The following is a 115343-nucleotide window of genomic DNA, read 5'->3' on the forward strand; positions in this document are numbered from 1 at the left end:
CAGGAGCTACATTCCCTATTGGAACCACTACCAATACCTTTGTGGTAACGGATGCTTCTGGTAATACGGCGACGTGTAGTTTTGATGTAACCATTACTGATAATGAATTACCTATAATAACATGTCCTACAGATATCAATCAAACTGCTGATTCAGGAATTTGTGGTGCTTCAATAAGCATTATAAACCCTACAGCTACTGATAATTGTTCAACAGTATTCACTTTTGTGGGCGTTCGTTCAGACAATTTAGCCCTTACAGATATATATCCTGTGGGAGTAACAACAATTACTTGGACAGCTACCGATGAAGCTAATAATACAAGTACACCATGCACACAAGTAATAACTATAACTGATAATCAACCACCAGTATTTGTTGAGTTGCTTCCGATTGACGCAACTGTAGAATGTGACCAAGTACCAACTGCTGAAATTTTAACAGCTACAGATAATTGTAATTCTGCTAATGTAGATTTTGAAGAAATAACAACAGCTGGATCTTGTGATTCAAATTACATATTAACACGTACTTGGATTGCTACTGATACTAGTGAAAATACAACAACACACGTTCAAATCATTACTGTTCAAGATACTACTGCACCAGTACTTTCATTACCAGCAAATGTAAGTGCAGAATGTAGTGATGATTTATCACCAATAGCATTTGGTACGGCAACAGCTACCGATAACTGTGATCCTTCACCTGTTGTGACTTATAATGATGTAATAACAAGTGGTGCTTGTTCAGGAACTTATACAATAACTCGTACTTGGACAGCTACTGATGTTTGTGGAAATATTTCTACTGCAGATCAAATAATTTCAACATCTGATACTACAGCACCAGAGTTTGTAGAAAATACACTTCCGGGAGATATTACTGTAGAATGTAGTTCAATACCAGCTGCTGAAACATTAACAGCTACTGATAATTGCGGAACGGCAACAGTAACAGTTAACGATGTTAGAACTAACGGAGATTGTGCTAATAATTATATTATCACACGCACTTGGACTGCGACTGATGAATGTGGACTTACAAAAACACATATTCAAACTATAACAGTTCAAGATACAACACCTCCAACATTTGTTGAAACAACACTCCCTCCAACTAATTTAGTTGTAGAATGTGATGCTGTACCAACAGCAGTAACGCTAACAGCTACCGATATTTGTGGTTCTGCTACTGTTTCTGTTAATGATGTAAGAACAAACGGTAATTGCCCAAATAACTATACGCTTACACGTACTTGGACGGCTACTGATGAGTGTGGGAACACAACAAAACATACACAGATTATAATTGTAAAAGATACTAAGGCACCTAAATTTGTTGAAGCATTGCCTAGTAATATAACCGTTGAATGTGATGCTGTACCAACAGCTCAAACTATAACAGCTACCGATAATTGTGGAACCGCAACAGTAACCGTTAAAGATGTTATAACTAATGGTGATTGTCCCAATAATTATATTATTGCTCGTACTTGGACAGCTACTGATGAGTGTGGTTTAACAACTATACATACGCAAATTATAACTGTTCAAGACACTAAGGCACCAGTACCAACAACAACATTTGATAACATATTAAATGTAAGTTGTACTAATATCCCAGATGTGCCTGCTTTAACATTTACAGATAATTGTTCATCTGCATCAAATATCATAGTGGTATTCAATGAAACAAGCACATTTGCAGATAATGTTTATAACGATTATGAAATTGTTAGAACTTGGACAGTAAGGGACGAGTGTAGCAATGAAGCTATTTATAAACAAACTCTAAATGTAGCTCTTGATGAAATAATTACTGATATTGTTGCACAAGACAGATGTTTTGATGATGGCATTGTGAATTTAAACGACCTAATTCCTAGTACGCTTAATACAAATGGCACTTGGGAAATGCTTGAAGGGAATCCTGTTGCAACATTAACAGGTAATATATTCAACCCAACAACACTTGAACTTGCTGCAGACTTCCTTCCTGATGATGGTGGTATGGATTATATATTCAGATACACAACAACAGATAATGGCTGTATAAGCATCACCGATTTAACCATGAATATAAATGCCGATTGTGTGGTGTTACCTTGTGGTGAAAACGACGTTGAAATATCTAAAGCAGTGACACCTAATGGTGATGCTTACAATGAATTCTTCGAGATCTCAGGAATAGAATTGTGTGGATTTAGATACGATGTTAAAATATTTAACAGATGGGGTGCTTTAATTTACGAGTCTAATGATTATCAAAATGATTGGAACGGTACCGCCAGTAGAAAATCGGTTGGAGCCGCAAGTAAAGTACCAAACGGAACTTATTATTATATAGTAACTTTAAAAGATAGTGGATTGGCACCATTTACAGGACCTGTTTACTTAGGAACCAAATAAAACCTAACCTATGAAATTTATTAAACATAACATAATCGCTATTGCATTGTTAAGTTGTACGGTTGGAGTTGCACAACAATTACCGCAATTCACACAGTATATGTACAATACAGTATCTATAAACCCAGCGTATGCTGGTAGTAGAGAAGCTTTAAGTATTGTTGGATTACACAGAAGCCAATGGGTTGGTTTTAAAGGAGGTCCAATAACACAAACACTATCTATACACACACCTTTAAGAAACGATAGAGTTGGATTAGGCTTTTCATTTATTGAAGATGATTTAGGTCCTGAGAATTTCACATACCTATATGGCGATTTTTCATATAGTATTCCAACAGGTAGAACAGGGAAACTTGCTTTTGGTATTAAAGGTGGATTTACACAATATAGTTTAGACCCTGATTTCCGTGAAGATGAAAGCTTAGACCCATCCATTTATGGTATAGAAGACCGTTGGACACCTAATGTTGGTTTAGGGGTATATTGGAGCACAAATAGAGTGTATTTTGGTTTATCAACTCCAAGGGTTTTAAATACAGATAAAAATACCGATGACGGATTTGAAGCATTAGATAGACTAAGTTACTATTTTACTGGTGGTGTGGTTGTAGATTTAAGCAAAAGCATCAAGTTAAAACCAGCATTTTTAGTGAAAGCGACTAACGGAGCTCCTGTTTCTTACGATTTAACAGCCAACTTTCTATTCAACGAAAAATTTTGGTTAGGTGGTTCGTATAGAATTAATGAAAAAACAGCAGCTATTGGTGGCATTGCAGATTTTCAAGTATCTAGACAATTACGTGTTGGGTATGCTTATGAAAAACCAATTTCTGAAATTGCACGTTACACAACTGGTTCTCACGAAATATTACTTATTTATGAATTCAAATTCTTAAGTTCTAAATTAAAATCACCAAGATATTTCTAATACTATTTTTCATGAAAGTTAAAAATCACATATTAGTTTGTATCTCATTAGCGCTAAGTATTTCTATGTTTTCACAACAAGGAAAGCAAAAACGAGCAGACACCTTATTCAATAAATTTTCTTTTGTTAAAGCTGCCGAAGTTTACAGAGAACTTATTGCCAATAATTACAACAAAGACTATGCTACCAGGCAACTTGCCGATTGTTATGCCTTTTTAAGAGACCCAAATAACGCATCTAGATATTATAAAAACGTTGTTAAACAAGAAAATGTACCCGTAGAATACTACTATAAATACGCGCAATCTCTTAGAGGTATGAAAAAATATGACGAATCTCAAGAGTGGTTACAACGCTATAAAGATTCTGGAGGTGTTGTTAATGCTAACGATTTTTCTAAAGACATCAACTTTATAACTAGTGTTTTTGGGGCCAAACAACAATATTTTTTAGACCGAGTTTACTTCAATTCTAAATATAGCGATTTTGGCGCTTTTGAACGTGACGGAAAAGTTTACTTTACATCTTCTAGAGATGAAGGTGTTGCCGTAAAACGTTTATATGGTTGGAATGAACAACCCTTTTTAGATGTTTATGTAACAGATGCTAAAACCCGTAGAAATGTCGATCATTCTGCTAAAATAAAAGGTGATGTAAACTCTATTTACCATGATGGCCCTGTTACTATAACTAAAGATGGTCGTACCATGTATTTCTCAAGAAACAACTACAAAGACCAAGTTGAAGTAAAGGATAAAAAAGGACTTACCAATATGAAAATTTACAGAGCTACTTTAAGAGATAGCATCTGGACAGATATTGAAGATCTATCTATAAACGGTGATGAATTTTCTACACAACATGCGGCTTTAAATAGCGATGACACCAAACTATACTTTACCTCAGACAGACAAGGAGGTTACGGAGGTTCTGATATTTGGGTAGTAAATATATACCCGGATGGTACACTTAGAGACCTACAAAATTTAGGAAAAGTGGTGAATACTGAAAGTTCAGAAGGGTTTCCTTTCATTAATAATGAAGGTACGCTATTCTTTTCATCCGATGGCCACACAGGTTTAGGCCTATTGGATATATTCGGAACCATTAAAGGTGAAAATGATGAGATTGTTGATGTAATAAATTTAGGAGTTCCAGTTAATTCAAATAAAGATGATTTTTCGTTTACCATGAATCCCAATGGCATTACAGGCTATTTTGCATCTAACAGACTTGGTGGTCGTGGTAGTGATGATATTTACGCCTTTCATAGAGTACCTACATTACAAGTTGAAGGTGTTGTAACCGATGCTATCAATACAAAACCTGTTGCAAAATCTGTAATCACGCTGTTTGATGATAAAGACAACCAAATAGCCTATATGGAAACCGATGAAAATGGTTTTTATCAAATAAACATCGATAGAAATAAAGATTATAAAATTGTGGCCAGTCAGAAAAAATACATAGATGATTACAGAACATTTACTTCTAAAAATATTCAAACAGAACTGATAACCATTAGTGCCAATTTGTTATTAAATCCGTTGCCTGATGTTGTAAAACTTGCTGAATTAAATACCATTTATTTCGATTATGATAAGCACAACATAAGAGAAGATGCAGCTTTAGAATTAGATAAGATTGTAAATTTAATGACAAACGATTATCCAGAAATGGTAATCCGCATTGAGTCGCATACCGATTCTAGAGGCGCCCTTTCATATAACGATAAATTATCTATAGATAGGGCCAATTCAACCTACGAGTATTTAATTTCTAAAGGTATCGATCCTTCTAGAATTACAGAGCATAAAGGTTATGGTGAGCGTAGATTAACCAATGGTTGTCAAGATGGTGAAAACTGTGAAGAAGCAGATCACCAATTAAATAGACGTACACAGTTTATAGTTGTAAAAATGGAATAAAAAAGTCTAAACAACCAAATGTGTTCAAAAACTAAAAACTCTTTTTATTAGATTTTTTAATTAAAAAAAAGACCCCATGAGATTAAAAAACTACTTATTAACCAGTATTGTTTTGCTATTAGGCACGTGTGCTTTTGCGCAATCTGGTTTACAAAAAAAAGCTGATAACCTATTCAACAAGTTTTCGTTTGTAAATGCTGCCAATACGTATAAAGAACTTATTTCAAAAAACTACAATTCAGATTATGCAATTAGACAACTAGCCGATTGCTATGCCTATATGCGAAACCCAGATAGTGCTGCGGTTTATTATAAAAAAGCTGTGGAGCAACCAAATGTGCCAAATCAATACTACTACAATTATGCACAAGCATTACGTGGTGTTAAAGACTATAAAGAATCTCGTATATGGTTAAAACGTTTTAAAGATGCGGGTGGAGATATTAAAGAAGCCAAATTTTTAAAAGATAGCGATTTTATAAACAGTATTTTTAATGCAAAACCACAATACTTTTTAAAAGACATTAATTTCAATTCTAAGTACAGCGATTTTGCTGCATACGAAAAAGATGGAAACATATATTTTGCATCTTCAAGAGACGAAGGCGTTTTAACGAAGCATACTTATGGTTGGAATGAAGAACCTTTTTTAGATATATATGTAAAATCTAATAACGATAGTATTGTAAATAATAAATTCAAGTTAAAAGGAACTGTAAATTCTATATATCACGAAGGACCTTTAACCATCTCTAAAGATGGTAAAACCATGTATTTTTCAAGAAACGATTTCAATAAACAAGTTTTAGGAAAAACAGATGAAGGAGTTACAAATCTTAAAATTTACAAAGCAACTTTAGTTGATGGTAAATGGTCAAACATTGAAGAACTTCCTTTTAATAGTAACAACTACTCTATTGCTCACCCAGCTTTAAATAGCGATGAAACCAAACTATATTTTGCATCTGATATGCCTGGAGGTTTAGGTGGTACCGATATTTATTTTGTAGATATAAATAGTAATGGTTATGGTACACCGCAAAATTTGGGAAGCCCTGTTAATACCAATAAAAATGAAAGTTTTCCTTTTATAAATAGTGAAAATAATCTGTTTTTTGCTTCTGATGGACACCCAGGTTTAGGCTTGCTCGATATTTTCGGAACCGTTACAGATGAAAACAAAAAAATTATTAGTGTAATCAATTTAGGCGTTCCTGTAAATTCAAGTAAAGATGATTTCTCTTTCTTTATGAATGAAGATGGTTTGTCCGGTTATTTTGCTTCAAATAGAGATGGTGGTATGGGTAGTGATGATATTTATGCTTACGATAGAATTCCACAGTTAAAAATAGAAGGAACCGTAACCGATGCCGAAACGGTTAGTCCGGTAGCAAATGCTACAATTACTTTATTGGATAGCAACAGTAAACCAATAGTAACTATAGAAACTGATGAAAATGGACAGTATGACATTAATATAGACAGAGATACCGATTACTACCTAAATGTTAAAAATGATGATTATTTAGATAGCACTATATCGGTAACATCTAAAGGCATCGACAGAAGTGTTACAAATATTACAGCAAATATAACGTTAAGTCCAAATAAAAATAAAGTAGCTCCAATTACAGAGCTTCAACCTATTTATTTCGATTTTAATAAATACGATATTAGACGTGATAGTACTATTGAATTAGACAGAATTGTAAACTTAATGATGAACACCTACCCTAACATGTTTATAAAAATAGAATCGCACACCGATTCCAGAGGTACATCTAGTTATAACGATATACTATCGGAAGAAAGGGCTAAAGCTACTTATGAGTATTTAATAAATAAAGGTGTAGATCCTGCTAGAATAACCGAATACAAAGGTTATGGGGAACAACGATTAACAAACCAATGTAATGGGACAGTGCCATGTACAGAAGCACAGCACCAATTAAACAGACGCACACAGTTTATTGTGATTAGAATGCAATAAATTAAGCTTAGTACAATAACTATAAAAACCATCAAAGGAAAAAGTTTCTTTTGATGGTTTTTTGTTATGTAGTTTTTTTAAATAATTATTAGGATAATATGTATATTAGTTTTATACATAATTAGCATTATAAAAAATGAATATTTTTCCAACAAAAGAACATGCATTTAAATTAATTGGAGACCAAAAAGAAACACTGAATCGATTGGAAAGAAGAACAGAAAAATCTAATAATTTGACTTCTAATATACAGATAAATCTTTTCGTGGAGTAATAAACGGAAACCATTTTAAAATAATATCTTCTTCAATTGGAAGGGGTGCTTTTTGTGTTATGACTGGAGAGATTAATTCTAATGGAGGACACGTAAAAGTTGAAATTCAAAAAGCATTTAAAATTTTATCTATTATAATTATTTGCATCCCAATAATAGCAATCACAATAGCTATCTTAGCGAGAACAGAAAAATTTTCACCTTTTTTTATTTTAGTTGTTATAGGACAAACTTTAATGATTAGATATGTTTTTATTGGAATGGCATTTAAATTTTTATCAAATGAGAGTTTAAATAGATTGAGAGATGTTTTAGACTTTGAATTGATAAAAAGTTAAGTAATTGCACTTAATTGATTAAACGCATACAAATTAAATAAAAATAGTTTTCAATTACACAAAAGTACCAATATCATGCAATGTTTGCTATAATCAGTAAAAATCAAATTTGTTTATTGTTTTAAATTACTTTTAAAAAAGCAATTCTTATTTTTTTATAAAAATGTTGGTGTAATACCATTTTCCTTCGGCATTTTGTTCAGCCGCTAAATCAAAGTTTGTATAATCACCTTCAATATTTGCTCGGTGTCCGTCGCTCTTTAACCAAGCTCTTACAACCGATTCCGCAGAACTGTAGCCGTAAGCCACATTTTCAGACACTCTAATAGCTCCTGCCTTTGCTTTTAAATAATCGCTTCTTTTGTAAAAGTTAGCATGAGACACTTCGTTGTTATCTACCATATAATCGGTATGGGTAAATGCCACCGATTTAACCACAGTCATATCAGAAAGTGCTGTTAAACCCATCGATAATCTGTGGTTATTAATAAGTTCAAGTATTTCTACTTCAATGGTCTTTGTTTCTGGAGTAGTTAGGCTTAACTCTATCGCATCAGCTTTATCATCAAGACTATCTGTAGTACAGGAAAAGCTCAAAAAAGCAAACAATGCCAGTAAAGGCAGTTTCGTTATCAACTTCATAAGTAGGTAATTTATTTGGTTATGTAAAATTAACCTCCTAAACCGAAGTGAATGTTAACAAAATGTTAAAATCGACTAAAAACACGTCATACGTCGATTTTTATTGTATTTAATCGTTGAAATGCATTTTTTAAATAAAATTAATGTATTTCATCATGTATATTATGGAGATAGTCGATTAATTAGCCAATTGTAATCTGGTTGTAGCTGGTAGCGTATTCTGTCGTGCAATCTATTTGGACGACCTTGCCAAAATTCTATTTCAATAGGTTTTACAATATAACCACCCCAATATGTGGGGCGTGGAATTTCTTTCCCTTCAAACTCTTTTTCTAAATTTGATAGCTTTTGTTCTAGAAAATCTCTACTAGAAACAACCTCACTTTGGTTTGAAACTAAAGCACCTAATTGGCTTCCTCGTGGTCTCGTTTCAAAATACCCATCGCTTAAATTCTCAGCAATTTTTTCAGCTTTCCCTTTAATAATTATTTGGCGTTCGGCACCATGCCAAAAAAAAGATAAGGAAACATTAGGGTTTTGTGCTATCGCATTTCCTTTTTCACTATTATAATTGGTATAAAAAATAAAACCCTCATGTGTAAATCGTTTTAACAGTACTACCCTATTTTTAGGGTAACCGTCTAAACCAATAGTAGAAATTGTCATAGCATTGGTTTCATCTTCAATAAAAAATTTATCAACCTCATAAAACCATTTTTGAAACAATTCTATAGGGTTTTCAGGCACATCTTTTAAACTGAGCTCGCTCTTCTCATAAGATTTTCTATAATTGCTTAAATCTTTTTCCATGCTTGCAATTTACGAGTTTTTCAAATTAATTTACTGGTGATAACTATTGTTTTATAAACTTGTTACAAGTGAAGTAAAAATTAGATGTTTAAAGTAAGAATTTAACTAAAATAGAATATATTTGATTAACATTGTAATTAATCCATGAAATTTGAAGATTCAATATTTAGCAAAAAGTATAGGTACTCGAAAAAATCATTCGATTTTGGCACTTACTATTTTTTAGATAAAATTGTTATTGCTGAAATAAATTATGGAGTACATTTCGATGAGAAGAAAATAGCAATAGTTATTGAAAGTATTTTTGAACATTATGAAACCAATTGTAAACTAGGGTATATTTCTAATAGATTAAACTCGTACTCTTTCGAACCAGACCTTTGGAAAAAGTTCTTTGATGAATATAATTTTATTGTTGCCAGTGTTTCTGTTTGTTACACAAATATGAACTTAATGAATGCCACAATTGAAAAGCGCTTCTCTAAAAAGAATATAAAAATAACGAATAATCTTGATGATGCCTTTACTTGGATATTAAGCTTAAAGGAGCTTAATTAATTGAATTCTATTAAATATTACTTGTAGGTTTTTATAAAAAATATTTTACTTTTTGTGGATGTGCTATTGAATGGGGTTTATATTTAAGAAAACTTAAAAAAATAAATACACTTCAGTTATTCATATAATTTCTTTAAAAAATACATCTTGTATAGTTTGTTTGTAACAAACCAAATCGCTGATTTTACATCGTCTTAACTTTAAACAAATATTCGTTTAAAAAATAAGTTGTATATTACTACACGATGACGTTTGAAGAGTATAAAAACATAACTAAGTTTAGCCATAAAAAAATACAACTTCCCTTTGGAAAATTTTTTATTTGTGAAGATTTTGTGGTGGCAGAATTAAACCATGAAATACATGTGGATTGGTTGATAATTCAAAAAATTGCTAATATGATTATTGAGCAATATGGTACGGCTAAAAAGATTGGATTTATATCTAATAAAGTGAATTCGTATTCTATAGACCCTTTTGTTTGGGTAACCTTTAGTAAAGAATACGATTTTATTGAAGCCGCGGCTATAGTTTGGTATACTGATGCTGGTTTTATGAGTGCTACCTTAGAAAAAATGTTTTTAAAGAACAGTGTAAAACTTTGTGAATCTATAGAAGAAGCTGTTCATTGGGTTTTAAATTCTAAAAATATTAGAAATTAAAAGTCTTTCCATCTTCACATAATTCCACATTTTCAAAAATTTCCTGGGCTTCTTGTTTAAAAGCATTTAAACCTTCATAACGCGTAGAATAATGACCAAGCAATAATGTACCTACATTAGCTTGTTTAGCTATACTAGCCGCTTCTTTTGCTGTAGAATGTTTGGTTTTTGGTGCTAAATACGCATGTTTTTCTAAAAAAGTAGATTCATGGTACAAAACATCAGTATTTTTAATTATTGGTACAATGTCTTCTTTATACATGGTGTCGCTACAAAAGGCATAACTTTTTGGTTTTAAACCAGGTTTAGTTACGGTCTTATTATTAATAAGTACACCATCATCATTTACAACATCAAAACCTTGGGCTAATTTTCTGTAGTAAGCTATATTGATGTTGGCTTCTTCAACCAAACCTATATCTAATTTACGGTTGCCTTCTTTTTCTTTAAAAAGATACCCATTGGTGTAAATCCGGTGGTTTAAAGGAATGGTCAACACTTGAACTTCTTCATCTTCAAAAATAAGTTCTGAATTTTCTGAAGTCAATTCATGGAAAATAAGTTTGTAATTAGTCCAAGAATCGGCTAACTTCATTTGAAGTGTTACCACTTCTTTAATGCCTTTTGGTCCATAAATATGTAAATCGGTTTCGCGGGTTAGCAGCCTAAATGTTGAAATTAAACCTACTAAACCGAAAAAATGGTCACCATGTAAATGAGAAATGAAAATGTGTTTTATGCGATTAAACTTAATTTTATGCTTGCGTAGCTCCACCTGAGTTCCTTCACCACAATCTATTAAAAACATATGATTGTTTATTTCCAGTACTTGCGATGTAGTATTTGTTAAAGCTCTTGGTGTGGCACTATAACAACCTAATATGGTAAGTTTCATTTAATATTGGTTTAGAGGTTTATGAGGTTATGGGTTTAGTAGTTTATCGGTTTAAAGGTTATTTAATTAAAATATAAACTCATAAACTTTTTAATAAACTCATAAACTTTTTTCAGAACCCTAAATCGCGCTCCATTTCTTCCATTTCTATAATATCGTAAGCTTCTTGAATGGTAGGTACTACAACTATTTCGTCTGGAACTATGTCTAAATCTATTTTATCAGAAACAATTACAAATGAATGATTTGCAGCTCTATGTGTATTAGATAGTTCTAGAAATTCAACAATATCTTGTAAGCTTAATTTATTCAAATAAGATAAAGCTATAATGATATTATTATTTTTGAATTTAGGATATAAAGCTTGTATTTTTTTTACCAACTCAATAATAGTTGCTTTTTCTTGAGTGATTATCGAAATATTTCCGTCTTGGTCTATAATCATGATTTACTGTTTTATTTTTGAAGCTAATAAATAAATAACTGCCATTCTAATTGCAACCCCATTTTGAACTTGGTCTAAAATTATTGATTGTTTGGAATCGGCCACATCACTTGTTATCTCTACGCCTCTATTAATGGGCCCGGGATGCATGATGGTTATTTCTTTATCTAAAGAATCGAGTAATTCTTTATTAACTCCAAATTGTTGTGTATATTCTCTGGTTGATGGAAAATAACTAATATCCATACGTTCGTTTTGAACACGTAACATATTTGCTACATCACACCAGTTTAAGGCTTTAAGCAAGTTAGTTTCCACTTTTACTCCAAGCGTATCTATATACTTTGGCAGTAAGGTTTTAGGACCACAAACCATTACTTCTGCACCTTGCAATTGTAATGCGAATATGTTTGAAAGTGCTACCCTACTGTGTAATATATCCCCAACAATAACCACTTTTTTACCAGCTACATCTCCAAGCTTTTCTCGTATTGAATACGAGTCTAATAAGGCCTGTGTTGGATGCTCGTGAGCGCCATCGCCTGCATTTATAATACTTGCTTTAACGTGTTTTGACAAAAACACACCTGCTCCTGGGTTGGGGTGACGCATCACTACCATATCTACTTTCATAGATAGAATATTGTTAACCGTATCTATTAGGGTTTCTCCTTTTTTTACTGAAGATTGTGATGATGAAAAATTAAGCACATCGGCAGACAATCTTTTTTCAGCCAATTCAAAAGACAGTTTTGTTCTGGTAGAATTTTCAAAAAACAGGTTTGCTATGGTAATATCTCTTAACGAAGGTACTTTTTTAATGGGGCGGTTAATCACTTCTTTAAAATGATCGGCAGTTTCAAAAATAAGTTGAATATCTTGTTCGTTCAGATATTTGATTCCTAATAAGTGATTAACACTTAATTCGCTCATTTTTTTAGTTTAAAAGTTTAAAAGTTGTTTAAGGCTTAATAAGCCTGTTACTTTTATGGGTTATTTTATTAATTTCTATATACAAGGTCTCGACTGCGCTCGACCAGACAAACTTCCGTCATCCATCTTCTATCTTCCGTCTTCAACATCATTTTTCTATTAAGTACACTGAATCTTCATTGTCATGTTCCTTCCAGTTTACTTTTACTTTTTCGTTGTTTATTACATCTACTTGCCTTCCTCTATAATTGGGTTGTATAGGTAAATGTCTGCTAAAACGTCTGTCTATAAGTGTTAAAAGTTCAATTTCATTAGGCCTCCCAAACGATTGTATAGCGGTTAAAGCTGCACGTATGCTTCTACCTGTGTACAATACATCGTCTATAAAAACAACATCCTTATCTTCAACTAAAAAATTAATTTTGGTGGTATTCGCTTCTAGAGGTTTTTCGCCTCTTCTGAAATCATCTCTAAAAAAAGTAATGTCTAAATGCCCCAATTGAATGTTTTTAACTTTGTAATCTTCCCGTAATATTTTAGCGATTCTATCGGCTAAAAACACGCCACGTGGTTGTAAACCAATAAGAACGGTGTTTGAGAAGTCGTTATGTTTTTCAATAAGTTGACAAGCCAATCGGTGAAGAATGATGTTTACCTCTTTTTCGTTAAGTAAAACTTTTTGACTCATATACTATCCAAACGTATTTGGAGTACAAATGTAATGCAAAATTTTAAAAGTTTAATGATAAAAAACGATACTTATGAAAGTTTAATGCCTATAATGGTCAAAACTGTTCTTGGGCAGTTGCGTGAAGGATGGTAGTGGAAATCCTTTTGTGTGGCTCGAGCAAAAAATTTCAACACACAACCTGACCTCCCGACGTTTCGGGATGGGCACGCCCAATCATTTAAAATTATAGGTAATTATTTAGGTCTCGACTACGCACGACCTGTCAATATTATCCATATAAATTATTTGGTATTAAACATAAAAAAAGCCTTCAATTTCTTGAAGGCTTTTGTTTTGTAAATGGATTTTACTTTAAATAAATTAAGAATTACTTCTTAGTTTTTTTTGCAGCTTTTCCGTCCATTTTATCTTTAAGAGCTTGTAAAGCTTCATTAGCATCACCTAGAGTTGGTTTTGCTTCAGCAGCTTGTGCTTCTATTTTCTTAGCAGCAGCTTTTACGTTTGCAATTTCTTCTGCTTTAAAAATAGCAGTGTGAGATGCAACTACACGTTTAAACTCTTTATTGAATTCAATAATCTTGAATTCGGCAGAATCGCCTTTTTTAAGTTTACTTCCGTCTTCTTTTTCAAGGTGACGCGTTGGAATGAATGCTACGATATCTTCGTTAAATTCTACAGTAGCTCCTTTATCAACGATTTCAGAAATTTCACCTGTGTGAACAGTTTCTAATGCAAAATCAGTTTCGTAAGCATCCCAAGGATTTACAGTTGTTTGTTTGTGACCTAAAGATAATTTACGTCCTTCAACATCTAACTCTAATACGATAACTTCTAATTTATCTCCAGCTGCACAGAATTCAGATGGGTGTTTGATTTTCTTAGTCCAAGATAAATCTGAGATGTAAATTAATCCATCGATACCTTCTTCTAATTCAACAAAAACACCAAAGTTTGTAAAGTTACGAACGATACCTGTGTGTTTAGAACCTAATGGGTATTTAGTAGTAATGTCTGTCCATGGATCAGACGTTAATTGTTTGATACCTAAAGACATTTTACGATCTTCTCTGTCTAAAGTTAAGATAACTGCTTCAACTTCATCACCAACATTTACGAAATCTTGAGCTGAACGTAAATGTGTAGACCAAGACATTTCAGAAACGTGGATTAATCCTTCTACACCATCAGCAACTTCAATAAATGCACCGTAATCTGCAATAACAACTACTTTACCTTTTACTTTATCACCTACAGCCACAGTATCAGCTAATGCTTCCCATGGATGTTTAGATAATTGTTTAAGACCTAATTGGATTCTTGATTTGTTTTCATCAAAATCAAGGATTACCACGTTAAGTTTTTGATCTAATTCTACAATCTCGTTTGGATGATTGATACGAGACCAAGATAAATCAGTAATGTGGATTAAACCATCTACACCACCAAGATCGATGAATACACCGTAAGAAGTAATGTTTTTAACAACACCTTCTAATACTTGACCTTTTTCTAATTGACCAATAATTTCTTTTTTCTGAACCTCAATATCGGCTTCAATAAGCGCTTTATGAGATACTACTACGTTTTTGAATTCGTGGTTGATTTTCACAACTTTAAATTCCATAGTTTTATTTACGTACTGATCGTAATCTCTAATTGGTTTCACATCAATTTGAGAACCTGGCAAGAATGCTTCGATACCGAATACATCCACAATCATACCACCTTTAGTTCTACATTTAACAAAACCATTAACGATTTCACCAGTTTCGTTAGCTTTAATAACGCGGTCCCATGCTTTAATTACACGAGCTTTTCTGTGAGACAATACTAATTGACCAGTTGCATCTTCACGAACATCAATTAATACTTCTACTTTGTCACCAACTGCTAAGTTTGGGTTGTAACGGAATTCGTTTAAAGAAATAACACCTTCAGATTTTGCGTTGATATCAATAATCGCATCTCTATCAGAAATGTGCACTACGGTACCTTCAACAACTTCATCGTTTAAAGTGTCAACGAAATTCTCTGCTACTAATTTTTCAAATTCTTGTAATTGCTTTTCATCAACTTCATCAATACCTTCTTGGTAATTGTGCCAGTTAAAGTTTGCTAAGAATTTTTCAGGGTTTGCTTTAGCTTCAGATACTACTGGAGCTTCTACTGTTGGAGCGTTAGTTGCTTCAACTTCAGCTTGATTTGCTTTTTCAGCCATTTAAATAATTTGAAATGCGTTAGAAATCATTATGTTATGCGCCTAACTACATTTGTTTTGTATTCTGTATGCTTCGGAAGATTTTAAGCGACAAACACACAGAAGTGTTATTAATTTTCGTTTTCTACTCCTCTTATCTTTCCGTGAATTCGCTAAAAGGAGTGCAAAAATACACATTATCAAGTTAATTACCTAAAAATGAATAATTAAAATTATTTAAATTTAATTTATTTCAATCCTAAATTGTTAAAAACTAAAAACTTAACTTTAAATTAATAAAAGTTACATGAATAATTCATTATATTAAAGACATTTAAAATATTAAAACATTTATAATTATGGCAGTAAAAGCAAAATACCAATCGGTTTTAGATTTAGGAAAAAAACTAAACATTCAAAACGGTGATGTAACAGAAGAGAATGGCGTTTTAAAAGTAAAAGGGACAGCAAATACACTTTATGAAAAAAACCTGCTTTGGGATAAAATTAAAGAAATTGGAGGCGAAAATCCAAACGATATTAAAGCGAATATTAATGTGGCTGATGAAAGTATATATCATAGACATACGGTGAAAAGCGGTGAAACTTTAGGAGGAATCGCAAAACATTATTATAAAAGCGCTTCTAAATATCATGATATTTTTAGAGCAAACACTAATATTTTAAACAACCCAGATTTAATCCAACCTGGACAACAGTTGGTAATACCGAATATAAAGTAACTATTTCACTAACAGCCACTATTACACAAATATTTATATCGATAATTTTCCTGAAAAATGCTCTTGTAATAGTGGCCGTTTAATTTAAAAATTATACTGTTTTTTCCAAAGTTGCTTTTGCAAGCTGCAAGATTTTATCAAACTGTTCTTGCAAACTCATGTTCGAATTGTCTATTTGAATAGCATCTTTCGCTTTTGTTAAAGGCGAATCTTCTCTATTGGAATCGATATAATCTCGTTCTTGAACATTTTGAAGCACATCTTCATATGTAACAGTATTACCGCGTTCAATCAATTCTGAATAACGCCTTTCGGCTCTGGTTTCTGCGGAAGCGGTCATGAATAATTTAAGTTCAGCATTTGGGAATACAACGGTTCCTATATCACGACCATCCATAACCACGCCACCATCTTTTCCAAATTGCTGCTGTTGCTCCACCAATTTTTGCCGTACTTCAGATATTTCGGCAACTTTACTAACAAAACTGGAGACTTCCAATGTGCGAATGTCGTCCTCTATATTAACTCCATTCAAGTACACTTCAGCAAACCCAACGTCCTTATTAAACTTAAAACTAATTATGATAGCTTTTAAATTTTCGACTAAACCTTCAATATTAAAATGATTGTTATCTATAAAACCATGTTGCATAGCATAATAAGTAACGGCTCTGTACATCGCACCAGAATCGACATATACGTAGCCCAAATGCTTTGCAATTTGTTTGGCGACTGTACTTTTTCCTGTGGAAGAAAACCCGTCTATGGCGATTGTGATGCTTTTCATTAAATTTAAATTAGTTGTAAAGTTAAAAAGTTACTGTTATTTCATGGAATTTTACTTTACAAACTTTCTACTTTCAAACTTTAAAACTTCTATTGCAAATCAATTTGTAAACCAAAAAAGTTTGAATTGGCTGCACTTGTATATTTGGCGTGTGTGTAACTAAAGCGCATTTTATTCATTTTTATTGAAAAACCGGCTGATAAACCTGAAAAATTCCGTTGGTCTACAATTCGTAATTCTTCGGCACGTCGAAAATTATATCCTATTCGAATATTAAATCCACCTTCAGGAAAAATTTCAGCACCAAAAATACTGTGTCGTATCACCTGACCTAAAAAACCTACTTTCTCTTCAGTTTGATTGCCACTTAAATCACTCGTTGTTCTTGCTGGATTTGGTCTTGCTATGGGCCATTCTTGTAAATTTTCTAATGTAATATGCCAACGAATGGGTACATTCTCTAAGTTTTGAGACATTCCAAAATCGACTTCAAATGGGAGTTTTTCTTTAAGACCTGCATAAGTTGTAATTTGCGTCCCTAAATTTCGAACCGCTAAAGCCGCATGAAAACCTAAATCTTCATCAATGTATAATAATCCTAAATCTACCGCTGCTCCAAGTGAATTATATTGTTCTAATTTAGAGGTAATTAGTTTAGAATTAGCACCAAAATAAAAATTAGAATACCCTAATTGGGTAGCGTAACCAAAAGACAAGGCTGTTTCGTTTCCTGTAAACGTACCTGTTGAATTTCCTTCTTCATCATACCCATCAAACGAACCATAATTAACATAAGTAATACCCGCATGGAATGTTTGGGTGCGCCTATCCACTGTATAAGCATACGCCGCAGTCCCATAACTAATGCCTCCTAAATAACTGGTGTAATTTAACGCAAGTTGGTTATCCATATCAACGTTTATAGTTGCCGGATTGTATAGTCCTTGCGTTACATCATAATCTACAATGGTAAGCACTTTTCCTCCTAAAGCTGCTTGACGTGGCGACGAAACTAAATTAAGAAATTGATAGGTAGACTCACCTCCTACCTGAGCATAGGTTAAGATACTAAATGGCAAACAAAAAAGCGTGATAATTTTCTTCAGCATATTTACATCGCAAAGTAAGTAAATCTATCTTAAAACGGTAGCATGTATCTTTTATTTTAAATCATAAAAAAACCCCGAAATTAATCGAGGCCTTTTTGCTTTACTTTTTAAAGTTTCTTAGCGTTTACAACCTTTTGATTTGTAATAGCTAGCTTAATAACATCACTCATATCGGTTACATAATGAAAGGTTAACCCTTTTAAATAATCTTGTTTTATTTCTTCAATATCGCGTCGGTTTTCTTCACAAAGCAATATTTCTTTAATTCTTGCACGTTTAGCTGCCAGAATTTTTTCTTTAATACCACCCACAGGAAGCACTTTTCCACGAAGTGTAATTTCACCAGTCATGGCTAAACTTTTCTTCACTTTTTTCTGTGTGAATAACGATACTAACGATGTTAACATAGTAACACCTGCACTTGGTCCGTCTTTTGGAGTAGCTCCTTCTGGCACGTGAATATGCACATTATATTTTTCAAAAACCTCCGAATTAATTCCGAATTCATCAGCATTTGATTTGATGTATTCCATGGCAATAGTAGCAGATTCTTTCATAACCGTACCTAAATTACCTGTAATACTCAATGTGCCTTTACCTTTTGAAAGGATAGATTCAATAAATAAAATATCGCCACCAACACTTGTCCATGCTAATCCTGTAACCACACCGGCCACATTATTATTTTCGTATTTATCACGTTCTAATTTGGGACCGCCCAATACTTCAATTACATCTTCATTGGTGACTTTAATATTGTAATCTTCTTCCATCGCAATGTTTTTGGCAGCATAACGCACCATTTTTGCGATTTGTTTTTCCAATCCACGTACACCAGATTCACGTGTATAACCTTCAACAATTTTCTCTAATTGCGCTTTTCCTATTTTAAGATTGGCATCGGTTAAACCATGTTCTTTTAATTGCTTTGGAAGTAAATGGCGTTTACCAATTTCAACCTTTTCTTCAATGGTATAACCAGTAACATTGATGATTTCCATACGGTCTCTCAAAGCAGGTTGTATGGTTGATAAGCTGTTTGAAGTTGCAATAAACATCACTTTAGAAAGGTCGTAACCCATTTCCAAAAAGTTATCGTAAAACTCGCTGTTTTGTTCAGGATCCAAAACTTCCAACATGGCAGAAGATGGATCTCCTTGATTAGAATTAGACAATTTATCAATTTCATCTAAAACAAACACCGGGTTGGAAGTACCTGCTTTTTTCAAACTTTGAATGATACGCCCAGGCATAGCACCAATATAGGTTTTTCTATGCCCACGTATCTCCGCTTCATCACGCAAACCACCTAATGAAATACGCACATATTCTCTACCTAACGCTTCGGCTATCGATTTTCCTAAAGATGTTTTACCAACTCCCGGAGGTCCGTACAAACATAAAATAGGCGACTTCATATCGTTACGCAATTTTAAAACAGCTAAATATTCAATAATACGACGTTTTACATCTTCTAAACCAAAATGATCGCGGTCTAGTATTTTCATGGCACGTTTTAAATCGAATTTATCTTTGCTGAACTCGTTCCAAGGCAAATCTAAAAACAGTTCTAAATAATTACGTTGAATGGAATATTCTGCCACTTGCGGATTCATACGCTGCATTTTGGCAAGTTCTTTTTCAAAATGCTTTTCTACCTTTTCATCCCATAATTTCTCATCGGCACGTAAACGCATTTCTTCAATTTCTTCATCATGATTGACACCACCCAATTCTTCCTGAATGGTTTTCATTTGTTGATGCAAGAAATATTCACGCTGTTGCTGACTCATGTCCATTTGCACTTTAGACTGAATATCGTTTTTAAGCTCCAGTTTCTGAAACTCGACATTCATAAACTTAAGTGTGGCAAGAGCGCGTTTTTTAAGATCGTCAATCTCTAAAAGGGCTTGTTTTTCCGCTACAGAAAGATTCATGTTTGACGACACAAAATTGATTAAAAAAGAATCGCTTTCTATGTTTTTAATAGCGAAAGATGCCTCACTTGGGATGTTCGGGCTTTCCTTAATAATGTTAAGAGCTAAGTCTTTAATCGATTCAATTATTGCTATAAATTCTTTATTTTTCTGCGCAGGTCGTGCTTCTGGAATTTCCCTAACGGTTGCGTTCATATAAGGTTCTTCGGTTAGAACCTCGGCAACTTTAAATCGTTTTTTTCCTTGAATGATAACCGTTATGTTACCATCGGGCATTTTTAAAACACGTAAAATTTTGGCAACCGTTCCTATTTCATGAATTTCCTTTGCTGTAGGATTTTCAACCGATTCATCTTTTTGAGCTACGACACCAATGACTTTATTGCCTTTATTGGCATCGTTTATTAGACGGATTGATTTATCGCGACCCGCAGTAATAGGAATAACCACCCCGGGAAACAATACTGTATTGCGTAAAGACAAAATAGGTAGTGTTTCGGGTAATTTTTCGTTGTTTATTTCTTCTTCATCTTCAGGCGTCATTAACGGGATTAATTCTGAATTTTCATCAAAATCCTGTAATGACAAACTGTCTAGAGATATAAAATTAGATTTTTTCATATATGTATTTAGGTCAATATGTCATAAAAACTATTGAATCCTTAATTTTTAATAATTTACAAAAAATAATATAATATTGAATATCAGTCAACTAAAACAATTTCATCATATTCATTTGCTATATAAATTCAATAGCTATGCCAATTCTAAGTTTAAAGTTAAAAGTTTCAAAGTTGAAAGTTAAAAACGATTTAAAAATTTAAACTATATTTTTCCAGCTTTCTTCAAAACAAGTAACAACACAATAGGGATTGCCAACAATCCAATCATTAGTAAATTGGTTTGAAATAAATACGGTGCTAAAATTAATGTGGCTACAAAACCACCAATGGCGCCACCAAAATGGGCATCGTGACCAATATTACCTATTCTATTTTTCATTCCGTAAATGGAATAAAGCAAATAACCAATACCAAATAAATAGGCAGGAATAGGAATTGGTATGAATAATATCATGAGCTTCATACCTGGCTGTAGCAAAATAGCAGCATACAAAATACCTGTTACAGCGCCACTTGCACCAACAGCACTATAATGATACTCGTTTTTATGAAAATATAGCGACAGTAAACTTCCAGTAAGTAAACTAACCACATAAATAATAATAAAACCTAAAGGCGCCACATAATCAATAACGGGAGATGCAAAAAAGTATAAAGTTAACATGTTGAACAACAAATGCTGTGTATCTACATGCAGAAAACCTGAACTGAACATGCGTATTTTTTCACCTCTTTGCACACCACCAACACTAAATTTGTAAGTATCGAAAAAAGCATAATCCCCAAAGCCTTTATATGATATAATAACATTTGCTGCTATGATAATGATAGTTACTAAATCTAAATTGCCCATGAAGTGTAAAGGTTTAAGTTCAAAATTAGCATATATTTGCTGCTGCAAATCTAAAATTAATTCATGCAACTTTTAGCATATATTCTTATTTATCCCATTCTGTGGTTGGTTTCCATACTTCCTTTTAAACTACTCTACTTGGTTTCTGATGGTGTATACGTGTTACTTTACTACATTATTGGCTATCGTAAAAAGGTAGTTTACAGCAATTTAAAGCTTGTTTTTCCAGATAAACCTGAAAAGGAATTAGCCTTAATTCAGAAAAAATTCTACCAGCATTTATGCGATATGTTTTTAGAAATGGCTAAAACCATGACAATTTCTGAAAGCGAATTAAAAAAGCGTTTTGTATTATTAAATCCCGAGGAATTTCAACGTTTAGAGTTGCAAAACAAAAGCGTATTATTAATGTATGGCCATTATGCCAGTTGGGAATGGTCTGTTGTTTTACAAAACTATATTAATTTTAAAGGCTTTGGAGTATATAAAAAATTAGCCAATAAATATTTTGACAAATTGGTTAGAGATATTCGTTCAAAATTTAGCACACAATTAATAAGCACAAAAGAAACAATTAGTATCATTAACCATAATGAAGCTGAAGGCAAGAAAAGTATTACAGCATTTTTAAGTGATCAATCTCCGCGACTCACAAAAGATGTATATTGGGGTACATTCATGGATATAGAAACCCCTTGCTTTACTGGTGCTGAACGATTGGCTAAAAAACTAGATTTAACTATTGCCTATTTAAAAGTTAACAAAGTAAAACGCGGGTATTATGAAGCTGAAATTAAGACTTTAGCCGAAAAGTCTAACGATTATAAAGACTACGAATTAACAGATCTGTTTTTACGTGAAGTTGAAAAACAAATTTATGATGCGCCAGAATATTATTTCTGGACACATAAACGTTGGAAACACAAAAGAAAAATTGTATAATTACGTTCTAATATTCAAATTTTTAGCATTCCACGAAACCCTCTAGCGGCGTAATAAGATTGTACACCGTTATGGTAAACAAAAACGTTGTTATAGCGTTTGTCTCCAAAAATTGCACCACCAAGTTTTCTAATGTCTTCGGGTGTTTTTAGCCAACTAGATGTTTTTAAATCGAAATCACCAAGTTGCTGTAATGCTCTATATTCATCCTCTGTTAAAATTTCAATTCCCATAACATCAGCCATTTCAACAGCGTTATTTTTTGGTTTGTGCTCTTTTCTGGCATCTAAAGCTTCTCGGTCGTAACAAAAACTTCTTCTATCTTTAGGACTTTCTGCTGAACAATCATAAAAAATAAATTCGTTTGTATTTTCGTCATAGGTAACCACATCGGGTTCTCCTCCAGTCAACTCCATTTCATTTAATGACCACAGTTTTTCAGTATTGGAGCGTAATTTTAGTTCTACATGAGCCCATACTATACCTAAATGGCGATTGGTATTTTTTTCAAAACGTAATTTTAAAAGATTGATTAGTTCTTCTTGTTGTTCAGATGACAACGATTTTTCAGATTTTAGTGTCATAAAATATTGTTTTCAGAAAGACTATTTTAAGATTACGAAGAAATCCCGCAACCCACTTAAAATACTTTGTACAGCGTAAGAAGCGAGTATAAGTCCCATTATTTTACTAATTACTGTAATTCCATACTCACCCACTCTTTTTTGAACCACGTTTGCAGCTAACAATAAAAGCATGGTTAATGCAACTACAACCAAAACCAATATAACGGTTACAAACTGGTCTTTAATAGCGTATAAATGATTATCCGTCATAAGCACTACTGCCATAATAGCACCAGGAGATGCTATAGATGGAATGGCCACAGGAAATATAGTAACATGCTTATAATCTTTAATGGAATGCTTTTCAGATTCAGGTTTACCTTCACCAAAAATCATGGTTAAAGCGAATAAAAATAGGATAACACCACCAGATATTTGAAAAGCATCTAATGAAACGTTCATGCCTTCTAAAATAAGCTGACCAACCAAAATGAAAAACAAAAGAATGAAGAAAGCTACAATAGAAGCTCTTACTGCTATTTTTCTTTTATGCTTTAAATCGAAATCTTTGGTTGCTTCCAAATAAACAGGAACAGAACCAAGTGGGTCTATTACAGCAATTAAAAAAAGAATTTTTGTTATAATTTCGGTAGTCATGCTAATCAATGGGTTTTCCTTGTGTTGTAAACGAAATACCTTGCTGACCCGAAGTGGAAATCATGACACTTTCAAAATAAGGTGCATTAGTTTGCTGTTTTATTCTCCAATTGAATAAAAAATTAGCTCCTGTACCACCAGTTTTATCATGCTCATCAATAACAATTTCTACCGTTTCCATGGGTGCAATGAAAATGGTTTTATTAAAATAGGTTCTAATAGCATCACCGTGGGTATTGTAGTATGTCGCTTTATCTATATAAACCGTGTCGATTGTATTGATATTTCGAAGACTAACAGTAGCTGTTAAACTATGTACTCTATGTTCTGTTTCACTATAAATTTCAGAATAAACAGACAAATAGGTTTTGCCACGTTCCAAACTATCACTTAAAGAATGGTTAACAGTTCGGTGTTTCCAGTTTGTAGGATGCACCGAGCTTATTTCCTTTTCTTTTTCACATGAATAACTAAATAGCAAAATAACCATAAAAGTGAGTAGACTATATGTATTTGTATGTTTCATGCTCAAATATTTATGATTAACCTTTTGCTATTCTTCCGATTTCCTCAATAAATTTATCAGCTAACCTATCTGCTTCTTGTTGAGATTTGGCTTCGGTATATACTCTTATTATCGGTTCTGTATTACTTTTACGCAAATGCACCCAACTTTCAGAAAAATCTATTTTAACACCATCAATAGTTATTAACTGTTCGTTTTGGTAACGGTTTTCCATCGCTTTTAAAATACCATCAACATCTAAACCGGGTGTTAATTCAATTTTCTTTTTACTCATAAAGTAATTCGGGTAGGTTTTTCTAAGTTCGCTTACTTTTATGTCTTTTTCAGCTAATAAACTTAAAAATAATGCCACTCCTACTAAGGCATCACGACCGTAATGCGATTCTGGGTAAATAATACCGCCGTTACCTTCTCCTCCAATAACAACTTTGTTTTTCTTCATTAATTTTACCACGTTCACCTCTCCAACAGCACTTGCTTCATAAGTACCACCATGCTTTTCGGTAATATCGCGCAATGCTCTAGTAGAACTCATATTACTTACCGTATTTCCTGGTGTTTTACTTAACACATAATCGGCACAAGCAACTAAAGTGTATTCTTCACCAAACATCTCGCCATTTTCGTCCATAAACGCTAAGCGGTCTACATCTGGATCTACCACAATTCCAAAATCGGCATGATGTTTTTTAACGGCCTCAGATAAATCGGTCAAATGTTCTTTTAAAGGTTCTGGATTGTGCGGAAATTGTCCGTTTGGTTCACAATACAGTTTAACAACCTCTACACCTAAACGCTCTAAAAGTAATGGTATTGCAATACCACCAGTAGAATTTACGCCATCTACCACCACTTTAAAACGGGCTTCTTCAATAGCAGGAACGGTTACCAAAGGCAAATCTAAAACCTCAATAATATGTAAATCTATGTATGCTTTATTTTTTGTGATTTTGCCCAAACTATCAACATCTACAAAACTCATGGAATCACTTTCTGCAATTTCTAAAATTTTTGCACCTTCAACATCATCAAGAAACTCACCTTTTGCATTTAGCAATTTTAAAGCATTCCATTGTTTTGGGTTATGACTAGCTGTTAAAATAATGCCCCCATCGGCATGTTCCATAGGTACAGCCATTTCAACTGTAGGGGTTGTAGACAGACCTAAATCAACCACATCTATACCTAAACCAACTAAGGTATTCATTACTAAATTTTGAATCATGGCCCCCGAAATACGTGCGTCTCTACCAACAACCACTTTGTAATTGTCTTTATCACGTTGTTGTTTTAACCAAACACCATAAGCTGCTGCAAATTTTACAGCATCAATTGGTGTTAAATTATCGCCAACGTTTCCACCAATAGTTCCTCTAATTCCTGAAATTGATTTTATAAGTGTCATATTGCTTTTTTCAAATTGATGAACAAATATACTATTTCAAAATTGTAATTCTAAATTCGGAATTCGTAAATTTCACAAATGAATTATTTAGCGCATATTTATTTGTCAGGTGATAACGATTTGGTAACCATAGGGAATTTTATTGCAGATGGAATTAAAGGAAAATCGTACAAAAAACTCCCCAAAGATATTCAAGTAGGTATTTTGCTTCACAGAAACATAGATACGTTTACCGATGCACACAAAGTTGTTAGACAAAGCACTAAACGCTTACACGAAAAATACGGACATTATTCCGGTATAATAGTTGATATTCTATATGACCATTTTTTAGCTAAAAACTGGAGTAACTATTGCGATGAACCTTTAATTAGTTATGTTGAAAAATTTTATGATTCTTTAGAAACGCACTACGAACTACTCCCCCTAAGAATTCAAAAAATGATGCCTTATATGATGACCGATAATTGGTTGCTAAATTATGCATCTATTGATGGTATTTCGAGAGTTTTAGAAGGCATGAACAGGCGTACAAAAAACCTATCTGGCATGCATGAAGCCGTTAACGAATTAGAACTTTTTTATTCTGATTTTGAAACCGAATTTTCTACTTTCTTCGAGGAACTTATTCAGTTTACCAAAGTAAAACTTGAAGAGCTTTCCTTAAGTTTTAAATAAAATGAGGTCGATAGAACTCTAATTTTCAAGATTAAATGTAATAAACACGACACGTTATCGAGTAGACCATACGGCTGTCGGATTTAAAACGTTTTATTTGATTAATACATTCACAATTAATAATTTAGTCACGGATTAACCAAAATAATCTTAGATGAAGTCAAAAAAAATAGTAAAAATAACAACCGGTGTTCTTGTGTTTTTAACACTGCCAAGTTTACTGTTTTTTGGTTTTTTATACTTTAAATACAATGAAGACCTGCCAAAGGGTTTTCAAGGAAAAGAAGCTGATGCCTTAGCCTATAAAATGTTAGAAGCTCTAAACTACGAAGCTTTTGAAAATACAAATTATATAGAGTGGACTTTTAAACGAAAGCACTATTATAAATGGAAAAAAAACAAAAATACTTGTGATGTTTATTGGAAAGAATACAAAGTAAATCTAGACTTAAACGACTCCTTTAAAAATCAGGCATTTGTACATAGCTTTAAGGTTATGGATGATGATTTATCAAAAGAACTTATAGAAAAGGCTACTAGATACTTTAATAACGATTCGTTTTGGTTAGTTGCTCCCTATAAAGTATTTGACAAAGGAACAGAGCGCCGATTGGTAAACTTAGAGAACAATAAAAAAGCCCTTTTAGTAACCTATACATCTGGTGGCACCACACCTGGAGACTCCTATTTATGGCATTTAGATAAAAACGGAAAACCCACAAGTTTTCAAATGTGGGTTGATATTTTACCTATTAGTGGTTTAACAGCCACATGGAACGATTGGGTTACCACCGAAAGTGGCGCTCAACTACCAAACTTTCATAAATTTGGTGTGTTTGGTTTAGAGATTACTCATATAAAAGGAACTAAATAAGTTTTCAATCGCAGTCGCAGTGTTTCTCGGGAATACGAAGTTTTTTTACAAAAAACTGGGACTAAGACTGCAAACTAATTACTAACTCCCTTTCTGCCCCACAAAATTGTGACTTTTAGATTTAAACAAGACGTTAAAACTGGTTAGACTTCCATAAATTCTGGTAATATATTGTTGCAAATCTATTTTACCTTGTTCATCTAAATCGCTAGCATTAATACGTTGTTCCATAACTCGCAAGCGATCGCGTACCATCGTTATTTTATGAAAAAAGGTGTCAATTGGCAATTCATATGGTTTTAAACTCGCATCGCCTGGTTCTAAAATAAGCTTACCTCCTTTGTATTTATCTGCTATGGGTACAATTTCGCTTGCATCACTCCATTTTTTCAAAATATTCACAAGGCTACTTTCAATATCAAAAAAGCTAACGGTATCCACATCACCATCGGCCGCTTCAATAACTTCAAAATCACTATCTAAATTAATAGTTTCCAACCCGTTTTCAATAAATGTTACCCAATAATGTTGCGAAGTTACATTGGTTACAACGCCTTTTCCATATTCCGAATGGTTAATTCTAGAGCCTATTCCTAATAATTTCATTTTTTTTATGCTTTTAATTCTATTTTACAATGATACTAAAACTTGCTAAAATTTAATTTCGATTTAAAAATATTTTGACAATGATTTAAAGTCTTTAATGTGTTAATTTTTTGTTAATACCTAATAAATCGCACACCATTATTACCCCTTGCTTTTTTAGGGTAAAAATTCAAAAAAATAGTACAATTTTAAATGTAAGGATAAAAATAACAACACCCCAATAAGCCTAATAACATCTTTTAAATTTTTAACCCATTTTTAAATAGGGTAACGCATTTTATTTTTAAAATTCTTAAAAAGTTAAACAATCCTAAAGGGTTTTTAAAATCATTTTCTCATAACTATTTTCGTGGCTAAACATTAATAATCTTATAAAAATTTAGTCATGAAAAAAATTTATTTATTACTATTACTTGTGTCTGTTTTTACATTTGCTAACAACACAAAACCACTACAATCTAAGCAAAACGAGCCTAAAGTTGGCGATGTTTTAGTTATTAATTCAACATCAAATAGCAAGTATAATCATATTGAATTTCCGCAACTAAACATTATAGCTAAAAAAGGAAATGTAGCTAATTATAAAAGTGTACACGGAAAACGTGTGGTAATAAAAGAGATTGTTAATCATGAAGGTGGTAACACCAAAGTACTAATAGAAAACGAAGACAATACCATTTTTTTTGGTTTTGTAAGACAGGTTAAAGCCAATTACACCAAAGCAATCGCCTCTGGTGAATTACTACGGGTTACTCATTAATTTTTTATTGAAAACCAACTTAAGAAGCTACAGAGCTTCTTTTTTTTTATACTATAATCTAAAAAACTATTTTACACGTATAATAAAAACTAAACATTTTCGTTTTTATAAGAATTTTATAAAATAAGTACATGAAATTAACTACTCAAATTATTGGTTTTTTAGGACTGCTTATTATATTAAGCAGTTTTAAATCTTCTAATAAAAAAGCCATACAAAGTACTTATTACAATCAAATTCAAAAAGACTCCGTTTTAACTGATAGTATTTTAGTTGATTCTTCTCTCGTAGTTTACACGTCTTATAAGGAAAGTGTTCATGCTTCTTATTATGCCGATAAATTTAATGGTAGAAAAACAGCTAGTGGTGAAAAATTTGACAACAATTTGTACACGGCGGCTCACAAAACTTTAAAATTTGGCACTAAAGTAAAGGTTACCAATACAGTTAATAACGAATCGGTTATTGTAACTGTAAACGATAGAGGTCCATTTGTTAAAGACCGCGAAATAGACTTATCTAAAAAAGCCTTTATGGAAATTGCTAAATACAAACTAAGAGGTTATTTAATTGTGCATCTCGAGGTTTTAGAAGAGTAACCCAATTTCTTAATAGCTTTAAATCTTCACACGAATTTAACAACTAAAATTGTAACTTTGCGCTTTTGCCAATATATGAGCCAATTCAACGATTTTATTGAAGTTAAAGGAGCTAGAGTTCACAATCTTAAAAATATAGACGTATCTATTCCTAGAGAGAAACTTGTAGTTATTACAGGGTTATCTGGTAGTGGGAAATCATCTTTAGCTTTTGATACTATTTATGCTGAGGGACAACGTCGCTATATTGAAACATTTTCGGCATATGCTCGTCAGTTTTTAGGTGGTTTGGAACGACCTGATGTTGATAAAATTGATGGTTTAAGTCCTGTAATTGCCATCGAACAAAAAACGACTAGTAAATCACCTCGATCTACGGTTGGTACTATTACAGAAATTTACGATTTTTTACGTCTATTATACGCCCGTGCCAGTGATGCTTACAGCTATAACACTGGTGATAAGATGGTGAGTTATAGCGACGAACAAATTAAAGAGCTTATTATTAGCGATTTTAAAGGCAAGCGCATTAATGTACTTGCACCTATTATACGCTCACGTAAAGGACATTACCGTGAGTTATTTGAACAAATTGCGAAGCAAGGTTTTGTAAAAGTTAGAACCGATGGCGATATAAAAGACCTTACCAAAGGCATGATGCTAGACCGATACAAAACCCACGATATTGAAATAGTTATTGATAGGTTGGTTATTGACGATTCTGTAGATAATGACAAACGACTTACCGAAACCATCAATACCGCTATGCATCATGGTGATGATGTGCTTATGGTTTTAGACCAAGACACCAATGAAACCCGTTATTTTAGCCGAAATTTAATGTGCCCAACTTCGGGCATTTCATACCCAAATCCTGAACCCAATAATTTCTCTTTTAACTCACCAAAAGGCGCTTGTGATAATTGTAACGGTATTGGAACACTATACAAAGTAAACGAAAAAAAGATTATTCCAGACAATAGTATTTCTATTAAGGCTGGCGCCCTTGCTCCCCACGGACCAGAAAAAAGCAGTTGGATTTTTAAACAGTTTGAAACCATTGCACAACGTTTCAACTTTAAATTAACCGATGCATATAAAGACATTCCCGAAGATGCAAAACAAATGATTTTATATGGTGGGAATGAAAAATTTTCTGTTGAAAGTAAAACCTTGGGGGTTACCCGTGACTATAAGATAGATTTTGAAGGTGTAGCCAATTTTATTGAAAACCAATATAAAACAGCCGAATCTACATCGTTAAAACGTTGGGCAAAAGATTATATGGATAAAGTGACATGTCCAGAATGTGAAGGATCTCGACTTAAAAAAGAATCACTTTACTTCAAAATAAATAATAAAAATATTGCAGAACTTGCCAATGCCGATATTGTAGAATTAACGACTTGGTTTAACGATTTACACCATCACTTATCAGACAAACAATTTAAAATTGCTGAAGAGGTTCTTAAAGAAATAAAAGCCAGACTTCAGTTCTTATTGGATGTTGGATTAGATTATTTATCACTAAACAGAAGTTCTAAATCCTTATCTGGTGGTGAGGCTCAACGTATTCGGTTAGCAACTCAAATTGGTTCACAATTGGTTGGTGTTTTATATATTTTAGACGAACCAAGCATCGGATTGCATCAACGTGATAATGAAAAACTAATAAATTCTCTAATTTCACTTCGTGATATTGGGAATTCGGTTATTGTGGTTGAACACGATAAAGACATGATTGAACGCGCCGATTATGTTATTGATATTGGCCCAAAAGCGGGAAAATATGGTGGCGAAATAATCAGCATTGGCACTCCAAAAGAACTTTTAATACATAATACGCTAACGGCAGATTATTTAAACGGCAATAAACAAATTGAAATCCCAAAAATGCATCGAGAAGGCAATGGGAATTTTATTGAACTTAAGGGGTGTACAGGTAACAATCTAAAAAACGTTTCGGTTAAAATTCCTTTAGGAAAAATGATTGGTGTTACGGGTGTTTCAGGTAGCGGTAAATCAACCCTAATTAACGAAACCCTTTACCCTATTCTTAATGCATATTATTTTAATGGCGTAAAAAAACCGATGCCATATAAAAGCATTAAGGGCTTAGAACATATTGACAAAGTGATTGATATAAACCAATCGCCCATTGGAAGAACACCACGAAGTAACCCAGTAACTTACACTAAAACTTTCGACGAAATCCGTAGCTTATTTGCTAAAATACCCGAAGCTATGATTCGTGGTTATAAAGCAGGTCGTTTTAGTTTTAATGTTAAAGGTGGTCGTTGTGAAACCTGCCAAGGAGGTGGTTTAAGGGTTATTGAAATGAATTTTCTTCCCGATGTATATGTTGAGTGCGAAACCTGCCAGGGCAAGCGTTTTAATCGTGAAACTTTAGAAATTCGCTATAAAGGAAAGAGCATAAGTGATGTGTTAGATATGACCATTAACGAAGCGGTTTCGTTTTTTGAACACATTCCTAAAATTCACAATAAACTTAAAACCATTAAAGATGTAGGCTTGGGCTACATAACTTTAGGGCAACAAAGCACAACACTTTCTGGTGGTGAAGCACAACGCATAAAGCTGGCAACAGAATTAAGTAAACGCGATACAGGAAATACTTTTTATATATTAGACGAGCCTACAACTGGACTTCACTTTGAAGATATTCGAGTGCTAATGATTGTACTAAATAAATTGGCAGATAAAGGTAATACGGTATTAATTATTGAACATAATCTAGATGTTATTAAAACAGTAGACCACATTATTGATATTGGTTATGAAGGTGGCAGAGGTGGCGGACAAATAATAGTTGAAGGAACTCCCGAAGAAGTAGCAAATCACAAAAAAAGCTATACGGCTAAATTCCTAAAAAAAGAACTGGCTCAATTAACAATTGATAAATAAACATAAAATGAGATTAGAAAAACATAGTAAAGCTTGGAATGAAATAAAAACAAACGATTCATGGGCTATTTTTAAAATCATGGGTGAATTTGTTAACGGTTATGAAAAACTCAGTAAAATTGGCCCGTGTGTGTCCATATTCGGTTCCGCTAGAACAAAACCGGAAGACCCCTATTATCTCCTTGCAGAAAAAATAGCAAAACGTATTGTTGAGTCTGGTTACGGTGTTATAACAGGCGGTGGTCCTGGAATTATGGAAGCAGGCAACAAAGGCGCTCATTTAGGTGGTGGTACTTCTGTTGGATTGAATATAGAGCTACCTTTTGAACAGCACGACAACCCCTATATAGACTCCGATAAAAGTTTAGATTTCGACTACTTTTTTGTTCGTAAAGTGATGTTTGTAAAATACTCACAAGGCTTTGTAGTCATGCCTGGTGGCTTTGGTACATTAGACGAATTATTTGAAGCAATCACACTTATTCAAACACATAAAATTGAAAAATTTCCAATTATTTTAGTGGGTACAAAATTCTGGGAAGGACTTTTAGATTGGGTAAAAACAATACTATTAGAATCTTTTGGAAATATAAGTGCCAAAGATTTAGATTTAATTCATCTTGTTGATACTGAAGATGAAGTAGTGACCATTCTAGATTCATTCTATAATGGATCTGGATTAAGTCCTAATTTCTAAATTCTTTAATTAACATATAAACCCATAAACTTTCTTGACAAGTATATTTTACTATCTTGCAGCGCCTTATAAATTATTAACCTTAAAATGTTTGAAATAAAATTGAAATTACGTCTTTTCAGTGGTGTTCTATGTTCTTTAATATGTTATACATGCTTTAGTCAAAATAAAATTGACTTAAAGGCCGTTTTTGATATTGAAAAAAAGCAAATAAAAATATCGCAAACCATTCAATATCAAAACACAACCCAAGACGAGCTTCAAACCATTTATTTAAACGACTGGAACAACAGCTATTCAACAAAAAAAACACCACTTGCCATTCGATTAGCAGATGAGTACAAAAACGTGTTTCATCTAGCTAAAAATGAAGAAAGAGGCTATTCTGTCATCACATCCATTAAACAGGATAATGAAGATTTAGAATTTCAACAATTGAAAAATCAAATAGATATCATTAAAGTTGAATTAAAAAAACCATTAAAACCTAATGCGTTTTACAACATTCAATTAGAATATATCGTGCAAATACCAAGCGATAAGTTTACAACTTATGGTATTACTAATACGGGAGATGTAAACTTAAGATATTGGTATATTACTCCAGCCGTTTACAATGGGCAATGGCAATATTATAGCAATAAAGATTTAGACGATTTGTACATTCCACCAGCCGATGTGCATCTTGACATAGAATATCCTTTAGGGTATAAATTAACTTCAGAATTAGATGTAAGCAAACAATCTCAATCACTTAACAAACAACAAATTACATTGAATGGGACAAATGTTTTAAATAATAAATTGTTCTTAAATAAAATTTCAACATTCAATACGGTACAAAAAGATGGTTTTTCTCTTATTTCTAATATCAACGATGAAGGTTTAGAAATGATTGAAAAAGTTTTAATTACAGAAAGAGTAACAACCTTTATTAGAGAAAAACTTAAAGATTATCCGCACAAGCAACTTCTTTTAACTGAAATTGACTATAATAAAGACCCTATTTATGGTTTAAATTTTTTACCAAACTTTATTAAACCATACCCCAACCACTTTCAGTACGAACTAAAACTTTTAAAAGTTGTTCTACGTAATTACTTGGAAAACACCCTGCTTATAAATCCAAGAACAGACCAGTGGCTGCTTGATGGTATTCAAATTTATTATTTAATGGATTATGTTGATGAACATTACCCAAATATGAAATTTTTAGGGGGACTAGCAGGGTTTTGGGGAGTTCGATCGTTTCATGCTGCCGACATGAAATTTAATGATAAATATATTTTAGCATACATGTTAATGGCTCGCACCAATAGAGATCAGCCCCTTACAATGCCAAAAGACTCGTTACTAAAGTTCAATAATAGCATTGCCAATAAATATAAAGCCGGAATTGGCTTAAAGTATTTGGACGATTTTATAAACCATGATGTAGTTGAAAACAGTTTGTCTTCTTTCGTTATAGAAAACAAATTAAAACCTGTAAATACAAAAGATTTTGAAGCTTATATAAAATCTAAAACCGATAAAGACATTGATTGGTTTTTTACCGACTATTTAAAAACCCGAAAAAAAATAGATTTCAAAATAAAGAAGGTTTACAAAACAGAAGATTCTATTACATTAACTATTACAAACAAGCAAGATAACAGCATGCCTGTTTCACTATATGCTTTAAATAATGATAGCATTATATCTAAAACTTGGATAGAAAATATTTCTAAAAACAAAAAAATTACTATTCCCAGAAACGGCGCAAACAAACTGGTTTTAAATTACAACAGTATAATACCCGAAATTAATGCACGTGATAATTGGAAATCGTTAAAAGGGTTCTTTTTTAATAACAAACCTCTACAATTTAGAGTTTTCCAAGACATAGAAGATCCATACTACAACCAAGTGTTTTTTATGCCTATAGCAGAGTTTAATAATATATACGACGGATTTACACTTGGTTTAAGAATTTATAATAAAACCGTTTTAAGAAAGCTCTTCAATTACCGTATTGAACCGCAATATTCGTTAAAATCTAGAACATTTACTGGGTCGGCAGTGGTTTCTATGACGCACTATTTAGAAAACACCAATCTATATGCTATTAGTTATGGTATGAGTGGTGGTTATGTATCTTATGCCGAAAATTTATTCGTTAGGCAACTTTCACCTTCTTTACTGTTTTCGTTTAGAGAAAAAAACGATTTTCGATCAAACAAAAAGGAAGCACTTACATTAAGGTATGTAGACATTCATAGAGATAAAGATGTTAATAATGTTTTAACATCTAACGAGCCCAACTACGGGGTGTTCAACGCTCGCTATGTAGACTCTGATGACAATCTAATTAATTTTAGAAAATGGTACGCCGATGTGCAAATTGCAAAAAACTTTAGTAAGCTATCATTTAATTATGAATACCGTCGCCTATTTGAAAGCAACCGACAATTAAACTTACGCTTTTTTGCAGGTACATTTTTAAAAAACAATAACGACCCCAATTCCAACTATTTTAGTTTTGCATTAGACAGACCAACCGATTATTTATTTGAATACCCCTATTTAGGAAGATCGGAAGCTTCGGGTATCTTTAGCCAGCAATATATTGATGCCGAAGGCAGTTTCAAATCAAAATTAGATACTCCTTTTGCCAACCAATGGATTTCAACAATAAACGGAAGTACCACCTTGTGGAAGTATGTTTTAATGTATGGTGATGTAGGTTTGGTTAAAAACAGATTTGATGATGTCCGTTTTGTTTATGACTCTGGTATTAGAATTAATTTAGTAACCGATTATTTTGAAATTTACCTACCCCTATACTCTAACTTGGGCTGGGAAATAGGACAACCACATTACGACCAAAAAATACGTTTTAAGTTTACTGTAGACCCACAAGCGCTCTTAGGTTTATTTAGGCGGCGCTGGTATTAAACACTAAAATAATTACACAATTATTAGTTAATTCAACTTTTTGTTAAATAACTGGTAATACAAATACAGAATACTCTCTTTTTTTAATAATTTCACATTCAACCAACTTGATATTTTAATTGTAAAACCCGCAAACTTTAACTACTTTTGCAATAGTTAAAGCATTTACTTATGCACACAATTCCAGATTTGAAAAACAATATATCATTCGAAGATTTTAAAACAGAAGTTTTAAACGATTACAAAATCGCTGTCAAAAGTCGTGAATGTAGTTTGTTAGGCCGCCGTGAAGTATTAACAGGAAAGGCTAAATTCGGAATTTTTGGAGATGGTAAAGAAGTACCTCAATTGGCATTGGCAAAAGCGTTTAAAAAAGGAGATTGGAGATCGGGCTATTACAGAGACCAAACCTTTATGATGGCTATTGAAGCTCTAACTATCGAACAGTTTTTTGCTGGTTTATACGCCAATACCGATTTAGAATTAGAGCCTATGTCTGCTGGTCGCCAAATGGGTGGACACTTTGTAACACATAGCTTGAACAATGATGGAAGTTGGAAAAACTTAACAAAACAGCACAATTCTAGTGCCGACATATCTCCTACTGCTGCGCAAATGCCCCGTTTATTAGGATTGGCACAAGCATCTAAGATATTCAGACAAGTAGAAGGTATTAATGCATCCAACTTCTCAGTGAATGGAAACGAAATAGCTTGGGGGACTATTGGAAATGCAAGTACTAGTGAAGGATTGTTTTTTGAAACCATAAATGCTGCCGGTGTTTTACAAGTGCCTTTAGTTATTAGTATTTGGGACGATGAATATGGCATTTCGGTACATGCAAAACATCAAACAACCAAAGAAAATATTTCAGAGATTTTAAAAGGATTTCAAAGAGATAACAACCAAAAAGGCTTTGAAATACTTCGTGTTAAGGGTTGGGATTATGCCAATTTAGTAGAAACCTACCAAGAAGCATCTGTTATTGCCAGAGAAGAACACGTACCTGTTTTAATACATGTTTTAGAATTAACACAACCACAGGGACACTCTACATCTGGTTCGCACGAACGTTATAAAAATGCAGAACGATTAGCTTGGGAAGCCAAACATGATTGCAACACTAAAATGCGTGAATGGATAATAGAAAGTGGTATTGCCACCAATGAAATTCTTATAGAAATTGAAAGAGGCATTAAACGAGAAGTACGAGAAGCTAGAAAAAATGCTTGGAATACCTTTTTAAAGCCTATATTAAAAGATCAGAGTGAATTAGTTTCAATTTTAAAACAAGTTGCTACTAATAGTGTAAATGGTATTTTTATAGAAAAAATAAAGGATAATTTAGTGGCTATTGACGAACCTACACGAAAAGATATTTTATCTGCCGCAAGAAAAACTTTAGTTCACATAGTTAAAGAATCTTTTTTAGAAAAGGAACAACTCAGCAATTGGATTAATAAAACCTTTGAAAACATTCAACCTAATTTCAGTTCACATTTGTATTCTGAAACCAATCGGTCTAATGTCCTTATAAAAGAAGTAAAACCTACTTACGATGAAGATGCAGACTTGGTAGATGGACGCATTATTCTTCGAGATAATTTTGATAGCATTTTCAGCAACTATCCCGAAGCACTTGTTTTTGGTGAAGACACAGGAAATATAGGTGATGTAAATCAAGGTTTAGAAGGTTTACAAGAAAAATATGGCGAATTAAGAGTTGCCGATGCAGGCATTAGGGAAGCCACCATTGTTGGGCAAGGTATTGGAATGTCATTACGCGGGTTACGCCCAATTGCCGAAATTCAGTATTTGGATTATATACTATATGCACTACAAATTATAAGTGACGATTTAGCAACAACACACTATAGAACCAAAGGAAAACAAAAGGCACCACTTATCATTAGAACTCGTGGTCACCGTTTAGAAGGTATTTGGCATTCTGGTTCTCAAATGGGCGGTATATTGCATTTAGTTAGAGGTGTAAACGTTTTAGTGCCAAGAAACATGACCAAAGCGGCAGGTTTTTACAACACGCTTTTAAAAGGTGACGACCCTGCTATTGTGGTCGAATGCCTTAACGGGTATCGGCTAAAAGAAAGAAAACCAAATAATTTAAACGCTGTTCAAACACCAATAGGCGTTGTTGAAACTGTAAAAGAAGGAATAGATATTACCTTAGTTTCTTACGGTTCTACCTTACGTATTGTAGAGCAAGTTGCTAAAGATTTAATGGCTGTTGGTATTGATTCTGAGGTGATTGATGTACAGTCATTATTACCTTTTGATTTGAATCATGACATCGCAAAAAGTATTCAAAAAACAAATCGAGTTATGGTGATTGATGAGGATGTTCCAGGAGGTGCTTCAGCCTATATTTTAAATGAAATTTTAAACGTTCAAAATGCCTATCAATATTTAGATAGCCAACCAAAAACACTCACTGCAAAAGCACACAGACCTGCTTATGGAAACGATGGCGATTACTTCTCGAAACCATCTGCCGAAGATATTTTTGAAGCTGTATACGGCGTTATGCACGAAGTGAATCCAAGTGAATTTCCTAAATTAAGATAGATTTCACTAAATTATCAATAATTAAATGAATAAAAATTTCCCCGATTTAGGTTTACTGATTCTAAGAATTGGTTTTGTAAGTATGATGCTAACTCACGGCATCCCAAAAATTAATTCACTTTTTGAAAGCCCTATAAAATTTGCAGATCCTATTGGCCTGGGTGAATCCACCTCTTTAATTTTAGCTTTAATAGGAGAAGTGGTCGCGCCTATTTTAGTTTTAATTGGTTTTAAAACAAAAATAGCAACCATTCCAACCATCATAACCATGTTTGTGGCTGCTTTTGCTATACACGCTACCGACCCTTTAAATGTTAAAGAAAAAGCACTACTTTTTTTATTCGGGTTTTTAGTAATATTCTTTACTGGTGCTGGTAAATATTCGATAGACGGATTTAAAAAATAATCAAATTTGAAAGGTGCTTCACTTGCTGAAATAAAAAAGGAATTAAACCATAAATCATATGATGAAGTGGCAGAACTCTGTTTGCGCCTTGCCAGATTTAAAAAAGAAAATAAAGAACTTCTCACTTATCTACTCTTCGAATCACATAACGAAGAAGGGTATATTGAATCGGTTAAAGGTTATATTGACGAGCAATTTGAACTAATAAACACAGCTAGCTATTTCTACATTCGTAAAAGTGCCCGTAAAATTTTAACCTATACAAAAAAATACATTCGGTATTCACAAAATAAAGAAACAGAAGTAACATTACTACTTTATTTCTGCCAAAAACTAAAAGACTTTTCACCCAGTATCAAATACAGTACACAGTTACAAAACATGTACAATCGGCAGATTCTTTTAATAAAAAAAATAGTTTCAACGCTTCATGAAGATTTGCAGTACGATTATAATTTGATGTTGAGAGATTTATCCTGATAATATCTAGTTAAACTGTTTAACATTCAGTTAAATTGATGTTTTGTGTGCTTTTACTAATTAATTCAAAGTTATTAGCAATATTTTTATAAAAAAACTGGTTTTTATCAAATCACCTTTAATAGAGTAAAACACCATTCTTGTCGAAAAAAGTGGTATATATTTTACATTGTGGTTATTTTTATCTTGCTATTAATCTTTAACTTAAAATTTTACAGATGAAAAAAAACAATTACAAATTTATTAAAATATTTATAGTGATATTTGCCCTAACATTTTCAAGTAATATTCATGCAGCTCAAGCAAATTGGTTTGGTGGTGGAGATTTTTGGAAATGGATTAGTTCAATAATTCATACCCATTCCCTTGGCTGTGGGCACAATGGTTTTGGTGGAATCTCTGGCGGAGGCTCATCCGACTCAGTTCCGTTAGATGGAGGTCTTGGTGTACTCTTGGTTGGAGCTGCAGCTTTTGGTGTTAAAAAATTACGTGAAAACATAAATGACAAAATTTAATTCATTAAAAAATCAAGTTCCGTTACCAGTAAGGCTTTTTTTAGGAAAAGCCTTGTTGTTTTTTATAGTTTGGAAAATTATCTACGGGGTTTTCTTTTTTAATTCAAATACCTTAGATAATGTTTTAACAACACACGTAGCCGAATCATCTACTTTTATTCTAAATAATTTTACTTCTATGAGTGGTTTTACTTCAAAAAGTGAAATTAGTACAGAAGTTTTTGGTGGTGAATTAAATGAAATTAAACATTCAGGGATATATCATAATGGTTATAGAGTTTTATATATAGCTGATGCTTGTAATGGTTTAGAATTGATTGTTCTATATATAGGTTTTATTATTTGTATGCCCTCAAAAATACTCCGTAAAATATTATACATTGTTATTGGTGTTCTACTTCTCGATTTTATTAATATACTTAGGTGTGTTGGATTAATATACTTAAGAGAATATTTTCATGCCTATTTTCAATTTGCTCATCATTATTTATTTAAACTAGTAGTTTATTCTGCTACTTTTATAATTTGGATATATTATACTCGAAAAATACATTTAAAAAATGAATCTATACCAGTCTGATAAAGTACGTTTCGTATCTGGACTTATATTTATAATTATAATTTATTCTTTATTCTATATATTTTTCTTAGAAAACAGTAATTTAATATTGCCAAGTAAAATTAGGCACATCGTTAAATTCTTAGCTACTATAGCCATTTACTTTATTGGAACTTTTCATCTTGGGAAATTATCAGATACATGGATGTCCATTCTTTGGCATATCATCCATATATCAGGATTGGTTGTTATTACATCTTTAGGATTATTTGATTGGTTTATTACTGAGATTTCATTAAGCTTAAGATTGTTTGCTAATTCAATTCAAGAATTGTTAATTTCTCCGATTTTATATGTTGCTATGGGTTTGCTTAATAAAAGTTTAAAAAAAAGCAATCAAAAGGTTTAATACTAGACAACGACACTTTTAGTCTAAATTATTAAAGTTCGCATCATTATTCCGTACTGATTAAAGCCAAACAAGGACAAATATCAAACTTAGTAAGAAGTACAATATCTTTATATTTTTTTTTATAATTTAGATAACTAACAATTAGCGTTGATTAAACAATTAAATATAAAATAAAAATGAGCATAAACCATCTGAAGTTATTTTGTATCCATTTTCTTTTAATGTTATTTTACCTTCCTGCAATTTGCCAAGATACTCGAACTGAAGTCGCCGGTATTCCTATTAACTACGATGAATCAAAAGTTCCTACCTATACCCTATCGAATCAATTAATATTGGAAAATGGTGAAAAAGTAGAAACACCTGAAACTTGGTATACTAAAAGAAGACCTGAAATCCTTCGTCTGTTTGAAAATGAACAGTTTGGAAAATCTCCTAATAGAAATGATGTTTCATTTAAAGTTTTTGAATCTGGAACATTGGTTTTTAACGAGACAGCTATTAGAAGGCAGTTAACCATTTATTTCACAAAAGACACTTCTAAATTAAAGGCTGATGTTGTTATTTATCTTCCTACTAAAATTAAAGAACCCGTTCCATTACTTTTAAAAATAAGTTTTGCTCCAAATTGTTTATCTATAGATGATCCGGATATAAAACAAGGAATGATGTGGAATCGTGAAGGAAAACAAATTCCGGCATCTGAAGGCAGAAGGTTTGGTGCTTTTGATGTTGAGAAATTTATTTCGAATGGTATTGGAGTTGCCACAATTTACTACGGTGATATTGAACCAGATTTTCCGCAAGGTATAAAATACGGCATAAGAGGACATTTTTTAAAACCTGGTATGGAATATCCAGAACCTGATGAATGGGGAGCTATTTCAGCATGGTCTTGGGGCTTAAGTTGTGTGATGGATTATCTTGAGACCGATAAACAAGTTGATGCTAAGAAAGTTGCTCTTTTCGGTATTTCTAGATTAGGAAAAACAGTTTTATGGACAGGAGCCAGAGATGATAGATTTGGAATGGTTATAGCCAGTTGTTCTGGCGAAGGCGGTGCTGCTATTTCCAGGCGCCAATATGGTGAAACCATAAAACACATGATTGATTCTACTCGGTATTTCTACCAATTCAGTGGAAATCGAACAAAATATGGAGACAATCCAAACACCAGCCCAATAGATGCTCATATGCTCGTTTCACTCATGGCACCACGCCCTTTACTGCTTCAAACTGGTGATACCGATTTTTGGTCTGATCCAAAAGGTGAATTTGTAGCTGCTGTAGCTGCAGAACCTGTATATGAATTACTTGGTAAGAAAGGTTTAGGAACTAATGTTTGGCCTGCAGCAGAAACACCTATTCTACATGATTTAGGCTATTATATGCATTCAGGAGGTCATGGGTCGCTTCCTTCAGACAATGCTATTTTTATCGATTTTATAAAGATGCATTTTATTGAAAAGTAAAACAAAGAACTATTTTACATTGGTTTTTTGCTCCACTATTTTAATTGTTAAAAATATTATTTCTGCTTTATGAGAACTATTTTCTTTACCACATTATTTGCTTTAACAGGTATTTGGATGTCAAGTTTTGCACAATTACCACCTGTATTTGGGTCTGAATACCATGGCATTACCCAAAAAGACGAAATGACCAGAACATATATTTCCCCAATTCGTGTTATGTGGACTTCAGATACTACAGGAGAATTAATTAAAAATACCGATGTTCTTTTAAAAATGGGTGACAGCCAATCAAGTATGAGTAGGCAAACTCAGTTTTGTTCCATAAAAAGTACAGAAATTGATACATCTTCCATTTTACTCGATTATGGTAAAGAAATTCATGGTTCACTTCAATTGGTTTTAGGAGGCTCTTCCCGAAGAGAACCATCTTTAGTACGAATCCGTTTTGGCGAATCGGTTGGAGAAGCAAATAGCCAAACCTATAATTCCGATTGGCTAATGGGCTTTTCTACCGATGACCATGCCAAACGTGATATCATCATGGAAATTCCACGAACTGGACTTATTGAAATTGGAAATACAGGCTTTCGCTTTGTGCGTATTGATTTGCTACAGGCAAATACATTAATCAACCTTAAAGAAGCACGAGCAGTTCTGCGTTATCGAGATATCCCCTATTTAGGTTCCTTTAAAAGTAGCAGTTCAAGACTTGATTCCATTTGGTTAACAGGCGCATATACTACCCATTTAAATATGCAGGAATATCTTTGGGATGGCATTAAGCGAGACCGTTTGGTTTGGTTAGGCGATTTTCATCCAGAGCTTGCCACTATTACTAAAGTTTTTGGATATAATGAAGTTGTTCCAAAAAGTTTAGATTTAGCCTGCGAGCAATATCCGCTTCCTAATTGGATGAATGGTATGACCTCATACTCCTTTTGGTATTTAATTATTCAATATGAATGGTATATGCAAAATGCAGATATCGCTTTTCTCAAAAAACACAGAACCTATATTTTAGGACTAATCGACCAGATTTCATCTCAAATTAATGAAGACGGAACAGAAACTATGGGTAAATTCCGTTTTCTAGATTGGCCATCTACACCAAATAAAGAAGGTGTTGAAGCAGGTTTTAGAGCTCTTTTGGTTTGGGCTTTAAAAGACGCAAAAAAACTAAGTGAAATTCTTGAAGACAAAGAATCCGTTACAAAATGCCTAACAGCTATTGAAAAATTAAACAGAAACGTGATGAACCACAATAACCTGAAACAAGCAGCAGCATTAATGGCTGTGGCAGGTATTCTAGACCCTGTTAAGGCATGTAACGATGTGGTTGCCGTAGATGGAGCTGCTCGTTTTTCTACGTTTTATGGTTTGTATATGTTAGATGCTTTGTCAATGGCTGGAATGCACGAAAAAGCATTACATATTATAGATGCTTATTGGGGTGGCATGCTAGATATGGGAGCCACCACATTTTGGGAAGATTTTAATATAGACTGGATGGAAAACTCTGCCCGCTTAGATGAACTTACACCCGAGGGCATGAACGACATACATGGTTCTTTTGGAGCTTATTGCTACCCAAGTTATCGCCATAGTTTATGCCACGGCTGGTCGTCGGGAGTTACTGCTTGGTTAACAGAAAATGTGTTGGGAATACAAATTATGGAACCGGGTTGTAAAACCTTGAAAATTGAGCCACATCTTGGAAGTCTAAAATGGGTTGAAGGCAGTTTTCCAACACCTTTGGGCGTTGTTAAGGTTAAACACACCAAACTGGCAAATGGCAAAATAGAATCACAAATAGATGCGCCAAAGGGTATTAAAATACTTTAATTTTAAAGGACAGAACTAAATGCTTTTACAAAATCATTTTCCTGAATTCGATTAAAAAAACTAATTATAAACTCTAAAATCATGGAAAACACACAATCTAACCCTATTGGTTGGTTCGAAATTTATGTAAACAACATGCCACGAGCCAAAAAATTTTACGAAACCATGTTACAAACCACTTTAGATGTGCTTTTAGCACCTACTGAAGAGTCTAGTCTAAATGTATGCATTCCCTTCAAACATGAATACGTATGGTTCTGGAGGCGCTTTAGTACATATGGAGGGTTTTAGTGCCGGCGCCAACAGTACCATTGTTTATTTCGCGAGCGAAGATTGCAGTTTGGAAGAAGCCCGAATAGAAACTGCTGGTGGCAGCGTATTTAAACCTAAAATGTCTATTGGCGAATACGGCTTTATTGTTTTAGCAACAGATACTGAAGGTAACATGATTGGAATTCACTCAATGAAGTAATTTGCTGAATTTGTAGTTGTTAAAAACGTTTTTTGTATATATTTATTTGCGCAATTGATTATTGGGTTAAAAAAAACTAATTTCGTTTATTGATGAATATAAATCATTGGAACGGATTCATATTCTAAAGGTTAACCACAATTAAACAGAATAATGAACGAATTAACTAAAATTGGAAAAAAAAGAACAATACTAATTTCAATAAGTATTTTGTTAATTTCAATTCACACGATATATTTTTATCATTCTGTAAAACCTGAAATTGAGTCAAAAAAGCTTATCCAACAAATAATAAGATTCACGTTGACTATCGGACTTTTAATAATGGTTTATAAAGGAAAAAAATGGGCGAAAATTGTATTGATAATTTTACTTTCTTTAGCACTATTAGGAGCATTAGTTAGTTTAGGAACTTTAAATTCACCTTTAATGAATAAAATCCCTTTATTGATTATGGTTTTTGTCTATTCCATGGCAATTTATCATTTTGGTTTTGCAAATAGTTTTAAAGATTTTTTTATATTTCAAAATGCTGAAATAACTGAATCCCATCAAGATTCAAAACAATTAATGGAGGCTGAAAAATTTTGGAAAATTATTGAGATTACCAAATCCAAAAGTTCAAGAGATTATGAAAAACAACAATTTGAACTTGAAAAAGAATTACAAAAACTTACTGTAAAAGAAGTTTTGGAATTTGATAATAAATTTAGAGCATTAAAAGGTGAAATCTATAATTGGAATTTTTGGGCTGCTGCATACATTATAAATGGAGGTTGTTCCGACGACTGTTTCTCTGATTTTCGAGGTTGGTTAATTGGGCAAGGAAAATCAATATTTGAAAGAGCCATTCAAGATATTGAAACACTTTCTGAACTTAATGAAACAAATGGAGGGGATTGGGAGGGATTGAGTTATATTCCAACTAATGTTTATGAAAAAAAGACAGGAAATGACATGCCTCAAGGAATTCAAGAAAATTTTGAAATTTATGGAGAAGAATGGGACGAAGACGAAAAGTATTTGAAAAATAAATATCCGAAATTATGGGCGAAATTCGGAATGAAATAAAATAACAGTGTGCCTCTCACTACCACAAGCATCTTACTTATAGCAAAATGAGTGGGACCAAACAACCCCAAACATAACAACAAACACGATTCACTGCTGATAGCTGGGTTAGGGATAGCAGTGAAAATCCTTTTTAAACCAAAAGAACTAAACTTTGTTTTGAACTAAGAATTGGTAGATGGCTTTGTACTTCGTTCTAGTCATGACGTTTAAAAAGATTGTAACGCATAGCCCGACCTTTAGGTAACGCCCAAAACACAATCCTTATTTCAAACTTTATTCCATGTTTTTTGTTCAAATATTAGTGTTTGTAATCACGGTTTAGAAAGGAAAAATGAAAAAAAAAATGTAGTTTTGCACTCTTTTAAATAGCAATTGATTTATGACATGCCAATTAATTAAAATGAACCTATTGAATGATTTATTAAAGGCATTGCAACTGACCTCTAAAACAATAAAATAAACAGATGAAAATTTCATACAACTGGTTAAAACAATTTATTAAGATTGACTGGACACCAGAACAAGCAGGCGAATTACTGACAGATTTAGGGTTGGAAGTTGAGGGTATTGAAGCCTACCAATCGGTTAAAGGTGGATTGGACGGCATTGTTGTTGGTGAGGTTTTAACTTGTGTACAGCACCCAAATGCCGATAAATTAAGTATAACTACTGTTAATATCGGTGATGAAACACCACTACAAATTGTGTGTGGTGCTCCTAATGTTGCTGCCGGACAAAAAGTACCTGTTGCCACTATTGGCACGACTTTGTATACAGAAACCGGAGACGCTTGGACTATTAAAAAAGGAAAAATTCGCGGTGAGGAAAGCCATGGTATGATTTGTGCCGAAGACGAACTTGGTTTAGGAACAGGGCATGATGGTATTATGGTTTTAGATACCAATTTAAAAGTGGGTACACCTGCTGCCACTATTTTTGATATTGAAAACGACCATGTTTTTGAAATTGGTTTAACACCAAACCGTGCCGATGCCATGAGCCATTTGGGTACTGCTCGCGACTTAAAAGCGGGTTTGGTACAAAAAGAAATAACTTTAGAATTTATTACACCATCGGTAAGTGCGTTTCATGTAGACAACCGATCTTTAAGAATCGATGTAGAGGTTAAAAATAAAGAATTGGCGCCACGCTACTGTGGGCTTACCATATCTGGCATTAAGGTAAAAGAATCGCCCGTTTGGTTACAACACCGTCTAAAAGCCATTGGTTTAAAACCTGTTAACAATATTGTTGATGCTACCAATTATGTGCTTCACGATTTGGGGCAACCACTACATGCTTTTGACGCTTCAAAAATTTCTGGCAATAAAGTAGAGGTTAAAACCTTAGGTGCAGGCACTAAATTTATAACCTTAGATGGGATAGAACGTACCTTACACGAAGATGATTTAATGATTTGCGATGCCGAAAAACCGATGTGTATTGCGGGTGTTTTTGGTGGAATACATTCTGGTGTTTCTGAAGGAACAACTAGTATTTTCTTAGAGAGTGCTTATTTCAATCCGGTGAGTGTTCGTAAATCGGCTAAACGTCATGGTTTAAATACCGATGCGTCTTTTAGATTTGAACGTGGTATTGACCCAAACATTACCGAATACGCTTTAAAACGTGCTGCTTTATTAATTCAAGAGGTTGCTGGCGGTGAAATTACAAGCGAAATTGTAGATGTTTATCCAAATAAAGTTGAAGATTTTCAAGTACGTTTAAGTTTTGAAAATGCTCAAAAATTAATTGGTGAGGAAATTCCGAAGGAAACTATTAAACGTATTTTAACCTCGTTAGAGATTAAAGTAAATAATGTTACCGAAACCGGATTAGGTTTAACAGTGCCTGCTTACAGAAACGATGTAACCCGTGAAGCCGATATTATTGAAGAAATACTGCGCGTTTATGGTTATAATAATATAAAAACAACCGAAAAACTAAATGCATCTATTTCCAACTCTACACGTTTTGAAGATTATAAAATTCAAAATTTAGTAGGAAACCAATTAGCGGCTCAAGGTTTTTTCGAAATACTTTCAAACTCACTTACCACTCCTAATTATACTGTATTAAGCGAGCAGTTAAAGGAGGCACACAACATTAGTATTCTAAACCCTTTAAGTGGCGATTTATCTGTTTTAAGACAGTCTTTGCTGTTTTCTGGACTGGAAGCGGTGTCGTTTAATATTAACAGAAGACGCTCCGATTTAAAACTTTTTGAATTTGGAAAAACCTACCATGGTTACAATAATAAACGTGAAGAATTCAAACATTTATCGCTATTTGTAACTGGTAACCAAACTATTGAAAATTGGAATGCACAAAACTCTAAAAGCGATTTCTTTTTCCTTAAAGGATATATTATTGGTATTCTAGAGCGTTTGGGGGTGTCAAGATTTAATGAATCGCCTATTGAAAATGATTTGTTTAGTGAAGGCTTAAGTTTTGGATTAGGCAAAATGAAATTGGTTGATTTCGGATTGATTAAAAAACCAATTTTGAAGCATTTTGATATTTCTCAAGATGTGCTATATGCTAACTTTTATTGGGATACTATTTTAGATATTGTGAAGCGCAATAATATTTCATTTAAGGCAATACCTAAATATCCTGAAGTACGTCGTGATTTTGCTTTACTATTAGATGATAGTATTACATTCGAATCTATCCACAAAATTGCCAGACAAAGTGAAAAACAGTTATTGAAAAGTGTGAACCTTTTTGATGTGTACCAAGGTAAAAACTTACCAGCAGGCAAAAAAAGTTATGCCGTTAGTTTTACTTTGCAAGACGAAAACAAAACTCTTACCGATAAGCAGATTGATAAAATAATGAAAACCCTTCAAACTCAATTTGAAAACCAATTGGGTGCGGAGTTGAGATAATCTGTTTTTTGTAAAATATTAAAAGTCGGCAATTGCCGACTTTTTTTTACTCAAAAAATATTGTATATTTAATAATAATCACAATTTAAAAAATTATGACAGATTCTAATTTTATAAAAATATACACGGGAAATTTTGCTGTTGTGAACCGCATTACAATCGAATTGAATGCATTAGATATTAGTCCTATTATTAAAGATCAATCTGAATCTGCTATTTTAGGTGGTTTTGGGGGTACATTAGCTCCCGATTTTCAAGAAGTATTTGTGCATAAAGATGAATTAGATAAAGCTTTACCAATTATAGAAAACATTACTAATGAACTACAACCCTAGTAAAGAACATAGAACATGCCCTATCTACTTTTTTGTATTTTATTAGCTATCTCCCATCCTATCCATGCCATGGGCATATACGCAACTAATATGTCTAATATTGCAAACCAGATAGGTGCTGCTAGCATATAATTAACCATAATACCTCCTAATAAAAACAACCCACCAATAACAAATGAAAATGTCATTTTATGACTTGCAGCTATTAATCCAGCTATAACAGCTCCAGCCATGGTGCCTAATGCATGAGCCAAAAAAGGAAATATAAAATGATAAATTTCAAAATAATTAGCCATGGCTTCGGCTAATACTTGCATATCATTAATATCAATACCTTCTATTGGAAAAACTATATGGCCAATTTGGACTAATCCCATATTTGTAATACTTCCTCCCAGCCATCCTGCAATAACTGCTAGAATATTTCTAATTATTGGATTCATAACTTCATGTTTAAGTCAACTTATTATAGATTTCTAAAACGAGATATTAACAAAAGGAATTACGGGACTCGTATAGATACTTTCCCCATCTTTGTATAACAAATTGTATTTGGCGCCTACGGATATTTTGGATGTAATATTGTATCCAACTCCAACAAATAAAGCAGAATCCCAATATTTTTTTGTACTATTATCTACCTCTGTTTTAGTTGAAACTCTTAATTGAGCAAATTCTAATGAAGTTGTTATTTTTTTACTAAGACTGAATTGAGTTAGTAGGTTTGCTCCATAAGTAGTTGTATTTTGGAGCCCTTTAATTGCCGTATAGCTTCCTTGCACTCCTGCACCAATAGCCACTACATCACTTACTTTATAGATTAAATTAGGAGATAAACTAATATTTGTACCGCCAACAAAACTCAACCCAAACCCGCATCCAAACTTTAACCTTTTTTGTTCATTTCCCGTTACAGTATCTTTCGTTTTTTCAGAAGCAGTATCATTGTTAGCTTGCGAAAACGCAATTGTACTAAAAAAGAAGATGCCTATTGAAAATACCAATTTACTTATTTTCATAATTATTTAGATTTGATTCAGATTCTTTATTTCAATCACGAACAAATATTGATCTATAAAACTTAATTTATACTACATAGATGTTTTTTATAAAAGTAACAGCCTTTTTATAATTTTATAATTAAAAAATTACTATATATATTCTATTTTTATTGAATGTTTTCCTACTAATTCAAATACTAAAATACTTATTATTTACTGATTTTTAATAAGATAATTAAAATTATATTCCCTTATTCAAATAGATAATTGTCAATCGATACTTTTATAAAGGATAGTGCATCATTATTATAAATCAATTAAGTAATAAACTCTAATCTATTATACGCTAAACAATGTATAAAAAAACTCCCGATGGTTATCGGGAGTGAGTGAATATCAAAATAATATGTATTTCTAAACAGTAACCGAATACATTTTATTACGCAATTCTTTTATTTTTGGGTCTTGCATATACTCATCAAACGTGGTATATCTATCTATAACACCATTAGGCGTTAACTCCACCACTCTATTAGCAACGGTTTGTGCAAACTCGTGATCGTGTGTTGTAAACAATATGGTGCCTTTAAAGTTGGTAAGCGAATTGTTAAATGCAGTAATGCTCTCTAAATCTAAATGGTTTGTTGGTTCGTCCAGCATCAAAACATTAGCGCGCACCATCATCATTCTACTTAACATACAACGCACTTTTTCGCCACCCGAAAGCACATTCGATTTTTTTAAGGCTTCTTCACCACTAAAAATCATTTTCCCTAAAAACCCACGGATATTTACTTCTTCTCGCTCTTCTTCTGTAGTTGCCCATTGGCGCAACCAATCAACCAAAGTTAAATCGTTATTAAAAAATTCACTATTGTCTAATGGTAAGTATGCTTGTGTAGTGGTTACACCCCAATCAAATTTACCGGCATCTGCTTTTTCTTTGTTGTTCAATATTTCATAAAAAGCGGTAGTTGCTCTTGAATCTTTTGAGAACACCACCACTTTATCACCTTTTGCTAAGTTTAAATCGATATCTCTAAATAGAACATCTCCATCTTCACTACTTGAGGCCGCTAGACCTTGAATATTTAAAATTTGATCGCCCGCTTCTCTATCACGTTCAAAAATAATAGCTGGATACCTTCTACTGGTTCGCCTTATATCTGCGATATTCAATTTTTCAATCATTTTTTTTCTACTTGTTGCTTGCTTACTTTTAGCAACATTGGCAGAAAAACGACGAATGAATTCTTCCAATTCTTTTTTCTTCTCTTCAGCCTTTTTGTTTTGCTGTGCATGTTGTCGTGCAGCTAATTGAGACGATTCGTACCAAAAGGTGTAATTTCCAGAGTAATGATTAATTTTTCCGAAGTCAATATCTGAAATATGTGTACAAACGGCATCTAAGAAGTGACGGTCGTGCGATACCACAATCACACAGTTTTCATAATTTGCTAAAAAGTTTTCAAGCCATGAGATGGTTTCATAATCCAAATCATTAGTAGGCTCATCCATAATTAACACGTCTGGATTTCCAAATAAGGTTTGTGCTAAAAGCACCCGTACTTTTTGTTTTCCGTCCAAATCTCCCATTAATGTGTAATGAAATTCTTCTTTAATACCTAAATTGGATAACATGGCGGCAGCATCACTATCGGCATTCCAACCATTCATTTCCTCAAAAAGCACTTGAAGTTCGCCAATTCTATCAGCATTTTCATCTGAATAATCTGCATAAAGCGCATCCATTTCAGACTTAATTTTATATAATGGCTTATTCCCCATTAAAATAGTATCTAAAACGGTATGGTTATCATATAAGTTATGGTCTTGCTCTAAAACAGACATGCGCTTACCCGTTTCTAAATGTACATGTCCAGACGTTGGGTCTTGCTTACCAGAAATTATCTTTAAAAAAGTAGATTTTCCAGCACCATTTGCACCAATAATTCCGTAGCAATTACCTGTATTAAAGCTTGTATTTACTTCATCAAAAAGTATGCGTTTGCCAAATTGAACTGAAAGGTTTGAAACTGATAGCATAATGTGTAATATTTTTTTTTTGCAAAAGTAGAAAATTCAAACCGTTTGCCGAAACTTAGTTACCTAATTTTAAAAGTAAAGCTTGGTGATTAAAAAATATGCTTTTTTGAATAAATTGGTATAATGCAACATTTAACAACGCATTAACAGCAGTTTATAAATACAACGCATATTTTTGTAGATATAATTGTGTTTAATTAAACACTTTGATTAGGGATTATGAAACTACGCTTTTTAAGTTTATTAATTATTTTAACTCTGTTAAGTTGCAAAAACGATGGCAATAATTCGGAAGATAATTATGCTTATTTAGGAGGTGAAATTATGAACCCGAATAGCGATTTTGTTGTTGTATCAAAATCCGATATGGTATTAGATACCATAAAATTAGATAACAGAAATAGGTTTCTTTATAAAGTTAATAACCTGAAAGAAGGTTTATATACTTTTTACCATGGCGGTGAAATACAAATGGTTTTATTAGAACCTAAAGATAGTTTGCTTTTTAGATTAAACACGCTTGAGTTTGATGAATCGTTGGTTTTTACTGGCATAGGAGATAAAAAAAACAACTATTTAATTAATGAATTTCTTGAAAATGAAATTCAGGAAAAAAAGATTTTTAAATTCTGCCAATTAAAACCAAATGTTTACGAAAACAGAATAGACTCCTTAAAGGCATTTAAATTAAAAAAATTAAAAACATTTAAAACCAAATACAAACCATCGGCTCTATTCGAAAAAATAGCACAAGCCAATATAGATTACAACTATTATTCTAGCAAAGAAGTGTATCCGTTTGTGCATCATGGCAACAATAAAACTGAAATTATAAAATCGCTTCCTAAAGACTTTTATAATTATAGAAAATCGATTAATTATAATGACATTTTTTTTAAAGAGTACCACCATTATAACTCATTTTTAAGATACAGTATTAATAATTTATCCCTTGAAAACCACTTGCGTCATAGTACAGACGTAGAATTCAAGAGAAGCTCTCTATGCTATAACTTGGACAGGCTCAAACTTATTGATAGTTTAATTAACAATGAAAACATTAAGAACGAACTTCTTTATTACTTTACAGCCAGCTATTTATCAAAAAGCACCAATAGCGAAAATAACGATGTATTTCTAAGTGCTTATTTAAGTAAAAGCAGTGACGAAACAGGAAAAAACGAAATAAAACGTTTTGCTGCATCTTTATACAATTTAAAAGATGGAGGTCATTTTCCTGATATTAAAATTGTTGATTATAACAATACTGAGTTTAATATTAACTCATTAATTAATACACCTACAGTAATTTGTTTTTGGTCTAATACATTCTATAATCATTTTAAAGAAAGTCATTATAAACTTAATGAACTAAAAGTTAAATATCCTGAGGTAAGATTTATTGTTATTAATATTGACGATTTCGGGTCTGACAGACCTAAAACTTCATTAAAAGAAAATAGGTTTAAATTTAAAGATGAATATCAGTTTAAAAGCCCAAAAGAATCTATAGAAGCTTTAGCTATTCAACCCATGACCAAAACAATAGTCATAGACAAGCATCAAAAAATAGTGTATAGCAATACCAATATTTTTTCAATGAATTTTGAAGAACAACTTTTGGGGGCTATTAATAGATAGTTAGCTTATAATTTGTAATGCTTCATAAGTATTTTTTCATAAACCCTGTCTGGTAAAATACGCTTCAAAACAATAGAGAATTTTTGCATAAACTCCCCTACTTTATAATGCCCTTTTGGGTTTTTAGTGTTTATAACTTTTAAAACCGCTTGAGCCATCATATTTGGGTCGCTACCATTATCAACATGCGTATTCATTAAGTTTAAGGTATTTCCGTACGGTTTTTTGTATGGTGAATTATCTAAAAGTGGTGCATGGTACCTGCCAGCAGCAATATTAGTTGCAAAATCACCTGGGGCTATGTTGGTCATTTTTATGTTAAAGTCTTTTAATTCCATTCTAAACGCCTCGGTTAAAAGTTCTAACGCACCTTTGCTTGCACTATAAATTCCTCTATATGGCAAACCCATATATCCTGCAATTGAAGTAATATTTATTATCAATCCACCGTGTTGTTTACGCATTTGTGGTAACACCGCTTTTATAACATTAATAGGTCCAAAAAAATTAGTATCAAAATTGGCTTTAATCTCAGCTTCGGGGATTTCTTCAATAGCACCTGTAATACCTGCACCGGCATTGTTAACTACTACATCTAACCTACCTTCACTATCTAAAATAGTTTTTACAGTTTGTTTAATGGTTTCAATATTCTTAACATCTAACTCTAAAATAGGAAATTTGCCTTCTTTATAATTTTCTGGGTTTCTACTGGTCCCGTACACTACAAATCCTTTTTCGGTTAGATATTCACCTACCGATTTTCCTATTCCAGAAGATCCTCCTGTAATTAATACAACTTTAGACATATTCGATTAAAAATTAACAATGTAAAATTAACAATGAATTATTTTAAATGGATATAAAACTGAAAAAGATTTGAAGAAATATGGAATAAAAAAAAGATTTATGCCTTCACAATAGCGCATAAAAAAAGGCAAGCTACCTACATCACACCGCTACGACCATTTACCTTTGCTGCGTTCCCGCCCTGGAGGATTCAACAGGAGCTGGTTGTGTAGGACTTGCCGATGCAAAGATACAACCTTTTAAAATTTTCACAATGATTTTTTAAACTGATTTTAAATAAATATCTTGCCTTAAATTTAATTTATCAGATGAATACATTTAAATACTTATTAATCATTTCATTAAGTTCATTAATTATTTCTTGTGGTTCTAATACAGGTCAAAATAAAAGTGATTTCAGCATAAGAACCAATGCCGTTAAAGGCGATATTTCTAATAATGAAACCTTAAATCTCTCTTTAGAAAATAAAAAAAGCCATACTATTGATTCTGTAAGCTATACTTTGAATGGTAAAAAGATTAATGATACATCACATTTAGAAACCTTCAAATTAGGAAAACACACCATTGAGGCCACTGTTTACTTTAATAATGAAAAACAAATAACAACCTCAACTATTACTATTTTAAATAGTGAAGCCCCTAAAGTTTATACCTATAAAATTATTAACGAATATCCCCACGATATTACTTCGTATACGCAAGGACTTGAATTTTATAATGGTAATTTATATGAAAGCACAGGACAACTTAAAGAATCAAAATTAAGACAGGTAGATTATAAAACAGGTGAAGTTATAAAAAACATCCATTTAGCCGATGCTTATTTTGGAGAAGGACTCACTGTTCTTAACGATAAAATTTATCAACTTACTTGGCAATCAGGTACTGGTTTTGTGTACGATGTGAATACATTTGAGAAACTAAATAGCTTTAAATACGGAAGCAGTAAAGAAGGTTGGGGTATTTGCAACAATTCTAAAAAACTTTATAAAAGCGATGGCACTGAGAATATCTGGATTTTAAACCCAGATACCTTAATTGAAGAAGACCATATTCAAGTATATACCAACAAAGGTAAAATTGTAGAGATTAATGAAATGGAATGGATAAACGGTGTTATTTATGCTAATCGCTATCAAAAAGATGGTGTTGCTTTAATAAACCCAATAAATGGGGCGGTTATTGGTGTGATTGATTTTTCACCATTAAAAAAGTTAGTAACGCAACATCAAGGTTTAGATGTGTTAAACGGTATTGCTTACAACCCAGAAACCAAAAGCATTTTTGTTACCGGAAAACGTTGGGACAAATTATTTGAAGTTGAGATTATTGAGAAGTAATCACTACATATTATTCTTAGCTTGAAACTTAAAAAACGAATGGGATACTGGAATAAACATCAACCCTAGGACTATAAAAACAATAAAAGCATTTTTCAAGTTAAACGCTTGTGCCAAATAACCTATTAGTGGCGGACCAATAAGCATACCTACAATACCATAAGTCGTAATTATAGATATTGCCATACCTGGTGAATATTTTTTTGAGGTTCCCGCCAAAGACATGGTTACAGGAAAAATAGCAGCTGTACCAAAACCTACAAAACAGAAGCCTAATAACGCCGACCAAAAAAATGGAAATATCACTGCAATAGCAATGCCTAATGCTATTAATACCGAACTTAAAATATACATTTTTTGCAAACCAAATGCACCAACTAACCTATCGCAAAAAAACCTTGAAAGCGCCATGGTAGTCATAAACATAAGGTAACCATAGGTGAATACTTCTTCGTTTACTACATCTTTAAAATAAACTCCGCTCCAATCGAACATACCACCTTCACAAATGGCACCTAAAAATATTAAAACCCCCAAATACAAAATAAAGGGGTCTGGTTTTCCTATTATGAGTTTATTGCCAGTAGTAGATATATCTCCTTTAACGGTAAATTGATAGGTTATTAATGCTATTATCAAACCAGCTATTGAAACACTTAACAGGTGAATTTGAATAGATACACCCATTTTTACCATAAGCGTAGAAATGGCAACACCTATTAACCCGCCCGTACTCCACAGCCCATGAAATGCACCAACCACACGTTTTTCAAACTTCTTTTGTAAAGTTATTGATTGAGTATTTACTGAAATATTTAAAATTCGCATAGAAAACGAAAACAAACAAACCGATAATACCAATAAAAAAGGTGTATTGGCAAAACCAATACAAGTTAAGGCTATCGAGAAAAAAACGAACGATATTATAAGTGGTACGCGACTATCAAATTTTGATACCAACCAACCAGAAATAGGAAGTCCTATCAAAGAACTTATGGGCATTGCTAAAAGAATGGTACCTAGTTCGGCTTCATTTAAATTAAAAAATTCTTTAATGGTTGGAATACGTGATGCCCAAGACGCAAAACAAATACCCGACAAAAAAAAATAGACACTTAATGCTATACGTTGTTTATTTCTTAAATCCATTGGTTATTTTGCAATTTTAAACAATCGGATGTAAACAATGAATGCATTTATTCTTGTTGTAAAAAAGATTGCTTTTAGGTTTTTGTAGGATGCTTTTCATCCTGTTTATTAAAGCCCAAAATTACAATCTTTTTTACTTATTATTAATATAATTTACTTGTAATGCGCCATTTTATTTTAACAATATTCTCGTATATAACAATATAATGAATCGTTAAATCTTATTGGTTTTATAGTCGATTTTATGTTTAAAAGTTGCTGTTTGTCTAAAACGCACATTAAAAGTTTTTTATAATCTTTCTCTATTTAGCTAATAGATTCGGCGAAAAATATATCAGCCTGTTTTTTTGTAAAACTAGTGCAAAAGTAACTTTTGTTTATTCTCTCTAATAACAGCTTTGATTAGCTTGAATAATTGCTTTTTTACTGATTTATAATTTTCAAAATAATCAGCAACCAAAACAATAAGTTCGCTGTGTTCTCTTTTGTAATTTTCTTCTTCCTCTAACTCATGTTTTTTGTTAACCATTATTTTAAGGTCGGCTTCATGTTTTTGTATTGTCAAATAAAGTTTATCTGTTTCCTTATGTAAATTAACAAGCTTATCTACTATTTTTTTACTTTTAGCAAAATGTTTAGAGTCTACAAGTTTTAGTGTATAAGATTTTATCAAATCATCAAAAAACAACTGTTCGTCTTTGGCGAACAACAATTCTGACAACCAATTTCGCGACTCGTTATGCATAACTTCGGCACTTAGCCCTTCTAAATACTTAACATCTGTTTGTGGTGTTTTCATGATTTAAAAATTTAGATTTCTATATTATTTTGAAATATTTAATATAATGATATTCATTATATTAAACAATAATCAATCCTATTTTATTCTTAGAGCAATTTTATTTTTATATTAATAATTCTTCTTCGTCATTTAGTTTAGGAATACCTACATTCCAATTGTAAGTGTTGTTTATTTTTACTTTAAAAGCATCTAACGCACTGGGTTCTCCATGCACAAGAAATACTTTTTCAGGAATGTTTTTTATGACCCCCATCCAGTTTATTAAATCTTCCTGATCGGCATGAGCCGATAAACTTTCTATGCTTTTTATTTTGGCATGTACTGGATAATATTTACCATAAAAACGTATTTCATGAGCACCATCAATCAACTGTCTCCCTCGGGTTCCTTCAGCTTGAAAGCCTACCAATAATACTGTTGTAGACCGTTCGCCTATAAGTTGTTGTAAATACGTTAATACCCTGCCCCCTGTTACCATACCACTACCAGCAACAATAATCTTTGATCTTTTATCATCAATTGTTTCCCAAGTTTCTTTATAAGATTGAATTATGTTTACGTGATTGCACATAGCATTATAATCTTGATCTGATAATTTATGCCACTTTGGAAACCTTTTAAAAATTTCTAAAACATTATTTCCCATAGGACTGTCTATAAAAACTGGAATATTAGGTATTTTGTTTGTTTTATATAATTTCCATAAGATATACATAAGCGTTTGCAAACGTTCTACTGCAAAACTTGGAATTATTAGGTTTCCGTTTTCATGAATGGTATTAATAATCAATTCGGTTAATTTGGCTTCGACATCTTCTTTAGGGTGTAATTTGTTACCATAGGTGCTTTCAATAAATAAAAAATCTGCCCATTCTGGTCTTTTAGGATCGCTTAATAAATAATCATCTCTCCTGCCAATATCACCTGAAAAGACAAAGCGTTTACCATTAATATCTATTTCTACAAATGTGGCTCCTATAATGTGCCCATTAAACTGAAATCGGTACGAAATATGATCTGATAATTTAATCCATTTATTGTCTATTTCTACTTCAAAAAGCTGAAGTGTATTTTCGACATCTTTTACAGTATAAAATGGTAATGCCGGATTATGTTTTGTAAATTTTTCTTTGTTGGCTTTTTCGGCTTCTTCTTCATGTATTTTAGCACTATCAATAAGTATTACTTGGGTAATGGCCAAAGTTGGTGCTGTTCCAATTATTTTCCCTGCAAAACCTTGTTTTAATAACCTTGGCAAATAACCTACATGATCTAAATGTCCATGGGTAAGTATAACAATATCAATTTCTTCTACATTAATCGAAAGGTCTTTCCAATTTAATTGTCGTAACTCTTTTAAACCTTGAAACATCCCGCAATCTATTAATATGTTTTTTTCTGAAGTTTTTATCAAAAATTTAGATCCGGTAACAGTACCAGAAGCTCCCAAAAATTTTATGATTACAGAATTTTCCATTTTAATGTTTTTAAGAACTACAAATCTGTTTTATTTCTTCTAATATTTTTTTCATTCTTATTTGAGAAATACCTAAATGGTCTAAATAAAATGCATCTCCAATCAAATCTCTGCATAACACGACTTCCCTACTTAATAAAAATTGTTTTTCTCGATTGGTTAACAATGTTGATACTGTTATAGGGTATAGTCCTAACCTGTCAATCCTATCTTTTAAACCATCATTTTTAGGGTAATCCCAACTTAACAAATATAATCCACAACAATTACCATATTGTATGGCATCTGCAGTGAACCTTGTATTGGTTACGACCCATCCTTTTGCTAATATTCCATCATCTTTATTGTTTGCGCTCCATTGGTTTTTTATATCCTGATAACGTGAGTTTATATACAACGGAATTTTAACATTGCAATTCGAACCTTCTTCACTATGAAATTTACATTCTATAATCGTGGTTTCGTTGTTTTTATGGCCTATAATATCAATTTCATGCTTAACACATTTACCCTGCAAAATTTTACTTACTTGAGTTTTATAACCTGAATATTTTAAAATAGCCGCAACAAACCTTTCAAACGGGTAACCCGTAGGACCTAATTCATAAATGGCCTTTTTAAGTTTATATTTTGAAGCTAAATAGCTTTTCTTTTTTTTTAGTAAAGCAAAAGCTCTGTTATATATTTCTTTTGTTGAAATACCTTCATATAATTCATCTTTTACAGCGTGAAGAATATATTCTATAATCTCGTTTTCTGCACCAGTTCGTTTTAATGAATTGCGTAGTTTCTCGAATGAAAATTTCACCTTTTCTCCTGATGATTTTAATATATAAATAGCATTATCTAACATTGCCTTTCTTTTTAATTTTAACTGAACTCTACTTTTTGAAATGTGTTAATCTGGAATTACTAAAAACGGAATTTTAAGGTGATGTCCTATTTTTGTTATTACGGGTTCATGAATAAGGTTTTCTATAAAACTATGTCGGTAATTAACCATTACCAGCACATCTATTTTTAATTCTTCAATAAAATCATTGATTTCGGTTGCCATATTTGAGTAATCTGGCATCCAATGAAAACTATGCTCAAACTGTTTCAGTAAATTTTTAAGAACTTCCATATTATCTTGTTGTAAATCACTTAATTTTTTCTCTTTATCAATATGAACAATTCTTATTTTAGAATCATGTAGAAACGCTAAATTTTTTAAGGCACTTACTTTAATATGATTATAAACCCTATTAAAATCTGTTGCAAAAGCAATTTGCATTGGAACAACAAAATCGTATTCATCTGGAACTATTAAAATAGGTGATAATCGCATTTTTTTAATAATGCTAACTGTGTTGCTTCCAAAAAATATTTCTTTGGCACCAGTAGCTCCTTTAGTACCCATTACCACTAAATCTATATTGCATTTTCGTATAGCTGTTTCAATACTATCTTTTAAATTTTCTGAACTTAAAATAACTTGAAAATTATGGTTTTTATTAGCATTTGAGCTTTCGGCAAGTTCTTTTAATTCTAAAAGATCTTTGTTGGCAGCTTTATTAATTGTTTCAGACAATTTACCTGAGCGAACTGTAGTTTGTGAAACAATTATTTTAGTTGAATGTAAAAAGTGAAATGTACATTTTTGTTCTTCATACATTTTAAGAGCGTAAACAACCGCATTCCAAGCATTATCCGAGAAATCGGTTGGTAATAAAATATTGATGTCTTTTGTTTTCATTTTATATTATTTTAAAATTTTAGATGGTATAACTAAAAACGGAATGTTTAAATGAAAGCCTATATGATTAATAGTAGACCTAAAAAATAAATTTTCAAAAAACGAATGTTTATTGTTTATCATTACCAATAAATTAATTCGGTGTTTTAGTTGAAATTTTGCTATAGCCTCTTCTACCGTTTGGTTGCTAATACTATGGAAAAGATGAGTTATTTTATTAAAATAAGTTTCCAATAGTTTCTTATTGCTTTCTTGATAATCTGACAAATCGTAGCCAAAAGATGCATTTAAGATATTAACTCTAGAATGAAACATAGTTGCCACATCTAAAATTGGTTTAACATGCTGTTCTTGAAATTCAACTTGATAATCAGAAGGGAACAGTACTTCTGTAGGTTTTTCAAATGTAAAGTCGCTAGGTACAGCCAATACAGCGCATTTAGCATTTTTTATAGCATGCATGGTATTAGATCCAAAAAGTATTCCAACTGCACCTGTTGCCCCTTTAGTGCCCATCACCACATAATCTACATCATTTTTACTAGTTTGTTCACTAATTTCGGCTGTGAGCGTATTAAAGCATGCCAATTGAGTAAAACTATGCTTTGAGTTCTTAAATTCTTCATCAATTTGCATTTGAACTTTTTCCAATCCTTTTTTTGCAGTTTCTTTCATGGCATCAAGAAGCCCGAACTGGGCTGTACTCACTTCCATATACTCTATTTGGTAAACAACAGGAGTGTATGTATGTATAAGATAAAAATGGCAAACACTTTCTTTAAAAAAGCTTAAAGCATATTTTATGGCGTTCCATGAGTTATCTGAAAAATCGGTGGGTAATAGTATTTTTTTCATGATATGAATGTTTTAAGTTGTTTTATTAAATATCTCGATGAATGTTTTGTAAAACACAAAATGGAATATTTATATACAAACCCATTTTGTCTATGGTTGATTGCATAAGAATGTCTTCTAAAAATGTGTGCCTATTATTTACCATTACTAACATGTCGACGCTATTCTCTTTTATATAACTATTAATAGTATTGGTAATATTTTTACTGTTTACTGTTTTAAAATTTAGGTCATTTTTACATAATTCATTTTTTATAAAGTCTTGGTTATCTTGTTGGCGCATAGACAAACCCCTACTACTTGTTATATATAATATATCTATTAATGCATTATATGGACAAACCATCTCACACAATAACTTTAATTCTCTTCTTTTGTATGGAATTAAATAATTAGTTGGAAAAAGTATATGTAATGGTTTTTTATACTTATATTTTTCTGGAATAACCAAAACAGGACATGATACATACTTTAAAACCTGTAGTGTATGGCTTCCAAATGTTATTTTACTATCGTTTGTGTAGCCACGGGTTCCCATTACAATAACATCTATATTTTCCTTATCCACTATTTTATCAGCTTCATCAACCAAGATATTATTAGAAGATACAATGTGGTATGTATGTCTAGGATTAGGCAAAATTTTATAGGCATGCTGTTTTATAGACTCTAACCGAATTTTAGACCTATTACCAACCATTTCCGTAACATCAGATAATGTTTCTCGGGTTACTTTTAAATCTTCTGCATAAATATCATCTTGGTACGCATGCATGATAAAAAATTCACTTATTTCATATTTAAAAAGGGCAATAGCATATTCTAATGCATTTGTGGCATTTTCTGAAAAATCTGTTGGGATTAATATCTTTCTCATGGCTACTACCTTTAAAATGAACTATTTAAATATAGTTAATTTTAACAAAGTAAAATATGATATATATCAGCATTGTTGTACGAGTGTATAACTTAAATAGTGTTTAAAACTATATTATTATAATGCGTAAGTATTTATAAACTGATATTCATGATCTTATATGCTAAACTATATGAATTGATTAAACCAATAAATTATTAATACTGATAAAAATCATAATTAATATGCTGGGTTTTTAATAAATTTAAAAGAATCAAAAACTTAAATAGCCATGTTTAAAAATCTAAACTTAAAGTTCTACCAAAATATTGGTAAACTTTTCTATGCTTTAGCTGGAGCTGATAAAGTTGTACACCCAAACGAGTTTAATACTTTTAAAGAATTTGTGAGTCGTGAATGGCTTTCGGTAGATGATACTGAAGATGAGTATAAAACTGATGCAGCATATCAAATGGAAATTGTTTTTGATTGGTTGGCTTCTAAAAAACTCAACGCTAACACTTGTTTTAAAGAATTCATTGCATACAAAAACGAACATAAATATTTTTTTACAAGCGACATGAATACTTTAATTTTAAAAACAGCCGTTTTAATTACTTCTGCTTTTTCTGGACAAAACAAATCTGAAGTAATTATGCTTTCAAAACTTAGTATTGAACTTTCTAAATAATTTTTTTATTCACCAGTAAAATTGAAGGTAATAATCAAGAATTATAATATAATATATATATTATATAGGTGCACGTAATAAAGCTTGCTGTTTAAATATTGGTTTTTAAAAAAGTAAACTAAATAAGTTATTTTGACCTTATTTATATAAATAATAATGACTTAATCATGCACAGGACTTTGGGTACACGGGCAATTACTAATGCCCTGTAAAAACTCTAGCCCAATGGTAATTACATGTGTACCAGAGTTAAAACCAGATAATTCGTTCATAGTAATTTGATAGGCGTAACCAAAATAGAAAATATTCTTTTTAAACCCCGCCATAGGACCTATGTTTAAAGGTTTTAAAAACTGATCATTTAAATAACGGTACGATATACCCGCCCAATAATAATCTTCATATCTGTTATACTTTCTGAACTTAAAATTAACATCGGTACTAGAACGCCTGTCACTACTAAACATTTGGTAATATATGGATGGTTCAAATTCCAATCCGCTCTTTTTTGGACCTCTAAACGTATAACCAGAATATATTTGATAGTTTAAAAGCATGTTAGGTTCTGAAACTCTAATATCATCATCAACTTTCTTTTCAAGGATGTTATTTGCGTTAAAACTTGCAAAGAAGCCTTTATTTCTATACAGAACACCTACATCAAAGTTATTGTTTGTAGTACGCCTATCATCCGTTATATCCGAAGGAATTGGCACGCCACTATTTTCATTATAGTTCTGGAAGTTATTAACGTCAATTCTGAAGTTATTTATATTATATGAAATCCCGAATGATAAATACTGCTTAGAATAATAATCTAAAATAAGATGATGCGCGAATGAGAATTTAGCACCTGTTTGAATAGTGTTTCCGTTCTTATCATTATAAAATGACATTCCTATTCCTGTACGACTGGCAATCCTAAAATCGGCATAAACCGATTGGTTATCAGGCGCATCTTTAATACCAACCCATTGTGTTAGTCCGTTCGCTCTAATCTTTAAATTATCACCAATACCTGCGTAAGTTGGTGATACCACAAAATTATTATCAGCCAAATATTGTGTAAAAACAGGTAAATTCAACTCTTGCCCATAGCTGTTTGCCATGATGAAAAGAAGAATATATATGATTGTCTTACTCATATTAATATATTTTTTTTTGTAGTAATTAAACCTTCTCATTATCTGTAAAGTGTAAAATGTCCAACAAAATCACGATCATACTTTTTGTCATTTAGTTTCACAACATACCAATAATCACCCGTAGGAAGTTCAATACCGTTGTATTTACCATCCCATGGATCATCCGCACCTAAAGTAGCCACTTTTCGTCCGTATCTATCAAAAATATTGACTGTTAAATTTCTGTATTGAGAAGCGCAACCAGGTTTCCAACCTTTTTTATTTGGTTGAAAATAGTTAGGTATACATAAATCCACAAACTCAAAATACTTAGTGGCAGATGCAAAACACCCATAACTATCGGTTACTGTAACTGTATAAGTACCCGATTCATAAATTAAGAAAGTATTCGTACTTCCCTTAGATTCGCCATTAAGTGTAAATTCATAATCGCCAGAACCTCCGGTAGCAATGGCAACTATCTCGTTTAATGTTCCTCCTGAAGGCATATCTATGGCTAACGCTAGTGGGTCGTATTGATCAACATCAAACGTTGCAGTTCTTTGAGTACATCCATTGGTATGTCTTACGTCTATATAATGTCCTAAACCAGCTGGCACATTCACAAACTCATTACTAGCTTGATAAGGGCCTCCATTTAACGAATAATCTAAATCGGCAGGATTTGTATTACTCGCATCTACAGTAACAGTCACTAAGTTAGTAGACACGTTATTGGTACAACCAAATTCAACCTCAGATACAGGATTAATAGTTACAGATTCTGGGAAAGTTATATTCCATTCGGTTTCACAACCAAGTGCATCACGCACATAAACTATATGGTCGCCTCCGGCTAAACTTGTAAAATCAAATTGCGTTTGTGTTGAAGTACCTGTAGTGTAAGTGCCATTTATATCATCTAGAACCACACTGTAAGGCATATTTCCTCCAGAAATATCAATACTAAACTCACCATTCATATCACCAGAACAATCTTCTGGAACTATCGAATTGGGTACAATGGTAAGTATTACAGGTAACGGTTCATTAATAACAAAATCATAAATAACAAAACAACCTAATTCATCTTGAGCCATAGCTTGATAATTTCCAGGTGTTAGGTTTATAAACGTTGAAGTTTCAAAAAATTGATCTAATCTTGGTGAAATAGCATATTTTATAGTACCTGTTCCACCAGAAGCCGTAATTTCCAAACGTCCATTATTAGTGCCAGGGCATGTTATATCAGTCGCAACAAAACTAGCTGTTAATGGAGCTGCAGGTTGTGTAATAGTAATTTGTGCAGTTGTGGTTAAGCAATCACCACTATCTACTCGTACTTGATACGTTCCAATGGGAAGTTCTGTAAAAACACCTGGGCTATTTTGAATGACTCCAGGTATATTGGTTCCCGAACCATCTTGCAAAGTATACACATAACTACCTAAACCACCTTGAGCTTTAGCTACTATAACCCCTGTACTATCTCCCGCGCAATTGATGGACGCATTGGTGACATCTAAATTAACGACTAATGCCGGTAATGGATCAATTTTTACTTGATTCGATACATTTGCAACACAACCATTGGCATCACGAACATAATACGTGTAAGTTCCCGGAGCTACAGAAATTGGTGTGGATTGCGACGCAAAGCTTCCTAAAACTGTTGCAAAATTTGAGGTATTGCTATACTCATATACACCAGTACCTCCTGTAGCGCTAAGTCTTAAAGTTGAATTGGCTAAACAGGTTTGAGACGTTTCTTTAACCAAAATAGCTTGTATTTGAGTTGGCTCAGTTATTACAATATTTGGCGATGTAAATTCACAATTATACCCATCTGTTACAACAACATGGTAAGTTCCTGTTCCTAATCCGCTAAATACAGGTGTACTTTGTGGGCCTGATGAATTAATTGTTGGAGCGCTCATATGGAGCGTATAGGTATAGTTGCTTCCTTGACCTCCAATTACATTGCTAACTGTTATTGTCGCATTTTTATCTCCAAAACAAGATAATACCGTTGTGTTCGCGGTAACTGTTTCATTTATTGGTGTTGGGATTGTTAATGTTACAGCATCTGAAGCGATACACCCAACAGCATCCATTACGTTAACCGTATAAGTTCCAGCAGATAAATTTATAAAAGTTCCATTAGGTGAATACGCTACAGTAGCAGAACCCGTTAATTCATATCGATACGTACCATAACCACCTGTTGCAACAGCAGTAATGGTTCCTTTATCATCATCACAAGTAACGTTTGATGTTTCTGAAACTGTCAATGCTAATGGATTTACAGGTGATGCAATAGTAATAACATTTGAAGTGGCTGAACAAAACGGACTTGCAGTTTCTGTTACAACAACCGTATAATTGCCTGCTGGAATTCCAGTTACCAATACAGGATTGGTTGACGTATCTGCCGAAACAACACCGTTAATAGAGGTTCCAGAATTATCAAAAACTTCAAAAGTATATGATCCTGAATAGCCATTTACATTTATTTCAAAAGTACCATTAGAATCTCCAAAACAAGTTACCTGCGTTGGCGATCCAATGGTTATTGTTGGAAGTGGTGCTGATGGTAAAAACACCTCAACATCTTCTGTACACAAAGTAGTAGTATCTGTTATTGTAACGGTATAAGTACCTGAAGGCAAACCGGAAATTACATTTCCTGACACTACCCCTACAACTGGACTTATACTGTATGAATATGCACCTGTTCCACCAAATCCCGTCATGGTTATCACACCATCATCGTCATTACAAGTTGGTAAGCTTGTAACGGCTGGAGTTAAATTTAATGGTGCAACAATGTCTAAACTCACTAAATTTCCACAACCATTAGCATCTCTAACTTCAACTGTATGGTTTCCAGATGCTAAATTAGATATAGTAAATGGTGCTGTTCTTGTTTGAAATGCACCGCCATCTATACTATAAGCATAAGGAGCTATTCCTGCAGTTGATAATGCAACATCAATAGCGAAATTTCCTTCAATAGCCGTACATTGATTGTTTAATGTTGCTGTAATTACTGGTGAAGGATCTTGTGGTAAAATAATAACTGCAGTCGATTTTATACAACCATAAGAATCTTTTACATGAACATAATAACTACCAGCATCACTATTAAACGTATTTGCAGATGCCCATAACGGATCGGTTGCCATTGGTGCTGCGGCCGATGTAGTTATTTGGTATAAATACGGTGCTGTACCATCTCTTCCAACAGCTCTTATAACTCCGGAATTTACATTACAATTAGCGTTTTTATCAACGGTAGCACTAATACTTAAATCAATAGCTGATTCTGTTATATTGAAAGGAACCGTTACTACACTACAACCTGCATTAGGCCCTACGGTTTCTGTAATTAAAACAAAATAAGTTCCAAAAGGTAACGTACCAAAATTAGTTATTGGCAATGATCCACCTGCGGGCACGGTACCTGTACCACTAATTCCTGTAGCTGTTGTTGATAATGAATCCCATATTTCATAATTTACATTGGTAGGTACACCATAAACACTATTAATTGTAAATGATATATTTCCATCAGCACTTCCAACGCACGTAATGTTATTAGATGTTAAAGAGGTAGCTGTTAATGTTGAATTTGTTGGAATTGGTGCGGTAGCTGTTTGGTAATAACTACAATTGGTAGCATCATCATAAACAATAAATGTATAAGTAACTCCAGGAACCAAACCTGTAAATGTTGTTTTTTTACTACCCAATGCATCTTCTGGAAACCACGTTCCTGGTGGATTTGGATATACAGAAGTTGATCCGCGATAAATACTAAAATAGAAAGGTCCTGCACTAGCCAACGCAGTACCTACATTTATCACTGCTTCTCCACCAGTAATACAGTCTGCTGTTGTGTTTATTGTAATATCCAAATTATCTGGAGGTGATGCCACTAAAACATCTTGAATTAAGATGGAACAGCCATTAGCATCAACAACATTTATTTGATACAAACCGAAGTCTACCACATCAAATGTTACAGAGGTCGTGCCTGATGAATTAAGCTCAGTAGCCGAGTATCCATTTGTTCCTGTCACAAAATAATTGTAAGGAGCTGTACCACCCGTAACACTATCTATAATAACCGAACCTTTTGAAGTTCCAAAAATTGGGTCGCAACTAATATCTACAGCATGATGTGTTACATTAATTGATGTTGGTTCTGCAATTACAATAGTTTCCGCATCGGTACAAGATTTAGAATCGGTTAACGTAATGGTATAAGTACCCGCAGTTAAGCCTGAGGTTTGTGTCCCGTAATTAGTTCCCGTAGTATCATTATTCACATTAATAACAAAAAGAGGTGTACCTACCGTATTGTCTATTGTTATTTGAATTGCCGCCGTATTATCGCCATGACATAAAATCTGTTGGGTTTGTACCACCGAAAGAATATTAGGCAACGAAATAACATTAACCGTTTGCACACTAGATTCCGCAGTACACCCATTTGCATCGGTTATTTGGAATTGATAGGTTCCATTGGTTGGTGTTGAATAAATAAAAGGCGAACTAGTAGTTCCTAAAGAACTATATGCAGCACCATTTATAGATACAGCATAGGTAAAAGGAGCCACACCACCAGAAAAAGTACCGGTTATGGTAGCGTCTGGTGAAGCTGTACAATCTAAATCTTTAGTTAAAACAGTATTTAATGTTATAGGTACTAAAGGTGCTATGGTATAAGATTCTGTATACACACAATTATTGGTATCCCTTACTCTGAACGTATAAGTATTCGGTGTTAAACCATTAAACACATTTGATGTTTGATATGCTGTTGCCGATGCTGCAGGTGCTATAATTTGATATTCTAAAGTTCCAACACCACCTGTAGCTGTTAGCGTTACATTTGAAGTTATTGACGGACAACTTAAAGGTGTATTAGAAAAACTTAGATCTGTTGGAGGGCTTAGCTGGTCTATGGTTACAGGTGCTGTTGTAAAAGCACAAACATTAGCATCTTTTATAGTTACCGTGTAAGTTCCATTTACCAAACCTGAAAAAATAAGCCCTGATTGATAATTTACACCATCTATACTATAGGTATATGGAGCTGTTCCACCAGATACTCCTGAAACAGTTATAACACCATTAGTAGTACATGTATATGGTGTTGTCAATGTTGCTGTTCCGCTTATGCCAGTTACCGTTGTAATTGTGATAGTTTGCGGTGTTGAAATACACACATCCGTTCCTATGGAATACTGAACGACTACTTCATAATCTCCAGCTACTAATCCAGTAAAAGCAGGTGAATTAAAAAACGTAACACCATTATCAATACTGTACATTAAACTATTTCCGTTGGCATTTGTAACGTTAACATTTATACTTCCAGTATCACCAGCATCAGCACATAAAATATCTGTTTTTGTTACATTGAAATCGGGTGCAGGTGTTGCGTTTACAGTTAATGAAGTTTCAGCAGAACAGTTATTAGAATCTACAACCGTAATATTATAAACTCCAGCGGTTGTTACCGTTATTATTGGTGTACTTTGAAACTCTGTCGTGCTATTTACAAAATAGTAATAAGGTGGCGTACCTCCTACTGGATATACTGTAATTTCGCCATCTGTACATGTTAATGGCTTTGTAAGTGCCGATGTAGCTGTTAATAACGGTGGATCTATAATTTGAATATCTACAGTTTCGCTACAACCATCTTCGGTAGATACCGTTGCTGTATATGTTCCTGGATTTAAGTTTGCAAAGGTATAATCACTTTCCATTACTGGACCCACACTATTAATTAAAGTTGCTCCTTGATAAATAGAATAGAAATATTGTGGACGTACATCGTTAGCAGCTAATTTTACACTGCCTTTTTCACCATTACAATACGGTTGGGTAATAACTGTTGAAACGGTAAAATTACGCTCTCTTATTTGAACATCTGGCACTGTGAAAATACAAGGATTAGGTGTTACCCCTATTTGTCTAATATATACAGAATATAGATTTGGAGTTGTAATGGAGAATACATTTCTTGTTTGGTAGTTAGTACCATCAATACTATACTCATATCCATTTGGCACACCTCCTACTGTAATTTCACCAGGCGTGCTACAATAAATATCTCTAGATGTTACATTAGGAATTAATAAGTTGGTATAAACATTAAAATAAAATTGGTTAAAACATCCACCAGGATAGTTTATCGTTAATCTATATTGCCCCGCATTTGTAATGTTAAAATTAGAACCTGTACCAACTTGGTTCCAAGTACAAGCAGGGCTTTCGTTAGCACAGTCTTCATTTGTAACTGCTGAACAGCTTGAAACGTCCAATGTTTCCCATATCATGGATATGCTATTTACTATATTGGTTTGTATATATCTTGAATCATTAGCACCACATAAAAATATGTTTGGCAATAATTTTCCATCGTTAGGACACGTAACTACTTCATCTGCAAACGGAATCACAGGATTTGTAACTCCTGCTCCAAAAGTAACCACATTAAACACTTGGTCGGTAGACTGACAAGGCGCAACCGCTGTATTGTGTACATAGTAAGTACCCGGAGTTGTAACGGTAATAGACTGTGTATTTCCTATTACCGGAGTTCCTGATGGACTTGTAGACCAAGAATAAGCATCGTATCCATTTCCCGCAGTCAATACAGTACTGGCACCGCAAAGAATTACATCTTCTTCAAAAGTACAATCGTTTAAATCGGCTAAAAAGTTAGTCGCTCCTGGTGTTAATAAGCACCCTGTGTTAGTGGCAAAACTTGGATCGTCTGAAATGGTGAAATCTGGATTTACAGTGCCTTTATAAGTAGCATATGCCTGATTATCAATATTATTAGAACAGGCATCACTTAATAAACTACATGTTGAAACCACTGTTACTTTAAAACGAATTTCTGAAACAGGGTCGTTCTCTTCAACTACAGAAGGATCCACTCTAAAAATGAGTTCTCTAGTGGCTGGATTATAACTTTGAACAGAAACACCTGGAGGCAAAACCCCAATATCTGCTGGATAATTAAATACAATATTTGTTGGAAGAATGTCTCTAATAGTTAAGTCGGTAGCATCGTCATTTCCTGTGTTTTGAAAGCCAATAGTATAATAGAGTTCATCTCCAAGATCTACTACTTGTCCACCAATATTATTTCCGAGTACATCTTCAACAATTTTGGTCAAAACAATATTTGGAGCAATAATTTCAATAGCAAAAGCACTAAAATAGAAATAGTAAATATCTGTATTGGTGCCTAATCTAATAGTTGCCGTAGTATCTCCATTTGCTATCAAACTATTTCCTGCATTGGGGATATTTATAATACCGGCATCAAAACCCAAAGTGTTTGAACTTGCAGGGTTTCTGTCAGTAAACGTCATTGGAGAATTCGTATTAAAATCTATAATAGATACCGTACTATTAAAAAAGTTATTGTTTGGACGAATGGTTGTACCACCTGCATTGGTGGCACTAATTCTTGTTCCATTAATTTCTAAATAATCGTTGGTCCAGCCTCTATCGCCTTCTAAAGCACTAAAAGCATATTTAGCTCGTACTGGTCCTACTGGTATGGTTTGAAAACCACTTATAGGGAACGTTTGCTGATTGTTTGGAGCTTGATTATCTATTTTTGTAAACCCATCGAACGAGGTTATGTATTTACTTGGTAAAAGTGGATCTTCATAAATTACGAAAAGCGACCAACCTGCCGATAAACCTTCTGTATTACGACCATCGCCGCTATTCATCATTGCAGATGTCATAGACGAAATATTAGCTACCGTATAAGTTCCTTCTGGATTGGTTAAGGTGGATAATATATTTGTTACATCGCTATAATAGGCAAACGTATTTGAACTTCTGTTGTTTGAAGAATTTTGATAATAAATTTCTGTTCCGGTAATATCTAAATACCCACCACTTTCCGGGGTTTGAAATTTAATATTTGCCATTGGCGTATCACCTTTTACTACCGAACTCCAATACAAACCGGCATATACAATTTGATAACAATTTACATCGTTTGGCACATCTAAATCAGCACTACTAGAATTAAAGGTGTTGTTGTCATTATCAATGTCAACATATACCATAATGTCTCTATTGGTACTACTTTCGTTATTATTGGTTCCAGAATAAGGATTTGTTCTATGAACGCCCATATTACTGTTTCCAATTAAAAGTATATCTCCTTTAATTGCTTCATCGTACCTCGGACTAAATGGAACTAGGTTTTGCCCCAACATACCATTAAAACATAGTAACGAAAATAAAAGAATAAGTAGGTTAGTATAAGTAGTTTTTCTCATAGTCGATTATTTTATTATTTCTCTTCTCGGGGGGCAAAAAGAAATATTAATCATTGGTTAATATTACCAAGAACAATCTTATTCTCACAATAAAAATATTTTGTCCTAAATAATTGTTTTTAAACGGTATAAATATCGTAAATAATTTTGGAACAATAATATATTATAACCACAAATAAAGTATTTTATCGATGAAATAATACTTTAAACTAATTAAATTAGTTTTTTTGTAGTCTTTTAAATTCAAAAATATAATTAAAGTACTATGGATTTTATATATAAGTTTATTGAAGAAATATTATAATTGAAAACTAACAGGTTATAAAAACGCTTAAAAGTTAATTGTCTTTTAAAACAAAAAAAAGTTAATTTTCAATTTTTACCATAGACATTTTACTATTATAAGGTGTATTTCCTTTTAACTGCATAGCATTTTTAGCACCATCAATATCATCGAATTTTTGATAATAAATGTAATATTTATTGGTAGCTACATCGTAAAAGAAGTTAATGTTATTCTGTCCAGCGGCTACTGCTTTTGTTAAAAATTCATCTCTTTTGGCAACATCATTATGTACTGCAATTACAAGATAATAGCCGCTTTCTACATTTCTAATATCCTTAACGATTTGAATATTATCACTTTGTTCTTCTCCAAAATCAAAATCTGATTCCTTAAGTGGTATAGTACTAGCATCTGTAAATTGTTTTATTTGATTTAATGTTGCTCGGTCTTTGTTATACCTATCTTCTTCATTATCATAAGCAGCACGTTTTATACGTCGTTTACGTTCTATTTCGGTCGCTATTTTAATGTTTTCCAATTCTGATACTAAAGTTTCTTTTGAACGTTTTGCTTTTACTTGGGCTTCTTTTAGTATTAAAATTTCATTTAAATAAATCATGTTTATTGAATCCTGTGCATTAGGAACATTTTTAAGCCTTTCATTATACAGGTTTTCCAATTCTTTGATTTTTATATCTTGGGATTTTATAACATCATCAATCTGAACTTTTAAAGATTCTAAGGCAGCATTTTCAGCTGATACACTTTTAAAAGGTTTAGGCTCTGTATAAATACCTTGTTCGCTTAAATCGTTTTCTTGCTTTAAGTCTTGAAGGTCTTTCTCTCTACTAGCTACCGTTTCATTAAGCTTTATCAATAATTCATCTTGTTCCACCTTAGAATCTGTAGCTAATTTTGTTAAGCTGCTTATAGCTATACTAGTGGCATCCGTTGGCACAGAGATTAAAGCAGCATCTAACTCTTCTTGCTTAATTTTTGCTTCTTGCTCTGCTCTTATTCTTGCTTCTTCATCTGCCTTTGCCTTGGCTTCCGCTGCCAATTTAATTCTGGATTCCTCTTCGGCTTTAACCTTAGCTTCTTGTGCTAGTTTTATTTTAGCGGCTTCTTCTGCTTTGGCTTTAGTTTCTTCTGCTAACTTAACTCTGGCCGCCTCTTCTGCCTTAGTTTTAGTTTCTTCTGCAAGTTTAATTCTGGTGTTCTCTTCGGCTTGAGCCTTAGCTTCCTGTGCTAACTTAACTCTAGCTGCTGCTTCTGCCTTAGCCTTCGTTTCTTCTGCTAATTTAATCCTAGCTTCCTCTTCTGCTTTTGCCTTAGTTTCTTGTTCTAACTTAATTTTAGCGGCTTCTTCTGCTTTGGACTGAGTATTTGTAGTTTGTTTAGACTTAGCTTCTTCAATGGATTGAAGTCTGGCTGCTTTTTTTGCTTCCAATTTAGCTAATGCTTCAGCTCTAGCCTGTGCTTTGGCTTCGGCAATGGCTTCCCTATCTACTTTTTCGCCTGTAGATGTGTTTCGTTTTGATGCTGTATGTCTTGATCTTCTTGCTGGTGCAATTAAGGCTATATCGTCTTCGTCTTCGTCACCATAATTATATCTGTATTTTTTGTTGAATCTATATGCCAAAGTGATTTCGTGTGAATTTCCAAAGGTTGACATATCACCTACTTCTTTTTCATAATTATATTCCAAAGCAATTTGACTTGTAATATTAAGTCCGATTCCCGCCGACATACCATATAAAGTATTGTAGCCTGCTTGTCCCCAAATACCTTTTGATGTTGTTAACATCATAATTCCTGAAAGAACGGTTTGATCTCTTTTGAATTCTGACCGTACTAAACCCGAGAACTTACTGTTGTCAAAAAAACCACGATTATCTACATAGCCGGTGTACATAACATGACCTTGAATACTCTGTTCTGGGTTTTCTTCAAGGATTTCGGATGTTTTTAAATTATAGGCAACAACATTATTCAAGGAAACTCCAAAATCAAAAAAGGTAGTACCGTAGTTTATTCCAGGGTTCACCGTAATCAGCATGTTTGAAGGTATATTTTGTAAAGAAGAATCGGAGAAGTTTGTAATTACATTAGCTTCGTTAATGCCACTTTTGTAAAAACCTAAGTTCAAACCAAAAGTTAGGTTACTATCTCTATCTAAAACAGCGTTATAAGCATAATTTATAACACCTCCAAAAGTGGTTAACACCCCATAATTTTGTTGAAATAAACCAATACCAACCCCTGTGTTTTCGGCAAACCTGCCCGAATAGCTAAATAAATAGGTTTGCGGTGCATTTTCAAACTGAACCCATTCGCGTTTATTGGTAAAACTCAAATATTTATTTTGCTCTCTTACAAAACTAAATGTTGGGTTGATTGCATATTTATTGAATTTTAAAGAATTTCTAACGGGTAGTGCAAAAGCAACAACGCCATCCTCTTGTTGAGCATGGAGCATCTGTACAAAACAGAAAAATATTACTATATACAACAAACGTTTTACCATGTTATTTGACAACCGTTATGGAGCCTTTTCTTATTTTATTTTTTGAAGTTGTAATGATATAGTAATAAACAGGATTTATAGCCTTAAAATCAATTTGATTCTCTGGCCAATTATTTTGATAATCATTAGTTTGAAGCACCACTTTTCCTTGAGAACTTAATATGATTACTTGTGTGTTTGTGCCAGCTACATATTCTTGTGGAATCACCCATGTATCATTAGTACCATCGTTATTCGGGCTTATTAAATTAGGTATGTTTGCCACATCAGGAAAGGGTTCGGATATTGAAAAACTATGTTCAGTTGAAGCGACGCACCCGTTGGTTTCGGTAACGATTACTTTATACTTGCCCATTTCCGAAGCCTCAAAACTATTGCTCGTAACACTTGATATAATGGTTTCGTTGAAATACCATTCAAATGTTGGATTGCTAGCATCTGTAGTTATGGTAACTTCCAAAGTTTCACCTGTTTCAATGGTATTAAATTCTGGCACATCAATACTACTTGTAAATCCGCTGTTTTCAAGATTTATTGAGGCACTTGTTGTACAACTTCCCAAATTAACTGTTACAGCATACGTTGCAGCTTCATTGGTTTCATACATTTGGTTGGTAGCGCCTTGTATTTCTGTACCATTTTTAAACCACTTATAGCTATTTCCGTTTATGGCACTTAATGTGGTGGCACCTTCGCTTGAACAATAAGGGTTTCCTAAACTTGAACTAATTGATGATGTACCACCCGTTGTAGCTTCGCTAACCGTTACACGATTTGAATACGATTCCGAAGTACAAGTACCATAATTTGTTCTTGCAAAATAAGTTCCCGGAGTGTTTACTGATAAAGTTTCCCCCGAAACAACAAAAACCGATGTTGTAGGAGAAGCTTCGTTAACTTTATACCAATTAAAAGTCAATGACGGATATTTTAAAGGTGAATCGTTTTCACCTGTTCCAGGATTATCAATAGTTAGCAAATAACTGCCTCCAGCACAATAAGCACCTGTTGAAATTAAATTATTAATTGAAAATGGCGTATCGTGCAATTTATAATATGCCGCAAAAGCATTTGAAGCTGTACTGGTAGCTGCTGGAGCTGTACTTTTAATTCTAATTTTATGTGCTTCTCCTGAAGTTGTAGTTGGCAAAGAAAAGCTTAGTGTTGCAGGTGAAGTTGTAACTGCACCTTGAGCTGATGTATAAATAACGGAAGCATTTGTAAAACTACCGGTATTGTCTGATAACTCTATTATAAATTGATTGGCTCCAGTTAATCCAGCTTCGGGCGAAAAGGTAAAAGTTGTATAATAGGTGTTGAAAGAAGGACTAGCACATGCCTGACTAAAACCCAAACTTGGTTTACCAATTACTATTTGAGCATTAATAGTTTCAGTTAAAAAGAATACAAAAAAAACAAGAATGTTAATAAAAGTAAAGTTCTTCATGCGATATTGTTTTCTTTAGTAAAAAAACTTCTAGAAACTTTTATCGTTCTAATAAACCTTGGTTAGAAAAGATTATTTTAAATTCTTCAAAGCGTAACAAGAAAGTATATAGCTCTAGTGTTTTATCAACTTCATTATTATAATTTACTTTTTAACTTAATCATTTATTCCTAATTCTTCTTTGGCATAAACAGCATCTTTTGATGCTATTATTTTATTAATTCGCAACCTAAAGTCTGGTCTTTTTTCATTTGAAAAATCTATAAATGTTTCGGCATTATTACTTTTAGAGTATACATTAAAAAAGGCGCTGTTACCGTACCAATTTTCTAAATCTTCGTTATTGGAATCGTTTTCAACAAAAATATTTCCTCTGCAATTATTGAAATACATGTTAGCAAACTTGATTTTTTCTAAATTTTGTTGATTGATATTGATTGTGTTTTCTAACAACACTGCTGGATTAAAACCTGAAATAACACTTTTATTCATGTCTAGTTTAGCATTCTGACCAACATATACTGCTTCTTTAACCAAGCCCTTTTCAATATCAGATTTTAAGCTTTCACTATCGTTTAAAAATGTTAAATTATTTGCATTTACTTTTGTTCCTTTTTTTGTAAAATCTACTTCTTCCTTTTTATTATAAGACGCAATTTGCAAACATCTAGCAGCGGTACTGCTAGATACATAAGGAGATCTAATCGCTAAAGAATTATCTATTACACATTGTGCTCCATAGTTAAATTTAAAATCGTTACTGTTCGATCTATACGACACTAATTTCTTTAAATTCACATCACCTCCTATTACTTCAAAAGAATTGCCTGCCGAGAAACTTACCATAATATTTTCTAAAATGGTTTTACTTCCAACACAAGCCAATAACAAACCGTTATAATAATCATCGTTTTTAATTCTTTTCCCTGCAAATTCAATTCTAACATACCTTAAAATCCCTGAGTTACTTTCTGTTTTTTCGCCACCATAGTTTGTATTGCCATAAGCAGATTGTGCTAAATCTCCATAAAAAGAGGCAACCGAACCATTTCCAAATTTATTTGTTGGAGCATCACCTAAAATAATTAATCCGCCCCAATCTCCAGATCTTTTAATACCTCTATTAGAAGTAAAAATAATAGGGTCTGTTTCTAAACCATCTGCAATAATTTTTGCTCCTTTAGTAATTGTTAAAGATGCTTTTGAAGCAAAATCACCAATAATAACAGTTCCAGGTTCTATAGTAAGGATGGCATTATTTGTAACAAAAACACTTCCTAGCAACATGTAGGTTTCCCTCTTAACTAGTTTTGTGTCTTTATCTATATTACCAGCCAATATTTGCGTAGGCTCGTCATACTGTTTTTGGTTTGGCTTAAACTCAGTCCAGTTGTACAACCAGTTATTAGATCCTATTATTCCTTTTTCCTGTTGTGCATAAACATTACCAAGAATAAAAAGAAACAATATTGTTATTTGAGTAAAGTTTTTCATAGTTATAATTTTTTATTATAAAAACTAAATAAGATTTTTCAACGAATTAATTATCAAATCTATAAAAATATCCCACGAAATACCAATTATTTCGTTAAAATACATAAAATAAATGAAGTTATCAATGAATTAAATCGATGAAATACACATATTATAGATTAAAAAACAGTTTTCTTACAAAATAGTTGCTTTTATATATTGAAAACAAATCGGTTTAAATTATTATCATGTCGTAAAAAATAAAAAAAATCAATCTTGAATTTTCAAGATTGATTTTATATTAGTTATTTATTGTTTAATTAAACCGTATTAATTATACGCACTATATTCATGCAGTGATTTCATAATTTCTTCATAGAATATGATGGCCGAAATTAGCTTGCTTGTATCTGAATACGGTAATATTTTTTTGTGAAATTCGGTGGTGGCCTCAAAATAATCGTCTGTAGATTCAAACTGATTGTCTAATATTTTTCTATTGTCATTATCATTAGGAATCCCTAAAGTACTCATAGTTACACCTGGTTTTGTAGCAAAGGCAATGTACGGTAATGTCTTTGTTAAAACTTCAATGCGTTCCATATAAAGGGTTAACAACTCACCTTTTTGCATACGTTCTAATTCTTCTTTTTTATGATACTTCTTTATAGCTACTTTTTCACTAATAATACTCTTTGGTTCATTCTTTTTTTGGGCAAAGCTAACACCTGCCATTAAAAATAAAACTACACTAAATAGAATAATTTTTGTTTTCATATCTACGATTTAGGGATTTAAAAAACAAATTTATGTAATTAATCGTTAAAAACAAGCGTTTTGTCGAATTTTTTAATGTGTTTTTTACATTCTATAATTTTATCTAATATAAATAACTGGTTTTTAGACAAAAATAAGTTGTTCTAAATGATAGGATTCATTAGAATAAATGGTTTTAGTACAAAAATATAGAGGTTACTTCCCGATACAGAAATTAGCAAATATATTACCCAACAAATCATCATTTGTGATTTCGCCTGTAATTTCACCAAAATGGTACAACGCCTGTCGAATATCAATTGCTAACAAATCGCCAGACAAGCCAGATTGCAATCCGTATTTTACTTTTTCAATTTCATCCAAGGCTTTTAATAAGGAATCGTAATGTCTTGAATTAGTTACAATTGTATCATTATTTCTTAAGGCCCCTGTGTTTACAAAACTTAAAAGTTTATCTTTCAAGTCATCAATCCCAATGCTATTTTTGGCAGACAGAAAATGAATTTGTGGAATTTCATTTTTGATGGATTTTATTTGATTATCATCTAATTTATCAACCTTATTTGCAACAATCAATAAAGGCTTTAAAGGATATTTATTCTTAATTTTTTCAATTTCAATTTTAAAGGAGTTGATAAATACATCTTCTTTAAAATTTAAACTATCGGCAAGAAAAACAACCACTTGCGCTTGGTCTATTTTTTCAAAAGTTTTTTTGATACCGATACTCTCCACAACATCCTTGGTTTCCCGTATACCAGCAGTATCAATAAAACGGAAACCAATCCCTCCTATGGAAATTTCATCTTCAATAGTATCTCTTGTTGTTCCCGCTATTTCAGAAACAATAGCACGTTCTTCATTTAAAAGGGCATTTAAAAGCGTCGATTTCCCTACGTTAGGTTCGCCTACAATCGCTACCGGAATACCGTTTTTAATAACGTTACCAACGGCAAAACTATCTATCAAGCGTTTTAAAACAAAACTGATGCGTTCTACCAAATCTTTAAACTGAGTTCTATCGGCAAACTCAACATCTTCTTCTGCAAAATCGAGTTCTAATTCAATTAAGGAAGCAAAATTTAAAAGTTCTTCACGAAGTTTTGCTATTTCAGATGAAAAACCGCCACGCATTTGTTGCATTGCTATTTGATGGGATGCTTCATTGTCTGAAGAAATTAAATCGGCAACTGCTTCGGCTTGACTTAAATCTAATTTTCCATTTAAAAAAGCCCGAAGTGTGAATTCTCCTGCTGTCGCCATACGGCAACCTTTCCTAAGAAATAATTGTATAATTTCCTGTTGGATATAATTTGAGCCATGGCAAGACACCTCTAAAACATCTTCACCGGTATAAGAATTTGGGTTTTTAAAAACAGACACCAATACCTCATCAATCGTTTTATTACCATCAATAATATGTCCTAAATGGATGGTATGTGTTTTTTGTAGGCTTAGCCTCTTTTGATTTTTCACCGATTTAAAACAGGTGTCAGCTATTACAATAGCATCCTTTCCAGACAAGCGTATAACAGCAATAGCTCCCGCACCAGATGGGGTCGCTAAAGCTACTATGGTATCTTGATGAATCATAATTTAAACTAAGTAAATCCCGTCTGGTTTAATCTCAATTTGTTTCTGCTTATACAAAGTACCCACAGCTTTCTTAAAGTTCTTTTTACTCATTTGAAGCACGTCCTTTATAACCTCTGGATCCGATTTATCGGTCAGGTTTAAATATCCGCTATTATCATGAAGTTCGTGCATAATACGTTCGGCATTCGGTTCGATATTTCTATAACCTATTTGCCCTAATGCAATATCTAATTTATTCCCTGGGCGAATTTTTTTTACAATGCCCTTCAATTTATCACCTACACTTAAATCGGTAAAAATGCTGTCTTTATAAATTAATCCCATGTGGATTTTATTTACTATAACATTCATACCAATATCCGATGGATGTGATACTATCAAATCTACCTCGTCAAACTCGCTAACAGTAAGCACTTTATTATCTAAAAAACTATTGGTCTTACTAGAAGCCACTAATCGTCCTGTTTTTTCATCTAAATAACAATACACTAAATACCAGCCTTTTGGTTTCATTTTGAAGGCTTGTTCTTTAAACGGGCAAAATAATTCTTTTACCAAGCCCCAATCTAAAAACGCACCATACTCGGTTACGGCATTACAACGTAATAAAGCAAACTCGCCTACCTTTATATACGGCATATCGGTAGTTGCCACCGGGCGTTCTTCATTATCTAAATACACAAAAACGTCTAACTTATCCCAAATTTGAAACGACTCTGGCACATACCTATTTGGCAATAAAACTTCATTATCTTCCGTATCTACCAAATACGCCCCATGATCGGTTTCGCGTAGTATTTCTAATGTATTAACTTGCCCTATTTTTATCATGTGGCAAAGGTAACAATATTCATCCTAATTTTTTAAAAAATGTATTTGGGCGTTACCCTCCCGACGTTTCGGGAGGGTCGGGCGTTTCCTTGCAAGTCCTCTCGCCCCCTAAGCGTCGGGGTCGCTGTGGGCTTTCCAGTGCACTCCCTAACGCAGGTATACTTACTATCAAATTGTATTGTAGATATTAAGTTCCTGTATTTGAAGGTTAAATAATAACAAAAAGAGCGCTACAATTTAAATTTGTAACGCTCTATGATCTATAAAACCTGATTTTTTTAATAAACAGATTCTTTTTTAAAATGTTTCGTTAATAAATAATAAACAACCGCTCTGTATTTATTACGGTTAGACTTACCATATTGCTCGATAACTGCGCTAATACCTTTATCTAAATCGGCGCTGTCTTTTAATCCCAACTTTTTTATTAAAAAATTATTTTTAACAGTGGCTAGCTCTGATTCATCAGACCCAGAAACCGTTGCGGCATCTGCGTTGTAAATTGAAGGGCCACAGCCAATTGTTACTTTGGTTAATAAATCCATGTCTGCTGTTACACCACACTTTTCCTTTAAATCGGCAGCATACTTTGCAATAAGTTCATCTCGTTTACTCATAATAAATTTGTTGTTTTTAATGTGTTTATAAAATACCTAAATTGTTAACTGTCTTAAAGATAGCCTTTTTTGACACAATAAAAAAAAAGAACGTCACAAAGTGTTTTATTTTAAATATTCAAAATAGTTTAAAAGAACTTCATCATTTATATCCTTTGGAGTAAATATTTCTAATAATTTAGGACGTTCATCTTCAACAAAAAATTCTTTTAAATAATATTCCAATGGTTTTTCTTTTGAAATACTTTTATAGGCGAAGCCATACATTCTACATAAATGTCTTGCGTCCAAATTGTGAGTGGCTTCAAAAAAAGTTTCAAAATTCTTTGTGTTTTTATGCCCAGGAAGAATCCTAAAAATACCGCCCCCTTGATTGTTTATTACTATTATCCTGAAATTCTTAGGAATGTAATTATTCCAAAGTCCATTGCTATCGTATATAAAACTTAAATCACCTGTTATTAAAGTAGTGGGTTTATCGTTTACCACGGCACAACCAATGGCGGTAGAGGTACTACCATCTATTCCACTAGTACCTCTATTACAAAAAACCGTATTGTTTTTGTTTATATTAAATAACTGCGAATAACGAATAGCCGAACTATTACCTATATGTAAAATATTGTTGTTTGGTATGTTCTTAAATAGTATATCAAACACCTTTAAATCGGAAAAAGGACTAGTTTTTAAGTACTCGTCGTGTTTTTTTAAACGGTTTTGTTTTACTGCTGTCCAATTGGCATGGTAATTACTTTTTACATAATGTGTTATTTTTGGTAAAAAAGCCGATAAAAACTGGTTAGGTGTTACATCAATATGATTAGTTAAACAGAAAAACGTATCATTCGCCATTTTTTCGTCAATGTGCCAATGGTATTTTGGCTGAAATTTTCGTAATACTGTCTTTATTTTTTTTGACACTATTAAACCTCCAAAGGTTAGTAAAATCTCTGGTTGAAGCGCCTTTTTTTCTTCTTCGGTTAACGGAGAAATGATTTGATCGATGGACGGGAAAAAGCTATCATGGTATAAGTTGGACGTTGTTTCTGTAAATACTATCACACTATCATCTTCAGCTAATTCATTTAACCATTTTTGTTCAATCATGTTGGGTTGGTTAACACCTACAAGTATCATTTTCTTTGAAGCTGAATTCCAATCTTCTAAACATTCGTTAAGCACATAATCTTCTATAACTTTTGCTTTTATCGATGGTTTTTTTGACTTTGGATTGACCCTTAATTTTTCTACAGTTTCATAAAGCGGCTCATCAAAAGGAATATTAATATGTACAGGTCCTTTTTTAAGCAGTGCAAAATTTAAAGCTTCATTAATTTCTTCTTCGTTATGCGTTTGAATATCCTTCTGCAAACCTAAAAAACGTTCTAACTTACCTTCTAAGTTTTTTAACATAGGTAATTCTTCGTTTTCAGGAATGTTGTTTTCGTCTTTAATATCCAGCTTCAAGTTAACAGAATATAAAATATGATTTTCGAAAATATTTTTTTGATTAATAGTTTGCCCATCACCAATACCAATTAAATGCTTTGGACGATCTGCTGAAACCACTACCAACGGAATATCGCTATAATAAGCTTCAGTAACAGCCGGATAATAGTTTACCAAAGCACTACCCGAGGTACAAACCACTGCGGTAGGCACTTTTAATTGTTGCGCAATTCCCAAAGCAAAAAAAGCAGCACTACGCTCGTCTACAATACTGTAACAAGTAAAATACGGGTTATTAGTAAAACCAATGGTTAACGGAGCATTTCTACTGCCCGGGGAAATAACAATATGTTTTATTCCTTTTGCTTTAAAAAGCTCTATAACTGTTTGTGCGAGAGGTATTTTTGGGTAAATCATATAATTTAAATCGATATGTAAAAGTAATAAATAGGGCTCAATATAAGCTAATTACAAAACATTTTTAATAATTAAAGATTTTGATACAGTTTCTCCCCATTCACTTTCAGGGTTTGAGTTAGCGGTTATACCACCACCAACATATATAATTGCTGTATTATTTTTTATTTGCATACACCTTAAATTCACATACAATTGTGTACTTTTTTTGGTGATGCTATATGCCCTATTTTCAATATTTCGTTTACCAGAACGTGGTGCTGATGTTGTTTCAAAATTTAATTCACCTAAAAAACCAGTGTAAAACTCGCGGTTATAATTTTCATTACTTAATATAAATTGCTTTGAGGCTCCCTTTGGGACACCACAAACGGCTGGTGTTGGGTGTAATTTACTAATAATTTCTTTTAATTTTGAATCGGGTTTTAATCGTGCCGAAATCATGGTTTTTAAATGTACTAAATTTCCTGCTTTCACGGTTTCAATCTCCGAAATATTTAAGCTTTCAACAGATGTTTGTAAACTATCAACAATAAAATCAGTTACAAATTTTTGTTCTTGTTTTTCTTTATCTTGCCAAATTACATCTAAATTCCCAGTGTAATTTTGAGTACCTGCCAACGCCATAATGGAAAACTGACTACCTTCAATTTTTATAAGTGTTTCGGGGGTAGCTCCTAACCAAAGCCCTACTTTGGGATGGTACCAACAATAAATAAAAGATGAAGAATAGGTATTTAAAAGTTTTTTAAAAATACTGACAGGATTGTTTTTTTCTAATGTAACTTGTTCTTTTCTAGACAATACTACCTTCTCAAATTTATTTTCTTTAATAGCCTCTATACCTTTATTTACAAGGCTTATATGTTGTTGCTTTTCTTCTTCGTTAACGGAAATATCTTGTCCAGAAGATTCCATAGGCAATATGTTTGAACTTGAAGAAATAATCTCAGAAACATCAAAAGGAATTAAAACCGATTCTTCAGCATCATCAAAAGGAGAAAACACAAAGCCTTTTTCTTTAAAATCTTTTGTAAAAATTAATCCGTCATGAGATTGAAGCACCCCTTTAACTTCGGTTTTTTTGGGTTTTCTATAAACTACAAAGGGCTGTTTATTGTTGTATTGTTGTTCAATACGGGTAAAAAAATCTTCCAAAATCATTAATTAGTTCTTTTTGGCAACGAAATGGTAGTTAATTTACAAACCGATATTAAATTATTAGCTTCGTCCGTTATTTTTATATCGAGCAATTGTGTGGTTCTGCCTTTATGAATAAACGTTGCCTTCGCATATACAAAGCCTTCTTTGATACTTTTTAGATGGTTGGCGTTAATTTCTATTCCACGTACAAAAAATTTTTCGGTATCTATAAAAATATGTGATGCAAAACTACCTACACTTTCAGCTAATGCAACAGTTGCTCCACCGTGCAACACGCCATCGGGCTGGTGAACTCTAGAATTTACAGGCATACGGGCTACTAAAAAATCATCACCATAGTCAATAACTTCAATCTGTAAGGTTTCCATTAACGTGTTTTTACAAGCTTCATTCGCTTTAGCTATAACGACTTCTTTGGTTAATTGCATATAAATATTGTATTTTTAATCGCGTAGGTAAAAGTACAAAATACGTATGGAAAGACTATTAAAAATCACTTTCAATTAAAAAGATTTCTGCCTAGTCAGAACAAACAAAATGATGCAAATACCAACTTTAGAAAATGAACGTGTAAAGCTTTCTGTGTTAGGAATGAGCAACTACAAGCATCTTATAGAAATTGCTAAGCAACCCCATTTAGTGCAATTTTCACCTAGTAAAATTGATACTCCCGATAATTTAAAAGAATATGTACAAGAAGCTGTGGATTGCTTTTACAAAAAAACAGCCATACCATTTGTGGTTTTTGACAAACAAACCAATACCTATGCTGGTTCTACACGTTTTGGACAGATTAATTGGCACAATAAAGTATTGCATATTGGTTGGACGTGGATTGGAACTCAATTTCAAGGTACCGGACTTAATAAAAACATAAAGTTTTTAATGCTACAATATGCTTTTGAAACGTTGAATTTTGATAAAGTAGAATTTCGAGTTGATGAACGTAACATGCGCTCAAGAAAAGCTGTTGAAAAATTAGGTGCAAAACTTGAAGGTATTTTACGAAAAGATACGCTAATGATTGATGGTTTTAAACGAAATACGTGTTGTTACGGGATTTTGAATGAGGAATGGGATGTTATTAAACAGAAAGTATTTAGTGGGTTTTAGGGGAGGTACACTTATCGTTTTTGTGTAAGGATAGCTGCGTGTTTGTGTGCGAGGATTTTCCGAAGGAAAATCAGAAGCTAGCAAACGAGCAACTGACATTGGTTAAGCTAAAAGTAGCAATTTTTTATATACTGTGTTGTAGGTGGTTTTTTATAATCGGTAACCTATTCCGATTTTCAATATATTTACATTGGTATTATATTTCATGTCAGGTACTCCATTGTCAACTTTGATTTTAATATAATCATACTGAACTTGAACAAATACACTATTGGTTATATCGTATGCAATTCCTAAATTTAGATTTAGTCCACTTTGCGTTTCACTTGCTCCAGAAACATCAAATCCATTATTGGTCCCAGATGCATCAAAAACCATAAAGGTATATCCAAGTCCGATAAAGGGATGAATTTTTACTATTTCCGAATCTAATTCAGCAAAAATTCTAGGTTGAACCAAATATGAGTTGACTTTAACATTTATAGAACCGTTGCTATCATTAGTGTTATTTACTAAAAGTCCACCATTTAGAGAGGCTCCAATATTAACCAATTTTAAATCCACAAATCTAAACTTTGCTCCAATATCAATAATTCCGTCATAATTTTCGCCAACGAAATTTTTGTCAATCGGGATTGGGTAGTTTAATTCAAGACTGAATTTTGAGTCTTGTGAAAATGATTTAATTGTAAAAATCAATAATAATGTCAATAATAAATTTTGTTTCATAGTTCTGTTTTTAAATTACCTACAACCATATGATACGAAATCGTTTTAATGTTTTATATCATACGATAAACGAAGTTAGAATTTTCTCACCAAAAAATCAATAGGCAAGATATTAAATTACTTGTCAATTATTAACAAAACCCAATCGGTTTCAGTTGTTGGTGGTGTAAATTTGGTTACTTCATTATCGAGAGCTGTTATATTGGATATTAATTGAGTCTCGCCTGTTTTGGCATTGAGCCATTTATTATTTGTGTAATTGCCTGCTGTTAATTGTAATTCAAATGTATTTCCGTTGGAAGAAAACACTAAATATTGCTTCCCTTTTTCAGATAAACACCACACTTTTTTGTTATTGTGGTTTGAGAGTAAATCATCTGTTGGAATCATGCTATGAAATACAACTTCTTTCGTCATAACATCACTTAAAATATCTAATTCCTTCGTTGAAGCTAAATATGGATTATCTGATTCAAAAAATGGTAAACCTTCTGGTCCGAAAGCGACCAACTCATCTTCACCCGCTTGTCCGCACCAATTAAAAGAAGCACCGGCAGTTACACATGCCCAGGCCGATTGACGTAAATCATCTAATGTTGCTTTGGTTCTTTTTTGCCAAAAGCGCCTCCAAAGCGCATTGCCTTCAATCATATATACCGGTTTTCCAGGTACATAAGCAGCCAAACAAGCCTCATGATGCGTCCAAGCTTCCTTCCAATAAGGTCTGTCTAAATCCCTTTCTTCAGAAAATATATAATGATTTTCTATAGCTGCAAAATTATATGCTTCGCGATGGTATTCATTGTCAATTGGATATTCATCTTCATAAGTTCTTAAATGATTGAACACATCGTATTTTTTAACTAATTGTGCCCATCCTAGTTCACTATCTTGTCTATCTCCCGGTACTTCCCAAACAAACCCCCAACCTGCTATATTTGCATAAGGTGCTAAGCGTGCAACCACATAACGTACATAAAAATCTTTTTCGGTTTCACTTAAACTTGTCCATTTAGGGCCATCATTTTGGCTGCCATCAAACCCAAGAAACATATGCAATCCAATATTTTTAGTGTTAAGCCAATCTACATGTGTTTCCATCAATTGCCATACATCTAATCGCATGGTACTTGAAGCTTTACCTTCTGTATATAAGGTTAAATCTTGCGTTGTAGGTTCTGGACCATCATGATAATATTGTTCAAAACAGCACAATGACAATAACCAATTAACCTGTAAATGATTGTATCCACGATCTATGATCGGTTGATATACGTTATCCTTTACCCAATCATAAGGTTGTGCAATAGAGCCATGACCACTTTCATAGTACGATTTTAACCAAACAGGTTGGGTGCCGTTATATGCAAACCAACGTGGATTTTCTTTATAGGCTCGCAAGATGCCATTTCCTGCATTCGCTTCGGTACACTCAAAAGTACCTTCACCACCTTTGGAGCTATCACTCCAAGTATATTTATATGTCCATTTACCAATTTCGTTTGGTATAAAACGCATTTTCCAGATGGTGCCAGTTGTTAAATCGCCTCCGCCCTTTCCGTCACCATCATAAAATCCAAAAAAATTGGTTGTTTTTCCTGATGGTGAAATAAAAGTAGTATTTAACTGAACGTCGTTAAACTTGTTAGCATAGGTGTTTTTATTTTCTAGAGATTGTTCGAACGTACGGTAAATCCCTACATGAATTAAAGTTTCTTCCTTTTTGCAACTTAAAATTGCACAAAAAATTAATAATAAAAAAAAAGAATTGATCTTCATAAATGTCTTTAGTTATTTTGTTGGAACAACTTTTTGTATAGTACCATCTTCGTTATAATACAACTTATCAAAACAGATGGATCTACGGTATGGATGCGGACTGTCTTTATGTCCCCAACCAAATTTAGGCGTTACATCTGGATTATTTTTATAATATAAATCGGAATTGTGATAAAACATATACCATTGCCCTTTGTATTCAACAATGGAGTGGTGATTGGTTCCACTATTCATTTTTGGTAAAATAACACCTTTGTAATCAAATGGTCCAAGCGGATTTTTACTCATGCCATATTTAATTTCACCACTTTCACCTACATAAGATAAATAGTAGTTACCTTTATACTTGTGCATCCAAGCGGCTTCAAAAAAATCGTCTGTTCCTTCAAGTAAATACACAGTTCCATCATAAGAAACCATATTTTCATTTAACTTAATAGCGTTAACTACTAATTGCCCCATATACAGATACGCTTGACCATCATCATCTATAAAAACTGCTGGATCAATAAAATCACGAGTACAAACAACACCTTCGGTATTTGTATGAATAAGTGGTTTATTTAGTGGATCTTTAAATGGACCGTATGGCTTATCTCCAACAGCAACACCTATTTTGCTATGCTCTACAGGATAATAAAAATAGTATTTTCCGTTTCTAAATATACAATCTGGTGCCCACGCTTGATTGCTTGCCCAACTTAAATCATTTAAAGAAAAAGCAACACCATGATCTGTCCAAGTTTTCATATCGATAGTAGAAAACACATGCCAATCTTCCATAGTAAACTTAACAGCATCGTCTTTATCATGAGATGGGTAAACAAAAAGGGTGTCATTAAAAACTCTGGCAGAAGGATCCGCAGTATACATATGAGTTATAAAAGGATTTTGAGTAGAACTAATATTTACTAATAAAACACTAATCGTAACTAAAATAATCCTTGTTTTATTCATTTTATTTTGGATGAAAATTATTTTATAATAAAATGTATTAAGCCAATCTATAACTTTCTAATAGATTAGGAATACATTAGGTATTAATAGCCCCCTCGTATTTCTTTATGAATTAACTCTTTATATAAATTAATTAAAGCCGAATTTGTTTCTTTTGATAAGGCTTCAATATTCGAAACTTCGGCATTAGAAATAACTTGTTTAGTAGAACTTGCACCAGGTATGATAGTACTTACAGCTTGCTGATCTAAAATCCAACGTAACGCCAATTGTACCATGGTCAAATTATCTGGCAAAATGTTATTTTTAATATTGTCTACAAACTCTAACCCTTTTTCAAATGGTAAACCTGCAAAAGTTTCACCAACATTAAAAGCGTCCCCGTTTCTATTATAATTTCTGTGATCGTTTTCTGGAAAAGCTGTATTACTATCAAATTTTCCTGAAAGCAACCCACTTGCTAATGGTAAACGCACAATAATACCAACGCCTTTTGCTTCCGCTTGCGGAAATAATTCGGTTATCAATTTTTGTCTGAAAATATTAAAAATGACTTGTAATGATAGTAAATTTTCTTGTTGTACGCATATTAAACCTTCTTCAACCGTTTCTACACTGGCTCCAAAATGCTTGATGAGTCCTTCTTGCTGTAAGTCACGTAACCAATCAAAAACATGGCCTTCTTTTAAATAATGAGTTGGAATGCAATGAAGCTGTAACAAATCCAATGCGTTTACTCCCAATCGTTGCAAAGAGCCCTCAACCGATTTTCGTAAAACATCTTTTGAATATTTATCCGGATATGCATCGCCTGCTCTACCAAATTTTGTTGCCACATGTATGGGAACATCACAAGTTTTTAAAAATTCACCTATAAGGGATTCGCTTTTACCATTACCATATACATCGGCGGTATCAAAAAAAGTAATGCCATTGTTAACGGCTTCACTTAAAATATTAAAAGCAGTTTCCTTTGAAATGTCTTTACCCCAATCGGCTCCTAATTGCCAACAACCCAAACCTACTTCACTAATATTAAAACCTTTAACTCCTAATTTTCTGTTTTTCATTGAATGTATTCTTATTAATTCCTAAAATAAATATAAATAACACTTGCTAATCCTAAAAAGACTCGCTTAATCGTATAAATATTATAAAAAACGAATATATAACAATTTTAATTTTTTAATGTATACTTTAATGAACCAACTTGAAAATACGAATAATGAAAATTACAAGTGCAGCTTTTTTGATTTTATTTTTAGTAAGTTCGCATATTAGCCATGCACAGTTTATTTCAACTGACGATAAATTACACTTTGGTGCTGGCGCTTTAATATCTGCAACTACTTATACCATTGTTTTTGCAACTACTAAAGATAAGAAAAAGGCTTTTTGGTATAGCCTTGGAGCTTCAGTGCTTGCTGGAGCTACCAAAGAACTCTATGACAGTTTAAGAAAAGGTAAAGATGGCTATTTTTATTACTGGGATACCGGTGAATTAATAGCATCCTCTTTAGGCGGATTAACGGCTAGTACCACTCTCAGCTTATTTGTTGGTAACAGAAAAATAAAAAAAAATGTAGCTCTTGTAAATTGAGTTTATTTTAGCTTACTAAATTTTTAACAATGTTTTTTACTGGCAATACTTCATGTGTATGTTCAATACTAGGGCCTGCAACCCAAACCGTTTTATAAGTGACTTTGGTAGCGGCATTTTTGGTAGCATTCATTCCTATTGAAAAACGAATCATCTTTACCCATTTTTTTAACTTTTTATTCTTGTTTAAAACGGATTCTATCCAAGTAGCCTTAGTTCCTGTTTTTTGAACATACGGTGTATTAATAACGGTACATGGAGTTCCAGAAATACGCTCGGTCATTACAATATCATCTGCACCGTATTCTACACATGCTTGTTTGTATTCGTCTGTTACATTGGCTTCAACCGATGCGATAAACGGACTACCAACCGACACACCATCGGCACCATAACTTAACATCGTATCAATATCTGTTTTACATCCCACACCGCCAGCTGAAATAACTGGAATATTACAATTAGAAACCAACACTTTTATAAGATTTTCAGGTGAAAGATTTCCTCTGTGCCCTCCTGCCTGATTGTTTACTGCTATAATGGCATCGGCGCCTAAAGCTTCTACTTTTTGAGCGAATTTTAAATCTACCACATCACAAAATACTTTAATATCTACTTGATGTGCTTGTTTAATTGTTTCTTCCGGACTTCCTAAAGATGTTATAATAAAATCGCAACCTTCCTCACAAATAACTTCTAACTGACCTTTATACTTAATATTTGATTTATTAACAATCAAATTAAAACCATAAGAACCACCTTCTGCTTTTGCAACTTTTAGTTCTTTTATAGCAGCTCTTAACTCTTCTAAAGTTCTATAATTTAAGGCTGGGATACAACCTGCTATTCCAGATTTCATAGCTTCTATTACCATGGCAGTATTAGACACTAAAAACATTGGAGCTTGTATTATTGGGTGCTTTATTTTAAGTAATTTAGTAAGTTTGGTTTCCATTTATAGTATTTCAGACAAATATAATAAAAATATTATGCATGCATAACAAGTTTTAATTGTATAAAAAAAACGCAACCTATTAGGATTGCGTCTTTTTTATAATAATCAAATATATAAGAATATTTATTTAACTTCTTCAAAATCTACGTCTTCAACATCACTAGTTTCAGATTGTCCGCCTTGAGCTGCATCAGGTCCTGGTTGCGCACCACCTTGTTGAGCATCAGCTTGTGCTTTGTACATTTCTTCACTAGCTACTTTCCAAGCTTCATTAATTTTCTCAAGAGCAGGATCAATAACAGCTAGGTCTTTAGTTTCAAAAGCTGTTTTTAGTTCAGCAAGTGCTTCTTCAATTGGTTTCTTTTTATCATCAGATAATTTATCCCCAAATTCTGCAAGTTGACTTTCTGTTTGGAAAATCATCGCATCAGCAGCATTTAATTTTTCAGCAGTTTCTTTTGCTTTAGCATCTGCTTCTGCATTTGCTTCTGCATCCGCTCTCATTTTCTTAATTTCTTCTTCAGTTAAACCAGAAGATGCTTCAATACGAATATCTTGTGTTTTACCTGTCGCTTTATCACCTGCAGTTACGTGGATAATTCCGTTTGCATCAATATCAAAAGTTACTTCAATTTGAGGTGTTCCTCGTCTTGCTGGTGGAATACCATCTAAGTGAAAACGACCAATTGTTTTATTATCAGGTGCCATTGCTCTTTCACCTTGTAATACGTGAATTTCTACAGATGGTTGGTTATCGGCAGCTGTTGAGAATACTTGCGATTTCTTAGTAGGAATCGTAGTATTGGCTTCAATCAACTTCGTCATTACATTACCCATAGTTTCAATACCTAATGATAATGGTGTAACGTCTAATAACAATACATCTTTAACATCTCCAGATAAAACTCCACCTTGAATACCAGCACCTAACGATACTACTTCATCTGGATTTACACCTTTACTTGGTGCTTTTCCAAAAAATTTCTCAACGGCAGCTTGTACAGCAGGAATACGTGTTGAACCACCTACCAATATAACTTCATCAATATCTTTGATGGTTAAACCAGCTGCTTTTAATGCTGTTTGACATGGCGCAATAGTACGTTTTACTAAATCGTCAATTAATTGCTCGAATTTAGCTTTTGTTAATGAACGTACTAAGTGTTTTGGTCCACTTGCAGTTGCTGTAATATAAGGCAAGTTGATTTCTGTTTGTGCAGAACTAGATAATTCAATCTTAGCTTTTTCAGCAGCTTCTTTTAAACGTTGTAAAGACATAGGGTCTTTACGTAAATCCATACCTTCTTCAGCGTTAAACTCATCAGCTAACCAATTAATGATTTTTTCATCAACATCATCACCACCTAAATGTGTATCTCCATCTGTTGATAATACTTCAAAAACACCATCTCCTAATTCTAAAATAGAAACGTCATGTGTTCCTCCACCAAAGTCAAAAACAACAATTTTTTGGTCTTTTCCTTTTTTATCTAAGCCATAAGCTAATGCAGCAGCAGTAGGTTCGTTTATAATTCTACGAACTTTTAAACCGGCAATCTCACCCGCTTCTTTAGTAGCTTGACGTTGACTGTCATTAAAATAAGCAGGTACCGTAATAACTGCTTCTGTAACAGTAGTTCCTAAATAATCTTCAGCTGTTTTCTTCATTTTTTGAAGAATCATAGCCGATAATTCTTGTGGTGTATATAAACGTCCATCAATATCTACACGTGGTGTATCATTATCCCCTTTTACAACTTTATAAGGTACTCTGTCTGCCTCTTTACTAGATTCAGAAAATTTATTTCCCATAAAACGTTTAATAGAATAAACTGTTTTTGTAGGGTTTGTTACTGCTTGTCTCTTTGCTGGATCTCCAACTTTAATTTCGCCGCCTTCAACAAAAGCAATAACCGATGGCGTTGTTCTTTTACCTTCTGCGTTTGGGATCACAACTGGTTCGTTACCTTCCATAACAGAAACGCAAGAGTTGGTTGTTCCTAAATCGATTCCAATAATTTTACTCATAATATTTTTATTTATTGTGTTGAATATTCTTTTTAAATTCGATAGGTAAAAGTCAAGGATTATGCCAATAAAGAAATGCTGACACAGTGTCAGTTTTAATAATGATTTATAATCTGTCTTAGGAAAAGACAAACACTAATTAGTAATTTATTACTTTTACCATTCTTGAATATGCTTATTTGCATTCTATTTATTAATAATACCAACGAATCACAAAAAAGTAATGAAAAACATTTATTTACTAATTATTGCGGCACTACTATTATCGTGCAATCAAGAAACTAAAATAGTTGAAACCAATCTTTTTCCTGACGGAACTAAAATTCCGGATTGGTTTTTAGATTATTCAAAAATAAACCCTGCCGATTTAGGTACCTTTTATACCATTACCGATTATGGTGTGATGGGCGATAGTACCATAGTGCAAACTGAGGCTATCCAAAAAACCATAGACGAAGCTTACAGAAATGGTGGCGGTGTTATTGTAATTCCTAAAGGTACTTTTTTAAGTGGTGCGCTGTTTTTTAAACCAAATACCCATTTACACGTAACCGAAGGTGGCGTTTTAAAAGGATCAAATAATATTGATGATTATCCTTTTATACCTTCTAGAATCGAAGGACAAAGTATTGAGTATTTTGCAGCCTTAGTAAATGCAACCGCTGTTGATGGATTTACTATTACAGGCAAAGGGATTATTGATGGTAATGGTTTAGAGTTTTGGAAAGCTTTTTGGCAAAGACGCGAAGAAAACCCAAAGTGTACCAATTTAGAAGTATCAAGACCTCGCTTAGTCTTTATTTGGAAATCTAACAATGTGCAATTACAAGATGTGCACCTTCGCAATTCAGGGTTTTGGTCTAGTCACTATTACCAATGTGATAATGTGAAAATTTTAGATTTACGCATTACATCTCCCCATCAACCCGTCAAAGCTCCAAGCACCGATGCTATAGATATTGATGTTTGTAACAATGTATTGATAAAAGGTTGTTATATGGCTGTAAACGATGACGCTATTGCTCTTAAAGGCGGTAAAGGACCCTGGGCAGATAAAGATGCCAGTAATGGCGAAAACACCAATATTATAATTGAAGACTGTGAATTTGGTTTTTGTCATGCTGCACTAACAAACGGAAGTGAAGCCATACACAACAAAAATATATTGATGCGTAATTGTGTTGTAAAAGAAGCGAAACGTTTATTATGGCTTAAAATGCGACCAGATACAGCTCAAAATTACGAATACATTACCGTTGAAAACATAACAGGGGAAGCACATAGTTTTATTTACATCAAACCTTGGACACAATTTTTCGATCTAAAAGGAAGAAAAGACGTACCTCTATCATATTCAGACCATATTACCATGAAAAATATTGATTTAAAATGCGATATTTTTTATGATATGAAAATTACAGAATATGACAAACTTTCAAACTTCACATTCGAAAATTTAAAAATTGAAGCTAAAGATGGAACTTTTGACAAGAGTATTATTGATGGCGTTACTTTTAATAATGTTGAAGTAAATGGTGAGTTAATTAAGTAAACTTTTCAATTTAAAAAATGTATAGCATAAGTAAATTTCATTTTATATCATAAGAATTTGATTCACTACTTTTGCTTACTTTCAGAAAAAACAAAAATATGTCAACAGCAAAAAAAGAATATAAGCGTATTACCGTAAAAACACTGGTTGATATGAAAGCCAATGGCGAAAAAATATCCATGCTTACAGCTTACGATTATACTATGGCAAAAATAGTAGATGGTGCCGGTATAGATGTTATTTTAGTTGGCGATTCTGCAAGTAACGTTATGGCAGGCCATGAAACCACACTACCTATTACTTTAGACCAAATGATATACCATGCGTCTTCAGTAGTTCGTGCGATAGATCGTGCTTTGGTAGTGGTAGATTTGCCTTTTGGTAGTTACCAAAGCGACCCTAAAGAAGCTTTACGTTCTGCTATTAGAATCATGAAAGAAAGCGGCGGGCATGCTGTAAAACTGGAAGGTGGAAAAGAAATTAAAGAATCTATAAAACGTATCTTAAATGCTGGTATTCCTGTAATGGGGCATTTAGGATTAACACCACAATCTATTTATAAATTTGGAACTTACACCGTTCGTGCTAAAGAAGAGGAAGAAGCACTGCGCCTAATAGAAGATGCCAAAATGCTTGAACGCATTGGTTGTTTTGCCATTGTTCTAGAAAAAATACCAGCCAAACTTGCCAAAGAAGTTGCCGAAAGTGTTAGCATCCCCATTATTGGTATTGGTGCTGGTAATGGTGTAGATGGTCAAGTTTTAGTATTGCACGATATGCTGGGTATGACACATGAATTCCATCCTCGTTTTTTACGTCGCTATATGAATTTGTATGAAGACATGACCAATGCTATTTCACAATATGTAGTTGATGTAAAAGCAGTGGACTTCCCTAATGATAATGAGCAGTACTAGTTAGGCAAAAGGCAAAAATATTCGTGTATTAGTGGCAGAAAAAATAATATCAAATAAAAACAATTTACAAGTCCTTTTTGAGGACAACCATATCATTATAGTAAACAAACGTGCTGGCGATATAGTACAAGGTGATAAAACAGGAGACAAACCACTAAGCGATGTTGTTAAAGCCTATATAAAAGAAAAGTACAACAAACCAAATAACGTGTATTTAGGCGTTGTACACCGCTTAGACAGACCTACAACTGGACTTGTAATATTCGCAAAAACAAGTAAAGTACTCCCTAGATTAAATGCCCTGTTTGTTTCAAAAGATATTGATAAAACCTATTGGGCGATTGTAAAAAACGAACCACCAAAAATCGAAGACACATTGGTTAATTGGCTGAAAAAAAACCCAAAAAACAACAAATCTACAGCCTATTCAAAAGAAGTAAAAGACAGTAAAAAAGCCGTTCTTCATTATAAAACATTAAAGAAACTAGATAATTATTTTCTACTCGAGGTTAATTTAGAAACAGGTAGACACCACCAAATACGCTCTCAATTATCAACTATTGGCTGCCCCATTAAAGGCGATCTAAAGTACGGTTTTGATAGAAGTAATAAAGATGCGAGCATCCATTTACATGCCAGACATATTACCTTCATCCATCCTGTAAAATTAGAAACTATACATATTATTGCACCTTTACCAAACGATCCTATTTGGGATGCTTGCACCACCCCATAATTTTAATACTAAAATCAATAATAAATACTTTTTTAAGTAGATCAGCTACTAAACCATTGGATAATTTAAAATTAATTGTATGCCTTCATCTTTTTTAGATGTCATTTCTAATTTAGCGTTTATTAATACAGCTCTACTTTTCATATTAATTAAACCTGAGCCTTTTTCTGTTTCTCCTAAATTAAACCCTTTACCATCGTCTTTTGCTGTAATCACCAACTTATTAGTTTGGTAGTTTAAAATAATATTGATGTTTTTTGCTTCGGAATGTTTTACAGAATTTGATAAAAACTCTTGAAGAATTCTAAAAAGAATAATTTCATGTTTTCTATTTTTAAATTCTATACTTTCTCCTATTTTCTTAAGTTCAGCCGAATTGAATTTCATCTTTTTCAAGCGATTCAATTCGTTAATAATCGCTTTTTCAAAACCTACGTTTAAGACCACTTCATTATTAAGTGTTTTTGATAACGCTCGCACTTCAGCTAAACTTTCTTTTAAAGCATCAGAAGTATCTTTAAATTTTTCTTTCACATCGTCTGTCACCTGCATTTTTAAAATACTTAATTGCATGTTTGCAAATGATAGTAACTGACCAATATTATCGTGTAATTCCCATCCAATATTCTTCAAGGTTTGTTCTTGGGTTTCGGTTTGTGCTTGTGTTATTTCTGCTTCAAAGGCTTGTTGTTGTTTTATTTTATCAAACAATAATTTATTTTTCCTTTTTAAAAAAACCACAAAAAAGATGATAACCAACGAGGTAACAATTAGCAGAACAGCAATCATATACATTAACAAATAACGTTCTGCAGATGTGGATGCGGGTAACTGTTCTAAAAGCAATAAAATAGAACTAAAATTAATCATTTACTGGTTTTGATATTATTAAACCCATAGGCTATAAAATTAAATTTTTTAGCTAAAAATTCCTTCACTAATTATTGTTATAGGTTTCATCATCCAGTTTGCACCATATTAAAGCAAATGTAAAGGTTGAATACATAAGTATATTAGCAAACAAGTAAACTTGCCATTTTAAAAAAATAAAATTCCAATCTATTTGTGCATTATAAATATCATAAAACACCAAAGGCGTTATGATAAGCCACCAAACAAATATAGCAGTGCTTATGTAAAAATTTAATGACTTATAGAAGGTTAGTATTTTATCGCTTAGCAAGGTTTCAATAAAATAGAATACAGTACAAAAAAATATTATTAATGCCCCGAATATACTTATAGCAGGGAAAAATTTATTAAAAAAATCGTGCCAATTAAAAAGGATATAAGTTATTGAAAATGCAAAAAATGCATAGCCAAAAAATTTAATAAGCTTTCTAAATAAATTTGTTTTTAATATCTGAATATAATAAAAGACGAAAAATAATATAGCACCTATTTTCCAAAACAAGGTTGACCACCAATAATTTCTTGTAAATACAGTTCCTTGCAAAAAACTTAAAAACCCATTGTTAATGTATCTTACATAACTCCCTAAAAAATCGCAAACAGTTAGGTAAACCAAAAACCATATAAAATATTTAGCAGCTGTGGTTTTATACTTTTTATAAAGTATTAAACCTGTAACAGCTGCTAAAATTTCTACACTAAATGTAATAGTATTTTTGTATTGTAATAAAAAATCGTGCATAAATTATTATTGCGGATAATTATTATCTCCACCAGTTCCATCATTTAAAGGAGGCACAGGTATATCACTATTGCTAGGTGGTAAACTAATAACACTTGTTTTAGAAAGGGCTTTTTTTCCTGTAGGCACTATGAACATAGTAGTTAAATCTTTTTTGGTTTGTCCTGCATTTTTACCATAAACCCCTAAATACACACGAACTCCAGTCATTTGGTAGCCTAAACTATCCGCTTGGTTTTTTGCATAGTCTAAATAATTTTCAATATCTTTTAATGACCAATATGTAGAGCGGTCGTCTTGATTTCTTCCTTGTTTTTGGGCTGCCGAATCTACTGCTGCCTTTCTGTGTAAAGTCCAGTTGGCATTTAATTCTTTAGCTTTTTCAACAGTAATTACACCTTTAGGCTTCAATATTTTAATAACTTCTTCATCTTCTAACTGTCTTGGAAAAAATAAATAGGCGATTAAAAATCCTATAATAATACCTAAAATGATGTAACTTAGTTTCTTCATATTGCTCTTGGTTAATTAATAAAAGCTGCATAAAAATAGTGAAAAAGTTTCAATTGTAGGAATAAGAACAATTATGTTGGAAAGCCCAACATTGCCCCCATTCCAACAGTAAATAACCAGCTACCATAAATAGCATGTTCCATTGAAACTAATAGCGTTGATTTAGTTTTATTGAAGGTGAAAGCGAATATTAAACCACCTAAAAAAGTTATTACAAGAACCAAACTATTCTTAAAAAACAGATGTGCTAATGAGAACAATATAGCGTTAACAAAAAAACATAACGATTCACTTTTGAAAAAATGTTTATAGCGTTTAAAAAAGAAAGTTCTATAAAGTAATTCTTGAGGGTACACCGAAAAGAAGCTGTAAACTATCAGGAGTGCCATCCACATCACAGGTTTATTAATTACCACTTCAAACAGCATCTCCTTATTTGTAAACCAAACAAAAAGACTTGTTAAAATTGCAATTATTGAAAATTTAATTAACGTATTTTTCCAAAAACGTATCCAATTCAAATTTGGTGCTATCTTAAATTTTTGGTTTTCAACTTTCAATAAAATATAGATAACGTATAAAAAACCTATAAAACCCAGAGACAGTTTTATACTTAGCGCATACGAAAACACAAAACTAACTGGCAACAGTATGAAAATGATAAACAATTCGATACTTTTATATGTTTTTGAATTCATATTAAAAACCAATGGCCGTGGTATGCTTAACCTCATTAATTACAAACATACTGTGTGTACTACCAATATGATTAATGGAAGTTAATTTATTTACCATAAACTCCCTAAAAGCAACCATATCTTTTACCATTACTTTTAATAAATAATCGTAATCACCACTAATGTGATAGCATTCTAAAACTTCACTTAAATTAGCTACTTCTTTTTCAAACTTGATCACATAGTCTTGTGAATGTTGTATAAGCTTTATGTGACAAAAGGCAATAAACGATTTATCTACTTGCTCTTTGTTTACTAAAGCGACGTATTTTGAAATATATTCATCTTTTTCAAGCTTCTTAATTCTTTCGTAAACCGCTGTTACAGATAGATTTAATTTATTCGAAAGTTCTTTATTGGTTTGTTTACAATCATTTTGCAAATATCCTAGTAACTTTTTATCAGTATCATCAAATATCATAATTGAAAATTTTTCATTGAAAAGGTGATTTTCTATAAAAATATAATTTTAAACTCTATAATAGTCATAAAATGTAGTTTTATTATCTATAATTATTAATATATATTGTTTTTTATTCGTATTTTATCCACATTTGTATAGGAACCAATTCAAAAAATCATGTCATATCAACCTGCAAACAAAATACAAGATTTACAATATTTCGGAGAATTTGGCGGGGTAAATCCATCCATTTCAGATTCATCTACTTATACCTTTCTTTCAGCTAAGACCATGTTCGATACCTTTGAAGGTAATGCTGATGGGTGTTATTTGTATTCGCGTCACTCTTCGCCTTCTAATTTATATTTAGGTGAAGCACTTGCAGCCATGGAAGGCACCGAAACCGCTAATGTATCTGCTTCAGGAATGGGGGCCATTACTCCAGTTTTAATGCAATTATGTGGCGCTGATGACCATATTGTTTCTAGTAGGACGATTTACGGCGGGACGTATGCGTTTATGAAAAACTTTTTGCCACGTTTTAAAATTGAAACAGCGTTTGTAGATATTACTAAACTAGAAAGTGTTGAAGGGGCTATCACAAAAAAAACCAAGGTTTTATATTGCGAATCTGTTAGCAACCCACTTTTGGAAGTTGCCGATATTAAAGGACTAGCAGCTATTGCCAAAAAATATAATTTAAAATTGGTTGTAGATAACACGTTTTCACCATTATCGATTTCACCGGCTATTTTGGGAGCCGATATTGTTATTCATAGTTTAACAAAATTTATAAATGGGTCTAGCGATACGGTTGGTGGTGTTGTATGTGGAACACAGAAGTTAATAAACGACTTACGAAATGTAAATAGTGGCGCTTCCATGTTACTAGGCTCTACGATGGATAGCTTACGAGCCGCTTCTGTTTTGAAAAATTTACGGACATTACATATAAGAATGCAACAACACAGTAAAAATGGTTTGTTTTTAGCAGAAAAATTTGAAGCAGATGGTTTAAAAACGGTCTATCCAGGGTTAAAATCGCATCCATCACACGAATTATTTAAAAGCATGATGAATGTACAATACGGTTTTGGTGGCATGTTAACCATAAATGTTGGTACTTTAGAAAAAGCGAATGAACTTATGGAGATTATGCAAAACCGTAACTTAGGGTATCTTGCCGTTAGCTTAGGGTTTTATAAAACCTTGTTTAGTGCCCCTGGAACATCTACATCATCTGAAATATCTTTAGATGAACAAAAAGCGATGGGATTAAGTGATGGATTAATTCGTTTTTCAATTGGATTGGATGATGATATTAAACGCACCTATAAAATGATGAATGCTTGTATGAAAGAACTTGGAATTCTATAAATTTAAATCCCTTTTAATCGCACCCAAAGATTTGAAATGGCTTTATTAAAATTATTCCGCCTTGGTTTAAATGGCTTCATATTAAGTCTGTTGTTTTCTTTATAAAGGACCATACTGAAAACTGAAGAATTTGGGTTATTCCCATCTAATAAAGGATACCGCAAATCGTTATATTGATATTGGTTATCTCCTATTTTATAAACACTGTAATATTGACTGCTAAACCAAGCTAAATTTTTAACATCATCAAAGTCTTCGGGTTTTAAATCGCGTTGTTTTGGTAATTCAACAAAATTTATAAATCGGTTTTTAGTATCTAATAATGAGTAATATGAAACATAATAAGATGATTCAGACTCTGCAATTGCGTACCACAAAACATTATTAAATATGGATGGTTGCGTATTAAATCGGGTTGTCTTTAAATCACTTTCAGCTATCGATTTTCTAAAAATAGTATCAATATAAAACTTGTTTACAACGGTTAAAATCATATAAACAGAACTGATGCCAATACCCAATTTCAGCCAAAATCGTCTTTTTTTATTTTTTCTGTTGAGGAACATTAAAACAATCATACAAATTAAAAACGGAAGTGTATAAAGTGGATCAACAACTGCTATATTATTAAATGCTACCCTGTAATTACTAAATGGCGCAAAAAGCTGTGTTCCATAAGGTGTAAAACAATCCAAAATAGGGTGTGTAAACAACGACCAGAAAAACAATAATATCCAATCTTTTAAGGTGGTAGCGTCTATACGCTTTCCAGAATTATATAATCTAAATATGCACCAACCTAAAATAAATGCTACTAAAACTGAAAACAAAATAGAATGCATAAAGCCTCTATGAAAAAGCATGGCATCAATTTCATGGTTATAAACTATATTGCCAAAATAAACATCTAAGTCAGGTATAGTACCACCAATAGCACCAAACATCAACGCTTTATTGCCTATTTTCTTCCCTAAAATGGCTTCACCACAAGCAGCTCCTAAAACAATTTGGGTTAATGAATCCATTAATTTTAATAAATTGAAAAACAAAAGTACGCATTAAATCCATTTGCATACATTCATCTAAAATTGTAACATTACAGAACTAATTCTACACAATGCACGACGACAAAAACATTTCTGAAATTAAAATAGACAACCAACACGTCATAGAAAATAAAGAACTTAATATTTGGGAAGCCTTAATTCCAGTTATTATTTTAATGGGCATGTTAGCATATAACATTTTTTTTGTAGAAGGTCAAGAGTGGTTTGGCACATACACCAACCAAATTATACTTCTACTTGGCGGGTTGGTAGCTGCTACTGTTGGACTTTTTAACAAGGTTACTTTAGAACGCATGCTAAAAGAAATATGGGAGAATTTAAAAAGTGTTTTTATTCCCATTTTGATTTTGTTTTTGGTAGGTGCATTGGCAGGAACTTGGCTAATAAGTGGCGTTATCCCCGTCATGGTTTATTATGGATTACAAGTGTTAAGCCCTTCCATATTTTTACCGGCCTCAGTAATTATTTGTGCTGTTATATCAATTGCTACAGGAAGTTCTTGGACTACCTCTGCAACCGTTGGTATAGCTTTAATTGGTATTGGTACTGCTTTAGGCATAAATACTGGCATGATTGCAGGCGCAGTTATTTCTGGCGCTTATTTTGGTGATAAAATGTCTCCATTAAGTGATACTACTAACCTAGCCCCAGCTATGGCAGGAACCGATTTATTTACACACATTAGGTATATGACCCACACTACAGTTCCTACGCTAATTGTAACACTTGTTTTTTTTAGTTTTATAAGTATGAATATTGAAACCTCTGGAAATACCGATTTAAGCAACCTACTTTCTACCATTAACTCCACTTTTAACATCACCCCTTGGTTATTTACAGTGCCCTTAGTGGTCATTGCATTAATTCTTCTAAAAACAAAACCTTTAATCGCCTTAAGTACTGGCGTTTTATTGGCTGCTGTTTTTGCTTTTATTCTTCAACCCGAAGTTTTAACTAACTTATCCGAATCTAAATTTGGAGCAATAACTAGTTCTATATTTACAGAAACACAAATTACTACTGAAAACGAAAAATTAAACGATCTCTTTTCTGCTGGGGGCATGCAAGGCATGATATGGACTATCTTACTTATAACTTGCGCCATGGTTTTTGGCGGTATTATGGATGCTATTGGTGCTTTAGCCCGAGTTACTAAAGAACTATTAAAACTTGCTCATACTATTTTCGGGCTATTTGCAAGCACGGTTATTAGCTGTTTAGGTTTAAATGCTATTGCTTCAGATCAGTATTTAGCTATCGTGATTCCAGGCAAAATGTTTAAACAAGCCTATGAAGACCGAGGACTTGCTCCAGAAAACCTAAGTAGAACTCTAGAGGATTCTGGTACCGTTACTTCCGTTTTAATCCCATGGAATACCTGTGGCGCTTACCAAAGTGGTGTTTTAGGAGTCGATACACTTCACTACGCAGGATATGCCATATTTAACTGGTTAAGCCCTTTTACCACACTACTATTTGCAGCCTTCAAAATAAAAATAAAAGAACTGTCAAAAAAAACAACTTGCTAAATGCTTTATTTTTTTCCAATTCTTTGGGATTTTGATAATTTATGACAATATTTTTTACTAAATTAACAAAAAATACCCTACAATTTTAAATCCATTTTTATTAGCTATTACTCCATAGGTTTTACTAATTGATAATCTATTAAAATTGCAATAACTAGTTATAAGTTTGCATCAAATAAATTATTAATCATAAAATTTTAAATATGGCATTAGTAGGAAAAAAATTCCCGAATTTAAGCGTTAACGCAATGAACGATATGGGCGATACTTTTAAAGTAAACGTTCTTGAAGAAGCCGTTAATAACAAGAAAAAAGTAGTTTTATTCTGGTACCCAAAAGATTTCACTTTTGTTTGCCCAACAGAATTACACGCTTTTCAATCAGCTTTAGGTGAATTTGAAAAAAGAAACACCTTAGTTATTGGTGCATCTTGTGATACAGCAGAAGTACACTTCGCATGGTTAAGCACCGCTAAAGACAATGGAGGTATTGAAGGTGTAACGTACCCATTATTAGCTGATTCTAACAGAAACTTAGCGTCTACTTTAGGTATTTTAGATATCACAAACGAACAATACAACGAAGAAACGGGGGTGGTAACTGTTGAAGGTGACAATGTAACTTACAGAGCAACTTACATTATAGATGAAGAAGGTACGGTACAGCACGAAAGCATTAATAACATGCCACTTGGTAGAAATGTTAATGAGTATTTACGAATCATTGATGCTTTAACACATGTACAAGAAAAAGGTGAGGTTTGTCCAGCAAACTGGGAAGAAGGAAAACAAGCCATGCAAGCAAACGCTAAAGGAACTGCTGAGTATCTTAAAGCACACTTAAACTAAAAACACAACGTCATTGCGAGTAAAACGAAGCAATCTGCCTATTAATAATGAGATTGCTTCTCTCTGTTCGCAATGACGATTATTAAACAATATATTATGGTTCAAGAATTAGAACAAGATAATTTAACCGAATTAGTATCAAGTAACGGTACGGTAATCGTTCAGTATTCTGCTAGTTGGTGTGGCAATTGTCGCATTATGAAGCCAAAATTCAAAAAATTAGCGACAGAAAATGAAAGTATTGCGTTTGTTATGGCCGATGCCGAAAAATTTCCAGAATCTAGAAAATTAGCAACTGTAGACAACTTACCTACATTTGCAACTTTTAAAAACGGAACTTTCGTAAATCAGGTTCAAACAAATAAATTCGAAGTTTTAAAAGAATTAGTTGATGAAGTTACCAGTAATTAAACATTTAACACAGTTTATTGAAGACAATGATGAAGATTTCATTATCGAAACCATTGAAACTTTAGAAGCATTAACTGAAGTAACATCATTAAAAGATGAAGAATTAGATGTTATTGGAGAACTTATTTCCAATATGTATGGTGCTGTTGAAGTTAATAAAATGATTAAGGACGGTACTCCTAAAAAAGAAGCTCTTAATAATTTTATGAGTAGGGTTTTAGGTTCTATTGATAAATAATAAAATTTCATAAAAATTTAAAAGCCACTTTTCTTAATTTGAAAAGTGGCTTTTTTATATTTAAAAAATGAGTTTTATGATTGTCTATAATTAGTAACAATCAATTTTCAAGTCAGGTCGAGCCTTTCGACTTCGCTCAAGGTAAACTAGAGTCGAGACCTCTTTATTACTTGAATTAATCTTGCAACCTCTCGACTACGCTCGAGGAGACATCAGATTATATTAATAATAACTGACAATCATTTTTTTTAATTCAAATCAAACCTGTCTAAATTCATTACTTTATTCCAAGCTGCAACAAAATCGTTTACAAATTTTTCTTTTGAATCTTCACAGGCATAAACTTCGGCAATGGCACGTAACTCAGAATTTGAACCGAAAATTAAATCGGCACGCGTACCTGTCCATTTAAGCGTTCCCGTTTTTCTATCGCGTCCTTCAAAAACTTCATCAGAATCTGAAGCTTTTTTCCATTCCGTACCCATACTTAATAAATTCACAAAGAAATCATTGGTAAGTGTTTCTGATTTATCCGTGAATACGCCGTGTTTATCTTGATTGAAGTTTGTACCCAAAACACGCATACCACCAACAAGAACCGTCATTTCGGGTGCTGTTAATGTTAACAATTGGGCTTTATCAATCAATAACGCTTCGGTTGAAACATCAAACTTTGTTTTTCTGTAATTTCTAAAACCATCGGCGTAAGGTTCTAAATATTTAAATGAATCTACTTCAGTTTGCTCTTGAGATGCATCCATACGCCCAGGTGTAAAAGGAACCTCGATATTGTGTCCTGCATTTTTTGCAGCTTTTTCAACACCCGTACAACCTGCCAAAACAATTAAATCTGCTAAAGAAACCTTTTTGTTGAATTCTTTTTGAATGCCTTCAAGCACGCCTAAAACCTTTTCTAATTGTGAAGGATTATTAACTTCCCAATCTTTTTGAGGCACTAGACGAATACGCGCACCATTAGCACCACCACGTTTATCAGAACCACGAAACGTAGATGCCGACGCCCAAGCTGTAGATACTAACTCAGATACTGATAAACCTGAATTTAATATTTTAGTTTTTAAAGTTGAAATATCGCTCTTATCAACCAATTTATGATTTACCGTTGGAATAGGATCTTGCCAAATAAGTTCTTCTTTAGGTACTTCTGGCCCTAGATAACGTTCTTTAGGCCCCATATCACGATGCGTTAATTTGTACCATGCTTTTGCAAAGGCATCTGCAAATTCATTCGGATTTTCATAAAAACGTCTTGATATTTTTTCATAAGCAGGATCAAAACGTAACGATAAATCGGTAGTCAACATAGTAGGAAGGTGTTTTTTCGAAGCATTGTAAGCATCTGGAATAGTTGCTTCTGCATCTTTTGCAACCCATTGTATGGCGCCGGCAGGACTTTTAGTTTGTTCCCATTCGTAACCAAATAAATTTTCAAAGAAAAGGTTACTCCATTTTGTTGGTGTTTGCGTCCAGATAACTTCTGGTCCTCCTGTAATAGCATCTGCTCCTTTTCCAGATTTATACGTGTTTTTCCAACCAAAACCTTGCTCTTCAATAGCAGCAGCTTCTGGTTCTACTCCTACATACTTCCCAGGGTCTGCAGCACCATGTGTTTTTCCAAACGTATGGCCACCGGCAATAAGAGCTACGGTCTCTTCATCATTCATTGCCATACGTTTGAATGTTTCCCTAATATCTACAGCCGCCGAAATTGGATCACCATTTCCGTTTGGTCCTTCGGGGTTCACATAAATCAATCCCATGATAACCGCTGCCAACGGATCTTCCAAATCGCGTTCACCAGAGTAGCGTTTATCATCTTTCCACTCAGTTTCAGAACCCCAATACACATCTTCTTCTGGCTCCCAAACATCCTCACGACCGCCGGCAAAACCAAACGTTTTGAAACCCATCGATTCCAATGCTACATTACCCGACAATACCATAAGATCTGCCCAAGAAATTTTCTTTCCATATTTTTGCTTAATAGGCCAAAGCAATCTACGCGCCTTATCAAGACTCGCATTGTCTGGCCAGCTATTAAGTGGTGCAAACCTTTGTTGACCTGCTCCTGCACCGCCTCTACCATCTCCAATACGGTAGGTTCCTGCACTATGCCACGCCAAACGAATAAAAAAACCGCCATAGTGACCAAAATCTGCAGGCCACCAATCTTGAGAATCGGTCATTAAATCTGTTAAGTCTTCTTTTACAGCATTTAAGTCTAGTTTTTTAAACTCATCAGCATAATTAAAATCATCTCCCATTGGGTTTGTTAAAGATGAGTGCTGACGCAGAATATTTAACTTTAATCTATTGGGCCACCAATCTTGATTTCTGGTTCCACCTCCAGCCGCTTGCTTTGGAGCCGCTCCTGAAAACGGGCACTTTCCTCCGGATGTACTTGAATGATTACTATTTTCCATTATTTAAGTTTTTAATATGTTTTTCTGAATACCCTAAAGTTAAGAATTACTAATTAAAAAATAGCATAACCCCATTTTTATAAATTATATGATAATTGATAAAACTTATTCGCTAAAAAATCAAACCAATAAAAAAAGCCACTTCAAATGCATGAAGCAGCCTTTTCAACTAACCTAACCAATTAAATAATATGAATCTTTTAAGACTTTGGTAGCAATACTGTATCAATAACATGTATAACACCGTTAGACTGATTTACATCTGCTATTGTAACCATAGCTGAATTTCCATTTTCGTCTGTAATATATACGTCTTTACCTTTTACCCAAGCTGTAATAGAACCTCCACTCACTGTTTTAATTTCTGTTTTCCCTTTTCCATCTTTTATCATTTTTAGAATATCTTCTGAATTCCATTTTCCAGAAACAACATGATACGTTAATACATTTTGTAATGTTTTTTTATTTTCTGGTTTTAATAAATTATCTACCGTTCCCTTCGGCAATTTTTCAAAGGCAGCATTTGTTGGTGCAAATACAGTAAAAGGACCTTCGCTCATTAAAACATCTACTAAACCTGCTTCTTTAACGGCAGCTACTAATGTAGTATGGTCTTTAGAGTTTACAGCATTCTCAACAATATTCTTACTTGGATACATAGCTGCACCTCCAACCATTTTAGTATCTTCTTTCATCATTTTGTTTTGGGCAGTTAAACCTTGACCCACAATAAGTGTGATTGCAAAAACAGTAGCGGTAAATAAATTTGATTTTTTCATGATAAAATTTTTTTATTTGTTTATACCCTATAAACGAATCTCAATAAGTGTCGGTTTTCAAAAACATACCCTTTAACAAAATATTAACAAATAAAAAAAACATAAAACCAATTATAGCTTAACACTATAATTACTATTTTTATAAAAAATTTAAAACATAAAAAATGGCAACACTAACCTTAAAAGGAAACAAAATAAATACTATAGGAGAATTACCTAAAGTAGGAACAACGGCACCAGATTTTGAACTTGTAAAAACAGATTTATCCACTGTTTCCTTAAAAGATTATAAAGGTTCCAGAGTAATATTGAATATTTTTCACAGTATAGACACAAGTACTTGTATCGCATCGGCAAGACAATTTAATATTGAGGCAAGTGAGTTAGAAAACACCAAAATACTATGCATCTCAAAAGATCTTCCTTTCGCAATGACGCGCTTTTGTGATGCTGAAGGCATTAAAAACCTTGAAATGCTATCTGATTATGTAGATGGTCAATTTGGAAAAGATTACAATTTACTTTATGTAGACGGTGTTATTAAAGGTTTATTATCTCGTTGCATCATCATTTTAGATGAAAATAGTAAAATAATATATACCGAACAAGTTGAAGAAACAAGTAAAGAACCAAACTACAAAGCAGCTCTTGAAGCTTTATACAATTAAATGACCAAAAAAGAATCCTTCGTAGCTAAACGAATAAAAAGTGTTGGTTACGCTTTTAAAGGAGCCATCATTCTTTTAAATAATGAAGCTAGTGTAAAAGTTCAGTTTATAATAGCTTTATTAGTTACAGCTGCTGGATTCTTTTTTAACATTTCTTCAACTGAATGGGCTATTCAACTTTTAGCAATAGGTTTGGTTATGAGTATGGAAGGCATTAATACCGCTGTTGAAGAAATAGCTAATTTTATTCACCCAGAGCATCATAATAAAATTGGGTTAATAAAAGATATTGCAGCTGGCGCTGTGTTTTTTGCTTCAGTTTTCGCAATTATTATAGGGCTTATTATTTATATTCCTAAGTTAGCAACTATATGAAAATAAAAACTGATAAAGTCATTGAAATTAAAAAGTTGAATAAGATTATTTTTTTTACGTTGCTTTTATTTATTACTTATTATTTTTATCTATTCGTAAGTCTACCTGTTGCGAGAGATGATAAAATGGGTATGGCAACTGGTGGTGCTTATTTCCTTAATATCTCATTAGGTTCTGTAGCTTTATTAGGGACGATTTATAGTTTAGCTTCTTTTCTTTTGAAAATTAAAAGACAAATGAGAATTATACTCATTTTATCGGTAATCCTAATTATTGGATTAATGTTTGTTTTTTGTGATTTTGACTCTGAACTTTTAAAAACAATATGTTTAATTGCTTTTGGAATTCTTATATTTTCTCAGGTTTTTATTCTATGGAAACTAAAAAAAACTAATACATTATTCTATATAGTTAATCTAATAGTTATGACTTCATTTTATTTAATATCTCTAACAGAGATAAAGTTTTCTGATGAATATCAACCAGATAGTTGGGAATACAGTACTTTGTTTAATATTATAGCTCTTTTAAATATTTTAATATTTGTTTATATTATAATAAAACACAAATTTCAATCGAAAAAAATGAATAAAATACAGTTGGCAACAAAGTATCCTATGAAAAATTGCTAGTTTTAGCTAAACCAAAGTTAGTTGCCCGTTTGCTAGCTTCTGATTTTCATTCGGAAAATCATCGCAAGTAAACACACAACTAAGCTTATACATAAACCATTTTTTAAAATACTATAACTTATAAATTAAACGTTAGTAATTTGTATTTTTGTTGCATCGTTTTTAACGATACAATTAAATTTCAGGATATCAATTTGAAACTGTAAAGCATTAATGGCGAAGAAAAAAACCGACACCAATAAACCACCTAGAAAACAATTTAAAATGCCAAGTTTTAAGTTATCAAGTCAGCAAAAACTGGTGTTTGGTAGCTTTTTAGTCATATTTGGTTTTATACTTTTCATGGCATTTCTTTCGTTTCTTTTTACAGGAGAAGCAGATCAAAGCAGTTTATCTAATTTTGCATCGCGCGATATAAAAACAGAAAATTGGGTGAGCAAATCTGGGGCTTGGTTAAGCGACTTCTTTATTCAACGCGGGTTTGGTGTCTCGTCATTCATAATTTCAGTGCTTATTTTTTTATCGGGTATTTATGTTTTAATGAATCTTAGCAAAGCCAAACTAAGAACGCACTGGTTTTGGGGGATGCTTATTGTTATTTGGTTATCCATCTTATTCGGTTTTTTTGGAAACATTAATGGCATACTTGGTGGCACCATTGGTTTTGAAGTGAATACGTATCTTCAAGATTATATTGGAAAAATAGGTACTTCACTCCTACTGTTATTTGGTTTAATTACCTATTTAGCGGTTCGGTTTAAAGTTACTTTTGAAAGTTTTTCAAATATTTTTAAATCGGCTAAAAGCAATATTAAAGATGATTTCAATAATCTAAATGATGACGAGCCAATTATTGCTTTAGATAATAACCTGTCGGAAGAAGCTGCAGCTATTAAATCGGCTTTCGAAATTCCTTTAGAGAAAAACGAACCCGTTGTAAAAAACGAACCAAAACCTATTGTTGAAACGGCACCTTTATTAGTTAAAACTCCTATTAAAGAGGAGTTTGAAGACGATAATTTAGATATTGAAATCGAAGTTGAAAAAGTAGCAGAAGAACAATCTGAAACCAACAACCTTTCAGATAAATTAGTAGAAGATTTTGGGCTATTTGACCCAACACTTGAATTATCAAAATATCAATTCCCACCGCTAGATCTTCTTAAAAAATATGATTCAGAAGGCATCACCATCAATCAGGAAGAGTTAGAAGAAAATAAAAATAAAATTGTAGAAACCTTAAAAAACTACAATATTGGTATTGCAAGTATTAAAGCGACCATTGGACCTACAGTAACGCTTTACGAAATTGTACCCGATGCTGGTATTCGAATTTCAAAAATTAAAAACTTAGAAGACGATATAGCCCTATCACTCGCTGCATTAGGGATTCGTATTATTGCTCCCATTCCAGGAAAAGGAACTATTGGTATAGAGGTTCCTAATAAGAATGCGACCATTGTTTCTATGCGTTCGGTAATTGCTTCTAAAAAGTTTCAAACATCTGATATGCAATTGCCCATTGCTTTAGGCAAAACCATTAGCAACGAAACCTTTGTTGTCGATTTAGCTAAAATGCCCCACTTACTTATGGCAGGTGCAACGGGACAAGGAAAATCGGTTGGGTTAAATGCGGTGCTAACTTCTCTACTTTATAAAAAACACCCCGCTGAAGTTAAGTTTGTTTTAGTCGATCCTAAAAAGGTAGAGTTAACACTTTTTAATAAAATTGAGCGCCATTATTTGGCAAAACTACCCGATAGTGAAGATGCCATAATAACTGATAACACCAAGGTAATCAATACATTAAATTCACTTTGTATTGAAATGGATAACCGTTACGAGTTATTGAAAAATGCTTTGTGTAGAAATATTGCTGAATACAATGTGAAATTCAAGGCTCGAAAACTAAACCCTAACGACGGACATCAATTTTTACCATACATTGTTTTAGTGGTTGATGAGTTTGCCGATTTAATTATGACCGCTGGTAAAGAGGTTGAAACACCTATTGCACGTTTAGCACAATTAGCCCGTGCCATAGGTATTCATTTAATTATTGCTACACAACGTCCATCGGTAAATGTTATTACAGGAATTATTAAAGCCAACTTCCCAGCGCGAATTGCGTTTAGGGTAACTTCAAAAATAGATTCTAGAACTATTTTAGATGGCTCTGGAGCCGACCAACTTATTGGTAGAGGTGATATGCTTTTTACACAAGGAAACGACTTAATTCGTGTGCAATGTGCTTTTGTTGATACACCTGAAGTTGAAAAAATAACCGATTATATTGGGTCGCAAAAAGCATATCCTGAAGCCTATTTACTTCCTGAGTTTGTTGGAGAAGATAGTGGCACAAGTCTTGATATAGACATTACAGACCGCGACAAATTATTTAGAGAAGCTGCCGAAGTTATTGTTACAGCGCAACAAGGTTCTGCTTCTTTATTACAGCGTAAATTAAAGTTAGGCTACAATCGTGCAGGTAGATTAATAGACCAACTAGAAGCCTCTGGTATTGTAGGTCCTTTTGAAGGCAGTAAAGCCAGACAAGTATTAATAACCGACCTTACGGCTTTAGATAGACATTTAGAAAATGAAACTTTATAATACAAATTTTATGAAAATTAAAAATATCATATTAGCATTAATAATAACAACATCTCTTAATGGTTTTGCTCAAAACAAAGCCAAAACACTTTTAAATCAAGTGTCTCAAAAAGTAAAAAGTTACAACAATATTTCTATTGAATTTAAGTATGTTTTAGAAAATACTGTTGAAAAAATAAAACAAGAAACCAAAGGTGATGTCACTATGCAAGGTGATAAGTACAAACTAAACATCCTTGGTGTTACGCGACTTTTTGATGGGAAAAAACTTTACAGTATTAGTACAGAAGATGAAGAAGTAACCATTTCATCTGAAACAAACGACGAAGAAGGCGCTATTACTCCTAGCAAAATGCTATCTTTTTACGAAGATGGTTATACCTATGCCATGGACATAGAGCAAAACATAAACGGTAGAAAAATTCAATTGGTAAAACTAACTCCAATTGATTCAAAATCTGAAATAAAATACATTCTTTTAGGTATAGACAACCAAACAAAGCACATTTACAATTTAATGCAAATTGGCAAAAACGGTACAAAAACCACATTAACCGTTAATTCTTTTAAAACAAACGAGCCTTTATCAAAAACCTTATTTACCTTTGATGCCAATAAATACAAAGGCTATTATATTAATAAGCTTAATTAAAAAAAGTTACGTATTTACTTGACATATTAATCTGCAAGAAATAAAGCAGATTTGATAATTAGATTATTGAAATTCAAAGGGTGAAAATACTAGACCGATACATACTAACTACATACCTTAAAACTTTTTTCAGCGTGTTTATCATTCTCATGCTGATTTTTGTTTTACAAACCATTTGGTTATACATTAGGGAACTGTCTGGTAAAGATTTAGATATTGGTGTAATCTTTAAGTTTTTGTTTTATTTCATGCCAAAACTTATACCATTAGTATTACCTCTAACCATCCTTTTAGCATCTATCATGGTATTTGGTAGTTTTGCCGAAAACTACGAGTTTGCAGCAATGAAATCTACAGGTATTTCGCTGCAACGCGCCATGTCTGGTCTTAGTATTTTTATTGTTATTCTAGGCATTGTAACATTTTTCTTTTCAAACAATGTTATTCCTTGGGCAGAACTTAATTCTTTCAACTTACGAAGTAATATTGCAAAACTAAAACCCGCTATGTTACTTGCTGAAGGCCAGTTTAATGAAGTAGGCACTTACAACATTAAATTTGATGATAAACATGGAGATAGAGACCAATATCTTGACAATGTTACCATCCATATTAAAGGT

General features: G+C 32.9%; 101 protein-coding genes and 1 other RNA gene (1 of these 102 running past the window's edge). 48 read left to right on the plus strand and 54 right to left on the minus strand.

From position 1 onward, the window contains the following. From VP395_RS00005 to VP395_RS00025, 5 genes are all read left to right on the plus strand, one after another. On the plus strand, positions 1 to 2411 hold a 2411-nt coding region (locus tag VP395_RS00005; protein WP_346239635.1), incomplete at its 5' end, for an HYR-like domain-containing protein. Between the two features lie 10 nt (positions 2412 to 2421). Continuing rightward, positions 2422 to 3342 carry a PorP/SprF family type IX secretion system membrane protein gene (locus VP395_RS00010; RefSeq protein WP_346239636.1) on the plus strand — a complete coding sequence of 307 codons (921 nt, stop codon included), beginning with the start codon at positions 2422 to 2424 and terminating at the stop codon, positions 3340 to 3342. Between the two features lie 11 nt (positions 3343 to 3353). Further along, positions 3354 to 5270: an OmpA family protein gene (locus tag VP395_RS00015; RefSeq protein ID WP_346239637.1), complete on the plus strand. Its 1917-nt coding sequence runs from the start codon at positions 3354 to 3356 to the stop codon at positions 5268 to 5270. A 76-nt stretch (positions 5271 to 5346) separates the two neighbouring features. After that, positions 5347 to 7260, plus strand: a complete 1914-nt coding sequence (locus VP395_RS00020) for an OmpA family protein (RefSeq protein WP_346239638.1) — start codon at positions 5347 to 5349, stop codon at positions 7258 to 7260. Between the two features lie 333 nt (positions 7261 to 7593). Then, positions 7594 to 7872, plus strand: coding sequence for a hypothetical protein (locus VP395_RS00025; protein WP_346239639.1), 279 nt, complete (start codon positions 7594 to 7596; stop codon positions 7870 to 7872). Between the two features lie 147 nt (positions 7873 to 8019). Here VP395_RS00025 and VP395_RS00030 read toward each other — a convergent pair whose 3' ends face one another. Both VP395_RS00030 and pdxH read right to left on the minus strand, forming a co-directional pair. Further along, complete coding sequence (locus VP395_RS00030) at positions 8020 to 8514, minus strand: CAP domain-containing protein (protein ID WP_346239640.1); 495 nt, start codon at positions 8512 to 8514, stop codon at positions 8020 to 8022. A 162-nt stretch (positions 8515 to 8676) separates the two neighbouring features. Further along, positions 8677 to 9324: a pyridoxamine 5'-phosphate oxidase gene (gene pdxH / locus VP395_RS00035; RefSeq protein WP_346239641.1), complete on the minus strand. Its 648-nt coding sequence runs from the start codon at positions 9322 to 9324 to the stop codon at positions 8677 to 8679. Positions 9325 to 9468: 144 nt separating this feature from the next. Between pdxH and VP395_RS00040 the strand changes: the two genes are divergently transcribed. Then, the gene (locus VP395_RS00040; protein ID WP_346239642.1) at positions 9469 to 9882 is read left to right on the plus strand and encodes a hypothetical protein; all 414 of its coding nucleotides are present in this window, start codon (positions 9469 to 9471) and stop codon (positions 9880 to 9882) included. A gap of 245 nt (positions 9883 to 10127) precedes the next feature. Next, entirely contained in the window at positions 10128 to 10544 is a 417-nt protein-coding gene (locus VP395_RS00045) for a hypothetical protein (RefSeq protein WP_346239643.1), read from the plus strand. On the opposite strand, the gene VP395_RS00050 is transcribed toward VP395_RS00045, so the two are convergent. The 5 genes from VP395_RS00050 to rpsA all read right to left on the minus strand — a co-directional run bounded on the left by VP395_RS00050 (position 10534) and on the right by rpsA (position 15726). Beyond that, positions 10534 to 11439 (minus strand): ribonuclease Z, encoded by a 906-nt coding sequence (locus tag VP395_RS00050; protein WP_346239644.1) that lies wholly within the window; start codon positions 11437 to 11439, stop codon positions 10534 to 10536. The two genes, VP395_RS00045 and VP395_RS00050, sit on opposite strands and share 11 nt — an antisense overlap. 112 nt (positions 11440 to 11551) lie before the next feature. After that, on the minus strand, positions 11552 to 11884 hold the full coding sequence (locus VP395_RS00055) for a ribonuclease Z (RefSeq protein WP_346239645.1): 333 nt from the start codon (positions 11882 to 11884) through the stop codon (positions 11552 to 11554). 3 nt (positions 11885 to 11887) lie between these two features. Continuing rightward, positions 11888 to 12817 (minus strand): aspartate carbamoyltransferase catalytic subunit, encoded by a 930-nt coding sequence (locus VP395_RS00060; protein ID WP_346239646.1) that lies wholly within the window; start codon positions 12815 to 12817, stop codon positions 11888 to 11890. A gap of 148 nt (positions 12818 to 12965) precedes the next feature. Continuing rightward, complete coding sequence (pyrR, locus tag VP395_RS00065) at positions 12966 to 13505, minus strand: bifunctional pyr operon transcriptional regulator/uracil phosphoribosyltransferase PyrR (RefSeq protein ID WP_346239647.1); 540 nt, start codon at positions 13503 to 13505, stop codon at positions 12966 to 12968. Positions 13506 to 13875: 370 nt separating this feature from the next. Continuing rightward, the gene (gene rpsA, locus VP395_RS00070; RefSeq protein WP_346239648.1) at positions 13876 to 15726 is read right to left on the minus strand and encodes a 30S ribosomal protein S1; all 1851 of its coding nucleotides are present in this window, start codon (positions 15724 to 15726) and stop codon (positions 13876 to 13878) included. Between the two features lie 338 nt (positions 15727 to 16064). Between rpsA and VP395_RS00075 the strand changes: the two genes are divergently transcribed. Continuing rightward, positions 16065 to 16448 (plus strand): LysM peptidoglycan-binding domain-containing protein, encoded by a 384-nt coding sequence (locus VP395_RS00075; protein ID WP_346239649.1) that lies wholly within the window; start codon positions 16065 to 16067, stop codon positions 16446 to 16448. Between the two features lie 91 nt (positions 16449 to 16539). On the opposite strand, the gene cmk is transcribed toward VP395_RS00075, so the two are convergent. The 4 genes from cmk to VP395_RS00095 form a co-directional block, all read right to left on the minus strand. Next, complete coding sequence (gene cmk / locus VP395_RS00080; protein WP_346239650.1) at positions 16540 to 17235, minus strand: (d)CMP kinase; 696 nt, start codon at positions 17233 to 17235, stop codon at positions 16540 to 16542. A gap of 89 nt (positions 17236 to 17324) precedes the next feature. After that, complete coding sequence (gene porQ, locus VP395_RS00085) at positions 17325 to 18344, minus strand: type IX secretion system protein PorQ (protein ID WP_346239651.1); 1020 nt, start codon at positions 18342 to 18344, stop codon at positions 17325 to 17327. Between the two features lie 107 nt (positions 18345 to 18451). Continuing rightward, a complete protein-coding gene (gene lon / locus VP395_RS00090; protein ID WP_346239652.1) occupies positions 18452 to 20902 on the minus strand; it encodes an endopeptidase La in 2451 nt (816 codons plus the stop codon). A 204-nt stretch (positions 20903 to 21106) separates the two neighbouring features. After that, positions 21107 to 21757 carry a rhomboid family intramembrane serine protease gene (locus tag VP395_RS00095; protein ID WP_346239653.1) on the minus strand — a complete coding sequence of 217 codons (651 nt, stop codon included), beginning with the start codon at positions 21755 to 21757 and terminating at the stop codon, positions 21107 to 21109. A gap of 63 nt (positions 21758 to 21820) precedes the next feature. On the opposite strand from VP395_RS00095, the gene VP395_RS00100 reads away from it, so the two are divergent. Beyond that, the gene (locus VP395_RS00100) at positions 21821 to 22699 is read left to right on the plus strand and encodes a lysophospholipid acyltransferase family protein (protein ID WP_346239654.1); all 879 of its coding nucleotides are present in this window, start codon (positions 21821 to 21823) and stop codon (positions 22697 to 22699) included. A gap of 14 nt (positions 22700 to 22713) precedes the next feature. Here the strand turns inward: VP395_RS00100 and VP395_RS00105 are convergent, their stop codons facing one another. Genes VP395_RS00105 through glmM form a run of 4 tightly spaced genes read right to left on the minus strand, consistent with a single transcriptional unit; the run spans position 22714 to position 25853 of the window. After that, positions 22714 to 23283 carry a DUF4256 domain-containing protein gene (locus tag VP395_RS00105; protein ID WP_346239655.1) on the minus strand — a complete coding sequence of 190 codons (570 nt, stop codon included), beginning with the start codon at positions 23281 to 23283 and terminating at the stop codon, positions 22714 to 22716. Positions 23284 to 23304: 21 nt separating this feature from the next. Beyond that, the gene (locus tag VP395_RS00110; protein WP_346239656.1) at positions 23305 to 23922 is read right to left on the minus strand and encodes a MarC family protein; all 618 of its coding nucleotides are present in this window, start codon (positions 23920 to 23922) and stop codon (positions 23305 to 23307) included. Position 23923: 1 nt separating this feature from the next. Then, on the minus strand, positions 23924 to 24448 hold the full coding sequence (locus tag VP395_RS00115; protein WP_346239657.1) for a DUF3124 domain-containing protein: 525 nt from the start codon (positions 24446 to 24448) through the stop codon (positions 23924 to 23926). A gap of 16 nt (positions 24449 to 24464) precedes the next feature. Further along, positions 24465 to 25853, minus strand: a complete 1389-nt coding sequence (glmM, locus tag VP395_RS00120; protein ID WP_346239658.1) for a phosphoglucosamine mutase — start codon at positions 25851 to 25853, stop codon at positions 24465 to 24467. 78 nt (positions 25854 to 25931) lie between these two features. Here glmM and VP395_RS00125 point away from each other — a divergent pair, with 78 nt between their 5' ends. Next, on the plus strand, positions 25932 to 26531 hold the full coding sequence (locus VP395_RS00125; RefSeq protein WP_346239659.1) for an acyl carrier protein phosphodiesterase: 600 nt from the start codon (positions 25932 to 25934) through the stop codon (positions 26529 to 26531). Between the two features lie 154 nt (positions 26532 to 26685). Next, positions 26686 to 27405 carry a hypothetical protein gene (locus VP395_RS00130; RefSeq protein WP_346239660.1) on the plus strand — a complete coding sequence of 240 codons (720 nt, stop codon included), beginning with the start codon at positions 26686 to 26688 and terminating at the stop codon, positions 27403 to 27405. 81 nt (positions 27406 to 27486) lie between these two features. On the opposite strand, the gene VP395_RS00135 is transcribed toward VP395_RS00130, so the two are convergent. Further along, complete coding sequence (locus VP395_RS00135) at positions 27487 to 28011, minus strand: hypothetical protein (RefSeq protein ID WP_346239661.1); 525 nt, start codon at positions 28009 to 28011, stop codon at positions 27487 to 27489. A 385-nt stretch (positions 28012 to 28396) separates the two neighbouring features. Here VP395_RS00135 and VP395_RS00140 point away from each other — a divergent pair, with 385 nt between their 5' ends. The 18 genes from VP395_RS00140 (at position 28397) to VP395_RS00225 (ending at position 48970) form a co-directional block, all read left to right on the plus strand. Continuing rightward, positions 28397 to 28771: a hypothetical protein gene (locus VP395_RS00140; protein WP_346239662.1), complete on the plus strand. Its 375-nt coding sequence runs from the start codon at positions 28397 to 28399 to the stop codon at positions 28769 to 28771. A 131-nt stretch (positions 28772 to 28902) separates the two neighbouring features. Beyond that, the gene (locus VP395_RS00145) at positions 28903 to 29370 is read left to right on the plus strand and encodes a septal ring lytic transglycosylase RlpA family protein (RefSeq protein WP_346239663.1); all 468 of its coding nucleotides are present in this window, start codon (positions 28903 to 28905) and stop codon (positions 29368 to 29370) included. Positions 29371 to 29445: 75 nt separating this feature from the next. After that, complete coding sequence (gene uvrA, locus VP395_RS00150; protein ID WP_346239664.1) at positions 29446 to 32295, plus strand: excinuclease ABC subunit UvrA; 2850 nt, start codon at positions 29446 to 29448, stop codon at positions 32293 to 32295. Between the two features lie 7 nt (positions 32296 to 32302). Further along, the gene (locus VP395_RS00155; RefSeq protein ID WP_346239665.1) at positions 32303 to 32992 is read left to right on the plus strand and encodes an LOG family protein; all 690 of its coding nucleotides are present in this window, start codon (positions 32303 to 32305) and stop codon (positions 32990 to 32992) included. An 87-nt stretch (positions 32993 to 33079) separates the two neighbouring features. Beyond that, positions 33080 to 35926, plus strand: a complete 2847-nt coding sequence (locus VP395_RS00160; RefSeq protein ID WP_346239666.1) for a gluzincin family metallopeptidase — start codon at positions 33080 to 33082, stop codon at positions 35924 to 35926. A 171-nt stretch (positions 35927 to 36097) separates the two neighbouring features. Then, positions 36098 to 38509 carry an alpha-ketoacid dehydrogenase subunit alpha/beta gene (locus VP395_RS00165; RefSeq protein ID WP_346239667.1) on the plus strand — a complete coding sequence of 804 codons (2412 nt, stop codon included), beginning with the start codon at positions 36098 to 36100 and terminating at the stop codon, positions 38507 to 38509. 25 nt (positions 38510 to 38534) lie between these two features. Continuing rightward, on the plus strand, positions 38535 to 38915 hold the full coding sequence (locus VP395_RS00170) for a DoxX family protein (RefSeq protein WP_346239668.1): 381 nt from the start codon (positions 38535 to 38537) through the stop codon (positions 38913 to 38915). 6 nt (positions 38916 to 38921) lie between these two features. After that, the gene (locus tag VP395_RS00175) at positions 38922 to 39395 is read left to right on the plus strand and encodes a hypothetical protein (RefSeq protein ID WP_346239669.1); all 474 of its coding nucleotides are present in this window, start codon (positions 38922 to 38924) and stop codon (positions 39393 to 39395) included. A gap of 218 nt (positions 39396 to 39613) precedes the next feature. After that, on the plus strand, positions 39614 to 39910 hold the full coding sequence (locus VP395_RS00180; protein ID WP_346239670.1) for a PID-CTERM protein-sorting domain-containing protein: 297 nt from the start codon (positions 39614 to 39616) through the stop codon (positions 39908 to 39910). Beyond that, a complete protein-coding gene (locus VP395_RS00185; protein ID WP_346239671.1) occupies positions 39897 to 40490 on the plus strand; it encodes an archaeosortase/exosortase family protein in 594 nt (197 codons plus the stop codon). The genes VP395_RS00180 and VP395_RS00185 overlap by 14 nt, the downstream gene beginning before the upstream one ends. Then, on the plus strand, positions 40471 to 40878 hold the full coding sequence (locus VP395_RS00190) for a hypothetical protein (RefSeq protein ID WP_346239672.1): 408 nt from the start codon (positions 40471 to 40473) through the stop codon (positions 40876 to 40878). The genes VP395_RS00185 and VP395_RS00190 overlap by 20 nt, the downstream gene beginning before the upstream one ends. 224 nt (positions 40879 to 41102) lie before the next feature. Further along, positions 41103 to 42353, plus strand: coding sequence for an alpha/beta hydrolase family protein (locus VP395_RS00195; RefSeq protein ID WP_346239673.1), 1251 nt, complete (start codon positions 41103 to 41105; stop codon positions 42351 to 42353). 69 nt (positions 42354 to 42422) lie between these two features. After that, a complete protein-coding gene (locus VP395_RS00200) occupies positions 42423 to 44198 on the plus strand; it encodes an alpha-L-rhamnosidase-related protein (RefSeq protein WP_346239674.1) in 1776 nt (591 codons plus the stop codon). An 81-nt stretch (positions 44199 to 44279) separates the two neighbouring features. Beyond that, complete coding sequence (locus VP395_RS00205; RefSeq protein WP_346239675.1) at positions 44280 to 44489, plus strand: VOC family protein; 210 nt, start codon at positions 44280 to 44282, stop codon at positions 44487 to 44489. Next, positions 44440 to 44670, plus strand: coding sequence for a VOC family protein (locus tag VP395_RS00210; protein WP_346239676.1), 231 nt, complete (start codon positions 44440 to 44442; stop codon positions 44668 to 44670). Before VP395_RS00205 ends, VP395_RS00210 begins: the two co-directional genes overlap by 50 nt. 429 nt (positions 44671 to 45099) lie before the next feature. Beyond that, positions 45100 to 45741 carry a DUF4240 domain-containing protein gene (locus tag VP395_RS00215; protein ID WP_346239677.1) on the plus strand — a complete coding sequence of 214 codons (642 nt, stop codon included), beginning with the start codon at positions 45100 to 45102 and terminating at the stop codon, positions 45739 to 45741. 467 nt (positions 45742 to 46208) lie between these two features. Continuing rightward, positions 46209 to 48635, plus strand: coding sequence for a phenylalanine--tRNA ligase subunit beta (gene pheT, locus VP395_RS00220; RefSeq protein ID WP_346239678.1), 2427 nt, complete (start codon positions 46209 to 46211; stop codon positions 48633 to 48635). A gap of 95 nt (positions 48636 to 48730) precedes the next feature. Continuing rightward, positions 48731 to 48970: a putative signal transducing protein gene (locus VP395_RS00225; RefSeq protein ID WP_346239679.1), complete on the plus strand. Its 240-nt coding sequence runs from the start codon at positions 48731 to 48733 to the stop codon at positions 48968 to 48970. 20 nt (positions 48971 to 48990) lie between these two features. Here VP395_RS00225 and VP395_RS00230 read toward each other — a convergent pair whose 3' ends face one another. The 3 genes from VP395_RS00230 to VP395_RS00240 form a co-directional block, all read right to left on the minus strand. Continuing rightward, positions 48991 to 49413, minus strand: coding sequence for a hypothetical protein (locus tag VP395_RS00230; protein ID WP_346239680.1), 423 nt, complete (start codon positions 49411 to 49413; stop codon positions 48991 to 48993). Positions 49414 to 49446: 33 nt separating this feature from the next. Beyond that, positions 49447 to 49989, minus strand: a complete 543-nt coding sequence (locus VP395_RS00235) for a hypothetical protein (protein ID WP_346239681.1) — start codon at positions 49987 to 49989, stop codon at positions 49447 to 49449. A gap of 396 nt (positions 49990 to 50385) precedes the next feature. Continuing rightward, positions 50386 to 52017 (minus strand): ABC-F family ATP-binding cassette domain-containing protein, encoded by a 1632-nt coding sequence (locus VP395_RS00240; RefSeq protein ID WP_346239682.1) that lies wholly within the window; start codon positions 52015 to 52017, stop codon positions 50386 to 50388. Between the two features lie 219 nt (positions 52018 to 52236). Here VP395_RS00240 and VP395_RS00245 point away from each other — a divergent pair, with 219 nt between their 5' ends. Next, a complete protein-coding gene (locus VP395_RS00245; protein ID WP_346239683.1) occupies positions 52237 to 53658 on the plus strand; it encodes a TlpA family protein disulfide reductase in 1422 nt (473 codons plus the stop codon). A gap of 5 nt (positions 53659 to 53663) precedes the next feature. Here the strand turns inward: VP395_RS00245 and VP395_RS00250 are convergent, their stop codons facing one another. Continuing rightward, positions 53664 to 54467 (minus strand): SDR family oxidoreductase, encoded by an 804-nt coding sequence (locus VP395_RS00250; protein WP_346239684.1) that lies wholly within the window; start codon positions 54465 to 54467, stop codon positions 53664 to 53666. 123 nt (positions 54468 to 54590) lie between these two features. Further along, an RNA gene (gene ffs / locus VP395_RS00255) (signal recognition particle sRNA small type) lies at positions 54591 to 54689 on the minus strand. An 87-nt stretch (positions 54690 to 54776) separates the two neighbouring features. Here ffs and VP395_RS00260 point away from each other — a divergent pair. Then, the gene (locus VP395_RS00260) at positions 54777 to 55811 is read left to right on the plus strand and encodes a glutaminyl-peptide cyclotransferase (RefSeq protein WP_346239686.1); all 1035 of its coding nucleotides are present in this window, start codon (positions 54777 to 54779) and stop codon (positions 55809 to 55811) included. Positions 55812 to 55814: 3 nt separating this feature from the next. On the opposite strand, the gene VP395_RS00265 is transcribed toward VP395_RS00260, so the two are convergent. The 7 genes from VP395_RS00265 to VP395_RS00295 form a co-directional block, all read right to left on the minus strand. Continuing rightward, positions 55815 to 56960, minus strand: coding sequence for an MFS transporter (locus tag VP395_RS00265; RefSeq protein WP_346239687.1), 1146 nt, complete (start codon positions 56958 to 56960; stop codon positions 55815 to 55817). Between the two features lie 355 nt (positions 56961 to 57315). Then, positions 57316 to 57759: a hypothetical protein gene (locus VP395_RS00270; protein WP_346239688.1), complete on the minus strand. Its 444-nt coding sequence runs from the start codon at positions 57757 to 57759 to the stop codon at positions 57316 to 57318. A gap of 106 nt (positions 57760 to 57865) precedes the next feature. After that, entirely contained in the window at positions 57866 to 59239 is a 1374-nt protein-coding gene (locus VP395_RS00275) for an MBL fold metallo-hydrolase RNA specificity domain-containing protein (RefSeq protein WP_346239689.1), read from the minus strand. A gap of 10 nt (positions 59240 to 59249) precedes the next feature. Next, positions 59250 to 60092 carry an ATP cone domain-containing protein gene (locus tag VP395_RS00280; protein ID WP_346239690.1) on the minus strand — a complete coding sequence of 281 codons (843 nt, stop codon included), beginning with the start codon at positions 60090 to 60092 and terminating at the stop codon, positions 59250 to 59252. Between the two features lie 45 nt (positions 60093 to 60137). Next, entirely contained in the window at positions 60138 to 60977 is an 840-nt protein-coding gene (locus VP395_RS00285) for a universal stress protein (RefSeq protein WP_346239691.1), read from the minus strand. 6 nt (positions 60978 to 60983) lie between these two features. Beyond that, entirely contained in the window at positions 60984 to 61832 is an 849-nt protein-coding gene (locus VP395_RS00290; RefSeq protein ID WP_346239692.1) for a universal stress protein, read from the minus strand. Between the two features lie 25 nt (positions 61833 to 61857). Next, positions 61858 to 62709, minus strand: coding sequence for a universal stress protein (locus tag VP395_RS00295; protein WP_346239694.1), 852 nt, complete (start codon positions 62707 to 62709; stop codon positions 61858 to 61860). A gap of 271 nt (positions 62710 to 62980) precedes the next feature. Between VP395_RS00295 and VP395_RS00300 the strand changes: the two genes are divergently transcribed. Continuing rightward, positions 62981 to 63379, plus strand: coding sequence for a hypothetical protein (locus tag VP395_RS00300; protein ID WP_346239695.1), 399 nt, complete (start codon positions 62981 to 62983; stop codon positions 63377 to 63379). Between the two features lie 161 nt (positions 63380 to 63540). Here VP395_RS00300 and VP395_RS00305 read toward each other — a convergent pair whose 3' ends face one another. From VP395_RS00305 to VP395_RS00360, 12 genes are all read right to left on the minus strand, one after another. Further along, complete coding sequence (locus VP395_RS00305; RefSeq protein WP_346239697.1) at positions 63541 to 64524, minus strand: PorP/SprF family type IX secretion system membrane protein; 984 nt, start codon at positions 64522 to 64524, stop codon at positions 63541 to 63543. A 38-nt stretch (positions 64525 to 64562) separates the two neighbouring features. Further along, entirely contained in the window at positions 64563 to 72833 is an 8271-nt protein-coding gene (locus tag VP395_RS00310) for a T9SS type B sorting domain-containing protein (protein ID WP_346239698.1), read from the minus strand. A gap of 365 nt (positions 72834 to 73198) precedes the next feature. Continuing rightward, positions 73199 to 75646: a PorP/SprF family type IX secretion system membrane protein gene (locus VP395_RS00315; protein WP_346239699.1), complete on the minus strand. Its 2448-nt coding sequence runs from the start codon at positions 75644 to 75646 to the stop codon at positions 73199 to 73201. A gap of 1 nt (position 75647) precedes the next feature. After that, complete coding sequence (locus tag VP395_RS00320; RefSeq protein ID WP_346239700.1) at positions 75648 to 77093, minus strand: T9SS type B sorting domain-containing protein; 1446 nt, start codon at positions 77091 to 77093, stop codon at positions 75648 to 75650. A 156-nt stretch (positions 77094 to 77249) separates the two neighbouring features. After that, positions 77250 to 78587 carry a hypothetical protein gene (locus VP395_RS00325; protein WP_346239701.1) on the minus strand — a complete coding sequence of 446 codons (1338 nt, stop codon included), beginning with the start codon at positions 78585 to 78587 and terminating at the stop codon, positions 77250 to 77252. A 309-nt stretch (positions 78588 to 78896) separates the two neighbouring features. Then, entirely contained in the window at positions 78897 to 79343 is a 447-nt protein-coding gene (locus VP395_RS00330) for a hypothetical protein (protein WP_346239702.1), read from the minus strand. A gap of 195 nt (positions 79344 to 79538) precedes the next feature. Next, positions 79539 to 80936, minus strand: a complete 1398-nt coding sequence (mnmE, locus tag VP395_RS00335; RefSeq protein WP_346239703.1) for a tRNA uridine-5-carboxymethylaminomethyl(34) synthesis GTPase MnmE — start codon at positions 80934 to 80936, stop codon at positions 79539 to 79541. A 3-nt stretch (positions 80937 to 80939) separates the two neighbouring features. Further along, positions 80940 to 81770: a CvfB family protein gene (locus VP395_RS00340; protein WP_346239704.1), complete on the minus strand. Its 831-nt coding sequence runs from the start codon at positions 81768 to 81770 to the stop codon at positions 80940 to 80942. A 278-nt stretch (positions 81771 to 82048) separates the two neighbouring features. Then, positions 82049 to 82387 (minus strand): DUF2853 family protein, encoded by a 339-nt coding sequence (locus VP395_RS00345; protein ID WP_346239705.1) that lies wholly within the window; start codon positions 82385 to 82387, stop codon positions 82049 to 82051. Between the two features lie 105 nt (positions 82388 to 82492). Next, entirely contained in the window at positions 82493 to 84253 is a 1761-nt protein-coding gene (menD, locus tag VP395_RS00350) for a 2-succinyl-5-enolpyruvyl-6-hydroxy-3-cyclohexene-1-carboxylate synthase (RefSeq protein ID WP_346239706.1), read from the minus strand. A gap of 51 nt (positions 84254 to 84304) precedes the next feature. Continuing rightward, a complete protein-coding gene (locus VP395_RS00355) occupies positions 84305 to 85417 on the minus strand; it encodes a chorismate-binding protein (protein ID WP_346239707.1) in 1113 nt (370 codons plus the stop codon). Further along, positions 85417 to 85845 (minus strand): PaaI family thioesterase, encoded by a 429-nt coding sequence (locus VP395_RS00360; protein WP_346239708.1) that lies wholly within the window; start codon positions 85843 to 85845, stop codon positions 85417 to 85419. Before VP395_RS00360 ends, VP395_RS00355 begins: the two co-directional genes overlap by 1 nt. Positions 85846 to 85957: 112 nt before the next feature. Between VP395_RS00360 and VP395_RS00365 the strand changes: the two genes are divergently transcribed. Continuing rightward, positions 85958 to 86530: a GNAT family N-acetyltransferase gene (locus VP395_RS00365; protein WP_346240419.1), complete on the plus strand. Its 573-nt coding sequence runs from the start codon at positions 85958 to 85960 to the stop codon at positions 86528 to 86530. A gap of 150 nt (positions 86531 to 86680) precedes the next feature. On the opposite strand, the gene VP395_RS00370 is transcribed toward VP395_RS00365, so the two are convergent. The 4 genes from VP395_RS00370 to VP395_RS00385 all read right to left on the minus strand — a co-directional run bounded on the left by VP395_RS00370 (position 86681) and on the right by VP395_RS00385 (position 91065). Next, entirely contained in the window at positions 86681 to 87241 is a 561-nt protein-coding gene (locus tag VP395_RS00370) for an outer membrane beta-barrel protein (protein WP_346239709.1), read from the minus strand. Between the two features lie 135 nt (positions 87242 to 87376). Further along, positions 87377 to 89038: a DUF5060 domain-containing protein gene (locus VP395_RS00375; protein ID WP_346239710.1), complete on the minus strand. Its 1662-nt coding sequence runs from the start codon at positions 89036 to 89038 to the stop codon at positions 87377 to 87379. Positions 89039 to 89050: 12 nt separating this feature from the next. Continuing rightward, positions 89051 to 89995: a family 43 glycosylhydrolase gene (locus VP395_RS00380; RefSeq protein WP_346239711.1), complete on the minus strand. Its 945-nt coding sequence runs from the start codon at positions 89993 to 89995 to the stop codon at positions 89051 to 89053. 83 nt (positions 89996 to 90078) lie between these two features. Continuing rightward, positions 90079 to 91065 carry an aldo/keto reductase gene (locus VP395_RS00385; protein WP_346239712.1) on the minus strand — a complete coding sequence of 329 codons (987 nt, stop codon included), beginning with the start codon at positions 91063 to 91065 and terminating at the stop codon, positions 90079 to 90081. 155 nt (positions 91066 to 91220) lie between these two features. On the opposite strand from VP395_RS00385, the gene VP395_RS00390 reads away from it, so the two are divergent. Next, on the plus strand, positions 91221 to 91595 hold the full coding sequence (locus VP395_RS00390; RefSeq protein ID WP_346239713.1) for a hypothetical protein: 375 nt from the start codon (positions 91221 to 91223) through the stop codon (positions 91593 to 91595). Between the two features lie 7 nt (positions 91596 to 91602). Here VP395_RS00390 and VP395_RS00395 read toward each other — a convergent pair whose 3' ends face one another. Next, positions 91603 to 92550, minus strand: a complete 948-nt coding sequence (locus VP395_RS00395) for an NAD(P)H-dependent flavin oxidoreductase (protein ID WP_346239714.1) — start codon at positions 92548 to 92550, stop codon at positions 91603 to 91605. Positions 92551 to 92673: 123 nt separating this feature from the next. After that, a complete protein-coding gene (dnaK, locus tag VP395_RS00400) occupies positions 92674 to 94578 on the minus strand; it encodes a molecular chaperone DnaK (protein WP_346239715.1) in 1905 nt (634 codons plus the stop codon). Between the two features lie 223 nt (positions 94579 to 94801). On the opposite strand from dnaK, the gene VP395_RS00405 reads away from it, so the two are divergent. The 3 genes from VP395_RS00405 to VP395_RS00415 all read left to right on the plus strand — a co-directional run bounded on the left by VP395_RS00405 (position 94802) and on the right by VP395_RS00415 (position 97783). Next, on the plus strand, positions 94802 to 96130 hold the full coding sequence (locus VP395_RS00405) for a rhamnogalacturonidase (protein WP_346239716.1): 1329 nt from the start codon (positions 94802 to 94804) through the stop codon (positions 96128 to 96130). A gap of 98 nt (positions 96131 to 96228) precedes the next feature. Further along, the gene (gene panB / locus VP395_RS00410) at positions 96229 to 97047 is read left to right on the plus strand and encodes a 3-methyl-2-oxobutanoate hydroxymethyltransferase (RefSeq protein WP_346239717.1); all 819 of its coding nucleotides are present in this window, start codon (positions 96229 to 96231) and stop codon (positions 97045 to 97047) included. Between the two features lie 31 nt (positions 97048 to 97078). Continuing rightward, entirely contained in the window at positions 97079 to 97783 is a 705-nt protein-coding gene (locus VP395_RS00415; RefSeq protein WP_346239718.1) for an RluA family pseudouridine synthase, read from the plus strand. Positions 97784 to 97831: 48 nt separating this feature from the next. Here VP395_RS00415 and VP395_RS00420 read toward each other — a convergent pair whose 3' ends face one another. The 5 genes from VP395_RS00420 to VP395_RS00440 form a co-directional block, all read right to left on the minus strand. After that, positions 97832 to 98653, minus strand: a complete 822-nt coding sequence (locus VP395_RS00420; protein ID WP_346239719.1) for a sensor histidine kinase — start codon at positions 98651 to 98653, stop codon at positions 97832 to 97834. 67 nt (positions 98654 to 98720) lie between these two features. Then, positions 98721 to 99437 carry a hypothetical protein gene (locus VP395_RS00425; RefSeq protein WP_346239720.1) on the minus strand — a complete coding sequence of 239 codons (717 nt, stop codon included), beginning with the start codon at positions 99435 to 99437 and terminating at the stop codon, positions 98721 to 98723. Between the two features lie 6 nt (positions 99438 to 99443). Beyond that, entirely contained in the window at positions 99444 to 99950 is a 507-nt protein-coding gene (locus tag VP395_RS00430; protein ID WP_346239721.1) for a hypothetical protein, read from the minus strand. Between the two features lie 71 nt (positions 99951 to 100021). Continuing rightward, the gene (locus VP395_RS00435; RefSeq protein ID WP_346239722.1) at positions 100022 to 100648 is read right to left on the minus strand and encodes a CPBP family intramembrane glutamic endopeptidase; all 627 of its coding nucleotides are present in this window, start codon (positions 100646 to 100648) and stop codon (positions 100022 to 100024) included. Between the two features lies 1 nt (position 100649). Next, positions 100650 to 101108, minus strand: coding sequence for an Lrp/AsnC family transcriptional regulator (locus tag VP395_RS00440; RefSeq protein WP_346239723.1), 459 nt, complete (start codon positions 101106 to 101108; stop codon positions 100650 to 100652). Between the two features lie 159 nt (positions 101109 to 101267). Between VP395_RS00440 and VP395_RS00445 the strand changes: the two genes are divergently transcribed. After that, positions 101268 to 102467 (plus strand): aminotransferase class I/II-fold pyridoxal phosphate-dependent enzyme, encoded by a 1200-nt coding sequence (locus VP395_RS00445; protein ID WP_346239724.1) that lies wholly within the window; start codon positions 101268 to 101270, stop codon positions 102465 to 102467. A gap of 2 nt (positions 102468 to 102469) precedes the next feature. Here the strand turns inward: VP395_RS00445 and VP395_RS00450 are convergent, their stop codons facing one another. Beyond that, positions 102470 to 103492, minus strand: a complete 1023-nt coding sequence (locus VP395_RS00450; protein ID WP_346239725.1) for a metal-dependent hydrolase — start codon at positions 103490 to 103492, stop codon at positions 102470 to 102472. A 92-nt stretch (positions 103493 to 103584) separates the two neighbouring features. Here VP395_RS00450 and nhaC point away from each other — a divergent pair, with 92 nt between their 5' ends. From nhaC to VP395_RS00470, 4 genes are all read left to right on the plus strand, one after another. Continuing rightward, on the plus strand, positions 103585 to 105063 hold the full coding sequence (gene nhaC, locus VP395_RS00455; protein ID WP_346239727.1) for a Na+/H+ antiporter NhaC: 1479 nt from the start codon (positions 103585 to 103587) through the stop codon (positions 105061 to 105063). A gap of 203 nt (positions 105064 to 105266) precedes the next feature. Beyond that, positions 105267 to 105911 carry a peroxiredoxin gene (locus VP395_RS00460; RefSeq protein WP_346239728.1) on the plus strand — a complete coding sequence of 215 codons (645 nt, stop codon included), beginning with the start codon at positions 105267 to 105269 and terminating at the stop codon, positions 105909 to 105911. Positions 105912 to 106007: 96 nt separating this feature from the next. Further along, positions 106008 to 106322, plus strand: coding sequence for a thioredoxin family protein (locus VP395_RS00465; RefSeq protein ID WP_346239729.1), 315 nt, complete (start codon positions 106008 to 106010; stop codon positions 106320 to 106322). Beyond that, complete coding sequence (locus VP395_RS00470; RefSeq protein ID WP_346239730.1) at positions 106303 to 106560, plus strand: DUF6952 family protein; 258 nt, start codon at positions 106303 to 106305, stop codon at positions 106558 to 106560. Before VP395_RS00465 ends, VP395_RS00470 begins: the two co-directional genes overlap by 20 nt. A gap of 248 nt (positions 106561 to 106808) precedes the next feature. Here VP395_RS00470 and katG read toward each other — a convergent pair whose 3' ends face one another. Further along, complete coding sequence (gene katG, locus VP395_RS00475) at positions 106809 to 109004, minus strand: catalase/peroxidase HPI (RefSeq protein WP_346239731.1); 2196 nt, start codon at positions 109002 to 109004, stop codon at positions 106809 to 106811. Positions 109005 to 109204: 200 nt separating this feature from the next. Next, positions 109205 to 109783: a fasciclin domain-containing protein gene (locus VP395_RS00480; RefSeq protein WP_379883960.1), complete on the minus strand. Its 579-nt coding sequence runs from the start codon at positions 109781 to 109783 to the stop codon at positions 109205 to 109207. A 164-nt stretch (positions 109784 to 109947) separates the two neighbouring features. Here VP395_RS00480 and tpx point away from each other — a divergent pair, with 164 nt between their 5' ends. The 6 genes from tpx to VP395_RS00510 all read left to right on the plus strand — a co-directional run. Then, on the plus strand, positions 109948 to 110451 hold the full coding sequence (gene tpx / locus VP395_RS00485) for a thiol peroxidase (RefSeq protein ID WP_346239732.1): 504 nt from the start codon (positions 109948 to 109950) through the stop codon (positions 110449 to 110451). Next, positions 110452 to 110826, plus strand: coding sequence for a diacylglycerol kinase family protein (locus VP395_RS00490; protein ID WP_346239733.1), 375 nt, complete (start codon positions 110452 to 110454; stop codon positions 110824 to 110826). After that, on the plus strand, positions 110823 to 111458 hold the full coding sequence (locus VP395_RS00495) for a hypothetical protein (RefSeq protein ID WP_346239734.1): 636 nt from the start codon (positions 110823 to 110825) through the stop codon (positions 111456 to 111458). Before VP395_RS00490 ends, VP395_RS00495 begins: the two co-directional genes overlap by 4 nt. A gap of 213 nt (positions 111459 to 111671) precedes the next feature. After that, on the plus strand, positions 111672 to 114071 hold the full coding sequence (locus VP395_RS00500) for a DNA translocase FtsK (protein WP_346239735.1): 2400 nt from the start codon (positions 111672 to 111674) through the stop codon (positions 114069 to 114071). A gap of 10 nt (positions 114072 to 114081) precedes the next feature. After that, a complete protein-coding gene (gene lolA1, locus VP395_RS00505; RefSeq protein WP_346239736.1) occupies positions 114082 to 114723 on the plus strand; it encodes an outer membrane lipoprotein periplasmic chaperone LolA1 in 642 nt (213 codons plus the stop codon). Positions 114724 to 114803: 80 nt separating this feature from the next. Beyond that, positions 114804 to 115343, plus strand: the start of a protein-coding gene (locus tag VP395_RS00510; RefSeq protein ID WP_346239737.1) for an LptF/LptG family permease. The gene runs 1422 nt beyond the window's last position; the window shows 540 of its 1962 coding nt (coding positions 1-540); the start codon lies at positions 114804 to 114806; the stop codon falls past the right edge of the window.

It is taken from the genome of Mariniflexile soesokkakense, from assembly GCF_039650365.1.
GTDB lineage: Bacteria > Bacteroidota > Bacteroidia > Flavobacteriales > Flavobacteriaceae > Mariniflexile > Mariniflexile soesokkakense.

Coding starts and splice junctions, on each gene's coding strand:
- VP395_RS00480 (WP_379883960.1), bottom strand. CDS start 109,783: ATGAAAAAATCAAATTTATTTACCGCTACTGTTTTTGCAATCACACTT.
- VP395_RS00490 (WP_346239733.1), top strand. CDS start 110,452: ATGACCAAAAAAGAATCCTTCGTAGCTAAACGAATAAAAAGTGTTGGT.
- VP395_RS00180 (WP_346239670.1), top strand. CDS start 39,614: ATGAAAAAAAACAATTACAAATTTATTAAAATATTTATAGTGATATTT.
- VP395_RS00445 (WP_346239724.1), top strand. CDS start 101,268: ATGTCATATCAACCTGCAAACAAAATACAAGATTTACAATATTTCGGA.
- VP395_RS00470 (WP_346239730.1), top strand. CDS start 106,303: ATGAAGTTACCAGTAATTAAACATTTAACACAGTTTATTGAAGACAAT.
- panB (WP_346239717.1), top strand. CDS start 96,229: ATGTCAACAGCAAAAAAAGAATATAAGCGTATTACCGTAAAAACACTG.
- VP395_RS00395 (WP_346239714.1), bottom strand. CDS start 92,550: ATGGAAACCAAACTTACTAAATTACTTAAAATAAAGCACCCAATAATA.
- VP395_RS00125 (WP_346239659.1), top strand. CDS start 25,932: ATGAATTATTTAGCGCATATTTATTTGTCAGGTGATAACGATTTGGTA.
- VP395_RS00280 (WP_346239690.1), bottom strand. CDS start 60,092: ATGTTAGATAATGCTATTTATATATTAAAATCATCAGGAGAAAAGGTG.
- VP395_RS00340 (WP_346239704.1), bottom strand. CDS start 81,770: ATGATAAAAATAGGGCAAGTTAATACATTAGAAATACTACGCGAAACC.
- VP395_RS00225 (WP_346239679.1), top strand. CDS start 48,731: ATGACAGATTCTAATTTTATAAAAATATACACGGGAAATTTTGCTGTT.
- VP395_RS00025 (WP_346239639.1), top strand. CDS start 7,594: ATGACTGGAGAGATTAATTCTAATGGAGGACACGTAAAAGTTGAAATT.
- VP395_RS00385 (WP_346239712.1), bottom strand. CDS start 91,065: ATGAAAAACAGAAAATTAGGAGTTAAAGGTTTTAATATTAGTGAAGTA.
- VP395_RS00160 (WP_346239666.1), top strand. CDS start 33,080: ATGTTTGAAATAAAATTGAAATTACGTCTTTTCAGTGGTGTTCTATGT.
- VP395_RS00450 (WP_346239725.1), bottom strand. CDS start 103,492: ATGGATTCATTAACCCAAATTGTTTTAGGAGCTGCTTGTGGTGAAGCC.
- VP395_RS00320 (WP_346239700.1), bottom strand. CDS start 77,093: ATGAAGAACTTTACTTTTATTAACATTCTTGTTTTTTTTGTATTCTTT.
- VP395_RS00355 (WP_346239707.1), bottom strand. CDS start 85,417: ATGATTTTGGAAGATTTTTTTACCCGTATTGAACAACAATACAACAAT.
- VP395_RS00420 (WP_346239719.1), bottom strand. CDS start 98,653: ATGATTAATTTTAGTTCTATTTTATTGCTTTTAGAACAGTTACCCGCA.
- VP395_RS00285 (WP_346239691.1), bottom strand. CDS start 60,977: ATGAAAACAAAAGACATCAATATTTTATTACCAACCGATTTCTCGGAT.
- VP395_RS00300 (WP_346239695.1), top strand. CDS start 62,981: ATGTTTAAAAATCTAAACTTAAAGTTCTACCAAAATATTGGTAAACTT.
- VP395_RS00185 (WP_346239671.1), top strand. CDS start 39,897: ATGACAAAATTTAATTCATTAAAAAATCAAGTTCCGTTACCAGTAAGG.
- mnmE (WP_346239703.1), bottom strand. CDS start 80,936: ATGATTCATCAAGATACCATAGTAGCTTTAGCGACCCCATCTGGTGCG.
- VP395_RS00145 (WP_346239663.1), top strand. CDS start 28,903: ATGAAATTAACTACTCAAATTATTGGTTTTTTAGGACTGCTTATTATA.
- VP395_RS00140 (WP_346239662.1), top strand. CDS start 28,397: ATGAAAAAAATTTATTTATTACTATTACTTGTGTCTGTTTTTACATTT.
- VP395_RS00275 (WP_346239689.1), bottom strand. CDS start 59,239: ATGGAAAATTCTGTAATCATAAAATTTTTGGGAGCTTCTGGTACTGTT.
- VP395_RS00135 (WP_346239661.1), bottom strand. CDS start 28,011: ATGAAATTATTAGGAATAGGCTCTAGAATTAACCATTCGGAATATGGA.
- VP395_RS00405 (WP_346239716.1), top strand. CDS start 94,802: ATGAAAAACATTTATTTACTAATTATTGCGGCACTACTATTATCGTGC.
- VP395_RS00045 (WP_346239643.1), top strand. CDS start 10,128: ATGACGTTTGAAGAGTATAAAAACATAACTAAGTTTAGCCATAAAAAA.
- VP395_RS00315 (WP_346239699.1), bottom strand. CDS start 75,646: ATGGTAAAACGTTTGTTGTATATAGTAATATTTTTCTGTTTTGTACAG.
- VP395_RS00330 (WP_346239702.1), bottom strand. CDS start 79,343: ATGAAAACAAAAATTATTCTATTTAGTGTAGTTTTATTTTTAATGGCA.
- VP395_RS00245 (WP_346239683.1), top strand. CDS start 52,237: ATGAAACTACGCTTTTTAAGTTTATTAATTATTTTAACTCTGTTAAGT.
- VP395_RS00325 (WP_346239701.1), bottom strand. CDS start 78,587: ATGAAAAACTTTACTCAAATAACAATATTGTTTCTTTTTATTCTTGGT.
- VP395_RS00105 (WP_346239655.1), bottom strand. CDS start 23,283: ATGACACTAAAATCTGAAAAATCGTTGTCATCTGAACAACAAGAAGAA.
- VP395_RS00130 (WP_346239660.1), top strand. CDS start 26,686: ATGAAGTCAAAAAAAATAGTAAAAATAACAACCGGTGTTCTTGTGTTT.
- VP395_RS00170 (WP_346239668.1), top strand. CDS start 38,535: ATGAATAAAAATTTCCCCGATTTAGGTTTACTGATTCTAAGAATTGGT.
- VP395_RS00100 (WP_346239654.1), top strand. CDS start 21,821: ATGCAACTTTTAGCATATATTCTTATTTATCCCATTCTGTGGTTGGTT.
- cmk (WP_346239650.1), bottom strand. CDS start 17,235: ATGAAAAGCATCACAATCGCCATAGACGGGTTTTCTTCCACAGGAAAA.
- VP395_RS00345 (WP_346239705.1), bottom strand. CDS start 82,387: ATGAGTAAACGAGATGAACTTATTGCAAAGTATGCTGCCGATTTAAAG.
- VP395_RS00460 (WP_346239728.1), top strand. CDS start 105,267: ATGGCATTAGTAGGAAAAAAATTCCCGAATTTAAGCGTTAACGCAATG.
- VP395_RS00195 (WP_346239673.1), top strand. CDS start 41,103: ATGTTATTTTACCTTCCTGCAATTTGCCAAGATACTCGAACTGAAGTC.
- nhaC (WP_346239727.1), top strand. CDS start 103,585: ATGCACGACGACAAAAACATTTCTGAAATTAAAATAGACAACCAACAC.
- VP395_RS00115 (WP_346239657.1), bottom strand. CDS start 24,448: ATGAAACATACAAATACATATAGTCTACTCACTTTTATGGTTATTTTG.
- VP395_RS00440 (WP_346239723.1), bottom strand. CDS start 101,108: ATGATATTTGATGATACTGATAAAAAGTTACTAGGATATTTGCAAAAT.
- rpsA (WP_346239648.1), bottom strand. CDS start 15,726: ATGGCTGAAAAAGCAAATCAAGCTGAAGTTGAAGCAACTAACGCTCCA.
- VP395_RS00365 (WP_346240419.1), top strand. CDS start 85,958: ATGCAAATACCAACTTTAGAAAATGAACGTGTAAAGCTTTCTGTGTTA.
- VP395_RS00375 (WP_346239710.1), bottom strand. CDS start 89,038: ATGAAGATCAATTCTTTTTTTTTATTATTAATTTTTTGTGCAATTTTA.
- dnaK (WP_346239715.1), bottom strand. CDS start 94,578: ATGAGTAAAATTATTGGAATCGATTTAGGAACAACCAACTCTTGCGTT.
- uvrA (WP_346239664.1), top strand. CDS start 29,446: ATGAGCCAATTCAACGATTTTATTGAAGTTAAAGGAGCTAGAGTTCAC.
- VP395_RS00250 (WP_346239684.1), bottom strand. CDS start 54,467: ATGTCTAAAGTTGTATTAATTACAGGAGGATCTTCTGGAATAGGAAAA.
- lon (WP_346239652.1), bottom strand. CDS start 20,902: ATGAAAAAATCTAATTTTATATCTCTAGACAGTTTGTCATTACAGGAT.
- menD (WP_346239706.1), bottom strand. CDS start 84,253: ATGATTTACCCAAAAATACCTCTCGCACAAACAGTTATAGAGCTTTTT.
- VP395_RS00050 (WP_346239644.1), bottom strand. CDS start 11,439: ATGAAACTTACCATATTAGGTTGTTATAGTGCCACACCAAGAGCTTTA.
- VP395_RS00495 (WP_346239734.1), top strand. CDS start 110,823: ATGAAAATAAAAACTGATAAAGTCATTGAAATTAAAAAGTTGAATAAG.
- VP395_RS00030 (WP_346239640.1), bottom strand. CDS start 8,514: ATGAAGTTGATAACGAAACTGCCTTTACTGGCATTGTTTGCTTTTTTG.
- pheT (WP_346239678.1), top strand. CDS start 46,209: ATGAAAATTTCATACAACTGGTTAAAACAATTTATTAAGATTGACTGG.
- VP395_RS00155 (WP_346239665.1), top strand. CDS start 32,303: ATGAGATTAGAAAAACATAGTAAAGCTTGGAATGAAATAAAAACAAAC.
- VP395_RS00430 (WP_346239721.1), bottom strand. CDS start 99,950: ATGAAGAAACTAAGTTACATCATTTTAGGTATTATTATAGGATTTTTA.
- VP395_RS00240 (WP_346239682.1), bottom strand. CDS start 52,017: ATGCTATCAGTTTCAAACCTTTCAGTTCAATTTGGCAAACGCATACTT.
- VP395_RS00465 (WP_346239729.1), top strand. CDS start 106,008: ATGGTTCAAGAATTAGAACAAGATAATTTAACCGAATTAGTATCAAGT.
- VP395_RS00040 (WP_346239642.1), top strand. CDS start 9,469: ATGAAATTTGAAGATTCAATATTTAGCAAAAAGTATAGGTACTCGAAA.
- VP395_RS00425 (WP_346239720.1), bottom strand. CDS start 99,437: ATGCACGATTTTTTATTACAATACAAAAATACTATTACATTTAGTGTA.
- VP395_RS00290 (WP_346239692.1), bottom strand. CDS start 61,832: ATGAAAAAAATACTATTACCCACCGATTTTTCAGATAACTCATGGAAC.
- VP395_RS00200 (WP_346239674.1), top strand. CDS start 42,423: ATGAGAACTATTTTCTTTACCACATTATTTGCTTTAACAGGTATTTGG.
- porQ (WP_346239651.1), bottom strand. CDS start 18,344: ATGCTGAAGAAAATTATCACGCTTTTTTGTTTGCCATTTAGTATCTTA.
- VP395_RS00435 (WP_346239722.1), bottom strand. CDS start 100,648: ATGAATTCAAAAACATATAAAAGTATCGAATTGTTTATCATTTTCATA.
- VP395_RS00075 (WP_346239649.1), top strand. CDS start 16,065: ATGGCAGTAAAAGCAAAATACCAATCGGTTTTAGATTTAGGAAAAAAA.
- VP395_RS00215 (WP_346239677.1), top strand. CDS start 45,100: ATGAATAAAATCCCTTTATTGATTATGGTTTTTGTCTATTCCATGGCA.
- tpx (WP_346239732.1), top strand. CDS start 109,948: ATGGCAACACTAACCTTAAAAGGAAACAAAATAAATACTATAGGAGAA.
- VP395_RS00230 (WP_346239680.1), bottom strand. CDS start 49,413: ATGAATCCAATAATTAGAAATATTCTAGCAGTTATTGCAGGATGGCTG.
- pdxH (WP_346239641.1), bottom strand. CDS start 9,324: ATGGAAAAAGATTTAAGCAATTATAGAAAATCTTATGAGAAGAGCGAG.
- VP395_RS00190 (WP_346239672.1), top strand. CDS start 40,471: ATGAATCTATACCAGTCTGATAAAGTACGTTTCGTATCTGGACTTATA.
- VP395_RS00390 (WP_346239713.1), top strand. CDS start 91,221: ATGAAAATTACAAGTGCAGCTTTTTTGATTTTATTTTTAGTAAGTTCG.
- glmM (WP_346239658.1), bottom strand. CDS start 25,853: ATGACACTTATAAAATCAATTTCAGGAATTAGAGGAACTATTGGTGGA.
- VP395_RS00295 (WP_346239694.1), bottom strand. CDS start 62,709: ATGAGAAAGATATTAATCCCAACAGATTTTTCAGAAAATGCCACAAAT.
- VP395_RS00015 (WP_346239637.1), top strand. CDS start 3,354: ATGAAAGTTAAAAATCACATATTAGTTTGTATCTCATTAGCGCTAAGT.
- lolA1 (WP_346239736.1), top strand. CDS start 114,082: ATGAAAATTAAAAATATCATATTAGCATTAATAATAACAACATCTCTT.
- VP395_RS00020 (WP_346239638.1), top strand. CDS start 5,347: ATGAGATTAAAAAACTACTTATTAACCAGTATTGTTTTGCTATTAGGC.
- VP395_RS00265 (WP_346239687.1), bottom strand. CDS start 56,960: ATGGATTTAAGAAATAAACAACGTATAGCATTAAGTGTCTATTTTTTT.
- VP395_RS00095 (WP_346239653.1), bottom strand. CDS start 21,757: ATGGGCAATTTAGATTTAGTAACTATCATTATCATAGCAGCAAATGTT.
- VP395_RS00380 (WP_346239711.1), bottom strand. CDS start 89,995: ATGAATAAAACAAGGATTATTTTAGTTACGATTAGTGTTTTATTAGTA.
- VP395_RS00060 (WP_346239646.1), bottom strand. CDS start 12,817: ATGAGCGAATTAAGTGTTAATCACTTATTAGGAATCAAATATCTGAAC.
- VP395_RS00210 (WP_346239676.1), top strand. CDS start 44,440: ATGAATACGTATGGTTCTGGAGGCGCTTTAGTACATATGGAGGGTTTT.
- VP395_RS00165 (WP_346239667.1), top strand. CDS start 36,098: ATGCACACAATTCCAGATTTGAAAAACAATATATCATTCGAAGATTTT.
- VP395_RS00270 (WP_346239688.1), bottom strand. CDS start 57,759: ATGAAAACACCACAAACAGATGTTAAGTATTTAGAAGGGCTAAGTGCC.
- VP395_RS00235 (WP_346239681.1), bottom strand. CDS start 49,989: ATGAAAATAAGTAAATTGGTATTTTCAATAGGCATCTTCTTTTTTAGT.
- VP395_RS00500 (WP_346239735.1), top strand. CDS start 111,672: ATGGCGAAGAAAAAAACCGACACCAATAAACCACCTAGAAAACAATTT.
- pyrR (WP_346239647.1), bottom strand. CDS start 13,505: ATGAGTCAAAAAGTTTTACTTAACGAAAAAGAGGTAAACATCATTCTT.
- VP395_RS00360 (WP_346239708.1), bottom strand. CDS start 85,845: ATGCAATTAACCAAAGAAGTCGTTATAGCTAAAGCGAATGAAGCTTGT.
- VP395_RS00260 (WP_346239686.1), top strand. CDS start 54,777: ATGAATACATTTAAATACTTATTAATCATTTCATTAAGTTCATTAATT.
- VP395_RS00110 (WP_346239656.1), bottom strand. CDS start 23,922: ATGACTACCGAAATTATAACAAAAATTCTTTTTTTAATTGCTGTAATA.
- VP395_RS00055 (WP_346239645.1), bottom strand. CDS start 11,884: ATGATTATAGACCAAGACGGAAATATTTCGATAATCACTCAAGAAAAA.
- VP395_RS00305 (WP_346239697.1), bottom strand. CDS start 64,524: ATGAGTAAGACAATCATATATATTCTTCTTTTCATCATGGCAAACAGC.
- VP395_RS00310 (WP_346239698.1), bottom strand. CDS start 72,833: ATGAGAAAAACTACTTATACTAACCTACTTATTCTTTTATTTTCGTTA.
- VP395_RS00205 (WP_346239675.1), top strand. CDS start 44,280: ATGGAAAACACACAATCTAACCCTATTGGTTGGTTCGAAATTTATGTA.
- VP395_RS00010 (WP_346239636.1), top strand. CDS start 2,422: ATGAAATTTATTAAACATAACATAATCGCTATTGCATTGTTAAGTTGT.
- katG (WP_346239731.1), bottom strand. CDS start 109,004: ATGGAAAATAGTAATCATTCAAGTACATCCGGAGGAAAGTGCCCGTTT.